Below are 111,024 nucleotides of genomic sequence, written 5' to 3' on the forward strand. Positions count from 1 at the left end.
TCGAGAACGGCGGCGGGCAAGGTCAGTCGGGCAGCGGTAACTCCATCGCAGCGCCCATTGCAAAGAAGGTCATGGAGGCGGTGCTGGGACGATGAGGCCGACACAGGGAGCGACGTTCGGTGGGCGTTACGAGCTGGATTCGCGCATCGCCATCGGCGGTATGGGCGAGGTCTGGGAAGCCACTGACCACGTCATCGGGCGCACGGTGGCGATCAAGATCCTCAAGGACGAGTACATGGGGGACCCCGGGTTCCTCGAGCGGTTCCGCGCGGAGGCGCGCCACGCCGCACTCGTGAACCACGAGGGGATCGCCAGCGTGTTCGACTACGGCGAGGAGAACGGATCCGCGTTCCTCGTCATGGAGCTCGTCCCCGGCGAGGCCCTCTCCACGATCCTCGAGCGCGAGGGGTCGCTGTCCACGGACAAGACGCTCGACATCGTGGCGCAGACGGCCTCCGCCCTGCAGGCCGCGCACGCCGCAGGCCTTGTGCACCGCGACATCAAGCCGGGCAACCTGCTCATCACGCCCGACGGTCGCGTGAAGATCACCGACTTCGGAATCGCGCGCATCGCCGACCAGGTTCCGCTGACGGCGACCGGTCAGGTGATGGGTACCGTGCAGTACCTCTCGCCCGAGCAGGCGTCGGGGCACCCCGCATCCCCCGCGACCGACATCTACTCGCTCGGCATCGTCGCCTACGAATGCCTCGCCGGCAAGCGCCCCTTCACGGGCGAGTCCCAGGTGGCGATCGCGATGGCGCAGATCAACGAGCAGCCGCCGCCGCTGCCGCCCACCGTGGCGGTTCCGGTGCAGAACCTCGTCATGGCGATGATCGCCAAGAAGCCCGAAGAGCGCCCGGCGTCCGCCGCAGCGGTCGCCCGTGCCGCCAGCGCCCTGCGCCGCGGCGACGTGACGGCCGCGACCGTGGCGGTGCCTGCCATCGGCGGCACCGTGGGCGCGGACGACGCGACCCAGCTGCTGGGCGTCGGAGAGACGCAGGCCGCCACGCAACTGCTGAGCGCCTCGACGGCGGCATCGCCCGTTGCCGAGCCGGCCGGGCGCAAGCGCAGTCCCTGGACGTGGCCGCTCGTCGCCCTCATCGTGCTCTTGCTGATCGTGCTGGGCGGCACCCTCTGGGCCATCTTCGGCAATCAGAACTCCGATCCCGGCCCGACCGGCACGAGTACGCGCACGACCGTTTCCACCCCGCCGTCGACTCCCACGCCGACCACCACGACCGTGGATGTCGCCGCGCTGGATCTGGTGGGAAGGACGTGCGAAGAGGCGACGCGGATCGCTCAGGAAGCTGGACTGCTGGTCACCTGTACCCCTGGCAACCCCGCCCCGAGCCCCGACCAGGTCGGCGTGGTCTACAGCGTCAGCCCGACCGGCAACGCGCCCGAGGGTTCGCAGCTCACTCTGTCCGTCTACGCCGATCAGACTCCGATCGGCGCCCCGACCGAACCCCGCATCGAGGTCAACGGCGCGAAGGCCGCGACGGTAGCCCCCGGTTCCACCGTGCAGATCAACTGGGACGGCTTCACCTGCCCGTCGGGCACGGGATCCGTGGTCAGTTACAACTTCACCGCGGTGAACGGCATCTTCACCTCGACCGGTCAGTCCACGGCCGCCGCCGGTCCCAACCAGCGTCCGATCCCCCTCGAGGTCGGGACGAACACGGGTCAGGCACTCATCGTCAGCTACACCGTGACCTGCTCCGGCTCGGGCGACGGCACGACACGCAACTCCGAGACGTCGCCGCAGGCCCAGGCCAACGTGCAGTCCTCGTCACCGTCGCCGTCGGCCAGCCCCAATCCCCTCCTGGGCGGGAACTGAGCACGAGCCGCCGACTCGCCCCGGGTTCTGCCAGGGCGGGTCGGTTAGGCTTTCATCTGTTGCACCCAGGGAGTCGCCGTGTCAGATGATCCACGCGTGCTCGCCGGTCGCTATCGCATCGATGAGCTCATCGGTCGCGGGGGCATGGCGAGTGTGTACCGAGGCTACGACCTGACCCTCGACCGCGAGGTCGCGCTGAAGATCCTGCGGCGCGAACTCGCCGACGACGCCGCTTTCCGTACGCGTTTCCGTTTGGAGGCGCAGGCCGCCTCGCGGATGTCGCACCCGACCATCGTGCGCGTCTTCGATGCCGGCGAGGACACGGAGACGACCCCCGACGGCGTCGTGCACCCCGTTCCGTTCATCGTCATGGAGCTCGTCAACGGCGAGTTGCTGAAGGACATCATCGCCGCCGGCGATGTGCCCGTGACCGATGCGGTGCGCTACGTCGACGGCATCCTCGAGGCGCTGGAGTACTCGCACCGCGCGGGCGTCGTGCACCGCGACATCAAGCCCGGCAACGTCATGGTCACGGCCGCGGGCCAGGTCAAGGTCATGGACTTCGGTATCGCGCGCGCGGTGTCCGACTCCTCATCGACGGTCGCGGAGACGACCGCCATCATCGGCACCGCTGCCTACTTCTCTCCCGAGCAGGCCAAGGGCGAGCCGGTGGATGCGCGCGCCGACCTCTACTCGACAGGTGTCGTCCTGTACGAGCTTCTGACGGGTCGACCTCCGTTCCGCGGCGAGACCCCGGTCGCCGTCGCCTACCAGCACGTGAGCGAAACCCCGGTCCCGCCCAGCGAGCACACCGAGAGCATCCCTCGCGGCCTCGATGCCCTCGTGATGCGCGCCCTCGCGAAGGATCCGTTCCAGCGGTTCCAGGATGCGGCCTCGTTCCGCGCGGCGCTTTCGGAGGCCGTGGGCGGCAAGGCTCCCAGCAGGCGGCAGCTCGGAGCCCTCACGAGCGAGCTGTACGGCGCGAACCCCCGTCAGGCCGCAGATACCGCGCGGTCGCTCCGGCAGCTGTCGACCGACACGACGATGCGCCGCACGCAAGCCGGCCCACCCGTCGCCTGGATATGGTCCGGCGTCGCCGTGCTCGCCGTTCTGCTCGTCTCCGTCCTGTTCTGGGTCGTGACCATCCGCCCCGGTGATGCGGTGCCCGACAGCGCGCGCATCGTGCCGGATCTGACGACGATGACCTACGACCAGGCCGTCGACGTGCTCGAGGAGCAAGATCTCCTGTCGGATCGTGTGCCCGTGGCCGACGATCGGATCGCCGAAGGCAGCGTCGTGCGCAGCGAGCCCGCAGCGGGCAACTCGGTGCAGGTCGGGCAGACCATCAAGCTCTATGTCTCGACCGGCAAGGAGAGCGTGGCCGTTCCGACGATCGTCGGCCTCAACGAGACCGACGCCCGCCAAGCACTCACCGCAGCGGGTCTCGCCGTCGGGACGATCACCCCGGTGAACGACGCGAAGGCCCCCGCCGGCGAAGTGCTCAGCGCGAGCACCGCATCCGGGGAGGTGACAGCGGGGGCCGAGATCCCGGTCGGAACGACCGTCAACCTGCGCGTCGCGAGCGGTCGCGTCGTTCTGAACGACGTCACCGGCTACACGATCGAGGCCGCCACGCGCGACCTCGAGGCGCTGGGGCTGACCGTCGTGCCGAGCGCCGATCCCGGCTGCAAGGCGACGGGGACGACCCCGACCGTCCGCGTCATGTCGCTCGCCCCGGGTGAAGTGCCGATCCGCTCCGAGATCACCCTCACCTACTGCGCGGGCTGAGTGCTCGCTCCGCGATGAGGCGTGAGCGTCAGTGCGCGCGCTGGAGCGTCTTCTGCGCCGAGTGCCGCCAGCCACGTGGCGAGCATCCGATAGCCGTGCTCGGTCAGCACGCTCTCCGGATGGAACTGCACCCCGCTGAGGGGTAGATGGCGGTGTTCGATCGCCATGACCGTGCCCTCCGGGGTGCGAGCGGTCACGCGCAGCACGTCCGGGATCGTCTCCACCGCGACGGCGAGGGAGTGATACCGGGCGGCGGAGAAGGGAGAAGGCAGACCCCGGAGGATGCCGCTCCCGTCATGGATGATCGGCGACGTCATGCCGTGCATGAGCTCAGGGGCCTGCGCCACTCGGGCACCGAATGCCACCGCCAGCGCCTGGTGTCCGAGACAGACGCCCAGCAGCGGCGTGCGCGTCTCGGCCGCCGCAGCCACGACCGCGAGCGAGGAGCCGGCACGCTGAGGTGTTCCGGGCCCGGGTGAGACCAAGACTCCGTCGAACCCCGCGACAGCGGCGGTCGCCGCATCCGGGTCGATCTCGTCGGCCTCGCGCATCACGGTATCGGCCCCGAGCTCACGCAGGTAGCCCACGAGCGTGTGCACGAAACTGTCGTGGTTGTCCACGACCAGCACGCGTACCGCCGTCACTGGACGGTCGACTCCTGCGGGTCGACGATCGACGAGATCCACGGGAAGACGTACCAGAACAGCCCGTAGAGGACAGCCGCCGCAACGACCAGGACGATGAGCAGTCGAACCCACCAGGGGCCGGGAAGGATGCGCCAGAATGCTGCGTACATCAGGTCACCGCCTCGCTCAGGGATGCCGGCGCACCGTCGGCTCCGGGAGTGAAGGACTCGAAGACGGCGTACGCGACGAGACGCTCCGAGAATCCGTAGCGCGGACTGCAGGTGGTCATGGTCAGATAGCGTCCGTTCGCCTCGATGCCCTGCTCCCGCGGCACGGGCAGCAGCACGTCGACGGAATCGGGGGTCACGTACTCCATGCTGCGGTAGCGATAGGTGTACCAGCCGTCCTGCGTCTGGATCACGATCGCATCGCCCACGTGCAGGTCCGGCAGATTCATGAAGGGAGCCCCGTGGCTGCCGCGGTGGGCCGCGACGGCGAAGTTGCCGACAGCCCCCGGCATCTGCGTGCTGGAGTAGTGACCGATCGCGCCGAGGTCCAGGCTCTCCGAGCGGCCGACCCCTCCCGCGATCTGCACGGCGTAGTCCGGTCCGAAGCGCGGGATGTGCATGATGCCGAAGACTTCACCGCTGGCGGCGTCCGGGAGGACGATCGGCTCGGCGCTGCTCACCGGCGGTGCCTCCGCCGCGGGGGTGCTCGACTCGCTCGCCGACGGGGAGGGTGTCGACGACTCGTAGTTCTGCGCCCACTCTTCGGCGATCGCCTGGCCGGCAGCGTTGTTCTGCTGTCCCTGAATCCAGTCGCCGACCCACAGCTGCCAGCCGACGTAGAGGAACGCCAGCACACCGACGGTGATGAAGATCTCTCCGATCACCCCGAGCACGCTGATCCGCCGGCGCGGCGGCGTGGCGGCGCTCCGGCGCGAGCGCCGCGTGGCGGCGGGCGGGGTGTCGGTCACAAGGGGAGTCTAACTGTCGCAGGTGACGCAGAAGCCTGACCCCTAGAATGTGCACATGGCACGCTCCGACAACGACGAGGACCTCACCCCCGCTGGCGCCGGTGAGCCCGCTCCCAACCCCGTGTGGTTCAAGCCCATCATGATCGGTCTCATGCTCGTGGGACTCGTGTGGGTTCTCGTGTTCTACCTCAGCGGGATGCAGTTCCCCATCCCGGGCATCGAGGCCTGGAACCTCGTCATCGGTTTCGGGATCGCCTTCGTCGGCTTCCTCATGACCACTCGGTGGCGCTGACGGCTCAAGGCCGAAGAATTACATCCGTGTGATTCATCCCCACGTGTGGATGAACCTGTGGATAACTTTCCCGTTCACGCCCAGATCACGGGCGCGAGGGCGAGCAGTCCGATGAGGACGACGCTCCATCCGCTCAGCAGCGCGATCTGAAGTGCGCGACGGCGACGCTCCCGCGTCGTGACGTAGATGAGCCCGACGACCGCTCCGGCGACCAGCCCGCCGACGTGCGCCTGCCACGAGATGTTGAAGCCCGGCACGAACCCGATCACCAGGTTGATCGCCAGCACGATGATGATGCCGGTGATGTCGTTGCCCAACCGGCGCGCGATGACCATCAGTGCGCCGAAGAGCCCGAAGATCGCCCCCGATGCGCCCACCACGAAGGAGTCGCGAGCGATGAGGTCGACGAGGACGGACCCGCCGAGTGCGCTGATCAGATACAGCGTGAGGAATCGGGCGCTGCCGAGCACGGGCTCGAGGATGCGTCCGATCATCCACAAGGTAAGCATGTTCAGACCGACGTGCCAGAAGCCCGAATGCACGAGGCTCGCCGTGAGCAGTCGCCACGGCTGGAACTCGCCCGTGAACTGCGGATAGAGATAGCCCGCGCTGAACCCGAGCCACTCGGTGAGCGGGAGTCCGAACGAGAGCACGAACACCGCGGCGCACAGGGCGATGATCGTGTACGTCACCATCGGTCGACCGCCGCCCGCGGCGAGCGCCACGGGCGCCGACCGGCCCCACCGACGCTGCGCCTTCTTCTGCGCGGGTGTGGCCGCACGTCGCTGCTCGGCCATGCACTCCGGACAGATCACCCCGACCGGTGCCTGCGTCTGACACTCAGGACAGATGGTTCGCAGGCACCGTTGACAGAGCACGAAGCTCTGGCGGTCGGGATGCCGGTAGCAGAAGTTCTCGCGGTTGCTCGCGAAGCTCTCGCTCGTCACGGGATGCGGGTGTCAGACCTGCGCGATGTCGATCGACTCGATCACGACGGGCTCGACCGGTCGGTCACCGGCGCCGGTGGGCACCTGGGCGATGGCATCGACGACCTGGCGCGACGCGTCGTCCGCGACCTCGCCGAAGATCGAGTGCTTGCCCTGGAGCCACGGGGTGGGGTCGGTCGTGATGAAGAACTGCGATCCGTTCGTGCCCTCCACGGCGCCGGTGATGGCGTTGCGGCGCTGACCCGCGTTGGCCATGGCCAGCAGATAGGGCTTCTGGAAGGTGAGCTCGGGGTTGATCTCATCGTTGAACGTGTAGCCGGGACCGCCCACGCCCTGACCGAGCGGGTCGCCGCCCTGGATCATGAAACCGGGGATGATGCGGTGGAAGATGACCCCGTTGTAGAGGGGGCCGCTACCGGGCTGACCGGTGGAGGGGTCGGTCCACTCTCCGGTGCCGTCGGCGAGGCCGACGAAGTTCTGGACCGTGCGGGGCGCGTGGTCCCCGAACAGGTTGACGACGATGTCGCCGTGGTTGGTGTGAATGGTGGCGACGGCGGTGTGCTGAGGCATGTTGTCATTGTCTCAGAGTTCGCTGCAAGCCCTGCCGTGCGCGGCCGATCCCTCTGGCAAGATGGGCTCACGACTACCCACGGATTAGGGGGATCTCGCATGAGCCTCAGCCGCAAGCGTAAGAAGGAGCTCCGGAAGCTCCAAGGCCACGCCAACAAGGTGTGGGAATCGCAGCAGGTGCTCGTCGGTGAAGCGGCGGACATCGCCCGCGAAGCCGGCCGCCAGCTCGGCAACTACAACCGCGAGCACGTGGTGCCCGCGGTGCGCGAAGGGTACGACCGCTACGCGGCCCCGTACGTGGACCGCGGCGTCAACATCTCGAAGCACGTGCTGAGCGACAAGGTCGTTCCGGCCGCCGGTGCGCTCGTGGGCGGCGCCCTTTCGGTGTGGGATGCGGCGGGCGACACCCGTGCGCGCATCGCCGCCGGACGCGGCATCGACCTCGACCCCGCAACGTACAAGAAGAAGGCCGCCAAGTACGGCGCCAAGGCGTCGAAGAAGCTTGCCAAGCGCCTCGCCGTCGAGTCTCCGAAGAAGCGGGGTATGGGCGCCGGCGGCGTCATCGCCCTCATCTTCGGTGTCGCCGCGGCAGCGGGTGTGCTCTACGCCGCCTGGCAGACGCTGCGCGCCGACGACGAGCTGTGGGTCGCGGACGACCCGCTGAGCGCGCCTGACGCGTGAACGAGGATCCGACGAGGCGGGTGCGGGAAGCCGCATCCGCCCTCGGTCTTTCTGTGGAGGTGCGGGAGCGCCCCGAAGCCCGGAGCCTCCCCAAGGCGGCCGAGCTCCTCGGGATCTCGCCCGTCGACATCGTCAAGACGCTGGTGGTCAAACGCAGTGACGACACGTTCCTCTTCGCCCTCGTCCCGGGCGATCGGGCCATCGCCTGGCCGAAACTGCGCCAACTCGTGGGGGTCAACAAGCTGAAGCTGCCGGACCCCGATGTCGCTCTCGCCGCGACCGGCTACGAGCGCGGCACCATCGTGCCCCTCGGCAGCACGACCGCCTGGCCGGTCTTCGCCGACGAGTCGATCCGCGGACGCCGCATCGCGCTCGGCGCCGGCGCCCACGGGTTCAGTCTGTTCGTAGATGCCGACGCCCTGCTGCAGGCGCTCGACGCGACTGTAGCGGACATCTCCCAGCCCCTCTGAGCGAGCGCAGCATCCCTCATCGACGCAGATCCGCCTGCGCGACCAGATACTCGCGCTGCAGCCAGTCGCCGAAGTGCGCCCGGGCGAGGCACGTCTGGGCCGAAGAACAACCGATCACGGGGTCGTGTGCCGCGTACACGGCGAACAGGGACGCCTTGCGCTCCAGTTGGGTCCCGGTGATGTTCGCCGCTCGCTCGGCCGACGGGTACCCGATTGCGTACTCGACCTGCGCGCTGGGCGCGGCTCCCGCATCCACCGCGCGCGAGACGAGCGTTCCGACGGACGAGTGGTCGGGGTGGTCGCCCGCCGACTCCGCCGACTCCTTGGGCAGGTGCGTGAGAACACGATCCGGCACGTATCCGGCGAGGATCTCGGCGATCGACTTCTCCAGCGTCGCGACCGACACCGATCGCCCCGCGTCGATCGTGCGCAGCGACGGGAGCGCTCCGCTCAGGAGCTTCTCGAGCGTCTGCTGCCCGGTGTAGATGAACGTGGTACCGCTGAGTCCGCCATCAGGAAGACGCAGGAAGAGAAGGGAGACGCGATCATCGTCGTTCGGCTTGGTCATCGTGACCGTCATGCCGCTGACCAGCGTCACCGATCGGTCGACCCATGCGCCACTCCGCCCGAGCATGGCGTCGTATGCCGCCCGGATCCCCTTCTCGCGTTCGCTGGCGTAGGTGGATTCCCCCTCTCCCGCATCCGAGTACGTGAAGAAGAAGGTGCGGACGCAGGCGCCGCTGCCCAGCTCCTCATCGATCACCGGGTTGCCGAAGATCAGGTCATCGTCGTAATGGGCCCAGAAGGAGACGACGGTGCGACCCTCGCAGGGCTGCTCGACGAAGCTCAGGGGTGAGGTGAAGGAGGAGACATCCGTGCGCTGCAGAGCCGCCGGGATGTCTGCACACTGATTCGACGTCGCGAAGAAGAGCGCGGCCTCGGCCGCCGACTGGCCCGCCGCTGAGAGCTCGGCGCCCAGAGACGCGTCGTCGGTCGCCAGCGGTGTCGCACAGCGGTCGACGATCGTCTGGAGGTCCTCGGCGGCGAGGCTGTTGGGCGGAGCAGTCGGCACCGCGGTCTCACCGCCCGGGACAGACGGCTGCGAATCGCTCGCCGCGCACCCGCCGATTCCGAGAGCTGCGACCATCACGGCCACCGCGGACAGAACACGCCATCGCACCACTGATCATCCTCACTGCACGTCCGGCGATCATACGTGCCGAAGGTCACAGCTGCGTCGGCGCCGCATCCCCTCCGGCCATCCGGCGTCCGATGTCGACCAGCCGTACGCGGCGGAGTGCGGCCGCCTCCTCCGGCGTGAACCAGTCGGCGCGGTCGGTGGAACCGCTTACCTCGTTGCGCAGGCGTCCGCCCGTGATGTGAGCGCGGTACACGATGCGCAGGGTGTGCAACGCGGATGCGGTCTCCGAGAGGCGTTTCGTCGCGGGGATCACCCTCGAGTCGATCCCGAGCAGCTCATCGACGGCCACGCGGTAACCGGTCTCCTCACGCACTTCGCGTCGCACGGCGCGCTCGGGGTCCTCGCCCTCCTCGAGACCCCCGCCCGGCAGCGTCCACGCACTCCGACGGCCCTCGTTCCAGTGGGCCAACAGGATGCGCCCGGTGTCATCGGTGATGATCGCGTAGGCGGCGACACGCATATCCATGGCGTGACTTTACCGGGGTGTGGATAACTCCCGCTGTCGTTCACCGCGCTTCGCTAGCGTGACCGCGTGCCTCTGGACCCCGAAGAATCCCTCGCGCAGATCGAGCGCGACGTCCGTCAAAGCGGTGACCGCGCCGCCAAGATGCCCGCATTCGAAGCCACCGTGTCCGCGATCCGCGGGGCCGCCTGGTCCACCGCGCGCGACGTCTACGTGCAGGTCGACTCGACGGGCCGCGTCCAGACACTCCGTCTGGGCGAAACGGCCCTCGCCCGCGGCGCACAACGACTCGCCTCCGACATCCTCGCCACGATCGTGGCCGCGGAGAAGAACGCCCACGCAGCCACGATCGACGCCGTTGCCGAGCTCCTGGGCGACGACGACCCCATCACCGAACAGCTCCGCTCCACCGACACCCCCTGATACGTCCGAGAGAGCCTCGAATGACCGAGAACATCGCCCTTGATTTCGATCGGCTCCGGCAGCATGCCGCGCTGGTCACCTCGCTTGCCGATGACGTCACCGGCGCCATCTCGATGCTGAAGGGAGGCGATCTCGCCTCCAACGCCTTCGGTATCCTGTGCGCCTTCCTCGTTCCCCCCTCGATGGCGATGTCCGCGGCGGCGACCGGCCTCTTCGGCGCGGATCAGTCGCTGCTGCTTCGCACGGCGGGCGAGTTGCGCAGCACCGCCGCGCAATGGGAGCAGTTCGAGGACGACACGGTCAACACCCTCCGCGACCTCGAGAATGCGCTGGGCCTGTGATGACCACTCCCGCCGCCCTCGCCGCATCCGGCTCCTCCTTCGCCTCCCCGTACTCCGGCAGCAAGCTCCTCGATTCCGGCCATGCCCTCTCGCAGGCCGTACGCAACGGCGACTGGCTCGAGGGCGGACTCGCTTTCCTCGACACGCTGGGCAACGCCGCGGCCGCCCTCGCGGATCCCATCGGAACGCTCGCGAGCATCGGCCTCGGCTGGGTGATGAAGTACCTCAAGCCATTGAGCACCTGGCTCGATCAGCTCGCCGGCAGTGAGGCCAACGTCGCGGCCGTCGCACAGCAGTGGACCAACGCCGGCAGCGCGCTGCGCGAGACGGGCAACACACTTGTGACCCGCCTGTCGGATCTCGACGGGCTCAGCGGTGACACGGTGCGCACCTACGTGCGCTTCGCGCAGGACACCGCCCAGCACATCGCCGCATCCGGCGACTGGGCCGATGCCGCGGCCGGTGGGCTGCGCAACGCCTCGTCGCTCGTCGCGAAGATGCAGGGTGTCGTGAAGAACGCCATCTCGCAGGTCGTCGCCACGGCGATCGAAGCCATGGCGGTCGTCGCCGCATCCTTCGGCCTCGGCATCGGCTACGCGATCGCCCGCGTCGTCACCAAGGTCAACCAGCTGGTCAACAAGGTGGTGCGCCCCCTCACGCAGGTCGTGCGCTCGGTGAAGTCGCTCGTGGGCTTCGTGCAGCAGCTCGGCTCGCTGTTCAAGAGCACCGAGCGGTTGAGTTCGACCATCCTGGGTGGCGGGGCGAAGTCCGCAACGATCACTGCGGGCGCCGTGGTCGACGCTTCCGGCGCCACTCGGCTCGGCAACACCGCCCAGGCGAATCTCGTCAGCGCCGGGCAGAAGGCCGATGACTGGCACTTCACGCCGACCGCTGTCGTCTCAACGGGCGTCGGAGCGGAAGGCACCCTCACCGCCGACGGATCGACCATCGGCACTGCGGGCATGGCAGCAGTCTCCGCCGCCGGCGTGCACGGTTCCGTCGACGGCGGCGGCATCGGTGCGGGTGGTGCGTACGGAACCGGCGGCGGCGCCTCCGGCTCCAGTGCCGGCACGGGCACCCCGTCGTCGATCATGGGGACGGGCGCCGCGGCATCCGCCGCCACCGCGGCGAGCGTCGGCAGCTCTCACGCCGCGACCGCCGGCTCGCGGATGATGACCCCCGGCGGCATGATGGGCGGCGCCAGCCGCGACGGCGGGCAGCGCAGCGGTCTCGGCATCCGTCAGGTGGTGCGTGAGATCGTCATCGAGGCGGATGCGGGCGAGGACGAGCTCGCCACCGCAGAGCGCGACTGACGGACGCCACGAGTGCCCCGTGCCGGAAGGTGCGGGGCACTCGTCGTTGCCGTGCTCCGGACCGTCGGAAACGGATGTGCATCCGCTGATCTCGGAGAGGGAGAAACTGTGGAGCCTAGGAGATTCGAACTCCTGACATCCTGCTTGCAAAGCAGGCGCTCTACCAACTGAGCTAAGGCCCCGTGAGAAGGGTGGTGGGGCTACCAGGACTTGAACCTGGGACCTCTTCATTATCAGTGAAGCGCTCTAACCGCCTGAGCTATAGCCCCGTTCGGCACCTCGCGGCGCCAACCTCCAAGACTTTACCGGATGCGGACCGGTTTGACCAATCGCGGTCAGTTGGAGGTGAAGCCCACCAGCAGACCGCCGGTGACCTTGACCGCGAGGTTGTAGATGCCCGCGATGACCGCTCCCAGAACCGTCACGACGATGAGGTTCAGGATGGCGACAACGGCCGCGAAAGCCATGACCTGCGGGAGCCCGACGAACTGGCTGAGCGAGAGCGAACCATCCGAGAACGACTTGAAGAACTCATCGGCCTGGCCGATCAGACCGGTCGTCTGCACGACCAGGTAGACCAGAAGGAACGACACGACCGTGACGATCGCCAGGGCGACGGCCGCCAGGAACGACAGCTTCACCGCCGACCAGAAGTCGACGTAGACGAGGCGGAGACGAACCTGCTTGGCGCTCGTCTTGCTGCTCGACTTCTTGGCGAGCTTGTCGGCTACCGTGCTCATGCGTCAGTACTCTCCTCGGGAACGGTGGCGGCCGGCTCGGTCTCCTGGGATGCATCGGCATCTGCCACATCCGCAAGGCGTCGCTCGCTGTTGCGGGCGATCGCGATGATCCGGTCGTCATCATCCGGTCGGGCGAAAACGACGCCCATGGTGTCGCGACCCTTCGCAGGGACCTCGGCCACGGCAGAGCGTACCACCTTGCCACTGGCAAGAACCACAAGGACCTCATCGTCGTCTCCGACGATCAGAGCGCCGGCCAGGTCGCCCCGATCCTCGTGCAGTTTGGCCACCTTGATGCCCAATCCGCCGCGGCTCTGGACGCGGTACTGATCCACATCCGTGCGCTTCGCGTACCCGCCCTCGGTGACGACGAACACGTCGCCGTCGACAGAGGCGACGGATGCCGACAGCAAGCTGTCGGTGCCGCGGAACGACATTCCCTTGACGCCCTCCGTGGAGCGGCCCATCGGCCGCAGCGACGCATCCGTCGCCGTGAACCGCAGCGACATGCCGTGACGGCTGACGAGCAGGATGTCATCACTCTCGTCGACCAGCAGCGCGCTGACGAGCTCGTCCTCCTCGCGCAGACGGATCGCGATGACGCCGCCCTGACGGTTCGTGTCGTACTCCGTCAGGCGCGTCTTCTTCACGAGTCCGCCGCGGGTGGCGAGCACGAGGTACGTCGCGACCGCATAGTCACGGATGTCGAGGATCTGTGCGATCTCCTCATCCGGCTGCAGCGCGAGCAGGTTAGCGACGTGCTGACCCTTCGCATCGCGGCCGGCCTCGGGCACCTCGTAGGCCTTGGCGCGGTAGACGCGGCCCTTATTCGTGAAGAACAGGAGCCAGTGGTGCGTCGTGGTGACGAAGAAGTGCTCGACCACGTCGTCGGCGCGCAGCTGTGCACCCTTGACGCCCTTGCCGCCCCGATGCTGCGAGCGGTAGTTGTCGCTGCGTGTGCGCTTGATGTAGCCGGCGCGGGTGATGGTGAGCACCATCTCCTCTTCCGGGATGAGGTCTTCCACCGACATGTCGCCGTCGAACCCATAGAGGATCTGCGTGCGACGCTCGTCGCCGTACTTCGCGACGATCTCGGTCAGCTCCTCGCGCACGATGGTGCGCTGACGCGCGGGCGTGGCCAGGATGTCCTGGTAGTCCGTGATCTGGGCCTGCAGCTCCTCGGCCTCGTCGATGATCTTCTGCCGCTCGAGAGCGGCCAGGCGGCGCAGCTGCATCTGGAGGATGGCATCGGCCTGGATGTCGTCGATGTCCAGCAGCTTCTTCAGTCCGCCGCGTGCATCGTCGACCGTCGCGGACGCACGGATGAGGGCGATCACTTCGTCCAGTGCGTCGAGCGCCTTCAGGTAGCCGCGCAGGATGTGCATGCGCTCTTCGGCCTTGCGCAGGCGGTACGCCGTGCGACGCACGATCACATCGATCTGGTGGGTGATCCAGTACGAGACGAACCCGTCGAGCGACAGCGTGCGCGGCACGCCGTCGACGATCGCCAGCATGTTGGCGCCGAAGTTGTCCTGCAGCTGCGTGTGCTTGTACAGGTTGTTCAGAACGACCTTGGCGACCGCATCCCGCTTGAGGACGACGACCAGTCGCTGACCGGTGCGGTCGCTCGACTCGTCGCGGATGTCGGCGATGCCGGTGATCTTGCCGTCACGGGCGAGGTCGCGGATCTTGACCGCGACGTTGTCGGGGTTGACCTGGTACGGCAGCTCGGTGATCACGAGGCACGTACGGCCCTGGATCTCTTCGATGTTGACGACGGCACGCATCGTGATCGAACCGCGACCGGTACGGTACGCCTCGATGATGCCGCGCGTGCCGAGAATCTGTGCCGAGGTCGGGAAGTCGGGACCCTTGATGCGCTGGATGAGCGCCTCGAGCAGCTCCTCCTGCGTCGCCTCGGGGTGGTCCAGCGCCCACAGCACGCCGTCCGCGACCTCGCGGAGGTTGTGCGGGGGGATGTTGGTGGCCATGCCGACGGCAATACCGACGGATCCGTTGACGAGCAGGTTCGGGAAGCGCGCCGGCAGCACGACGGGCTCCTGCGTCTGCCCGTCGTAGTTGTCGACGAAGTCGACGGTGTCTTCCTCGATGTCGCGCACCATCTCCAGCGCGAGCGGGGCCATCTTGGTCTCGGTGTACCGGGGGGCTGCGGCGCCCTGGTTGCCGGGGGAGCCGAAGTTGCCCTGGCCGAGGGCCAGCGGGTAGCGCAGCGACCACGGCTGAACGAGCCGGACGAGCGCCTCGTAGATGGGCGAGTCGCCGTGCGGGTGGTACTGACCCATGACCTCGCCGACGACGCGGGCGCACTTCGAGAAGGACTTGTCGGGTCGGAAGCCGCCGTCGTACATGCCGTAGATCACACGGCGGTGCACGGGCTTGAGGCCGTCTTCCACGCGCGGCAGCGCCCGGCCGACGATCACGCTCATCGCGTAGTCGAGGTAGCTGCGCTGCATCTCGGACTGCAGGTCGACCTGGTCGATGCGACCGTGGTCGTGTTCGGCGGGCTCCGTCGTCGGACGCTCTTCGTCAGTCATTCGTCTCTTCTTCTCTACGTCGGTGTCGTGTCATCTGAGGGATGCGGCTTGCGCCGCATCCGGTGCGATCAGATGTCGAGGAACCGGACGTCCTTGGCGTTGCGCTGGATGAAGTGGCGGCGGGATTCGACGTCTTCCCCCATGAGGGTGGAGAAGATCTCGTCGGCCGCAGCGGCGTCGTCGATCGTCACCTGCAGCAGGGTGCGGGTGGTCGGGTCCATCGTGGTCTCCCACAGCTCCTTGGCGTTCATCTCGCCCAGACCCTTGTAGCGCTGGATGCCGTTGTCCTTCGGGATGCGGCGGCCTGCCGCGAGTCCCTCGGCCAGCAGCGCGTCGCGCTCGATGTCGCTGTAGACGTACTCGTGCGGCGAGTTCGACCACTTCAGACGGTAGAGCGGCGGCTGCGCGAGGTACACGTACCCGGCTTCGATGAGTCCGCGCATGTAGCGGAACAGCAGCGTGAGCAGCAGCGTCGTGATGTGCTGGCCGTCGACGTCGGCATCGGCCATCAGCACGATCTTGTGATACCGCGCCTTCTCGATCGAGAAGTCCTCGCCGATGCCCGTGCCGAAGGCCTGGATCATCGCCTGCACCTCGTTGTTGCCGAGGGCGCGGTCGAGCCGGGCGCGCTCGACGTTGAGGATCTTGCCGCGCAGCGCCAGGATCGCCTGCGTATGCGGGTCGCGCCCCTGAACGGCGGAACCGCCGGCCGAGTCTCCCTCCACGAGGAAGATCTCGCTGATCGAGGGGTCCTTGCTCGTGCAGTCCTTGAGCTTGTCGGGCATGGAGGCTGACTCGAACACGCTCTTGCGGCGCGCGGTCTCACGGGCCTTGCGCGCCGCCATCCGGGCGGTCGCCGCGTCGATGGCCTTGCGGACGATGTTCTTCGCCTGTTGCGGGTTGCGGTCGAACCAATCGCCGAGCTGATCGCCGACGACCTTCTGGACGAACGCTTTCGCCTCGGTGTTGCCGAGCTTCGTCTTGGTCTGACCCTCGAACTGCGGTTCGGAGAGCTTGACGGAGATGACGGCGGTCAGGCCCTCGCGCACATCGTCACCGGAGAGGTTGTCGTCCTTCTCCTTGAGCAGGTTCTGCGCGCGCGCGTACTTGTTCACCAGCGTCGTGAGCGCCGCGCGGAAGCCCTCCTCGTGGGTTCCGCCCTCGTGCGTGTTGATCGTGTTCGCGTAGGTGAACACGTTCTCCGTGTAGGACGTGGTCCACTGCATCGCGAGTTCGAGCGCGATGTGGCGGTCGGTGTCCTCCGACTCGAAATCGATGATCTCGTCGTTGACGACGTCCGCCTTGCGCACCCGATTGAGGTACTCCACGTAGTCGACCAGTCCGCGCTCATAGAGGAACTCGTCGTGGGGCTGCACGGCCGTCACCTTGCCGTCGACCTCTTCGTCGACCGTGTGGTCGGGCCGCTCGTCGCGCACCGTGATCGCGAGTCCCTTGTTGAGGAACGCCATCTGCTGGAAACGGGTGCGCAGGGTGTCGTAGTCGAAGTCGACCGTCTCGAAGATCGCCGGGTCCGGCCAGAAGGTGATGGTCGTTCCGGTTTCGTCGGTCGGCACGCCCTGAGCGAGCGGGGCCTGGGGGACGCCGCCGTTGGCGTACAACTGGTTCCACTCGTAGCCCTGGCGCTTGACGGCGACCTCGAGTCGCGTCGACAGCGCGTTCACGACGGACGAGCCGACGCCGTGCAGACCACCGGAGACGGCGTAGCCGCCGCCGCCGAACTTTCCGCCGGCGTGCAGGACGGTGAGAACCACCTCGACCGTGGACTTGCCCTCGGTCTTGTGGATGTCGACGGGGATGCCGCGACCGTTGTCGACGACACGCACGCCGCCATCCGCGAGGATCGTCACCTCGATGCGGTCGCAGTATCCCGCGAGCGCCTCATCGACGGAGTTGTCGACGATCTCGTACACCAGGTGGTGGAGTCCACGCGGGCCGGTGGAACCGATGTACATGCCGGGGCGCTTGCGAACGGCCTCGAGTCCCTCGAGAACCTGGATCTCGTCTGCCCCGTACTCGTTCCGGACCGGTTCGGGGGTGTTCTGTCCGTCGTGGGGAACGCTGGAGGGGGTGGGGGACGTCATAGGTTTCGAGCGCTCCGGTTCTAGTAGACGGACCGTCCCAGTCTATCAAGCGGAGGGTCATCACGGGGCGTGTACGCCCGTGTGCCGTCGTAAACGGACGCAAGATACGTCCGTACATGCCTTATCCGTAGGTATCCCGGGGACCGCGCCCTGGAACGGCTCTGGGACCCCATTTCCAGGAGGGGACGTCCGGGCCGACGAAGCGGACGTTCTGGACGCCCGCATCCGGGAAACGCTGGGCGATGGTCGTGACGATGTGCGTTCGCATGAGCCGCAGCTGCTTCGCCCACGCGGTCGAGTCGCACTGCACGGTCAGCACTCCCGCATCCAATCCCACAGGACGCGTGTGCCGGGCGGTCTCCTCGCCGGCGACGACCTCCCACTGCCGCACCAGGTCCGCGCGGGCGAGAAGCGGGTCCCATCCGGCCTGTTTCGTCCAGTGGGCGAGCACGTCCCCGACGCCATGCGGATCGCGACCGGGTGTGAATGGCGCGCCCTCGTCTTCGGTGCCGCGACGCGTGCGCTTTTTCGCACCGCGACGCGACGTCGGTTCGAGTCCTCGCAGACGCAGGTAGGTGCCGAGGGTCTCGGGGACCTCGTCTTCATCACTCATCGTCACTGACCTCGAGGATGCGGCCGGCCTCGACGCGCACCGTGCGCCCGCGGAGCTCTTCGGGAACGTCCGCCTCGACCGCGGCGGTCACCACGACCTGCTCGAAGTCCGCGACGAGCGAGGCGAGCCGCATCCGCCGGTCGGCGTCGAGTTCGGCGAAGACGTCATCGAGGATGACGATGGGATCTCCCAGCAGCGAGTCCGCGCGCAGCAGCTGCGCGGAAGCCAGGCGCAGTGCGAGCGCCACGGACCACGACTCGCCGTGCGAGGCGTATCCCTTCACCGGAAGAGAGCGGATGCGGAGCATGAGGTCGTCACGGTGAGGACCGACCAGCGTCACGCCGCGGTCGAATTCCGCGGCCCGCTTCGCCGCGAGGGCGGCGCGGAAGGCCTCGGCGGTCACCGCCCCGGACGCGACGCGCTGATCGTCACCGTCCTCCGGATCGAAGCCGGCGATGGAGTTCGCCCACTCGAGCTCGGGAGAGTGATCAGCGCCGGCGATCGCCGCATAGGCGGCGACGAGGTGCGGATGCAGGTCGGCGGCGAGCCGAGCACGTGCCTCGATGATCTCGGTGCCGAGGGCGATGAGCTTGTCGTCCCAGACATCAAGGGTGGGAAGCGCGTCGCCGCGCAAGCCCCGGGCGCGCGCCGACTTGAGCAGTGCGGTGCGCTGCTTGAGCACGCGGTCGTAGTCGGCGATGACGCCGGCGAGCCGGGGGGAGAGTTGCACGAGCAGTTGGTCGGCGAACCGCCGCCGGGCGGAGGGGTCTCCGCGCACGATCTGCAGATCCTCGGGGGCGAACAGCACGACCTGCGCGTAGCGCGGCAGTTCCGCGGAACGCACCGGAGCCCCGCCGACACGCGCCTTGTTCGATCCCTGCTTGTTGATCTGGATCTCGAGCTGGATGTGGCGCTCACCGTGACCGAGGCGTGCGCGGACGAACGCCGCATCCGCTCCCGAACGCACCAGCGGTGCGTCCGCCGACACGCGATGCGAGCCGAGCGTCGCGAGGTAGGTCACAGCCTCGGCGAGGTTGGTCTTGCCCTGGCCGTTGCGTCCGACGAGCAGGTTGGCCCCGCGCGTGAACTCGAGGTCGGCGTGTTCGTAGTTACGGAAGTCGACGAGACTCAGGCGTTCCACGATCACCGGACAACCCTACGGCGACGGTGCGACGTGATCAGCGCAGCAGCAGGTTCGGCTGCAGCAGGTACTTGAACTCGCCCTCGCCGGCGCGCTCCACCGAGGTCTGCGGCGTCACGAGGATCGGGCTGAGCTTGTTCGCGTTGTCGCTGGAGGTGAAGGTGATGCGGGAGAACTCGCTGCGCACGGCCGACAGCGACTCGAGCAGGTACTGCGGGTTGAGCCCGAGGGTCACATCGTCGCCGGTCAGCGTCGCGTCGACCGACTCGGAAGCACGCGCCTGCTCGGTTCCCGACGCCTCCATCGCAACGCCCTCCGCGGTGAACGTGAAGCGCAGCGGCGCGGAGCGGTCGAGAACGAGCGCGACACGACGTACCGCCTCGGCGAGGTCTGCAGTGTTCACGACGGCGTGATGCGCGGTCTGCTCGGGGAACAGACGACGCACGGGAGGGAAGTTGCCCTTGATCAGCAGCGAGGTCACGGTCTTGTTGCCCGAGGTGAACGCGATGATCTCGCGGTCGCCCGAACCGGAGAACGCGATCGAGATGTTCTCGCCGTGCGAGAAGGTCTTGCCGACCTCCTGCAAGGTGCGCGCCGGAACGAGAGCCGTGGTGCTCTCGCCATCGGTGGTGGCGGGACCGTCCCAGGGGATCTCTCGCAGCGCGACACGGTAGCGGTCGGTCGCGACGAGGCTGAGCTGCGTTCCGCTCACTTCGAGCTGGACACCCGTGAGCACAGGGGTCACGTCGTCGCGCGATGCGGCGAAGGCGACCTGCGCGATCGCGGTCGCGAACTCCTCGGCGGGAACGAGACCGGACTCGCCCGTCACCTCGGGGATGGCCGGGTACTCCTGCACCGGCATCGATGCGAGCGTGAAGCGCGCCGATCCGCAGGTGAGCAGGATGCCGTCGTCGTCCACCTCGATCTGAATGGGAGCGTTGGGCAGGCGACTGGCGATGTCGGAGAGCAGACGACCGTGCACGAGGATCGTGCCGGGCGCTTCCACCGAGGCCTCGATCGTGGTGCGCGCGGATGCCTCGTAGTCGAAGGCCGACAGGGAGAGTCCCTCGGAACCGGCTTCGATGAGCACGCCCGCCAGGATCGGCTGCGGGTTGCGCTGGGGCAGGAGCTTGACGACGAACGATACGGCTTCGCTGAAAACGTCGCGATTGACCTGGAACTTCACAGTGCTCCCTCTCCGGCGGGCTGGGCTTACCCATGCTAGTGCTGCGATCGGTCCAGACGAAGAACACGCTTCCCGGTCCCAAAGGTGATCGCACGCCAATGAAGAGTGATGTGAGAGTCATCTTGTTAACAGCTGTGCAAACTGTGGATAAGTCGGTGGATGACTCTCGGCTCATGGGAACTACACGCGTGTGAGATGTGGACGCGCTGCGGACGGAGCTGTCGAACACGGATGCGGTGATTCGTCGAGCTCGAGCGTTCTCCACACGTGTTCGCCGTGTCGTTCACATCGCTCGTCGGCGTTTCGCACAGTTATCCACAACTTGTCCACATGTGTGAAAGCGGAGGATGAGGCCGCGCGAGGCGATTGTCAAATGAGAGTCTTCGCCCGCCGGAAACGACGAACCCCACGGCATGAGGCGGTGGGGTTCGAGTGGTGTCAGCGACCCGCTCTGCCGAGCTGGGTGGTGATCTCCGAGACCTGGTTGTAGATCGAGCGGCGCTCCTTCATCAGGTCGCTGATCTTCTTGTACGCGTACATGACGGTCGTGTGGTCGCGGTTGCCGAAGAGCTGGCCGATCTTCGGAAGCGAGAGGTTGGTGCGCTCCCGGCAGAGATACATGGCGATCTGGCGTGCGGTCGCGATGGCCTGCGAACGGCTCGACCCGTAGAGGTCATCGACCGACAGTTTGAAGTACTGCGCCGTGGCCGTGATGATGTCCGTCGGCGAGATGACGTTGGTGTCGTCCTGGTCGACGATGTCTCGCAGCACCTGCTGCGCGAGCGACATGTCGAGCGTCGAGCGATTCAGACTGGCGAAGGCCGAGACGCGGATGAGGGCGCCCTCGAGCTCGCGGATGTTGCTGGAGACGACGGTCGCGATGTACTCCATGACCTCGGGTGGGATCTGGAGCCGCTCGTTCTGCGCCTTCTTGCGGAGGATGGCGATGCGGGTCTCGAGGTCCGGCGCTTGGACATCGGTGATCAGACCCCACTCGAAGCGGCTCCGCATCCGATCCTCGAAACCCGTGAGGTGTTTCGGCGGGACATCGCTGGTGATCACGACCTGCTTGTCGTGGTCGTGGAGTGTGTTGAAGGTGTGGAAGAAGGCTTCCTGGGTCTCGGCGCGTCCCTGGAGGAACTGGATGTCGTCGATCAGAAGGATGTCGACGTCGCGGTAGCGCGCCTGGAACGCGGAGCCTCGGTTGTTGGCGATGGAGTTGATGAAGTCGTTCGTGAACTCTTCGCTGGAGACGTAGCGCACGCGGATGCCGGGATACAGACTCAGCGCGTAGTCGCCGATCGCATGCAGCAGGTGTGTCTTTCCCAGACCCGAGTCGCCGTAGATGAAGAGCGGGTTGTACGCCTTGGCGGGTGCTTCGGCGACGGCGACCGCGGCCGCGTGGGCGAAGCGGTTGGACTGGCCGATGACGAACCGGTCGAAGGTGTACTTCGGGTTGAGTCGGGTATCCGCCCGGGCGGATGCGGGATCCGGGGCCTCCGCGGCCGGCGCGGGTGCGGCGACGGGCTGCTCGATCACCATGGTCTGCACCGGCACCTCTGCCGTCAGGTGCGCGTCGATCAGCTCCGGGTTGACGACGACCCGGAACCCGGTGACCTCGTTCGTCGATGCCTGCGCGAGAGCTTCCAGGATCATGGGACGAAGTCGCTTGTTGAGCTGCGCGGCGGTGAGATCGTTGGGGACATCGAGGTACAGGAACCCCGACATCACGCCCTGGGCGACCGCAAGGTTGAGGAAGCCGTGCATCTGCGGCGAGACCCGGGCGTCGGTGCCGAGAATCTCGAGAGCCGCCGACCACACCGGGACGTCGGGAGTGTCTTGCGCGGTCATGGTCCCCTTCTTGGCCCGGCGAGAACGCGCCGGTGCGCGACACCTGTGGATAACTGCGCGAGCCACGCTAGTCAGCGAGGCTCCAGAGAGCAAACTCCGGCGTCGTTCCGGGGGTGTGTCGATTCAGGGGGTCGGGGACAGTGCTGTGGATAATGGCGGGTTGAGCTGCGCGGTTTGAGTTCTCGGGGTTCGGGCCTTAGTCTTAGTCGGTTGACTTATGCCCTCGAGGCAGTCCCCGACCACGTCTGAAGGCTTCGCCTTCGGGTGGCAACCGTTTCCCGGAGAGATCCCATGAGCAAGCGTACGTTCCAGCCCAACAACCGCCGTCGCGCCAAGAAGCACGGCTTCCGCGCTCGCATGCGCACCCGCGCCGGCCGCGCCATCCTCTCGGCACGCCGCGCAAAGGGCCGCACCGAGCTCTCGGCCTGACCCTTTCCGTTGCTCTCGCGGCCGAACCGACTGACCGACGGCGCCGAGTACAAGGCTGTCGTCCGCCGCGGCGTGCGATGTTCCGGTCCTCACACCGTCACGTACGTGGTGGTATCCGGTGACGACCGCGCCGCACGGTTCGGGTTCATCGTGAGCAAGAAGGTCGGCACAGCGGTCGTTCGCAATCGCGTCCGCCGGCGACTCAAAGCAATCTGCGCGTCCGCGCTCCCGACCATGGTCAGGGGCGCGGACGTTGTCGTGCGTGTGCTGCCCGGCGGAGCCGACGCCTCATTCGCCGATCTCGACGCCGAAGTGAAGCGATGCCTGGCCCGGAGGGCGTCGTGAGCACCTCGACGCTGCCCATGGCGTCGGTGGGCGAGGCGACGATGCCCGAGCACGGCTGGTTCCGCGCCATTCCGCTGCTGCCGCGCAACATCATGCTCGGTCTTCTTCATGGTTACCGTGCGACGATCTCGCATACGTACGGCGATGTCTGCAAGTACTACCCGTCCTGCTCCGCGTACGCGGTCGGGGCGGTTCAGCAGCACGGTGCGGTGAAGGGCGCGGCGCTGACCGCCGCTCGGATCGCACGGTGCCACCCCTGGGCCGAGGGCGGGATCGATGATCCGCCCGCCCACAAGGACTTCTCCCACGCACTGACCCGGCACGGATTCGTCGTGCCACTGAGAAAGGACTGATCCCCGTGGATCTGGTACTTGCGACCGCGACGCAATCATCGGGCGGCTTCGACCTGATCGGGACGATCCTGTGGCCGCTCAAATGGGTCGTCGAGATGGTGCTGGTCGCCTGGCATGCGATCTGGACGTTCCTTGGTCTGCCCGGCGACTCGGGCCTTGCCTGGGTGCTGTCGATCGTCGGTCTCGTGATCGTCGTGCGCGCGGCCCTCATCCCGCTCTTCGTCAAGCAGATCAAGAGCCAGCGCAAGATGATGGAGATCGCTCCGGAACTGCGCAAGGTGCAGGAGAAGTACCGCGGCAAGCGCGACCAGCTCTCACGCGAGGCCATGAGTCGCGAGACGATGGCGCTGTACAAGAAGCACGGCACGACGCCCATCTCGGGCTGCTTGCCGCTGCTCGTGCAGATGCCGATCTTCTTCTCGCTGTACAGCGTGCTGAACGATGTCGCGAAGCACGCGGCTGCCGGGATCGGTGGTGTTGGATTCCTCGATGCGAACCTGACGTCAGAGTTCTACAACGCCAACCTGTTCGGCGCGTCGCTGCATGACACCCTTGTCGGCGCCTGGGGACGTCCTGACGGCACGGTGACGGTGATCATCCTGCTGGTCCTCGTCGTCCTGATGATCGCGTCGCAGTTCTTCACCCAGCTGCAGATCATCTCGAAGAACCTGTCCCCCGAGGCCAAGACCGGCCAGGCCTACCAGATGCAGCGCATCATGCTCTACATCCTCCCGCTGGCCTTCGTCTTCTCCGGTATCTTCTTCCCGCTCGGCGTCGTCGTCTACTGGTTCATCAGCAACATCTGGACGATGGTCCAGCAGTTCCTCGTCATCCGGAACCTGCCGACCCCGGGCTCTGAGGCGGCGAAGGCCCGCGAGGAGCGTCTCGCTCGGCGGGGCAAGGCCATCGACAGCAGCGGCAAGGTCGTTCCGATCGAGAAGTACCAGGCGGAGCAGCAGCGTCTTCTCGAGGAGGCCGAGCGTAAGCGGGCCGCAGCCCCGAAGCGCCAGCAGCCCGTCGGTAAGCAGCGCGCCAAGAAGCAGTCCGGCAAGCAGCCACCCGCCGCCAAGAGCGGTGCTTCCGACTCCGAACCCTCCAGCTGAGAGACCGTCATGACCTCTGAACTCTCCCCCACCGCGACCGACACCGTCGAGCAGCTCGAGCAGGAAGGCGACGTCGCCGCCGACTTCCTCGAGGGGCTCCTCGACATCGCTGACATCGGCGGCGACTTGGCGCTGGATGTCCGCAACGACCGTGCGTACGTGTCGATCGAGTCGGATGGCGACGATTCCCTCCGCGTGCTGTCCGACCCCGACACGGTCAGTGCACTGCAGGACCTCACGCGCCTCGCGGTGCAGAACCGCACCGGTCGATTCTCCCGCCTCATCCTCGATGTCAGCGGATCACGTGATGCGCGTCGCCGTGAACTCGAAGCTCTTGTCGACCGTGCCGCCTCACGTCTGGAGGACGGCGCGTCGCAGGCGTCGCTCCCGGCCATGTCCAGCTACGAGCGCAAGGTCGTGCATGACATCGCGGCCGAGCGTGGGCTCGTTTCGGAGTCATACGGCGAGGGCGCTCAGCGTCACACCGTGCTCCGGCGCGCGTGACTGTTTCACGTGAAACATTGATAGACGAACTCGAGCAGGAGCCGGAAGCGGCGCCGACGATCTTCGGAGATCGAATCGATCGTGCCCGCGCGTTCACCCGCAACCTCGCCAGGGAAGGCGAGTTGCGCGGACTGATCGGTCCACTGGAGCTACCACGGCTGTGGACACGACACATCCTGAACAGCGCGGTGATGGCACCGCTTGTTCCCGTCGGCCGTATCGGCGATGTCGGATCCGGCGCGGGGCTGCCAGGCATCGTCGGTGCGATCGCGCGCCCCGACGTCCAATGGGTGCTGATCGAGCCGATGGAGCGACGCACCCAGTGGCTGCAGGAGCAGGTCGATGAACTCGCGCTGGAGAACGTGGATGTCTTCCGTGGTCGATCGCAGGACTGGACCGGCGGCGCGAGCCTCGACGCGGTGACCGCCCGCGCAGTGAGTGCTCTGCGCACACTTCTTCCGATCACCGCACCTCTCGTGCGCGATGGGGGAGAACTCATCCTTCTCAAGGGCGCTGCCGCTGATGCGGAGATCGAGAAGGCCGCGAAGCAGGCTCGAGTCCACCGTGTCGTGGATCTGCGTGTCGAGGTCGTGGGAGCGGGCGTTCTGGAGACGCCGACCCGCGTGGTTCGTGGACGTGTGGTGCGCTCCTGAGGTGGTGTTTCACGTGAAACATCACGGCGTGGCTGTCGATGGCGACGATTAGAGTGGACAAGGTTCGATGCTGGCGAAAGGCGAAGTGTTTCACGTGAAACAATCCGACGACACCGCGACGGACTTCGGTGACGACACCCCCCTCGCCCGCGAGCTCGCGGACCTCCGCGCGCGGCGACGCGCTCTCGAGGACTCCACCGTGACGCTTCCGACCGGGACTCGCACCCTCACCGTCTCGAACCAGAAGGGCGGCGTCGGCAAGACGACGACCACCGTCAACCTAGCGGCGGCGCTCGCGAGCGTCGGCGCTCGTGTGCTGGTGATTGACCTCGACCCGCAGGGCAATGCGTCCACTGCCCTCGGTGTACCGCACACGGCAGACATCCCCAGCGTCTATGACGTGCTGATCGATGAGTTCCCGCTCGCTGACATCGTGCAGACGAGCCCTGAGTCCCCGTTGCTCACCTGCGCGCCGAGCACGATCCACCTCGCCGGCGCGGAGATCGAGCTGGTGTCGCAGGTCGCCCGTGAGCACCGGCTTCGCCGCGCTCTCGAAGAGTATCTGGCGGCATCTGAAGAGCCGCCGCACGTCGTTCTCATCGACTGCCCGCCATCGCTGGGCTTGCTCACAATCAACGCGTTCACCGCCGCGGACGAGGTTCTCATCCCCATTCAGTGTGAGTACTACGCTCTCGAGGGCCTCAGTCAGCTCCTCGGGAGTGTGCAGATGATCCAGAAGCATTTGAATCCCCCGCTTCATGTGTCGTCCATCCTGCTGACGATGTATGACGGGCGCACCCGGCTCGCACAGCAGGTCGCTGACGAAGTGCGCACGCACTTTCCGAAAGAAGTGTTGAACACGGTGATCCCGCGCTCGGTTCGTGTGTCTGAGGCGCCGAGCTTCGGTCAGACCGTCATTGCCTACGACGGCCAATCGGCAGGCGCGGTCGCCTACCGTGAAGCTGCTGTCGAACTGCTGGCTCGCCAGGCCGATGGGGCCGTGTCGACCATGAACGAAGGAGAACACTGATGGCCAAGCGAACGGGACTCGGTCGGGGGATCGGAGCTCTCATTCCGACGTCGGAGGGTTCCGAGGCGCGTCCGGTCGACGTGTTCTTCCCCGGTGCGCCGGCGCCGAAGACGGATGCGGTGACGGACGATGCTCCGCAGGAGGAGCTGCTCGCTGTTCCGGGCGCCCGCCTGATCCAGGTGGATCCGCACGCGATCGTTCCCAACCCTCGTCAGCCCCGGACGAACTTCGACCCGGAAGACCTCGCGGAACTGGTGCACTCCGTACGCGAATTCGGTGTGCTGCAGCCGGTCGTCGTGCGCGACACCGGCGAGGGTACTTACGAACTGATCATGGGAGAGCGCCGCACCCGCGCTGCACGTGAGGCGGGACTGGAAACGATCCCCGCCATTCTCCGTGAGACCGCGGACGAAGACCTCCTCCGCGACGCGCTCCTCGAGAACCTGCACCGGTCGCAGCTGAACCCGCTCGAGGAGGCCTCCGCCTATCAGCAGCTGCTCGAGGACTTCGGCATCACCCAGGAGCAGCTCGCGACACGCATCGGCCGGTCGCGTCCCCAGATCTCCAACACCATTCGCCTGCTCCGTCTGCCAGTCCCGGTGCAGCAGCGCGTCGCCGCCGGTGTGCTCTCGGCAGGCCACGCCCGCGCGATCCTCTCCGTCGAGGACGGCGAGAGCATGCAGCGTCTCGCCGACAAGATCGTGAACGAGGACTTGTCGGTGCGGGCGGCGGAAGCCGCGGCGAAGGGAGCTGCCGCGGTGAAGCGTCCGGCGCCGAAGGCCGGGGCACGACGCGCACATCTCGACGAGATCGCAGAACGCCTGGGGGATCGCCTCAACACGCGTGTGAAGATCTCCATCTCTGCACGAAAAGGCCAGATCGCGATCGATTTCGCCACCATCCAGGATCTGAATCGCATCCTCAGCGAGCTCGGCGAGGAAGAGCTCGGCGCATCGCGCTGATCGAAGCGGAGAATCGCTCCTGACGAACCGAAATCGGTCGTTTCACGGGTGAAAGTCGCGCCCCGACTCTGCGTTTCGACTCACTTCGCTCGCCCAACGACCGGTGGCGGACCCTGGTCGTTGAGCAAGGAGCGCAGCGAGGAGACGGACCGACGCTGGGGCCCCGACGCGTCACACAAAACGTAGGCTGGAATCATGACCTCCGAATCCCCACGCCGTCGAGCGAGTCTCGAACTGCTGCGGGCGGAAGCCGCCGACGAACTGGCCGCCCTCATCCACGAACGACTCCGCGAGGGGGAGGACCCGTGGGACTTCATGGAAGACCTCCCTACGGTCGATGAGCTCGTCGTGTTCCTCCTGCGCGCAGAGAACATCGCCGAAGCCGGCGGCAGCAAGCCGTCCGAGGCGCGCCACTACCGCGTGCTCCGTCAGATCGCCCTGGACTATCCGCCGTTGACCCGTGCCGTCTGGCGTCTGCTCGGCGAGACGAACACCTCACGTCGATGGGACGCCACCGTGCGACCCGAAGCATCCTGAACAGCGCAGAGAAGAAGCCCCCGGAGAATCTCCGGGGGCTTCTGTCGTATTCGGGGAAGCGGATCAGCCGATGAACGCGGCCAGATCCTGCTCGAGCGCGAACTTCGGCTTCGCGCCGATGATCGTGGTCTTCACCTCGCCGCCCTGGAACACCTTCATCGCCGGGATGGAGGTGATCTGGTACTTCATCGCGAGATCGGGGTTCTCGTCCACATTGAGCTTGAGCACCGTGATCTTCTCGGGGTTCTCCGCCTGGATCTCATCGAGAACCGGGGCCACCATGCGACACGGGCCGCACCACTCCGCCCAGAAGTCCACCAGGACGGGACCGTCTGCTTCGAGGACGTCCTGGTTCCACGTGCTCGAGCTGGTCGCCTTCGCGCTCATAGTCATTTCCCTTCGTAAGCCTTACTCATACCGAACACCCGACGGGGTTCGGATGTTCCCTCAGATGACCGGCAGACCCTCGATCTGGTCGGCGTTGGGCTCCGGTGCGCCCGCTTCGTCGAGCGCCGCGAGGAAGTGCTCCGCGTCCAGGGCCGCGATCGTTCCGGATGCGGCGGCGGTCACCGCCTGGCGGTAGGTGGGGTCGATGACGTCGCCCGCGGCGAAGACACCGGGCATCGACGTGCGCGACGACCGGCCGTCGACCCAGATCGTTCCTTCGGGGGTCAGGTCGAGCTGGCCGTGGACGAGCTTCGTGCGCGGGTCGTTGCCGATGGCGACGAACACCCCTTGCAGGTCGAGCTCGCGCGTCGAACCGTCGACCGTGTCCTTCAGGACGACACCGGTTACCGCCTCGTCACCGAGGATGTCGACGACCTCGCTGTTCCACACGAACTCGATCTTCTCGTTCGCGATCGCGCGCTCCTGCATGATCTTTGATGCACGCAGCTCGTCGCGACGGTGGATGACGTAGACCTTCGTCGCGAAGCGCGTGAGGAAGGTGGCTTCCTCCATCGCGGAGTCGCCACCGCCGACGACGGCGATCGTGCGCTCGCGGAAGAAGAAACCGTCGCAGGTCGCGCACCACGACACACCGCGGCCGGAGAGGTGCTCTTCCTTCGGCAGGCCGATCTTGCGATAAGCGGAACCCGTCGCGAAGATCACGGCTGCGGCCTCTTCGACCGAGCCGGAGCCGAGCTGCACCCGCTTGACGGGACCGGAGAGGTCGAGCTCGGTGACGTCCTGATAGAGGATCTCGGCGCCGAACTTGCGAGCCTGCTCCTCCATCTTGGTCATGAGCTCGGGACCCTGGATCCCCTCGGGGAAGCCGGGGAAGTTCTCCACCTCGGTGGTGTTCATGAGCTCACCGCCGACCTCGACGGAGCTGGCGATGACCAGCGGCTTGAGGTTGGCCCGGGCCGCATAGATGGCGGCGGTGTAGCCCGCGGGGCCGGAGCCGATGATGATGAGCTGACGCACGTGCGTTCTCCCTCGTGGTTTCAAAGTGCTCAACATATGGTATCCGCGGGACATTCCCGCGGTCCGTTTGTCAGCGTCTGGAAAGGATGCGGCGAAGCGGTCGCAGCGCCGGGGCCAGTTCGGGCGTGCGCAGCGCCGCGAGCACGACCAGGTAGACGACCAGGGTGACTGCGCCGATGATGCCGGTTCCGATGGCGCCGTAGATCTTGTCGGACGTCGTCCAACCGGTGTCGCCGCCGAGGAGGAGGTAGACCCCCCATCCGGCCGCCGCAGCCGGGAGGGCGGCGACCGTGTAGCGCGCGATCGCGACGAACCATGAGCGGATGCCGAGAGAACCGATCCGCCGACGCAGCAGGATGGCGGCGAGCACGGCCTGCACGGTGATGGCGATCGACTGACCGAGGGCGACGGCGGCCGCGAGCCACGGCGTCGGGGCGAGCCAAGCGGCGGCCAGAGCGGTGACGATCACGAGAACCGCTTGCACGGTCGTGAAGACGAACGGGGTACGGGTGTCGTCGTAGGCGTAGAAGGTGCGCTGCAGCACGAAGAGCACCGAGAGAGGCAGCAGGCTCACGAGGTAGGCGATGAGCACGGGTGCGAGCCCGGCCGCATCCGCCGCGTTGTTCACGATGATGCGCGACGCCGGCACCGCCGCGACCACGAGCGCCGCCGTCGCCACGACGATCAGGAGGCTGATGATGCGGATGCTGCGCGACACGTCGCCGCGCACCTCGTCGTCCCGGCCCGCCGAGGCGTGCTCGCTGATCTGCGTGAAGTACGGCGTTCCGATCGAGAGCACGATCACCGAGTAGGGGAGCATGAAGATGAGCCACGCGGTCTGCGTCGCGAGCGTCGAGGCCCCGTCGCCGGTCGCCTCGGAGATGACCCGGCTCTGGATGAGGCCCGCGATCTGTCCGACGACGACCATCGCCGCGGTCCAGCCGGCCAGGCGCCCCATGTTGCGAAAGCCCAGTCCGCGCCAGTGGAAGTCGGGGCGCAAACGAAGCCCCGTGCGTCGCCAGGAGACGAGCAGGATGAGTGCCTGTACCGCGATGCCGAAGGTTGCCGTGCCGCCCAGAGCGGCGATGGATGCGGCATTCCAGTCCGACACCGCAGAACGGTCTCCTCCGATGACGAGCATCAGCAGCAGGAACCCGGCGATGGAGATGACGTTGTTGAGCACGGGTGCCCAGGTGAACGGTCCGAAGATGCGGCGGGCGTTGAGCGTCTCTCCCAGGAGGGAGTACAGACCGTAGAAGAAGATCTGGGGCAGGCACCAGTACGCGAACGCGGTCGCCAGGGCGTGCTGCTCAGGGCTGTAGGCGGGAGCGTAGAGGGTGATGAGCACGGGGGCGAGCAGCATCGCCACAGCCGTGACGGCGAGGAGGACGACGATCCCCGCGGTGAACAGCGCGGAGATGAAACGCTGGCCCCTGTCCTCCCTCGCGCTCGCGCGTACGATCTGTGGAACGATCACCGCGGTGAGTACGCCCGCCGAGATGATCGCATAGACGTTGTTCGGCAGCTGGTTGGCCTGCGCGAAGGCGTCGCCCGCCCGCGAGGACATGGTGCCGAGCACCGCCACCAGCACGATGGTGCGGATGAGGCCCGTGATCCGGGAGACGAGCGTTCCCGCTCCCAGCAGCACGCTCGCCCGGCCCAATCCGCTCACGCGTTCTCCTCGATGTCGTCGTCGGTGCGGGCCGCATCCGCCTTGTCGCGCTTACGGCGCCGGACGGTGCGGATGGCGCCGATCGTGAGGAATGCGGCCGCGACCACGACGAGCGCGGCAAGGCCGATGCCCTCCCAGTCGGCTCGCACGTTGACATCCACCGTCTGTGTCTGGCCGATGGGAACGTACACGGGGCTGCGCAGGCTGAGATCGATCTTGACGTCACCGTTGCCGATCCGTGCGTTCACGGGAACCTCGACGAGCGTATTGGCGGATGCGGCGGCGACCACCGCGTTCTCGCGCTCGATGTCGACGCGGAGATCATCCGGGGAAGCGACGAGCACGACGTTCACCGGATACGGAAGGTCGTTGCGCACCCAGAAACGCAGGTTGGTGCCCGCCGTCAGCAGGTTGAGAGCCGTCGAGGGCACGATCGACACCGAGTCGAGTGTCGTCGTGGTGGCCTCGGCGTGCGCTGTGACGGCGCTCTGCCAGCCCGACGGATCGCCGAGCCATGCGCCGCCCAGAATCTGGAGGATGGCGGCACGCTCGCGTCCGGTGAGCAGCGACGGGTCGTCGAGGATCGTGGCGAAGCTGTCGATCTGCGCGGCTCCGGCGAGCATGCTCGTCAGCGCCGCCGGACGCGAGGGGTCGACCGTGCCCGCCGAGACCTGAACCTCCGTCGGGGACGTGCCGAGCAGGCTCGACAGCCCCACGGCGGTCATGCCCGTCGTCGCCGCGGAGATCGCCCCGCGCAGGCCCTGCGCATCGCGGACGGCCGATCTGCCGAGGCTGACGAGAACGGGGGAGCCCTGTGCCGACGCAGATGCGAAGGTCAGATGCGCGGCCGCGGCAGCCGCATCCGCCGCACGCCTGGTGGGCTGGGTGGCGGCGGATGCGGCCTGCAGTGCAGCGGATGCGCCCGCCGACGCGACGAGCAGCTCACCGCCGCCGGTCCGCGCGTGCGCGGTGGATGCGCCGGACACCTGCGTGCTGTCGACGATCGTGATCGCGCCGGGCGTCGCCGCGGTGAGCCATCCGACGAGTTCCGGTGAGGCGGTGCCCGACGGCGGCCAGTAGACGGCCGGGCTTCCACCGGTGCCCACGTCGAGGAGCGCGTCGAGAGTCGGCGGTGTACGGTCGGACTGCTGCGCGTCCGTCGGAGCAGGCGTGGGCGCGACCGGCTGCGCCTTCAGATCCACGTACGCACTCAACGACGTCGGCGCGAGCGGCGCGCCGAGCCCGGCCGCGAACTGCGTGCTCACATCGGCGTCGCCGTACTGCAGCGCGAACCGCGGGTTGGACAGGTCCATGAGCCGCTGCAGCCATGCCCGCGCGGACTCCGGAGCAGATGTGCCGCGCGCCCGGATCGAGGCCGCGATCGCGGGATCGACCGCGAGGATCGCCGAGGTTCCCACGACGGCATCGAGCTGTGCGGTCAGCGCGCCGTCGGCAGCGGTGAGGGAGGCCAGCTGGTCGGTCGACAGCATCCCCGCCGTCAGCGCCGGCGCGGTGATCGGCACGATGACCGCGACGGTTCCCGTGGGGCCGGTGCCGATCGTGACCACGGAGCGGGCCGTCTCGCCGGCGAGGCTGACCCACAGCGGGTACACACCCGCGCCACGGCCTGCCAGAGCGGGGTCGTCGGCCGCGAGGATCACACTCGCCGAGCTCGACTGCCCGGGTGCGGTCTCTTCGACCGCGCTGGATCCCACGACGCGCCCTGCCGGGAGCTCGGACGATCCCGAAAGCCACGCGTCGAGAGCGGCCGACCCGTCCAGTGGTGCATCGGCGAGCAGCAGTTCCGCCGTCGAACCGGGGGCCAGGGCGGTCGTGCCGTTCTCGAGGGACACGAGCGCCGTGAGCGCCTCGCCCGCGGCCAGCACACCACCGGACAGGGGCGCCACCGAGACCTCGACGGTTCCCGTCGCGGACGGCGAGGGCGTCGGCGTGGCGGCCACTGCGGGGGCGGCGATCCCCAGCACGATCGCGACGGCAATGAGCGGCGCGAGCAGAAGTCGTCGCCGCCGGAATGCGGGGATGCCCGTGCGGGCCGAAGTCGGAATCATTCGTAGCTGAGCAGGCTCCTGTGCGGAGAGTCCGCAGGGTCGGGAGCGAGTCTACGGGCCCGGGCCTGGGATTCACCGAGCGCGCGCCCGGGTTGAATGGACTCATGCACACCGCCATCGCCCGCCGCCTCGCCGACGATCTGCGCGCCGCGGGCTTCACGACCGCGGCCGTCCACGCGCTCATCGGCGACGCCGCGGAGTCGGCGCTCACGCGGGCCGTCGCCGCTCCGGCCCGACGCGCCCTCGCACGGAACCCGCACGATGCCGTCGCCGTGCTCGCACGCCTGTTCGTGCTGGGGGATGTCGTCGATTCCGCATCCGTGGCCGCGGCACTGCCCGGCACGGGACTCGGTGATGCCGAGCGGCTCGGCGTGATCGAACGGCGCGGCGACAGTGTGGCGCCCGCGGTGGCGGTGCGCCCGCACGTGTTCGCCGACGGCGGCGACGGCTGGATCGCGAGCGACCTGGACGAACTGGCCGGCGTCTTCCCGTTGCGTGCGGACCACGTGCTCGGCGTCGGCGGCGCCGGCAGGACACTCGTCTCTCTGCTGCCGCCGTCCGGGGGCGGCCGTGCCCTCGACCTCGGATGCGGCTGCGGTCTGGTGGCGTTCGAGTTGCACCGGAGGGGATTCGAGGTCGTCGCGACCGACATCTCGCCGCGCGCACTGTGGTTCACGCGATTGGGCGCGGCACTCAACGACCTGGCGGGCATCGACGTCCGCGAGGGGAGTCTCTACGAACCCGTCGGCGACGAGCGCTTCGAGCTGATCGCCTCGAACCCGCCCTTCGTCATCACCCCGCGCGTCGCCGGCGTGCCCGCCTACGAATACCGCGACGGCGGCCGGGCGGGGGACGAACTGATGCGCGAGGTCGTGACCGGCGCCGCATCCCACCTTGTCGAGGGTGGCCGCGCGATCATGCTGGGCAACTGGGAGGACCGTGGTGCTCTGGCAGGGCTGGAGCGAACGCGCGGGTGGACGGAGGGCATCGGCGCGTGGGTGATCGAGCGCGAGCAGCTCGATCCGGACCGGTACGCGGAGCTCTGGGTGCGCGACGGCGGCACGAGGCCCGGCAGCGACGAGTACGAGGCGCTGATCGGTGCCTGGCTCGACGATTTCGAGTCCCGCGGCGTCACGGGCATCGGACTCGGCTGGGTGCAGCTCATGCGTGGTTCGGGGCTGCGGCGCTTCGAGCGGGTGGCGCAGGGGGTCGACTCCGCTGTCCTCGCCGCGCACACCGCCGCGGTGTGGCAAGCGGCGGCGTGGCTGGACCGGACCGACGACATGGTGCTCGCCGCATCCGTGCTGCGGGTCGCCGCCGACGTCACTGAGGCGCGGCACCACCTTCCCGGTGCGGAAGCGCCCAGCGTGATCGAGCTGCGACAGGGCGGCGGGCTCGCCCGCACCGTGTCCGCGGACCCGGCGCTGGCCGCACTCGTCGGCGCGAGCGACGGGGAGCTGCCCGTCGGCGTGCTCATCGATGCGATCGCCGACCTGCTCGAGGTGGATGCCGCATCGCTCCGATCCGACCTGCTCCCGAGGGTGAGGGAGCTGGTGCTGACCGGGATGCTGGAGGTGCCGCACCGCGCGGCCGATTAGGCTCGTTGCATGCTCAACATGGCCGACGGTCTCTCGCGCCTGGGCACCCTCGCCTCCTCACCCGTCGTGGTCGTTCTCGCGGACGCTTTCGCGGCCGCAGGGCACGAACTGGCGGTCGTCGGCGGCCCGGTGCGCGATGCGCTGCTGGGGCGGACCACGCACGACCTGGACTTCACGACGGATGCGGATCCCGACGAGATCCTGCGCATCGTCACGCCGATCTCGACCGCGCAGTGGGACATCGGCCGGGCGTTCGGCACGATCGGCGCCCGCATCCGCGGCGAGCAGGTCGAGATCACCACGTACCGCGCGGACGCCTACGACGGCGAGACCCGCAAACCCGTCGTCGCGTTCGGCGATTCGCTCGAGTCCGACCTCGTGCGCCGCGACTTCACCGTCAACGCGATGGCGCTCCGCGTGCCGGGCCCGCAGCTCGTCGATCCGCACGGCGGCATCGAGGATCTCGTCGCGGGTGTGCTGCGCACCCCGACCGATGCGCGGATCAGCTTCGGTGACGACCCCCTGCGGATGCTGCGCGCGGCGCGTTTCTCTTCTCAACTCGGTTTCGCGGTCGACGCCGACGCGGTCGCGGCGATCGCCGAGCTGCGCGAGACGCTCGGGATCGTGAGCCCGGAGCGCATCCAGGGCGAGCTCGTGCGTCTGCTGCAGACCGATGACCCCGTGCGCGGCCTGCGGCTTCTGGTCGAGACCGGGCTGATCGACCAGTTCCTCCCCGAGGTGCCGGCGCTGCGTCTCGAGGTCGACGAGCATCATCACCACAAGGACGTCTACGAGCACTCGCTCACCGTGCTGCGGCAGGCGATCGAGCTCGAGCGTACCCGGCACCCGGACTCCGCTCCTGACGTGCCGCTGCGCCTCGCGGCGCTCCTCCACGACATCGGCAAACCCGCCACGCGCCGGCTCGAGCCGGGCGGCGCGGTCACCTTCCACCACCACGACGTGAAGGGATCGCGGATGGCGCGCAAGCGCCTTCGCGAGCTGCGGTTCGACTCGGCGACGATCGAGTCCGTCGCGCTGCTGATCGAGTTGCACCTGCGCTTCTTCGGCTACGCCGAGGGCGCGTGGACGGATGCGGCGGTGCGCCGTTACGTGCGGGATGCCGGCGACGAGCTGGAGCGCCTGCACATCCTGACCCGCGCCGACGTGACCACGCGCAACAAGCGCAAGGCGACGCGGCTGCGTCTGGCCTACGACGACATCGAGCGGCGCATCGACGAGTTGCGCGCGCAGGAGGAGCTGGACGCCATCCGTCCGGAGCTCGACGGCAACCAGATCCAGCAGATCCTCGGCATCCCGCCCGGCCGCGAGGTGGGCGAGGCGTACCGGTTCCTGCTCGATCTGCGGCTGGACGAGGGCGTTCTGGGGCCCGACGAGAGCGAGCGCCGCCTGCGCGAGTGGTGGGCCGCGCGGGGCTGACCCCCGCCGGCCGGTGCGTGGCCGCACCCGGTCAGTGGCCGCATCCGCTCAACAGGGAGAATCCGCCCATCAGGACGATCTGACGCGAAACGTCCTGATGGGCGGATATTTCCTGCCGGAGGGATGCGGTGCCGGCTCAGACCGTGGCGGACGCGGCCTCGGCGATCGAGCGACCGCCCTCGCGCGCAGCCTCCTCGGCGGCGGATTTGATGTCGGCGGCGATCTCGGAGAACTGATCCAGCGCGGGGTTCACCCCCACGAGCGTGAACGAGCGCTGCACGACGCGCAGGTCGAGGCCCCACACGTCTTCGAGCACGCGGCGCAGCCACGCGGTCGAGTGGTCCCAGCCTTCCTTGGGTGTGCCGGCGTCGTAATTGCCGCCGAGCACCGTGACCAGCACGGCGGGCTTGCCGCGCAGCGCCGTGCCCTGCGGGTCGATGCGCGGGTCGGTGTAGGCCAGGTCGAACCACGTCTTCGCGTGCTGCGAGACACCGTAGTTGTAGAGGGGGATCGTGAGCAGGAGGGCGTCGGCGTCGATGAGCTCGTCGGCGAGGCGCGTCGCCAGGGCCAGCGCCTCCCGCTGCTCGGCGGTGCGGTCGGCTTCGGGGAGGTTCCTCCCGGTGACGGCGGCCGCCCACGCGGTGGCGGGAATCGGCTCGACGGCCAGATCGCGGCGGATGACGGTCGGGTCGGCGTGGGTGGCGAGCCACTCCGTCTCGACGATGTCGCCGAGAGCGCGGCTGGCGGAGGTAGGGGGAAGGATGCTCGCATCCAGACGGAAGAGGGACATGGTGCTCCAATCGACCTAGCGGCTATGAAAAAGAGAGTGGCTACGTGAACGCTAGCACGGCTAGACTCGGAGGCATGACCGCAGAGCAGCATGACGAGCGTCAGTGCGACGCCGCCGTGTCGCGCGCCTTCTCTGTTCTGGGCAAGCGCTGGAACGGCATGATCCTCGACGTGCTCGGCGAGGGGGCTCTGTCGTTCGTAGGGCTGCGTCGAGCCGTCACCGGCATCAGCGACGCCGTGCTCTCGGATCGCCTCGTCGAGCTCGCCGACGCCGGCCTGGTCGTGCGCGATGTGGATGCGGGCCCCCCGGTCGCGGTGTCCTACACGCTGACGGATGCGGGCGCCCGCCTCGTGCCGATCCTCGCGCAGTTGGGCGCCTGGGCCGACGGCAACCTCTCCGCCACCCGCTGACCCCGGCCCCGCGCGCGTTTCTCGCCGGTGCGCCTACGCCGGCTCCCCCCGAGTAGGCCTGCCTGTCAGCGTGTCCCACGTCCCGCAGGGCATGTCCCACTTGGCGCAAGAATCCGGACTCGACACTGCGGAAAGTGGGACATGGTCGTCGGCGACCCCGCGCACACCAACGTTCCCCTGTCACAGATCGACGCGTGGACGTCGATCTGTGACAGGGGAACAGGGGTGGTGGGACCGGGAAGAGGGTCGCTCAGCGGCGGAGGGGGCCCCGGGCGGGAGGGTTCTCAACGGGGCCCCCGCGGGGGTTCTCAGTCGCGGGGCGACGAGTCGAGGGCCTCACGCACGAGGTGACTGATGTCGATGCTCACGATCCGTGAGGGCCCGGCGGATGCGGGAGGCGGAGCCGCGGGGGCGTCGCCGTTGGCGGACGCATCTGGACGTCCCTGGCCGATCATGCTCACGGCGTCACCTCCATCTCGGGCGCGGGCTCGGGAAGCGGTGCCGTATCCGTCCCGGTTCCAGACCCGAGCGTCGGACTCGGCGTCGGCGTCGGCTCCGCGCCCGCCCCGGACTGCACGGGTACGGCAGGAACCTGCGCGAACGGCGCCCGGGGCAGGGTCGGGACGGCGGCGTCCACATCCCAGGTGCTCACGCCGGTCGCTTCGCGCAGCGGGAACACGTTCCACAGCGGGGAGCGCCCCGTGCCCTCGTAGGCCGTGGTGACCGGGCCGCCACCGCCCAGGAAGTACTCGTCCCACCACCATCCGTTCGTGCGACCCTCGGTGCCGACGGTCGTCAGCGGGGTTCCCTGGTCGGTGTACAGCTGCACGTTCTCGAGCGGGTTGCCCTCCACGTCGTACGCGTAGATGTTGCGCACGCGCTCGCCGTCCAGCACGAGGCCGGGCTGGCTCGTGTCTGCGGGGATGTCGTTCGCGTACGCCGACTGCGAGGCGAAGTACTGCGGCAACACGGTGGGCGCCGCGATCAGCGCGATCGCCGCGACGATCGTCGCCACCACATTGAGCACGCTCCGCAGGCCCCGCATCCAGCGGCGAGGCAGCCACTTCCCGCGCCCCCACTGGATGCTGAGGAGCACCAGGGCGGCGAGGATCGCCCAGGCCACGACGTTCGTGGGCGCGTAGTCGACGCGGCCGGTGAACGGCACGGTCAAGAACACCAGCAAGAGGTAGAACGCCACCCCGCGTGCGATCCACCAGACCGGGCGCAGCGAAACGAGCAGGTCCAGCGTCGCGGATCCGAACCGGGACGAGCGGATGCGGGTGGCCGCCGCCTGCCGGGCGCGTTCCAGCTGCTCTCGCACCGGTACCTTGGCGGCCCGCCCGTTGCGCTCGGGAAGCCCTGCTGCGGCGCGGAGTTCCGCGGCGTAGGTGGCCGCATCCGGGAGGGAGAACGCCTCGCCGCTGTCTTCGGCCTGTTCGGAGAGGTCGGCTTCGAGCCCGTCGAGCAGGTCATCGACCTCATCGGCGGGCAGGTCGTTCAGTTCCGCGCGGACGGCTGCGGCGAAGGCCGCGATGTCGGTGCGGGGCTCGGTCGTGGCGTTCATCGTCCTTCTCCGATCGTGCGCAGCGCGGCGGGTTTGCGAGAGGCATCGAGCAGCGTGCTCAGCGCGAGCGAGAACGAGGCCCAGTCCTCGCGCTGCGCGTCGAGCGCTGCGCGCCCCTGCGGGTTGATGGCGTAGTACTTGCGGTGCGGACCGCCGTCGGAGGGCACCACGTAGCTCGAGAGCGACCCGGCGCTGTAGAGCCGGCGGAGCGTGCCGTAGACGGATGCGTCTCCCACCTCTCCGAGGCCGGCGTCGCGCAGGCGCCGCACGATGTCGTACCCGTAGGCGTCCTCATGCTGGACGACCGCGAGCACGGCGGCATCCAGCACCCCCTTCAACAGCTGCGTGGTGTCCATCCGCGCCCCTCTCTCGTCTGCGAAGCAAGGTACCACGCACTGCACAGTAGTGCGAGCAGTACGGTACCGTGTGTCGCACAACCGCCCTGTCGTCTCCTGCGCGGCGTGCCTACACTGAAGCAACCTGATCACCGTCGATCGGAGTCGTTGTGCCCTCGCCCTGGTCTCTGCGTCGCGAGGCGTCGGCCGAGAGCTCGCGCCTGCTGATCGAGCGTGCGCACGAGGAGTTCGTCGGCGGCAACGCGCAGGATCCGCGGGTCACCGCCGTGCGGGGTCTGGTCCGCGAGAGCTGGCAGCGCTCGGCCCGGAGCCTGGTCGGCGTGGAGGCCGTGCCGCCCCTGGATCTCATCTCGGACGAGCTCGACGAGTACCGGCGCACGCATCCCCTCGCGAGCGTCATGGACATGATCCGCCAGCTGCTGCTGCCCGGCGACGAGGACGAGTCGGGCGTCGTCGTCGCGGTGGGGGATGCGGCGGGGCGCCTGCTGTGGGTCGAGGGCGATCGCCGCATCCGCGACCTCACCGGCGACATGGGATTCGTCGCGGGGGCGAACTGGTCGGAGCAGGCCGTGGGCACCTCGGCGCCGGGCACGGCCCTCGCCCTCGACACCTCCGTCCAGATCCGCGGCGCCGAGCACTTCAACCGGCTCGTGCAGCCGTGGTCGTGCACGGCGGCTCCCGTGCGCGACCCCGAGAGTCGGCGCGTGCTCGGGGTCATCGATGTGACCGGGGGCGCCGAGGTCACCACGCCGCAGGCCCAGTTGCTCGTCGACGCGACGGCACGGGCGATCGAGGGGGAGCTGCTGGTGGCCAGGCTGCGGGCGCGCGCCGAACCGTCCCTGAAGAGCCACTCCCCGCGGCGTCCGCGCGGCGCCACCGAGCACGCCACCCTCCGGGTGCTCGGACGCGACCTCGCCGTGCTCGACGTCGTCGACGACCGGGGCGCCACCGTGACCGAGCTGAGTGCGCGGCACGCGGAGATCCTGCTCATGCTGGCGGTGCACCAGCAGGGACTCTCCGCGGAGCGACTGGCCGCCCTCGTGTACGGCGAGGCCGCGCCGGTGGAGACCCTGCGCCCCGAGATGGTGCGCCTGCGCCGGGTGCTCGACGCGGTCGCGCCCGCGCTGATCCCCGCATCCCGTCCCTATCGACTGACGAGCCCCCTGCAGACCGACGCCGATCACGTCGTGTCGCTGCTCGATCGCGGCGCGCACCGCGTGGCCCTCACGGCGTATCGCGGCCCCGTGCTGCCGGACTCCCGCGCGCCGGGGGTGGAGGAGCTCCGGCAGAGCGTGCAGGCGGCGCTGCGCGAGTCGCTCCTCGCCGGGGCGGGGCTCGACGTGCTGCTGGCCTACGTCGACACGGACGAGGGACGCGAGGATGCGGACGCGCTCCGCCTCTGCCTCGAGATGCTCGCCCCGCGCTCGCCGCGCCGCGCGCCGATCGTCGCTCGCCTGGAGCAGCTCGGCGCCTAGTCGTCTCCACGCGCAACCCGATGCAACCCGGGGGTGCTTACGGTGTCGGGCAACGAGCGCGGCGCCGATGCCGCCTCCGTCCTGATCGTCGAAGGAGATGACATGACCATCGTTGAAGACGGCGTCTCGAGCGTCTACGCCGCCCCCGGATCCCGCGGATCGGTCGCCGAGTACCGCAGCCGCTACGGCCACTACATCGGCGGCGAGTTCGTCGAGCCGATCAAGGGCCAGTACTTCGAGAACATCACCCCCGTCACGGGCAAGCCGTTCTGCGAGGTCGGTCGAGGAACGAGCGAGGACATCGACCGCGCCGTGGATGTGGCGTGGCAGGCGTTCGAGAGCTGGAAGAAGACGACACCGGCCGACCGCGCGAACATCCTCAACAAGATCGCCGATCGCATCGAGGCGAACCTTGAGAAGATCGCCGTCGCCGAGACGTGGGAGAACGGCAAGCCGGTGCGCGAGACGCTCGCCGCCGACATCCCCCTCGCCGTCGATCACTTCCGCTACTTCGCCGGAGTCCTGCGGGCGCAGGAGGGCTCGCTCAGCCAGATCGACGAGGACACCGTCGCGTACCACTTCCACGAGCCGCTGGGCGTGGTGGGCCAGATCATCCCGTGGAACTTCCCGATCCTCATGGCCACGTGGAAGCTCGCTCCCGCACTCGCCGCCGGCAACTGCGTCGTGCTCAAGCCCGCCGAGCAGACGCCGGCATCCATCCTCTTCCTCTTCGACCTCATCGGCGATCTGCTGCCGGCCGGCGTCGTGAACATCGTCAATGGCTTCGGCATCGAGGCGGGGGCGCCGCTGGCGCAGCATAAGCGCATCCGCAAGGTCGCGTTCACGGGCGAGACCACGACGGGCCGGCTCATCATGCAGTACGCCTCGCAGAACCTCATCCCGGTGACGCTGGAGCTCGGCGGCAAGAGCGCGAACATCTTCTTCGAAGATGTGGCCCGCGACCGCGACGCGTACTACGACAAGGCGCTGGAGGGCTTCACGTTCTTCGCGCTGAACCAGGGTGAGGTCTGCACGTGTCCGAGCCGCGCCCTCATCCAGCGTTCGATCTACGACCAGTTCCTCGGCGACGGCCTGGAGCGCGTCGGCAAGATCGTGCAGGGCAACCCGCTGGATCCCGCGACGATGATCGGTGCACAGGCCTCGAACGACCAGCTCGAGAAGATCCTGTCGTACATCGAGATCGGCAAGGCGGAGGGCGCGAAGCTGCTGGCCGGAGGGGAGCGCGTCGACCTGGGCGGTGACCTGTCGGAGGGCTACTACGTGGCGCCCACCGTGTTCGAGGGCCAGAACAGCATGCGCATCTTCCAGGAGGAGATCTTCGGTCCGGTCGTCTCGGTCACGAGCTTCGAGGGCTTCGACGACGCCATCCACACCGCGAACGACACCCTCTACGGACTCGGCGCCGGAGTCTGGAGCCGATCGGCCGACACGATGTACCGCGCCGGGCGCGGCATCGAAGCCGGCCGCGTGTGGACGAACACGTACCACCAGTACCCGGCGCACGCGGCCTTCGGCGGCTACAAGCAGTCGGGCATCGGCCGCGAGAACCACCTGAAGATGCTCGATCACTACCAGCAGACGAAGAACCTGCTCGTCTCCTACGCCGACGGGCCGATGGGCTTCTTCTGAGTCAGGCCCGCCGCGCAGGGGCGTGTCCCCCTTCGCGCAAGCTCGCCGCATCCGTGTCCCACTTGCTGCAGAAATCAGGGGGTGAAACCTGCGGCAAGTGGGACACGGGGTGCGCGAAGTGGGACATGGAAGGAAGGGGAGAGGGATGAACGAGCCACCGATCGAGCGGACGGCGCAACGCGTCGCGGTGACGGATGCGGCCGCATCCCTGCTGGTGGAGCTGACCGCGCAGCACGGACCGCTCATGTTCCATCAGTCGGGCGGATGCTGCGACGGCTCCGCACCCATGTGCTATCCCGTCGGCATGTTCCTCACCGGTCCGAGTGACGTGCGCCTCGGCGCGCTGCGGGTCGCCGATCTCGCGCCCATCGAGGTCTTCATGTCCGAATCGCAGTTCGAGTACTGGAAGTACACGCATCTGACGATCGACGCCGTGCCGGGACGCGGCGCTGGGTTCAGCGTGGAGGCGCCGACGGGGATGCGGTTCCTCATCCGCTCCCGGATGCTGGAGCCCGCCGAACTGGAGGCCTTCGGTCTCGCGACGAGGTGATCAGACGCCGACCCGCTCGCGCACCGGCGCGGGCGCCACGACGACCGCCGGGTCGGGATCGCGGCGGAAGATGATCTTGAAGATCGGGAAGAACACGGCGCACGAGATGAGCGCGTTGATGAGCATCGTGACGACGTCAGCCATCGCCTCGCCGGTCGCTCCCATCGCCCACACGGTGATGAACAGGTCGTATACCGGCGCCTTGTAGAAGCCCTGCAGCGCGGCGGCGCCGAACGTGATCACGACGTAGGCGAGCGTGTACCAGAGCGCCGCCCACCACGGGTTGCTGTTGGACTTGAAGGTGATGGTGCGCTGAGCGAAGAAGTTCACGACCTGCGCGATCGCGAGCGTGAGCTGCACCGCGAGGAAGTAGGCCAGGCCACCTCCGCCCGCCGGAAGAGCCCCGGCGGCGTAGTCGAAGATGAAGTAGTCGGACCCGATCGGCAGTGCCTGGAAGCCGGTGTCGACGAGCGGTGTGAGGGCGAAGACGGCCTTGAACACCGGCATCAGCACGAGCTGGAGCACGGTCATCCCGACGTTGAGCAGCGAGAACACGATCAGCTGCGCCCAGGTGGGGTGGGCGTCGGCGAAACGGGTCCATCCCCGTCGGATTCCTGCGAACATCCGTGGCTCCTTCCGCTGGCTCCGCCGCGCACCTGCATCCCGGTCTCGCGCGACGAAGCCGCAGGGAGTCCATCAGGCCGGAGAGCCTCCGACCTCGACGAGCGCAGAATCTGTCGGTTCGGCCGCACGAACGGTCACCGACGACAACGACGAAGGGATGCGACCCCTGCGGACCGCATCCCTTCGTTCGTGTGGAGCGCGAGACTCAGGCGCAGAGCTTCGTGAGCTCGTCGGACGCCGTCTTGAGGCGCTCGCTCGAGGCCTGCACGTCGTCGTTGATCTTGGTGAGTTCGTCGATCTTGGAGGGATCGGACCCCGCGGCGGCGAGAGCCGACATCGACTCACCGATCGTCTTGTACTCGTCGGACACGGCCTGCAGCGGCTTCTTCACGTCGGGGTTCGTGACCTCGGCGAGGGCATCGTCGAGCCCCTTCTGCACCGTCTCGAACAGGTCGGTCGTGGCGTCGCTGTCGCCCGAAGCCGCGGCCGACATCGAGTCGGTCAGCTTGCTCTGGGCGTCGCTGAGCTTGTCCTGGGCGATGGAGCACGCCTCCTGGACGGACTGCGACGAGGCGCCGGCATCTCCGCCGCCGTTGCCGCCACCCGCGCAACCGGCGAGGGCGAGAAGGGCGATGGCCGAAAGGGCGATGGGTGCGAGTTTGCGCATGAGGATCCTCCGAGTGCTGCGTGTGCGGACGTGGGTCCGCCTCCATCACGGAAGACGCCCCCGCTCTTCACGCTAGAGGGGCGCCCCTGCCCGAAGTCCCCCCGTGAGAGGGATCTCATTCTGTGCTAAGGATCGACGTAGGCTATGGCGGTGGATACGACGCGCATCGCGGAGGCGATCGTGCGTCGCTTCGCCCGCCGCACGAATCTCATGATCGCCTCGCGCACCGTGCGGGTCGACGCCTCGCCCGCACATCGCGCCGTCGCCGAGCGACTCACGACTCTGTTGCACGACCTGGGTGCGGTCGTCACGACAGGGCCGGCCTCGGATGCGGGGATGCTGCGGTTCGACTTCACGGCGCTCGCCGCCGACGCGGACCCCACGGACGTGCCCGTGCTCCTGGGCGGTGCGCCGCTGCCCGAACGGCCCGATGCCGCCGCACGCATCGCCTTCGCCGCGGCCCACATGCCGGTCTCCGCCGTCCTCGCCGATCAGATCGACCTCACCGGCCTCCGCATCGGCGTGTGCATGGTGCTCGAGCCGAAGACGGCCCAGCTGGCGCTTCTGCTGCGCTCTCGCGGAGCCGACGTCGCGGTCTACGGGCACCCCGACGAGACGGATGCGGCCGTCGCCGCGGCGCTCGCGTCGATGGGCATCCCCGTCGACGGCGGCGCCGATCTGTCGGGTCTCGAGGAGCGCTCGGCGGCCGAGGGCTTCCTGCGCCGCGGCCTCGACATTCTCATCGACGACGGCTCGCACCTCATCCGCCTCGCCCACGAGACCGACCCCGTGATCGCCGAATCCTGGATCGGCGCGAACGAGGAGACGACCTCGGGGCTCACGCCGCTGCGGCGGATGGATGCGGCGAGGCTGCTGCGCACCCCGGTCATGGCCGTCAACGACGCCGCCGCCAAGACCCGGTTCGACAACCGCTACGGCACCGGGTTCTCCTGCGTTCTGGCGATCGCGGACCTTCTCGAAGATCACTCTCTGACGGTTCGCGATCAACCGGCTCTCGTCATCGGCTACGGCCCCGTCGGCGAGGGCGTCGCGGCATACCTGCGCGCCCTGGGTGCGACCGTCGCCGTGGCCGAGGTCGACCCGGTGCGGGCCCTCACCGCGCGCCACGACGGCTATGCCGTCGGCCCCGCCTCCGAGCTGGCGAACGGCGCGCTCGTCGTCTCGGCCACGGGCGTCGCGGGCACGATCGATGCGGCGATCGCCGGGCGTGCGGCGGCGATCGCCGTCGCGGGCGGCGTGCCGGGCGAGGTGACGGCGGAGGCCGCCGCATCCGCCGCGCTCGTGCTCGGTGACGGCGGAGCAGTGAACATCACGGCCGCCGAGGGCAACCCGATCGAGATCATGGACCTCTCGTTCGCGGTGCAGCTGGCCGCCCTCGACCACCTGCTGCGCACCCGCCCGGGCGTCGGCGTGCACGCCCTCCCGCCCGAGATCGACGAGCGTGTGGGCCTGGCGGCGCTCGCCGCGCGCGGCGTGCGAATCGACGAGTCCGCCGCGACCGCGGGTACGGATGAGGACTGGCGCTCGGCCCGCTACGAGGGGACTCGCGGATGAGCGTCGTGCTGTACTCGGCCGACCTGGTGCTGCCCATCACAGCGCCGCCGATCCCGCAGGGGGCGATCGCGGTCAGCGGCGGCCGCATCCGCCACGTCGGCGACCGCGACTGGGTGCGCCGCGAGCTCACCGCCCGCGGCGCCTCCTTCACCGAGGTGCACTGGCCGGGCGTGCTCCTGCCGGGGCTCGTCAATGCGCATTCGCACCTGCAGTACACGGGCATGGCCGAGGTGGGACGCGGCAGCTACCGCGGCTTCGAAGACTGGGCCGCCGCGTTCGACCCGGTCTACGAGCGCGGACACGACTGGAAGGCGGATGCGGACGCCGGAGCGCGCGCGGTGATCGAGGCGGGCACGACCGCGGTCGCCGACATCGTCACCGATGCGCCCGCCGCCGGGGTGCTCCACGACGCGGGCCTTCACGGCATCACCTACTGGGAGGTGATGAGCTGGACCAACGCCGACTGGGCGGCGACCGGCAGAGCGCAGGTCGAGGCGGCGCTGGACGCGCTCCCCTCGCCGCCCGGCACCGGGCTCTCGCCCCACGCGCCGTACTCGCTGGACGTCGAGCCCCTGCTGGAGATCCCCGACATCGTGCGCGAGCGCGGCGGCCGCATCCATCTGCACCTCGGCGAGGCCGCCTTCGAGCGCGAGTCGGGCGCTCCGCATCCGACGCCGTGGCAGGAGCGTCGCGCCGGCAGCTTCCGCGAGTTGCGCGGCGACGGCTTCGGCACCGGGGCGACCGAGTTCGTCGATCAGCTCGGTGTGCTCGGGCCCGATTGCCACGTCGCGCACGGCGTGTACATGACCGCGCGCGACCGTGCCCTGCTGCGCGCCCGAGGCACCTCGGTGGCGCTCTGTCCCCGCTCCAACGCGGTCATCGGGCTCGACGAACCACCCGTCGCCGCCTACCTCGCGGAGGGCAACGGCATCGCCGTCGGCACCGACTCCCTCTCCTCCAGCCCCTCGCTCGACCTGCTCGCCGACGTGGCGGCACTGCACCGCATCGCCAGGACGCAGGGCTACTCCGACCGCGCTCTCGCGGCGCAGCTGCTGCGGGCGGCGACGCTGGGCGGGGCCCACGCGATGGGCATCGACACGGGTCCCGATCGCACCGGCTATCTCGCGGTCGGAGCCCTCGCCGACCTCGCCTTCTTCGACATCCCCGTCACGACGACCGACGACACGATCGAGCACCTCGCCACCGACGGCGCGGGAAGCGCCGCGGCGACCGTGATCAGCGGCGCCTTCCGGCACACGACACCGTCGTTCACCGAGCACACCGGAGTCCGCGCATGAGCAGCCGTCCCGCCACCGCCGTCACCCTCGATCTCGCCCCGCATCCCGAGGGCGGCTGGTTCCGCCGGATGTGGACAGCCACCGCGGGCGTGGAGACGCCTGCGGGCCCGAGGCCGGCGGCGACCTGCATCCACTACCTGCTCACCCCCGGCGAGCACAGCGCATGGCACGTCGTCACGAGCGACGAGATCTGGCTCTGGCACGGACCCGGCACCCTCGAGCTGACTCTCGGGGGCGACGGCGAGGAGCCGATCACCGACCGCACCGTGACCCTGGGCCCCGACCTCCCCGCCGGACACCTCGCGCAGGTGACGGTGCCGGCCGGGGTGTGGCAATCGGCCCGTCTCGGAGGCGACGCCGAAGTGCTGGTCAGCTGTGTCGTTTCGCCAGGTTTCAGCTTCGAAGACTGGCGTCTCGCGCGTGATTTAGGCTGAGCGCGGCGTCGGACACAGCAACCGCCGACGCCCGACCCGACACCCCCTCTTCCTGCTTGGAGTCCCCGTGACCACGACCTCCCGCCTCCGGCGCCTGACCGTCGGCGCCGCCCTCGGCGCCGTCGCAGCGCTCGCCCTGACCGCCTGTGCCTTCGCGGGGGAGTCCGCGCCCGCCGCATCCGAGGACGGATCGCTTCCGACCCTCACCGCGGGCAAGCTCACCATCGCCACGGGCGAGCCGGCATACGACCCCTGGATCGTCGACAACGACCCCTCCAACCAGAAGGGCTTCGAGTCGGCCGTCTCCTATGCGCTGGCGGAGAAGCTCGGCTTCTCGGCCGACGACGTCGTGTGGGTGCGTTCCACGTTCGACAGCGCGATCGCGCCCGGACCCAAGGACTGGGACCTCAACATCCAGCAGTTCTCGGTGACCGACGAGCGCAAGCAGGCCGTCGACTTCTCGTCGCCGTACTACACGACCTCGCAGGCAGTGGTCACCTCCGACAGCTCGGCCGCGGCGAACGCGACCACGATCGACGAGCTCAAGGGGTACACGGTGGGCGTCATGAGCGGCACGACCAGCTACACCGTCGCCGCCGAGGAGCTCGGCACCGACAAGCTCAGCGTCTTCAACAACAACGACGACGTCGTGCTCGCGTTCCAGTCCGGCCAGATCGACGCGTTCGTGATCGACCTGCCCACCGCCTTCTACCTCGCGAACGCGGAGCTCGACGGCGGCAAGATCCTCGGCCAGTTCGCCGACACCACCGGTGGCGACCAGCTCGCCTACGTGCTGCCCAAGGGCTCCGAGCTGACCGACCCGGTCTCGAAGGCGCTCGACGAGCTCCGCGCGGACGGCACTCTCGACGAGCTGCAGAAGACCTGGCTCAGCGAAGCCGTCGACGTTCCGGTCCTCGGCTGAACATGACCACGACCGACGCCGCGTGGCAGCCGAGCGAGCTCGAGCTCGCCCGGCGCGCCACGCGGCGCCGGCAGTCCACGAGATCGGTGCTGATCGCCCTGGCCAGCACCGTCGTCTTCGTGGGCGTCGTCGGCTACGCGATCGTCTCCAGCCCCGGCTGGGAGGACGTGCGCCGCAGCTTCTTCGACATCGACATCGCGCTCGCCGCCTTTCCCTCGGTGCTCGCCGGGCTGTGGGTCAACATCCAGGTGCTGCTGGTGGCCGCGCTCGCCGTCGCCGTGATCGGCACGCTGCTCGCGGTGATGCGTTCGCTGCGCGGCCCGGTGTTCTTCCCGCTCCGCGCCCTCGCGACCGTCTACACCGACCTCTTCCGCGGGATGCCGCTGCTGATCGTGCTGTATCTGGTCGGGTTCGGCATCCCCGCGCTCGGCATCTTCGGCCGCGTGCCGGTGGTGCTGTGGGGCACCATCGCGATCGTGCTCACCTACTCGGCGTATGTCGCCGAGGTGCTGCGCGCGGGCATGGAGGCGGTGCACCCCTCGCAGCGGATCGCCGCCCGCTCGCTCGGACTCAGCCACGCGCAGACCCTGCGCATCGTCGTCATCCCGCAGGGCGTGCGCAAGGTCGTGCCCGCCCTCATGAACGATTTCGTGTCGATGCAGAAGGATGTGGGACTCATCTCCGTCCTCGGTGCCGTCGACGCCGTGCGCGCCGCCCAGATCCAGGTCGCCGCCACCTACAACTTCACCCCGTACATCGTCGCGGGGCTCCTCTTCGTCGCCATGAGCCTGCCGATGATCCGGCTCACCGACTGGGTCTCGGCCCGCCTCGCCCGCCGCGAGCAGACCGGGGGTGTCGTGTGAGCGTTCTCGACGTCATCGGCGTGCGCAAGGACTTCGGCGACCACCAGGTGCTGCGCGGCATCGACCTGAGCCTGGCCAAGCACGAGGTCGTGGTGCTCATCGGCGCCTCCGGCTCCGGCAAGTCGACGCTGCTGCGCACGATCAACCTCATCGAGCGGGTCGATGACGGCCGCATCCTGCTCAGCGGCGACGACATCACCGACCCCACGGTCGATCAGGATGCGGTGCGCGCTCGCATCGGCGTCGTGTTCCAGCACTTCAATCTCTTCCCGCATCTGCGCGTGATCGACAACGTCACCCTGGCGGCGCGCCGCGTGCACGGGGTGCCGCGTGAGCAGGCGCGTGCGCGCGGCATGGAGCTGCTCGAGACGCTGGGCCTCGGTGCGAAGGCGCGTGAGTTCCCCGACCGCCTCTCGGGCGGGCAGCAGCAGCGCGTCGCGATCGTGCGCGCGATCATGACCGATCCCGAGCTGCTGTTGCTCGACGAGATCACGAGCGCGCTCGACCCGCAGCTCGTCGGCGAGGTGCTCGATCTGGTGCGCGAGCTCAAGACCGGCGGCTCCACCATCCTCATGGCGACGCACGAGATGTCGTTCGCGCGGGAGGTGGCCGACCGCATCGTGTTCATGCAGGGCGGCACGATCATCGAGCAGGGAACGCCCGCGCAGGTGTTCGACGCCCCCCAGCATCCGGAGACGATCCGGTTCCTCGAGCGCGAACGCCGCGGCGGCGCCCTCGCCTGACCCGCGCCGGACTCCGCGCGGGACTTGAGTGCGCTGGAGGAGATCGCCTCCGCTCGGGGGACCGACGTGCGTTCGAGGGACCGACTCTTCTGTTCGAGGGACGCGTCTTGCTGTCCCGGGACCGGAAAGCCCGCACTTCGGGTCCCTTGAACAGGGGGTGGGTGTGTTGAAGGGACGCGTCTTGCGGTCCCGAGGCCGGAAAGCCCGCACTTCGGGTCCCTCGAACAGGTAGAGGGCGGGTTCGAGGGGCGCGTGTTGCGGACTCGGGGTCAGCGGGCGAGGGAGAACACGAAGACGAGCTCGAGCACGAAGACGGCCACGAGCGCGAACAGGGCGAGCAGGCCCTTCAGGAGCTTCCGCTTTCGCTGCAAGCGCTGGCCGCCGGCGGCGACTGCGGGCGGCGGGGTGACCAGCGGAGGCAGCGGCTCGGCGGATGCGGTCTCGGGCAGCTTGTCGTCGCGCCACCGCGTCCACTGGTCGAGCTTCTGCGTGAGGGCATCAACGGTGGTCATGAGCCACATCCAGGTCTCCGGGTCTGTCGTGACCAGGGGACGCTTCGCGTACAGGAACAACCAGTCGTCGATGATCTCGACGTCGAGCTGGGCGGCGTTGTCGATGAACCGGGCCATGATGTCGGGCGTGAACAGGTAGAGCGCGTCGCGCTCGTAGCCCGCCGGGCAGTACAGCGCGAAGTACCGGTCGAAGTCACCCTCGAGGCTCAGCCGCTGCGCCCGATCGATGGTCACCGGCAGGTTCGACTGCCCCATCACGCCGTTGTTCTCTCGAGCATCGAGCACGATGTTCGGCAGTTGCGCGTCGAGCTTGATGGCCACGTACCCCCATCGGTACGCGTCGTACGATCTGTCGCCCGTCGTGTAGCGATAGTTCGCGAACTCGACGAATCGCCCACCGGTGCGACGCAGGACGGGAAAGGATGCGCGGAAGCGGCCCAGGTGGAAGATGACACCGGGAAGGTCGCGGTCGAGCTCCTTCCCTTCGTTGACCAACCCGTTCGCGCGAGCGAACATCGCGGTCCGGTAGATGTACTCCTCTTGCGCGCGCAAGGCCCGAGTGGCCGCGGCGTAGCCACCGACTGCCACCAGCGCCAGCGACGCGACGGCCAGCAGGTCCAGCGGAGTCGGGGTCGCCAGCGCGCCGAGGAGGAAGGCGATGGCTGCGACCACGACGCAGAGGACGGAGCAGAACGCGGCCCCCATCGCCACGAGGCTGCCGATGAGTGCGGCGCGGGGCGTGTCCGTCGTGCGGTTCCTCCGGGTGAACGCCTTCAGCTCGGCGGGGTCGATCGGGGCGGTGAGCGGGGTCGTGTCGAGCGTCATCGGTTCACCGCGTCCGCATCCCACTGCAGCGACGATCCCGCGGGCAGCGGGAGGGCCTCGAGCGCGGGGTCCGCGCACAGGGCTTCGATCAGCGCCGTGTCGCCGCCGACGATCGTGGAGTCGAAGTCCACCTCGGTGGCCAGCACCCACGACCGGTCCGACGGCCACATGAGTGACGGGGATGCGGCGAACTGGGCGAATCCGGCACGCTCCATCTCCGCGTCGCGCCAGGGGGCCTCGTGCGGCCACATCGGATCGGCGAAGACGTCGAGCGGTCCCCAGAACAGCACGTAGTCGCGGCCGGGCAGCGACAGCCGCGGTCCGCGCGAGACGGCGTCGTCGAGGATGCCGGGCTGCCAGCTCTCCTTCGCGTACGGGCGGTTGAACGGGTCCTGCATCGCGTGGGCGAGCATCTCCTGGTGACGCTCGAGGTCCGGCTCGTCGGACGCGAAGGAGAGGAACGCCCGCGACGGCGCGATCCCGAGATGGCCGACGAGGCCGCCCCAGCCCTCCCACACGGCCGCGTATCCGACCGCGGTGCCGCGCGCGGCGAGGTGCCGGCCGATCGCAGCGAGGGTCGCCGCATCCAGCTCGCCCTCGCGGGGGGCGTCGTACTCCCACCCGTCGTCGGAGCGCGAGCGTGCGCCGTAGACGGGGCCGTCCACCGGCGCGCGGCCGACCAGCGCGCCCCACTGCGCCGTCGGGTGCAGCTCGGTGCCGAAGGATGCGGCCGCGTCGCGCCACCGCGCGACCTCGGTGTCGATCTCGGGCCGGGCGTCGGCAAAGGCGTCCCACGCGCGGCGGTGCTCGTCCTGCGGGAGAGGCGGCCACGCCATCCCGACCGGACGAGACCGGGTCGTCGGGTGGAACACGCGGGCATAGGCCGGGAAGCCGCGGGGGACGACATCGTGCATCGTGCCCTGCCAGGGATCGTCCGTCCGCTCGCGCAGCCAATCGCCGACAGAGACGTCCGGGGTCCACTCCATGCGGCCACGCTACCGGCCGCGATCGGACCCGGATGCGGCGGCGAGCCGCATCCGCTAGACTTCTGAGGTTGTCTGGATACGTCTGTGTCCCGGCACGTGCATTACACCCTCCTGCTACCGGGAAGTGCCCGGCAGCCGTTCTAGTCCGAAGGAGGTGGGTTAGTGACGCACTCGCACCAGTACGAGCTCATGGTCATCTTCGACCCCGAGATCGACGAGCGTCAGGTTGCCCCCAACCTCGACAAGTTCCTGAAGGTCATCACCAACGATGGCGGTTCGGTGGACAAGGTCGATGTCTGGGGCCGTCGTCGTCTCGCGTACGAGATCCAGAAGAAGTCCGAGGGCATCTACGCCGTCGTCAACTTCGTCGCCACGAGCGAGGCCACCCAGGAGCTCGACCGTCAGCTGAAGCTGAACGAGTCGATCCTGCGTACCAAGGTCCTCCGCGCCGAAGAGGCGATCGCTCAGGTCGCCGCCGAAGCCAAGCGCTCCGAGGAGAAGGCAGCCCGCAAGGCCGCCGCTCCCGCGAAGGCAGCAAAGGCCTAAGGCTCATGGCCGGCGAAACCGTCATCACCGTCGTGGGTAACCTCACGGCCGATCCCGAACTGCGTTACACGCAGAACGGGCTCCCCGTCGCGAACTTCACGATCGCCTCCACGCCGCGCAACTTCGATCGCGCGTCGGGTGAATGGAAGGACGGCGAAGCGCTGTTCCTTCGTGCATCGGTGTGGCGTGAGTTCGCCGAGCACGTTGCGGGTTCGCTGACGAAGGGAAGCCGCGTCATCGCGACCGGCCGCCTGAAGCAGCGCTCCTACCAGGACCGTGAGGGCAACAACCGCACCTCCATCGAGCTCGAGGTCGACGAGATCGGCCCGAGCCTGCGCTACGCCACCGCTCAGGTGACGCGCGCAGCCGGTGGCAACAGCGGTGGTGGCGGCGGACAGTCGCGTGCCCAGGTCGCCGACGAGCCGTGGGCGACCCCCGGCTCGCCCGCAGGCGGCAACAACACGGCGAACGGTGCCGACGCATGGGGTGCCCCCGGCGCCTACGGCGACGACACCCCGTTCTGACAACACACTTCTTTTTAAGGAAACAACATGGCTGGAAAGTCGAGCGGCGACCGCCGCAAGCCGCGGAAGGGCGCGAAGAACGCTGCTCCCGCGAAGGCGATCCGCGTCGGCGTCATTGACTACAAGGACGTCGCCACGCTTCGCAAGTTCATCTCGGAGCGTGGAAAGATCCGCGCCCGTCGTATCACCGGTGTCTCGGTGCAGGAGCAGCGTCTGATCGCCCGTGCGATCAAGAACGCCCGTGAAATGGCGCTCCTGCCCTACGCTGGCGCAGGCCGGTAAGGGGTACCGACATGGCAAAGCTGATTCTCACGAACGAGGTCACCGGGCTCGGTAGCGCCGGTGACGTGGTCGAGGTCAAGAACGGGTACGCCCGCAACTACCTCATCCCCCAGGGCTTCGCTGTCGCGTGGACCCGTGGTGGCGAGAAGCAGGTCGCGTCGATCCGCGCCGCCCGCGAGGCTCGCGCGATCCACGACCACGAGGACGCCGTCGCACTGAAGAACGCTCTCGAGGCCGACAAGGTCAAGCTCACCGTCAAGGCGGGCGCTGAGGGTCGTCTGTTCGGCTCGGTCAAGACCGAAGACGTCGCCAACGCCGTCAAGACCGCCGGCATCGGCGAGATCGACAAGCGCAAGGTGCAGTTCACGTCGCCGATCAAGTCGGTGGGTGTGCACGAGGCCACGGTTCGTCTGCGCGACGACGTGACCGCCGTGATCTCCCTCCAGGTGGTCGCCGCGAAGTAACGCCTTCAGGCATGCCGGATGGCGGGGAGTCGATGAGACTCCCCGCCATCCGCCGTTTCCACCCTCAGATGTGAGCGTGACGGCGGCGGGCGATGAGCGCGATGAGCGCGCCGAGCCCTGCCAGGAGGAAGGCGCCGAGCGCGAGGCCCGCCACATCCGCTCCGCCGGTCATCGCGAGCGAGCCGTCGGCCGCACGTGCATCGGCGCTCACGACGCCGGTCACGACGGCAGGGCTTCCGTTGGCACCGGGCGTCCCCGGGGTGCCGGGAGTCCCAGGCGTTCCGGGAGTACCGGGGGTACCGGGCTCACCGGGCTCACCGGGCGTTCCGGGCTCACCGGGCGTTCCGGGCTCACCGGGCGTGCCCGGCTCACCAGGCGTACCGGGCTCACCGGGGGTTCCCGGCGTGGTTCCCGGGTTCTCGGTGGTCGAGTCGCCGGTCACCGAGATGGCGTTGCCGCCGAGGGTGATCGGCGGGGTGAGGGGAAGACCCAGCTGCGTGCCGCCGAGGATGCCGTCCTCACCCGAGGTCAGCACCGGGACCGTTCCGCTGTCGGCCGGAGCGACCGTCGCGGCGTCGGTGGACGTGCTGTCGCCGGTCACCGAGATCGCGTTGCCGCCCGCGGTGATCGGCGCGGTGATCGGTGCGAGCACCTGCGTGCCGCCGAGGACGCCGTCGGTGCCGTTCGTCATCGCGCCGTCGGTGCCGCCGGAGCCGGAGGTGCCGGCCGCGGTGGTGGCGTCGGTGGTGGTGCTGTCTCCGGTGAGGGAGATGGCGTTGCCGCCGACGGTCACGGGAGCGGCGATCGGGGCGATCGCCTGCGTGCCGCCGAGGATGCCGTCGGTGCCGTCCGTCATGGCGCCGTCGGTGCTACCCGAACCGGTGGATGCGGGCGCGGTGGCGGCGTCGCTGGTCGTGCTGTCGCCGAGCAGCGAGATGGCGTTGCCGCCGACCGTCACCGGGGCGGTGACGGGTGCGACGACCTGGGTGCCGCTGGCGGTGCCGTCGGACCCTCCCGTCATCGCGCCGTCCGTGCTGCCGGATCCGGTGGTTCCCGCGGCGGTGGCGGCGTCCGTGGTCTCGCTGTCGCCGAGCAGCGAGATGGCGTTCCCGCTGACGGTGACCGGGGCGGTGACGGGGGCGACGACCTGGGTGCCGCCGGCGACGCCGTCGGTGCCGTCCGTGGTCGCCGGCGCACCCGCATCCGGCGTCGGTGCGACGGGAGCGGTCTCGGCGCCGGACGACGTGCTGTCGCCGGTGAGCGAGATGCTCGTGCCGCTGACGGTGACGGGGATCGTCACGTCGACCAGCGCCTGGGTGCCGCTGGCGATCCCGTCGGCGCCGGATGTCTCGTTCGACCCCGTGCTGGGCGTCGGCGCAGCCACTTCGGTCGCTGCATCCTGCGACGTCGAGTCGCCCAGCAGCGAGATGGCGTTGCCGCTGACCGTGACGGGGACCGCCACGTTGATCAGGCCTTGGGTGCCCGAGAGCAGGCCGTCCTGCCCGTCTGTCTCGGCCGCATTGGCGACCGTTGCTCCGGCGATGGCGATGCCGCCGCCGATGAGCGCTCCGAGGAGCACTCGCTTTGCGAATGTACGCATGATTCTGTCTCCTGATTGATCGATTCGGACCGCGCGGAAGCGCGGATGCACGCGAGCGTGCCGGGGATGTGTCCCGTGCGAGACGCGACCCGAATCGGTCAGTCGGGGGCGACGTCGGTGTCGAAGACCGGAGAGGAGGGAAGATCATCGTCGCCGTCGCGGGGAGCGACGGCCGAGCCTGCAGCACCAGGCCACGCGGAGCTGTCCACCCATCCGAGGGCGAAGCTCGGCGAGCCGGACGAGGAGCCTGAAGAAGACGAGCCGGAGGGTGCAGAGCTCTCCCACGGAGCCGAATGTCCGGGCAGCGGCGGGGCGCCGAAGAGGTCGATGCTGTTGACGGGTGCGGCCGTGTTCGGCGTAGCGAACGCTGTTCCGCCCGCTCGCGCGAGGGTCGCATGGCGCGCCTCCGCCGTCAGCGTGGCCACGAGGGCTGCGTTCGCCGCATCCTGCGTCGTGAGCGGGTTCGTGCTCGGCGGTGCCACGCTGTCGGTGCCGGGAAGGGGCACGGAGGGGACGACTCCCCCGCTCGTCGGGTGACCGGGCGTGCCGATGACGGAGCCGACGGTGTCGTCTACCGAACCAACCACGCCGGGAACGGCTCCGACGGCGGTCGGAAGGTCGATGGCGCCGACGACGTCGGAGACGATGGGTACGGGCTCCACGAGTGCGCCCACCCCGTTGACGATCGGCTGCACGACGTCGGTGACGACGGGCTGCACGATCTCCGTGACGACGGGCTCGACGACGGGGTGAAGCTCCGGGACGACCTCGGGCACGTAGGCGACGGTGTCCGACACGGTGGTCGTCACGGTCGAGACCGTCTGCGAGGCCGCATCCGTCACGGGGGCGACGGGCGGAAGGATGTCGCCGACGGCGCCCGTGGTCGCGCCGACGAGGTCTGACGCTGCGCCTGTGACGCCGCCGACCAGTCCGATGAGCCCACCGCGGTCGTCGTCGTCAGCGTGCGCGGGGGTGGTGGAGGTCAGCACGGAAATGCCCGCCCAGAGCAGGCCGACGCCGGCGGCGAGCAGGAGGATCCGGCCCGCGCGTCGCGATGATCCGTTCACTGACTCGTCCACGTCACCCCCTGTGCGTCACTGGCAGGTCAGTTGTGCCCGGCAACTTACTGCTCTCCTGGGCGTGTCGCAGGGGGGCTTGCGCAATGGCGGGAAACGTGGCACGAGCCCTCATACTGAACCGGCCGGCCGGAGTGTCTACCTGTGCACAACTCGGGTCGATTCGCAACCTTAAAGCAGCACTTCAACCACATGACATTCCGCAGGTGTGGGTAACGGAAAAGACCCGTTCAGAGGCAAGAAAACTCCGGTCACAACACAAGGGTTATCCACTTATCCACAGTGTTCGTCCACAGGGTGCGCGGCGTTTCGCGCAATTTACCCACAGGGTTATCCACAGGCCTGTTTGCGTGTCGAATGAGCCGACTTTAGCGTGGGGGAGGCTTCAGAGCCGGCCCGAGAAAAGGGCCCGCGTGCGTCAGGGGAGACGCGATGTCGGAGGCGGGTGATGTGCTTACGCATCGTCCGTTTTCGCGTGCGCGGGCGCGCGGAACGCGGGTCGATCACGTTCGAACAGCGACGCCTTCCGGCGCCAGAGGGGAGTGTGGACACTCGTGTCCATCGCCGATATCCCAGCGGACCGCCTCGAGCCCCGACGCGAGTACGAACGAACGCCCCCGCACGACGTGCTCGCCGAGCAGAGCACCCTGGGCGGCATGCTTCTGTCGAAGGATGCGGTGGCCGATGTCATCGAGAGCCTGCGCGGTGCGGACTTCTACGTACCGAAGCATGAGCTGATCTTCGAGGCCATCCTCACGCTCTACTCGCACGGCGAGCCGACCGACGTCATCGCCGTCACCGATGAGCTCATCAAGACCGGTGACCTGCAGCGCGCGGGTGGTGCCGACTACCTGCACACGCTCACCTCGATCGTTCCGACGGCGGCGAACGCCGGCTACTACGCCTCGATCGTCTCCGAGCGTGCGCTGCTGCGCCGCCTCGTCGAGGCCGGGACGCGCATCGTGCAGATGGGCTACGCCGGTCAGGGTGAGGCGACCGAGATCGTGAACTCGGCCCAGGCCGAGATCTACTCGGTGACGGGAGCAGAGACCACCGAGGATTACGTGCCGCTCACGACGGCGGTGGATGCGGCCGTCGAGGAGATCGAGGCCGCTCGCGGTCGTGACGGTTCGATGACGGGCGTGCCCACCGGCTTCGCTCAGCTCGACGAGCTGACCAACGGCCTGCATGGCGGGCAGATGATCGTCGTCGCCGCCCGTCCCGCCATGGGTAAGTCGACCCTCGCGCTCGACTTCGCCCGCGCCGCCGCGATCAAGCACAACATGCCCGCGATCTTCTTCTCGCTCGAAATGGGCCGCAGCGAGATCGCCATGCGTCTCATGAGCGCCGAGGGCGCCATCCCGCTGCAGAACATGCGCAAGGGGACCCTCGACCAGCGCGACTGGACCACCGTCGCCGCCACCCGCGGCCGCATCAACGACGCCCCGCTGTACATCGACGACAGCCCCAACATGACGCTCGTCGAGATTCGAGCCAAGTGCCGTCGGCTCAAGCAGCGCGTCGGGCTCAAGATGGTGATCATCGACTACCTGCAGCTGATGACCAGCGGCAAGAAGGTCGAGTCGCGCCAGCAGGAGGTCAGCGAGTTTTCGCGTGCGCTCAAGCTGCTCGCGAAGGAGCTTCAGGTTCCCGTCATCGCGCTGTCGCAGCTGAACCGTGGATCCGAGCAGCGCCAAGACAAGCGCCCCCAGGTGAGCGACCTGCGTGAGTCCGGCTCGATCGAGCAGGACGCCGACATGGTCATGCTGCTGCACCGCGACTCGGTGTATGACAAAGACGTGCGCCCCGGCGAGGCCGACCTCATCATCGCGAAGCACCGTAACGGCCCGACCGCGACGATCGAGATCGCCTTCCAGGGTCACTTCTCCCGCTTCACCGACATGGCCGCGGGGATGTAGCGGGTTCGCTGTCACTCGGGACCCATCAACGGCCCAGAAGGCCCTTAACGCCGCGGGGCATGGGCGAGGATGGGAGTGTTGGTGGCGTCACTGCCACCTGTTCGCTCGCTCTACAGCAGGAGTGCCCACCTGTGGTGAATCACGTCGCCTTCATCTGGAACATCGCGGAGTCTCTTCGCGGCCCGTTCAAGCCCTCCGAGTACGGGTCGGTCGTCCTGCCTTTCACCGTGCTCCGCCGCCTCGATGCCGTCCTCGCAGACACGAAGCCAGCCGTACTCGAGGCCGCGAAGGGCATCGAATCGCTCCCCGAGATGCTGCAGGCGATCAAGCTCCAGGAGGCCTCGGGGCACCAGTTCTACAACACGTCCCCATTCGACTTCGCCAAGCTCGTCGCCGACCCGCAGGATCTTCGCGCGAACCTCGGCGCGTACCTCGCGGGGTTCTCCCCGAGTGTTCGGGACATCTTCGAGCGTTTCGAGTTCGACAAGACGCTCAACAAACTGGCCGAGAAGAACAAGCTGTTCGCCGTCACCGAGAAGTTCGCGCAGGCAGACTTCCACCCGCGTACGGTCAGCAACATTCAGATGGGTCTGGTGTTCGAAGAGCTGATTCGGTTCGCGAACGAGAAGTCGAACGAGACAGCCGGTGACCACTACACCCCGCGCGAGGTGATCAAGCTCATGGTCGAGCTGTTGTTCGCGCTCGACGACGACGCCCTCTCCAAGTCGGGAGTGGTCCGCTCCATCTACGACCCCACTGCCGGCACCGGCGGCATGCTCTCCGTCGCCGACGAGTATCTCCGTACGCTGAACCCGGGCATCCAATTGAGCCTGTACGGGCAGGACTACAACGACGCCTCGTACGCGATCTGCAAGGCCGACATGGTCATCAAGGGCCAGGATGTCGACAACATCGCCCTGGGCGACACCCTCACTGAAGACGCCTTCGACGACAAGAAGTTCGACTACGGTCTCTCGAACCCGCCCTTCGGAGTCGACTGGAAGGACCAGCGCAGCTATGTCGACGACGAACACGCCAAGCTCGGCTTCAACGGACGCTTCGGGCCTGGAACTCCCGCCGTCAGCGATGGGGCGATGCTGTTCTTGCTGCACCTGGTGTCGAAGATGCGCAAGCGCGAAGATGGCGGCTCCCGCATGGCGATCGTCCTCAACGGGTCACCCTTGTTCTCGGGCGGCGCTGGCGGCGGCGAGTCGAACATCCGTAAATGGTTGCTCGACAACGACCTAGTCGAGGCCATCATCGCGCTACCGAAGGACATGTTCTACAACACTGGCATCTCTACCTACATCTGGGTGCTCACCAACCGCAAAGACGAGATCCGCAAGGGCCGCGTTCAGCTCATCGACGGTCGTGAGATGTTCACCAAGCTTCGCAAGGGTCTCGGCTCCAAGCGCAACGAACTTTCCGCAAAGGACATCGAGACCATCGTCGGGCTGTACGCCGGATTCAAGGGCGGCGAGCACTCGAAGATCTACCGCAATGAGGACTTCCTGTACCGCACCATCACGGTCGAACGCCCCCTCAAGCTGAACTGGCACGTCAGCCCCGAACGCATCGACGCCGTGCTCGAAGCCAAGGCCATCCAGAAGCTGAACGCGACGGATGCTGCAGCTCTCCGCTCCGCCCTCGAAAGGCTCGGCGCCGGCACCGTCTGGAAGAACCGCGCTGAGTTCCAGGAGGCGCTGAAGAATGCCGCCAGAGCCGAAGGCCTCAACCTCGCGGCGCCGTTGCTGAAGACGGTAACGATCGAGCTCGGCGAGCAAGACGACACCGCGGACACCTGCACGGATGCGAAGGGCAACCCGGAGCCGGATGCATCGCTCCGCGATACCGAGAACGTGCCGTGGGACGAGGACGTCGACGCCTACGTCGCCCGCGAAGTCCTCCCGTACGTGCCAGACGCGTGGGTCGACCACACCAAGACCAAGGAAGGCGCGGAGTTCCCCTTCACCCGCCACTTCTACAAGTACATCCCACCCCGCCCGCTCGAAGAGATCGACCGCGACCTCGACGCGGTGATGGGCCAGCTCCGCGCAATGCTCGTCGAGGTGGAGAAGTGAGTTCACCGTGGTTTGGTGAGGCGCCGCCGCATTGGCAAGCCTCTCGACTCTCGCGGTGGTACTCGGTCTCGCTCGGCAAGATGCTAGATGAGTCGAAGTTCGCTACGGCCGAAGGGGAGATGCTGCCGTACATTCGCGCTGGCAACGTTCGAATGGGATCGCTCGATCTCGCGAATGTCAAGTCGATGCCATTCAGCGCGCGGGACCGAGCCCGCTTCTCTCTGCGAGCCGGTGACCTCGTGGTGGTAGAAGGCGGCTCGATCGGCGTCAACGCTCGTATAACCCAGGACATGCCTGGCTGGGGGTACCAGAAGACGGTGAATCGAGTGCGAGCGAAGTCCGATGCTTCGACGGCGTTCCTCGGCTATCAAATAGACGCGCTCCGTGCGGGGGGTGCCTTCGACATGATTGCCAACGTCTCGACGATTCAGCATCTCACCGCGGAGAAGTTGGAACGCTTGGTGGTACACATGCCGCCTCCAAGTGAGCAGCGGGCGATTGCGGACTATCTGGATCGGGAGACAGCGCAGATCGACGCGTTCATCGCGAAGAACGAGGAACTCATCACCCTCCTCACCGAACGCCGCACTTCGGTCATCCGTGAGGCCACCACGGTTGGGTTGGAGACGAAGACCGAGCTTGTCGAGAGCGGATTGGACGGCGTCGGACCAATCCCGAGCGATTGGCGCGTCATGCGCCTCTCGTGGCTGTTCCGCGGAACCGGGAGTGGGACCACACCGTCCTCAGAATTCATGCTCGATGGCGATGAGGCCGATGTCTGGTGGGTCACGACCGGGGAACTCCGGGAACGGACGATCATGTCGACAAGCAAAGGGGTCAGCTTCGACACGCTGGCGACGACATCCGCGCTTAAGATCCATCCTTCCGGGTCGCTCCTGATTGCGATGTACGGCGCAACGATCGGGCGCACGGGCATTCTCGGGGTCCCTGCGGCGAGCAACCAAGCAGTATGCGCGCTCTCCAACCCGGTGGGCTGCTTGGTTGAGTTCGTTGAGTACGCCATGCTCGCGGCTCGCGAGCGACTGCTTCTCGCTGCTGTCGGTGGAGGTCAGCCCAACATCAACCAGGAAACGGTGCGCGCGTTCAGGATTCCGGTGCCCGACTTCAAGGAGCAACGAACCATCGTGCAGTACCTACGCGCGCGAGTCGCGGGCATCGACCGCGCGATCGCAGCCGCCGGGAGAGGTATCGAACTCGCGCGCGAGCGTCGTGCCGCGCTGATTTCGGCGGCGGTGACGGGCAAGATCGATGTGGGGGTGGGTGCATGAGTGGTGTTGCGGGGGCGCATCTGGAGTCGGTGCTGGAGAACGAGATCGCCGAGCACCTTGCCGCGAACGGCTGGCTGTACTCGCCGACGGACGCCGGCTACGACCGTGAGCTCGCGCTGTTCCGAGAAGACGTGCTCGGCTGGCTTGAGGATTCGCAGCCGACCGAGTTCGCGAAGGTCGTCCGCCCCGAAGACACCGAGGCACAGCGGAAGGCCGCGGGCGACAGCATCCTGAATCGCCTCGCGAAGTCGCTGGATCTGGATCCGTTGAAGAACGGGGGGACGATCCGGATTCTGCACGAGGGCTTCTCGATGGTGCCGCTGCATGGTGGTGCAGTGAAGTTCCGTCTGGCGCAATTCCGGCCGGCGACGACCAACAACCCTGAAACGCTCGAGACCTACGCGAAGATGCGGATGCGGGTGATGCGTCAGGTGCATTACTCGGCGAAGTATCCGAACAAAGCGTTGGATTTAGTGCTGTTCGTGAACGGGATCCCGGTCGCAACCGTCGAGTTGAAGACAGACTTCACTCAGGCGATCGGCAACGCGGTGGATCAGTACCGTTTCGACCGATCCCCGGCGGGTGAGCCGTTGTTCGGCTTCGCAAAGCGGTCTCTGGTGCATTTCGTGGTGTCGAACTCCGAGGTGCGGATGACGACGCGCCTCGCGGGTTCTGCCACTCGGTTCCTGCCCTTCAACAAGGGCGCTGACGAGGGAGCAGGGAACCCGGCAAACCCGAACGGGTCGGCATCTTCGTACTTCTGGGAGGAGATCCTGCAGCGCGACACGTGGTTGCAGCTGCTGGGTTCTTTCGTTCACCTGCAGGTCGAGGTCGATGTCGACCCCGACACGGGCAAGAAGTCGAAGTCGGAGAAGGTGCTGTTCCCCCGGTACCACCAGTGGCGCGCCGTGACGCGGCTTGTCGCGGCGGCGCGGACGGAGGGCGCGGGGAGTCGGTACCTCGTGCAACATTCGGCGGGATCGGGAAAGACGAACTCGATCTCGTGGCTCGCGCATCGTCTCTCCCAGCTCCACGACGGCCACAATGCGCGGGTGTTCGACACGGTCGTGGTGGTCACTGACCGGACGGTGCTGGACAAGCAACTGCAGGACGCGATCGGCCAGTTCGAGAAGCAGGCCGGGGTGGTGCAGTCGATCACGAAGGATGCGGGCGAGTCGAAGTCGAAGCAGCTCGCCGCAGCGTTGACCGGTGGCAAGAACATCGTGATCGTGACGATTCAGTCGTTCGAGGCACTCATCACCGCGATCCAGACCCTGCCGGAGTTGCAGGGGCGTCGATTCGCGGTGATCGCGGACGAGGCCCACTCGTCTCAGACCGGGTCGACCGCCGGCGCACTGACCAAGGTGCTCTCACCGGACGAGCAGGCCGCCGTCGCGGAAGGCGCCCCGATCAACTCGGAGGCGTACCTGCAGTGGGCGATGGAGGTCACCGCAGCTGCTCCCAACATCTCCTACTTCGCGTTCACCGCGACCCCGAAGGCAAAGACTCTCGAACTGTTCGGGCGGGTCCCGGAGGGTGCGGGGCCGGATGCGACTCCGGAGCCGTTCGATCTGTACTCGATGCAGCAGGCGATCGAAGAGGGCTTCATCCTCGACGTGTTGCAGAACTACACGCCGTACAAGGTGGCGTGGAAGCTGCAGCATCCTGATGCCGACTACGACGATGGCGGTGATGTCGACGAGTCGACGGCGGTGAAGGCGCTCGTGCAGTACGTGCGGCTGCATCCGACAAACATCAGCCAGAAGGCGAAGATCGTCGTCGACCATTTCCGCACCTTCGTGCAGCCACTGTTGGACGGCAAGGCGAAGGCGATGGTGGTCACAGGGTCGCGGGTGGAGGCCGTGCGATGGAAGAAGTACCTCGACAACTACATCGCCGATGCCGGAGTGCAGGGTGTGCGATCCCTGGTCGCGTTCTCGGGCACGGTCGAGGATCCGGAGGGTGTCGGTGAGGGACTGACGGAGCGCACCCAGAATCCGGGGGTGCCATCGGATCTCGCGGAGGCGTTCAAGCCGGCGACGTTCAACGTGATGATCGTGGCGGAAAAGTTCCAGACCGGGTTCGACCAGCCCCGGCTGGTCGCTATGTACGTCGACAAGAAGCTCGGCGGCGTCCAGGCCGTGCAGACCCTGTCCCGGCTGAACCGGACGTATCCGGGCAAAGACAAGACGTTCGTCCTCGACTTCGTCAACGACCCGCAGGAGGTGCTGGATGCGTTCCTGCCGTACTACCGGAAGGCGACGCTCACCGCGACGACCGACCCGAATCTGATCTACGACCTCGTGGTCAAGCTCGACTCGGCGGGGATCTACGACATGTCGGAGGTCGAGAAGGCGTTCGACGCCGCCCTCTTTGGTGGGGTGAATGCGAACTCGAAGGTGTCGGCGGCCACGAAGCCGGCGGTGGACCGGTTCCAGAAGCGCTGGATCGCCGCCGTGCTGGACGACGACAAGGCCGAGCAGGACGGGTTGCGGCTGTTCAAGGCCGATGTGGGCAACTTCGTAAAGTTCTACGACTTCATTTCCCAAGCCCGCAACCTCGAAGACACCGACCTGCCGCGCCGGCACTACTTCTTCCGCCGCATCCTCCCGCAACTGTCGACCGCGACGATCCTCGAACCCGTCGACATCTCGGACGTGACCCTTGTCGGCTACAAGATCAGCGCGGGCGAGTCCGTGAAGCTGAACCTCGCGCAGGGTCCGGGGCTGGATCCGATCACCGCGATCGGATCGGGCGCGATCCACGAGAAGCACCGCAGCGCGCTCGAGGAGATCATCCAGAAGCTCAACGCACGCCTTGGCGACAAGTACGGTCTCGGCGTCATCGACCTGCAAATGAATCACATCGTCGGAAAGTTGGCGTTGGATGTCGATCTCGCCAACCAGGCTGCCGTGAACTCGCCGCAGCAGTTCGCCGAATCCCCGGCTCTGCCGAAGGCGTTCCAGAAGGCTCTCCTCGGGGTGCGCGACGAAACCCCTGCGTTCATCGACGACCTGTTCAACGACAGCGGGCTGTTCGCTGAACTGGGGAAGGCGCTGCCGGCGATGCTGTACGAGTATCTAAGGGGATAAGGCGCGGTATCCGGGGAGTGACTGGAATGTCTGACAGCTACATGGCGACGCTTGAGCGGTTGGCCGACGGGTGTGATTCGGGTGGGCACGAACTCTGTGCGCAGACCCTTGAATGTCGAATACCCCTTGACGGGATGATCGCGGCGAAGAGGTCGAGCGAGATGGCTGCAAAGTTTGATGCCGGTCGCGAGCGGCTCAACTTGCAGTTTGAACAGCCGAGTGAGAACTGGACAACGAGTGCGCTTCTTCGTACCGCGCGGGACTTGTTGCTCACGCCACCTACGTCTAACCCATGGTGGAGGTCGATCGCGATCACAACCGCGCTGGCCCGACTCGGCGAGCGTGGCCTCAGTGCAGATGTCATCGTTCGGACCGGATTCGCCCGCGACATGATCAGTTTGATCGTGCGCGACGCTGCCATGTTCTGGTGCGCATCTGGACTTGATGGCGTTGAGGGAGTTGATATCCCAAATGTGCTCATGCCTTGGGTCGGCTTGTTGCAGTCTGATCCATCGCTTGTTCGTCACAAGAACGAACTTCCGCCACACATCGCCTCGGTTGCGCTGGCAGGAGAGGTAGGGGCCGTTGCCGAGCAGTGGATTCGAAGCGCGGCCATTGGTCACATCGTTGGATGGCGAGTCGAAGACTATTTGCGAGTGGAACGCGAACCGAGAGACTTCGTGTTGACGGGAGGCAAAGATGCCACCCTGTGGGTCATCGAGAGGTTTACTCTCACTTATCTGCCAGAATGGCGCGCCTCATCGCTGCAATGGGAGCAGATGTTCAACACCGATCCGGTCGACACGGCACAAGCGGCAGGTGTGCCACTTCCGCTGCTACACGAGCGCACGGTCACCACGGAGATGATCAACAAATCGCTACGCGCCAAGCTCATCGACCGGGTTGATGAGGAGTTCGAGCAGCGCGAACTGGGAGACTCCTCAATCGCTGCCCTTGCCAGGCTGTTGGAGGCGCGGCAGTACGAGACCGCTTTGCGAATGGCGCAGAAGTTTCACGAGGCGCAACCGCAGGCTACACACTTCGCAATGGCTTATGCCTTCTGTCTAATCGTGGTGGACCCTGGCCGTGCCCGTTCGAATCTCGAGAACTTCCGGACTCCGGAGTTCAGCGTTGGTGTGGCCGTACGCGAGATCAACTTGGCGGCCTGTGCCTTGATTGAGCAAGACCTCGACAAAGCGAAGGCGCATGTCGCTAGTGTTGCACGAGGGGTAGAGCATTCCGCTTGGCTTTGGGAGCCGGTCAGTCTGATCTCGGGTGTCCCCGAGGTTCGCTACTGGTCCATCGAAGAGTGGGTTGCACAGTTCGCCGATGCGGTGGCGATGCTCACTCAGCGAACTGGCGGAGCGACTTCATCGGAAGCATGAGGTGCAGGTCCTCGACTGGTGACTGAAGAAAGTCACCATGGTGGAGGTAGAAGCTCTTCGCGTTCTCGTCGCGACAGTGGATGAGGACGGCCGCCGCCCCAATGCTCCCACTTATGTGAAATGACCTAATGAGCGCATCGCGCAGCAACCCGCACCCGAGGCCTTCTCCCTTATAGTCCTCGTCGACCGCGAGTCGGGCGAGAAGTATGCATGGGATCTGGGATGGTCGATGCTGCGCGACTCGTGTGGGCGCCTCCTCGCGAGCGACAGCCGCCATGGTGATCGAATAGAACCCGGCCACTCGATCTCCATGGTGCGTGACGTAAGTCGTTGCGTTGTTCGCAGCTTGATTCTCCCAAGCGAACCGCGTGAACCAATCGTCAAGCTCGATTGCACCGCTGTGGAACGAGTCGCGTGCGTCGCTCTTCTCGAGTTTCCTCGGGGCGGTGAAGCTCGTCACGCCTCATCCGAGAACAAGGATGGGCGAGCGAACAACTTCTCAAACTTCGTCGTCGAGGGCAAGGGAGCATCGAGGAGTCGATTGAACTCCGCAAACTGATCCTCGGTCGCAATGAACCAACGACGATCAGCCATAACTCGCTCCGCACGCTCCACGGCGCTCCCAAGAATGAACTCTGTGAGCGTGTGATCGGTAGCCTCAGCGGCGCGACGCAACAGTGATTCTTGACGACCCGTTGCGCGTAGGTTGATTCTTTGATTTTTGGCGAGTCGAGTGTCGACTGCAGACTCAGACATCGGAATCTCCTTCTCGTACACACATCGTACGTACGATACAGCGGGTCTGTCAAACCTTCGGCTCACATTGAGGTGGCTGGATCTGGTCGGACGCATTGGCTTCAAGCGCCTCTTCATCAGGACCCCTGACGCCTTTGGAGGGCTGCCGTGCAGAGGCCCAGAGTGTCGCACTGGATACTGGGTGCGCCCTTGCCGCCGCCACCTTCTCCGCCTCCGGGTGCCGCGTCGCCCCGCTCGTTCGCAGCTGCCTTCGTCGTGGGAGCACTGTGCGCGCTCCCCTGGCTATGCGGACCGCGCATCGCGCGACGCTGACGCTGCGTGTCCGCATCCCGGCGCGGAGGGCGGCGTCAGCCCACCCAGAAGCCCAACGTGCACAGCAGCCGCGTCTCCTCGTCGGCGTCCGCCGGCGGCTCGATGGCGGGCGGGAAGACGCCCCACTGCCGCCACTCGTCGGCGTGCGGGGTGACGTGCTCGTTCAACCCGGCGATCAGCTCGGCGGAGAGGTGGAACGGGATGCCGAAGTGCTTCGCGATCGAGTACGCCTGGAAGGCCCGGTAGGTCGCGAGGTGCGCGAAGCCCTCGTCGGCCGGGTAGTCGCCGTAGGTGAAGCGGAAGGTCTCAGCGATGTCGCCGGATCGCACCGCAGTCGTCGCCGCGTCGTTGAGGGCGTCATAGGAGGCGACGGGGGAGTCGCCGAGCAGGTCGACATCGGCGTACGGGTCGCCGTCCGCGGCTGCGCGGCCGGCGAGGACATCGGGAATCCAGGCTTCGTCATATGCGTGACGTCCGAGGATGCCGAGCAGCGTGGGCGACTCGAGCTGACTCCACTCCTTCGGTACCGGCGCGGAGAAGTCGGCGGGATCGAGCTGATCGACGACCTCGCGCAGCGCGGCATCGGCGTGCAGGAACAGTTCGGCTGGAGTCATGGCGATGACGGTACTCCGGGGGTCCCGCATCGACCAGACCGGGATCATCGTTTAGTAGGCGCTGCCCGCCTCACGCCGGGCGAGGTGTTCGGAACGCAGGATCGCCCAGACCTGCTTGTCGTGGAAGACACCACCGTTCAGCCAGGCGGCGCGGAGGGTGGCTTCGTGCCGCATCCCCACCCGTTCTGCGACCGCCGCGCTCCGGACGTTGTCGGCGCGGCACCGCCACTCGGCGCGGTTGAGCCCGCGATCGAGCAGCGCCCAGTCGAGAAGCGCGGTCACCGCGCGCGTGACGAGTCCTCGTCCCTCGGCGGCCGGCTCGAGCCAGCATCCGATCTCGCAGACTCCCGCTGCGGCACTGAAACTCACGAACATGACGCCGCCGCGCAGCACGCCGTCGGCCCAGATGCCATACAGACGCCCGCCGTCGGCCGCGGCCGAGTTCGCGTAGCGGGTAAGGGTCGCCGCGGCGCCGTCGACGGAATCCGTGACGAACGACGGTCCGACCCAGGGGCGGATGAACTCTCGCGCCCGGTCGAGATGCGCGGCGAACTCGTCGGCCTGCCAGATCTCGAGGGGGCTCAGGTAGGCGGTCGCATCGAGCTCGTGTCGGAACATGAGACCAGCGTTGCATAACGACTGTTATGTCGTCCAGACTGAGCGAGTGACGGGATCGGATGCGTACCGCCAGCGGCGCGAGGACGTGGCGGCAGCGGTGTGGCGAGTCCTGGACCACGCGGGGTTCGCTGGCCTGTCGATGCGCGCGGTCGCCCGCGAACTCGACGCGACGACCGGCATCGTCACGCACTACTTCCCGTCGAAGCGGGAGCTCACGAGCTTCGCGCTCGAACTCCTCGCCCAGAGATCGGCAACACGAGCACGCCCCGCCACCGCCAAGGGGACCGCCGACCTGCGCTCCGCGCTCCTCGACACGCTCCCGCTCGACGCTGCTTCGCAGACCTCGAATCGCATCTGGATCTCCTCCTGGGATGCCGCTCTCGCCGACGTGCATCACGCCGCGGAGCATGCGGATCGCTATCGGGGCAGTCGGGCGAAGGTTGCCGGCCTCGTCGTCGAGTTCCTTCCCGAAGGTGAACGCGACGACGAGCGGGTCGACCGCGTCACCGAGACACTGCACTCGTTCGTCCTCGGCCTGACGGTTCAGGCGGTGCTCGACCCCGCCGCCTATCCGCCGGAGCGTCAGATCGCGCTGCTCGACGGCCTCCTCAGCGACCTCGTCTAGGAGTGCCTGCGGAGACGCGGGCAGGCGTCGCTCAGCGGGAGCGACCGAGCGCCCGCTGGATCAACGTGACCTGGAGCGGTAGCCGCACGAGCGAGACCGCGAACGCGGTCCACGCCTTGAGGGTGCGCCGACGAGCGGCGCGACGCCCGAGATCGATGCTCATCTGCGCGTTGGCGGGCCAGACGGCGGCGAGCACCACCGCGCTCGCGCGACCCGCGGCCACGCGCGTTCCCGGCACGGCGAGACCGACGGCGCACGCCAGCTCGGCGACGCCCGAGACGAGCACCAGGGCCTTGTCCCACCGCCGAAGCGCACGGGGGATGATGGGCGTGAAGACGCCGGGCCGGACGAGATGGACGACTCCCGACACCGCGAACGGAACCATCACGATCCACGGGATGGTGGCGGTGGGCTTCTTCGCGCGACGGGTCATCAGGCCATTGTGCGGCCGCTCGCTCGGGATCGGAACTCGTAGGACATCGACGCGTCGTCATCCCGGACTGCAGGGACAATGGACGGATGCCCCGCATCCAGCTGACCGGAATCCTGATCTGCGCGAATGATGAGCAGGCGGCGATCGTCGCGACGCAGCTCCGGCGACACATCGAGCTCACGCGAGCGGAAGCGGGCTGCATCCGGTTCGACGTGACGCCGACGAACGACCCGCTGGTGTGGGATGTGGCGGAGCTGTTCGCCACGGCGGAGGCGTTTCGCGTGCACCAGGAGCGCGTCGCGGCAAGCGAGTGGGGCGCCGCCACCGCGGGGATCGAGCGGAAGTACACGATCGTGGAGCTCGCCGACTGAGGCGCGGAACCGCGGCGTTTCGTCTCGCTGCGCTCGCTCAACGACCCGGTGGTCCTGCGGGGCGGGGTGGCGTTTCGTCTCGCTGCCCTCAGTCAATGACCGGGGTTCTGTAAGACCACACGCGGGTGGGGCCGCGCCGCCGGATCGATACGGTCGACGTGACCCCACCCGCGGGTCCGAGACAGATCAGGCGCGCCGCATCCGGCGCCGCACGATGAGCGCGACCGCGCCGATCGCCAGGAGCCCGGCCGCGAGCAGCGGCACGACCAGGGGTAGTGGCGTGCCGCCGGTCGTGGCCAGCGTGGCAGCACCGGATGCCGCGGCGACGGTGATCGGCGTCGACGCGGTCACCCCGCTCGCCGCACCCGTGACGACGATCGTGTGCGCCCCGGCAGGGGTGCCTGTCGGCACGGTGACGGTGGCCCCGATCGCGCCGTTGGCCGAGGCGACCGCGGTGCCGAGCTGCACCGGCGTCGAGTGCAGCTCGATCGTGACCGTCTCTCCGGGCCGGAAGCCCGCGCCCGTGATCGTGACGCTGCCGCCGGCGGTGACGGTCGAGTCGCCGAGAGAGACGACAGCGGTCGTCACGCCGGATGCCGTCGCCGTCCGCGTCTGCGGCGCGTAGCCGTCCTTCGTGCCGGTGACCTGGACGCTGAGCGTCTGTCCGACATCCGCGAAGCCCGCGGTATAGGCGGCGGCCGTCGCATCCGGGATCGGCGTGTTCCCGCGGAACCACTGGTAGGAGAGCGCGACCGGAGCCGGTGTCCAGTCGCCGGGCGTCACGGTCAGCGTCTGTCCGGCGGCCGGCGTTCCGCTGATCGCCGGTGTGCCGGCCGTCAGCGTGACGCCCGCCGGTGTCGTGTTCACGAGGTGCAGCGCGCCGTTCTCGACCCGCAGCGCCGGGGTGTAGCCGGCGGGCAGCCCGTCGACCTGCACGCTGCTGAACGTCGTACCCGCACCGACTCCGTGGAAGGTGGTGACGACGGTGTCATCGGTGGGAACGACGCCGTTCGCGAACGAGATCTTCACCGCACCGGCGACCGACGCGGTGCCGTTCACGACGAGCGCCGGGGCCGGGCTGTCGACCGACAGCTCGAGCGTGCTCGCCGACGAGAGGGTCAGGTCGCCGCCGATCTGCACCGGGGCGGACGACGTGTCGGCCAGGGTGCCGCCCGCGACCGAGACCGAGCCCGTGCCGAGAGCGTCGGCGGACGCCGCTGCCAGCGTGCCGCCGTTGATCGTCGTCCCGCCGGTGAACGAGTTGTCGCCGGTGAGCGTGAGCGCACCGGTGCCGGACTTGGTCAGCGAGCCGGCACCGGTGATGTCGTTGCGCCACGAGTCGGCCGCGCTGAATCCGCCCTGCGCGGCATCCATGTCGACGGACACATTCGTGGTGAACGCGCCGTAGCCGTCGGCCGCGGCGAAGAGGTTGAGGCGTCCCCACCCTTCTGCGTCATCGAGGAACGCGTAGCCGGAACCGAGCCCCGTGGTCTGCAGCACCCACCGGCGCTGGTCGGCGCTGAGATACGGCAGACGGGAGGCCAGCAGCACCTCCGCACCCTTCGGCACGGTGACGGGAAGGGTCGTGTCACCCGTGCGGGGCAGCCCGTAGGTCAGCCGCTCGGTGTAGAGCTTCGCGTTCGCGTCGTGGTCCGCGTAGGCATCCACACCCGCGCCCGGTGTGGCGAGCAGGGCCTCGGCGGCGGTGCGCGCCGCCGACAGCTGCTCGGCGTTCTTCGGGTCGTTCAGCGCGGCGGCGGCAACGGCGGTCGACAGGATGCGGCCTCCGATCACGTCTCCTGGCGAGTGCATGCCCGCCACGATGCGGCTGTTGCCGATCTCGGAGGCGCTGGTCAACATGGCCTGGAAGCGCTCGGGCGCGGCATAGGCGAGCGCGAGCGACGCGAGGTAGGCCGCGTTGGTGTGACCGCTGGGGTAGCCGCCGTCGTTGAGTGCATTGGCGTCGGGCTGCTTGGCGGGAACAAGCGTGGGCAGCACCTGTACGTCGGAGCTCCAGCGGAACGGTCGCGCGTAGTTGTAGTAGGCCTTCGACGGGTTCGTCGACGCCGAGGAGCCGCGGAACACCTCGACGAGGGAGACCATCGCTCCGTACGTCGAGTTCTGATCTGCCCACGACCCCGACGCGTTGCCCTTGTCGTCGTACTTCACGCTCCTCGCGTCCGCAGGGATCTGGTCGGGGATGCTGGTGCCGGCGTTCGTGCCGGCGCGGAACGCATCGGCCCACGGGCCGAGGCCCTGCACGGCGGAGTAGTTCTGATTGCGCCGGTCGTAGAGGTAGGCGGCCTGCGCCTGCGCGGCGGTGCGCGTCTGGGTGATCTCGGCGGCCGTGGCGATGTTCGCGTCCAGCACGGTGTGGTTCAGGATCGTTCCGACGCTCTCGGGCAGGAACTTGCCGTTCGCGTCGAACGCGGGCGTCGGCGGGACGGCCGGCGTCCAGTAGGCGAGCATCGGCGACAGCAGCCCGATCGCCGCGTTCGTCTCCGGTGTCTTGTTGTCGCTCGTGTTGGTCGTGTACGCGTCGACGTAGTACCGGCCCCATGCGTCGGGGCGCGGGGCGACCGGGTCGACCGGGTCGGCGTGCGCCGGTGCGGCGATGCCGACGGCGAGCAGAGCGGCGAGTGTGGATGCGGTGAGGGCGGCTGCGCGGCGACGGCGCGAGGGGATGCGGGGCATGTGGGGTCTTCTCCAGGGGGTTCGCGTGCACGACGCACGCCCTGCGATCACACCCCGGCGCAGTGACCGACATGCGGACTCCCGGTGAACGGAAGCGGTCGGATCTCGGCGCGGCTGCCGCGCGTCACACCGGAGAAGGGGAGTGATCCCGTCGACGAGCGCGTCGTACGGCGCAGGAGAAGCTGCGGACGATTCCGCGCCAGTGGGGAAACGTCAGAATTTCGCGCCCGTGGCGACGATGATCACACTGAGCAAGGCAGGGATGGCGGTGAGGCAGAGCGTGACGATCGACAGAAGCATCGCCGCGACTCCGACTCTCGCCCCTCTCAATTCCGGCCGCGAGCGCAACCGAGATCGCGACGATATCGCCAGCGCGATGGCGACTGCCGCAGCAGCTACCGCGAGAAGAGGGAGGGCGATGAGAGCCATCGACGCGACGGCGGCGACGAGCCCCAGAATCGCTCTACCGTCCACGGGGCCCCGCCGATGAAGAGCGGTTTCGCTTGTCTCATTCATATGAAGCCTCCCGTGACAAGCCTATGCATGCCACGGGAGGCGCCCATTCCCAATCAGTAGGTGGTCGTCCAGGCTTGTGTTGCGTTGACCCGCAACGACAGATACAGATCTTCGCTGGAGAGGCCGTTCCAAGACGTGAAGCGGGAGTACATGGTGACAACTGCTTCCTGCTGCGGTGTCGCGTTCGCCCGCACCGTGGTGAGGGTGGGTGCGGTCGCGGTCCCGTAGTGAGCGACGACCTGCGCGTCGCGGGCATTGGAGATGCTCGCCCCGCTTGCCCAACGCGAATAGTCAGCGCGGAACTGAAGGCTCATCGTTCCGTTGCCGTTACTCACGAGGCAATTCGCGTAACTCGCGTACCCGCCGCCGCTGTAACTCGTGCAATCGGAAACCGCCCGTGTTCCCACTCCGCCCTCATTGACCTCTTCGACCGGCTTCTCGAAACCGGTCACGGAGATTGAACCGTCCTCGAACACGCTGACATACTCTGTCTGCTCGGCGGAATCTCTCTCATACGTCGTGACCGGCTCGGCGCCGCTCGTCATCGAGTCGAGGATCTCACCGGCAGCGAGCTGTTCGAGAAGGTCGTTCTGCGTCACTTCGTCGACGCCGTACCGGTCGTAGAATTCCTCGAATGCTGCAGCGTCGGCGGTGGTGGGGCTGGTCGCACTGGCTGAGGTCGCACCCAGGAAAACCATGGCTCCCGCCGTGGCGACGGCCAAACAAGCTTTAGTGATCGTGCTCTTCTTCATTATCTGTGGTCTCCGGTCTTTATCAGCTGAAGTTCTGCTCGGACCATGCCTGCTGCCCGTTCACCTTAAGAGTGACAACGGCAGTGAAAGAGGTCGCGGTCGACGAGTATTGGGATGTCGCCGTCGCGCGAGCGGGGTCGCTCATGTTGCCGTTGCTGCGATCGATTCGCAACACCGGGGTCGTTGCTTGCCCGCCGATCGCGTAAGCGTACGGTGAGCGCACCGCATTGATGATTCCCGCACCATTCGAGACTCTCGTGTAGTCGGCGCGGAACTCGACATCCAGATACACGCCGTTCGAACCGGTTACGGCGCAGTCGTAGTAATTCGCAAACCCGGACCCGCCGACGGAAGAACTACATGAGCCGACACTCTTCGCCGTGGCGTCACCCGACGGTTCCGCGGCCTGAGGGGTCTCCAGCTTGGAAATGCTTATCGACCCGTCAGCGAATGTGTCCCGGGTGACAATCCAACCGGCTTCATCGCTGGTCGTGCTGCTTACCGGCTCTGTTCCCGTCATGGAGTCGGGAAGAACGCCGGAATTGAACTTCTCGATCAAATCCTGCGCTACGTCGGGTTCCACTCCATTGTCGACGTACCACGCGAATTGCTCGTCGTCCACCGTCGATTCGGCGGCCACCGCTGTGCCTGAAAATCCGACCGTGCACGCGAGCACCGTCGACCCGAGGATTGCGGCTATCGTCTTTTTTCGCATCATCACACTTTCCGTATATTCTCATCGCGTATGCATAGCGCTCGCATTGGAGGCGATCGCGGCAGCCACGATGCCATGGTGCTGAGGGCGGATCAAGGAACTCTCCGGAAATACCCAGGGTCATTGCATGGTCACGGAATTCTCGAGGGCATGTGCCTACTGCGCACTCGATGTCTGGGTGCTTCTGTACGTTGAGTGAAGGGCGCGAGACGAAACGCCGCCGCGTGACCGAGGCGAGGGAGCAGGGGGATGCGGTACGACCTCAAGCGGGATCTGGGGGCGCTGTACAGGCCTCCGACGGGCCGGTTCGTCCAGGTCGATGTGCCGGAGATGCAGTACCTCGCGATCGACGGGCACGGCGATCCCAATACGGAGCCTGCCTATCAGGCAGCGGTCGAGGCGCTGTACGTGTCGGGCTACCAGGTCCGTGGTGCCTTCAAGACGCGCACCGGCTCGGACTTCGTCGTCGGGCCCCTCGAAGGGCTGTGGTCGAGCGACGACCCCACCACCTTCGTGCAGGGCAGGAAGAGTGACTGGGACTGGACCATGCTGATCCCGCTGCCCGCCCCGGTGAGCGCGGAGGATGTCGCGGAGGGGCTCCCGGCCGCATCCGCGAAGAAGCCCGCCGCGCCGATCGCGCAGGTGGGGCACCTCACGATGACCGAAGGGCTCTGTCTGCAGACCCTTCACATCGGTTCTTACGACGACGAAGCGCCGGTGCTGGCGCATCTCCACGACGAGCTCATGCCGGAACTCGGTTTCACGTGGAACGGGCGGCACCACGAGATCTACCTCGGGGATCCCCGTCGCACGGCGCCGGAGAAGCTGCGGACGATCCTGCGCCAGCCGGTCGCGCCGGCCTGACGCGCGGGCGTTTCGACTCGCGGTGCTCGCTCAACGACCGGCGGTCGCGGCATCCGCCACGCGCGCGGCGAGGGAGCGCACCGCGGCGGCGAACTCCGGCGGGCCGAGCACGGTGAACGGCGCATCGAAGCGCACGACCCACGACAGCACTCCGGCCCACGACCACGACCCGACGCGGATGCGGCACGTCGCCTCAGAGACGGCGACCCCCTCTACGTCCCCGAGCCACGACGCGGCAGCACGGAGCGGCAGCTCCAGCAGGATCTCGCCGTAGACGGGCCACCTCTCCGGGCTGTCGGATCCCTTGGTCCGCGCCGACAGGAACGCCGCGGCATCGCCGTGGGGAATCGGCCGCGGTGTGAACCGCGCACCGAGCGGGATGCGGGGCGTCATCCGATCGAGGCGGAAGATGCGCCAGTCGGCGGCGTCGAGATCCCACGCAACCACATACCATCGACCTCCGCGGGCGAGGACGGCGTGCGGCTCGGCGCGGCGCGAGAGCTCGTCGCGGTAGTCGAAACGCAGGATGCGGTGTTCCCCGGTCGCCGTGCTCACCGCCTCCAGCACGGCGGGGTCGACCGCATCCGAGACCGCGGTGTCGGTGAAGCGGATCCCGTCGATCCGATGTCGCAGCCGCGACGGCATGACCTGCCGCACGGTGGCGAGGGCGCGTGCGGCAGCGTCGGCCACATCCACGCCTGTCGCGGGAGCGCTCTGCAGCGCGACGGCGATCGCGACCGCCTGCTCGTCGTCGAAGAGCAGCGGCGGCAGCTCCGATCCTGCGGCGAGCCGGTATCCGCCGTCCGGGCCCTTCGTGGCGTCGATCACGTACCCGAGCGCCCGCAGCCGCTCGATGTCGCGCCGGACCGTGCGCGGGGTGACGTCCAGGCGTTCGGCGAGCACCCCGCCCGGCCAGTCGCGCCGCGCCTGCAAGAGCGACAGCAGCGCGAGGAGGCGGGACGACGTTGCGGACATGCTTTCATTCTCGGTCGAGAAGTGGACAGAAAGCGGCCTCTACGTCGCCGATCGTGGAGATCGCGGCGCTCGCCGCATCCCATCGACCGAGGACACACCATGACGATCACGACCACCACCCACCTCAACTTCCGCGGTGCCGCACGCGAGGCGCTCGAGTTCTACCAGTCCGTCTTCGGCGGTCAGCTCATCGCCGCCACCTACGCCGACATGGGCATGCCCGCAGACGTCCCGGGGGCAGACCGCATCGTCTTCGGCCAGCTCGAGAGCGCCGACGGATTCCGCGTCATGGCTTACGACATTCCCGGGGAGGATGCGGGCGCCGCGGATGCCGGAACGACCAGCCGCGCGAACGGCATGACGCTGACCGACCGCACCTTCTTCCAGTCGGTACGCGGCCAGTCGCTGGAGGAGATGACGACGATCTGGGAGCGTCTCGCCGACGGCGCCGACATCATCGAGCCGCTCGCCGGCTCCGCGTGGAGTCCCGGGTTCGGCATGCTCACCGACCGCTTCGGCGTGACCTGGGTCGTCGGGCGAGCGCCGCGGGAAGCGACGGCGGCCGGTGGAGTCCCGCAGGACGGCCCGATGCGCCCGGGATGAACCCGATCCGGCTCGTAGGGTGGGCGCGTGACACTGTTGATGACCCTCACGTCCGGTCTGCTGTGGCTGTCCGCGGGCAAGACGCGGCGCGACCTTTCGGGCAGTGCCTACCTGCAGAGCCTCGATCCGGCTCGGGCGCCCGAACCCGTTCCGCGCGACGCCGCGCGGTGGGGTGAGATGACCAAGCGAACGATCGAAGGCCGGGTCGTCCGACGGTGGCAGCCTGCCGATCACGTCGCGGGTCGCGAGCTGATCTACTTCCCCGGCGGCGGCTTCGTGAATCCGCTCGTCACTGCGCACTGGTGGATCATCCGCAGGCTGATGACGCGCACGCGCGCTGCCGTCACGATCGCCGACTATCCGCTCACCCCCGAGCACACGTACGACCAGGCGCGAGCCTTCGTCGATGCCGTCTACGCGCACGTCGCGGACGACCCCGGCACCACGCAGCTGTTCGTCGCCGGGGACTCCGCCGGCGGCAACGTCGCCCTCTCGCTGGCATTGCGCGTGCGCAACGAAGGCCGTCGCACGATCGACGGCCTCATCCTGCTCGCTCCGTGGGTCGACCCGACGATGCGCAACCCGGAGGCGGCGCGGCTGGAGCGCCGCGATCCGTCGCTGCGCTGCGCCGGTCTGCGGGCGGCCGGTATCGCGTGGGCGGGGAGCATGCCGACCGACGACCCGCAGATCAGCCCCCTCTTCGACTCTCTCGCCGATCTGCCGCCGACTCTGCTGTTCCAGGGCGGGCGCGACATCTTCCTCGCCGACGCGCAGCTCTTCGCCGAGAAGGCGAAGCGGGCGGGCAGCCCGGTACGGCTGGTCGTCGCGCCGGACGGCTTCCACGTGTACCCGGGCGCCTACTGGACGCGGGAAGCGCACGAGGCCTACGACCTCGTCGCCCGTTTCGCGGACGACCCCGCGGACGTGAGCCGGCGCTAGATTCTCGCCATGGCGCATTCGGACGAACGCTTCGCGGTGATCCACGCCGCGGAGATCGCCCTGCTCTCGAGCGAGATCCGCGGTGATCGGGATGCGGCGGCGCGGCTGCTGCATCCTGACTTCACCGAGATCGGGCGCTCTGGACGACACTGGACACGAACGGAGATCCTCGAGGCGCTCGCGGCGGAAGGTCTGCGGGAGACCCCTTCCCCGGACGAGTGGCGGTTCGTTGACGTCGCCCCCGACACGGTGCTCGTGACATACCGCCTGCGCGCGGCGACGACCGTCAGCCGGCACTCGTCGTTGTGGGTCGTGTCGGACGGGACGCCGCGCATGCTCTTCCACCAGGGCACACTCGTGCCGGAGGACTGAAAGGGGTCACTCCTTGTCGGCGTCGCCAGCCTCGTCGGTCGTGTCGGAATCGCCGCCCGTGGGCATCGTGGCGAACACGAGGAAGCTCATCGCGAAGACGAAGAACGGCAGCGCGACGGCGATGTTGTCCGTGGTCAGCCAAAACGTGGCGGCGATCGCGAGGAACGCGATCGCGACGGCGACGTACGTCGAATTCAAGGATTGCTTCTGGTCGCTCATGCCGTGAGCCTAGGAAGGTTCCACTGCCTCGCGGATCCCCCTCGCGACGGAGAACGCGCGCTTCTCACGGCCCGGGCCGGCTCGCTCTGCCGACGCCGGCGCCTACGCTCATCGGCGGTGCACCCCTTCTACGATCCGACCCTGACCTACGAGCAGAACTACGCGCGCGGGCCGTTCGGGGCATTCGCCGAACCCGCGGCGGATGCTGCCCCTCCGGCCCCGGGGAACAGCTTCCTCGGGCGCGCCGTCGGCACACCGTTCGGCATCCCCGCGGGGCCGTTGCTGAACGCGCGGTTCGTCGCGGCCGCCTTCGCGCACGGGTACGACCTCGCCGTCTACAAGACCGTGCGCACCCGTGCGCACCCCAGCAATCCGTTCCCGAACGTGCTCGCCGTGCACGTCGACGGCGACCTGACCCGCGATGCCGGAACCGTCCGGGCGGACGGCGAGTTCACCGAGCCGCTGTCGATCAGCAACTCGTTCGGGGTGCCCTCGCGCGATCCCGACGGCTGGCAACCCGACATGGCCGCGGCCGTCGCAGCGGCGGGGGAGGGTCAGCTGCTCATCGGCAGCTTCCAGGGCACCCGGGGCTCCGGTGGCGAACTGGCGCTCGTGGCCGATCACCTCCGTGCCGCCCGGCTGGTCGTCGAGACCGGCGCCGCTGTGCTCGAGCTCAACCTGTCGTGCCCGAACGAGGGTGCCGCATCCCTGCTCTGCTTCGACACGCCTCGCGTGCGCCGCATCCTCGCGGTCGTGAAAGACGAGATCGGTGACATCCCGTTGCTCGTCAAGCTCGCGTACTTCGACACGGATGCGAATCTCGAACGCTTCGTCGACGCGACGGCGGAGTTCGTGGCGGGCTACGCCGCGGTCAACACGATTCCCGCCCGGCTCGTGACCGCATCCGGAACGCCCGCGCTCGGTGCCGGACGCGAGAGTGCCGGCGTGTGCGGCGCCGCCATCCGGTGGGCGGGGCTTGAGATGACCCGCCGGCTCGCCCGCATCCGCACGCTGCGCGACGCCGACTTCGCGATCGTGGGCACCGGCGGCGTGGCGAGCGCGGCCGACTATCTGGCCTACCGAGAAGCGGGAGCGGATGCGGTCATGAGCGCGACGGGTGCGATGTGGCACCCGGAGTTGGCGCGCGAGGTCGCGCGGGTCGCGCGGGTCGTCGCGGCGGGCTGACCGGTGCGGCCGGACGCTGCGATCGGGCGTCGGAGAATCGACCTCCGGCCGGAGGTCCCGGCCGGAATCCTCCGACATCGGGCCGAATCTCCGCCGGGAGCCGCGACCGGGCGCGAACCCCTCTGAGGTATCACGCGGGAGATACTTCCGAGGGATGTGGGGGAGCCGCCTCGATTCGTAGCGTCGAGGGGTGGACGTCGTCACCGATCTCATCCTCCAGGCCGCCGCCTCGCCGTGGCTGCTGCCGGTCATGTTCGCCGCGGCCGTGATCGACGGGTTCTTCCCTCCGATGCCCAGCGAGACCGTGCTCGTCGCGGCGGCCGCCGTGGCCGCCGCCACCGGCGACATCCCTACGCTCGTCGCGCTGTGCCTCGTGGCCGCGCTCGGTGCCGTGATCGGCGACAACATCGCCTACGCGATCGGCCGCAGAGTCGGCACGACCCGCTACGGCTGGATGCGGCGACCCCGGGTCGCGGGAGCCTTCGAGCGCGCTCGCGCGGCGCTCACCACGCGGGGTGCCCCGCTCATCCTGGGCGCCCGTTACATCCCGGTCGGTCGGGTCGCCGTGAACATGTCGGCCGGAGCGCTGGGATACCCGTGGCGACGGTTCGCTCCGCTGAGCGTCGTCGCCGGGGTCAGCTGGGCGCTCTACAGCGTCGTCATCGGAACCCTCGCGGGGCAGTGGCTCGGCGACCAGCCGGTGCTCAGCGCCGTCATCGGCGTCGCCCTCGCCCTCGGAGTGGGCATCGTCATCGACCGCATCGCTGCGCTGCGCCGCCGCGCGCGCGACGTGCCCGACACGATCGCGCACGAGCCGGCGTCGGCCACACTGAGAGCATGACCGAGATCCCGCGCTCCGCCCTACGCACGCGCCCGCAGATCCTCGGGCTCGTCGCGCTCGCCGTCACGGGCGTCGCCCTGTTCAGCGTCCTCGTGCCGCTGCACGCCGTCTTCTACGGCACCCCGCTGCCGCTCGCGATGCTCCTGGGCGCGGGAGTGTGTGCGGCACCGTGGATCTCCCTCACGCGCCCTCGCACCGCCATCGCCGTTTTCGGCGTCACGGCCTTCGTGCTCCCGCTGGTGGTGACCGTGCCGCACGACGGCGCATGGCCCTGGCCGTGGTCAGTGCCCGCGATGATCGCCTTCCTCGTCTTCGTCCTGGTGATCACGACGCTGCACGGCTGGCGACTCGGCCGATGGCCGTGGGCCATCGGCAACCTCGGTTCGCTCGTCGCGCCGCTGGTCATCACGGATGCGGCGCCCGCCGCCACCGCGAACCTCATCGTGACCGCGTCGATCTCCACCGCGGTGCTGCTCATCGGAGTGCTCCTGGCCGGCCGCATCCGGCTGAACGAGCAGCTCACCCGCGAGCGCGAGCTGACCGCATCCGAACAGTCCCGGCGCATGCTCGTCGAGGAGCGCACCCGCATCGCCCGCGAGCTGCACGACGTACTCGCCCACAGCATGTCGGTGATCCAGGTGCAGGCCTCCACGGCCCGTTACCGACTCACCGACCTGTCCGACGAGACGGTGCGGGAGTTCGACGACATCGCCGCCTCGGCCCGTGCATCGCTGGGTGAGATGCGCCGGCTGCTGGGCGTGCTGCGCACCGAGGAGCAGGCCCCCGAGCTGGCGCCCCAGCAGGGGATGGCGGACATCCCCGACCTGGTGGACAGCGTCCGCCGTGCGGGCGTGCAGGTGGGACTGTCGCTGGCCGTCATGACGACCCCGCCTCCCGCGGGTGTGCAGATCGCCGTGTACCGCATCGTGCAGGAGGCGCTGAGCAACGCGGTGCGTCACGCTCCCGGTGCGGTCATCGAGGTCAGGGTCGAGGCACGCGACGGGCAGGTCACGATCGGCGTGCACAACACCACGTCCCCCGAGCAGGCGGTCGACGCGTCCGGCGCGGGTCATGGGCTCCGCGGCATCCGCGAGCGCGTCGCCCTGCTGGGCGGAACGGTCACCGTCGGGGCCGATCCCGCGGGAGGATGGACGGTGGCGGCGACATTGCCGACCGACGGCGAGGAGTCCCCATGAGCATCAGCGTGCTGATCGCCGACGACCAGGCGATGGTGCGCGCGGGCTTCGCCGCGCTGCTCGACGCCCAGGACGGCATCCGCGTCGTCGGGCAGGCTGCCGACGGGCAGGAGGCGGTCGGGCTCGCGGCGCGTCTCGATCCCGACGTCATCCTCATGGATGTGCGGATGCCGCAGCTCGACGGGATCGCGGCGACCCGCCGCATCCTCGGGCCGGCGTACCCCGCCGCACACGTGCCGCGCATCCTCATGCTGACGACCTTCGACATCGACGACTATGTCTACGACGCCCTCCAGGCGGGCGCGAGCGGCTTCCTGCTCAAGGACGCGCTGCCCGAGGAACTCGTGCAGGCTGTCCGGGTCGTCGCCGCCGGGGACGCCCTGCTCTCGCCCCGCGTCACGCGCCGACTGATCTCGCAGTTCGCCACGCAGAAGCCGCGCGCGTCGCGGGGCGGAGCGCAGCTGGCGGAGCTGACCGACCGGGAGCGCGAGGTGCTGGTGCTGCTCGCGAAGGGCATGTCGAACACCGAGATCGCGAGCGAGCTGTTCATCGCGGAACAGACGGTGAAGACGCACGTGGGCAAGATGCTCGGCAAGATCGGTGCACGCGATCGTGTGCAGGCCGTGATCTTCGCCTACGACGCCGGTCTCGCCGAGCCCGCATCCTGAATCTCACCCCGGGGTAGGGGGTCGGACGACCCCTGGGGGTGATGCCGCGGCCCGGGCCGCATACATAGCCTTCTCGAGACCCACTCGAGGAGGACGCATGGTCATCACGCTCACCGCACCGCGGACCGGGATCGCGCCCGCCGCGGCCCGCGACACCGGGGTCGATCTCGCACGCGCGATCTGCGTCGTCATCGTCGTTCTCCTCCACGCCGTCATGGTCGGTGTCACCGTCACGCCCGCGGGTCCCGTCTTCGCGAACGCCGCCGACGGCACCGCCTGGTTCGCCCCGCTGACCTGGGTCGCGCAGATCATGCCCCTTTTCTTCGTCATCGGCGGCTACGCGGGCGCGCTCGCGTACCGGCGGGGGCGTCGCACCGGCGGAACCGCGGGCGCGTTCGTCGCGGCACGCGTGCACCGGCTGCTCGTGCCGGCGCTTCTCACCTTCGCGGTCGTCGCCGTCGCGCTCGCCGCGCTCCTGGCCGCCGGAGTCGACGGCGAGCTCGTGCGCATCGCCGGCTTCCGATACGCGCAGCCCTTGTGGTTCCTCGCCGTCTTCCTGCTGTGCCAGGCGCTGCTTCCCGTGCTGCTCGCGGCCCACGAACGCGCGCCGTTGCGAACGATCCTGCTGCTGGTCGCCGCCGCCGGTGCCGTCGACGCGATGCGTGCGGTCACCGGCATCGATGCCATCGGCATGCTCAACCTCGCGTTCGTATGGCTGGCGCTGCAGCAGCTCGGCTTCGTGATGGCCGACGGCACGATCGACGCGCTGCGCCGTCGCACCCGCGTCGTCATCGGCGTCGTGGCGGTCGCCGTGCTGGCGGCGAGCATGGTCGGCGGCGTCTTCTCGCCCGATCTCTACGAGAACCTCAACCCGCCCACCGTCGCCCTGCTGCTGGTGGGAACGGCCCAGACCGCGCTGCTGTCGCTTCTGCGCGCACCGCTCGCCGCGGCGAGCCGGCGCCCGGCTGTGGCGGCCTTCACCGGATTCGTGACGGCCCGCACCATGACCATCTACCTCTGGCACATGCCGGTGCTGCTCGCGATGGCGGGGGCGTCGGCGCTGGTCGCCCTCACCACCGGGATCGAGCTGCCCGAGCCCTCGAGCCCGACGTGGTGGCTCACCCGCGTGCCGTGGTTCGTCGTCGCCCTGTCGCTGACGGCGCTGGTGGCGTGGGCGCTGGCGGGTCTCGAACGGCGACGGATGCCACGACCCACCGCATCCGTCGCGCGCATCTTTCACGCGGTGCTGCTGGGGCTCGCGGCGATCGTGCTGCTGCTGGCGGCGGGCACCAGCGTGTTGACCGCGGTCGCGGCGATCGCCCTCGGCCTGTGCGCCCTCGCCCGCATCCGCGGTGGAGCGCAGGGGTCGGCTCTGACGGCGGGCTGACCGGGCGGGCGCGAGTCCGGCGTCCGAGAAACGCGCTCCGGTCGGAGGATCCGGTGGGATTCCTCCGACGGACGCGTGAATCTCCGACCGGAAGCGACCCGAGGCGACCAGCGGATGCGGGGGAGCCCCGTCAGAGCCCGCTGAACCAGAGCCAGGCGATGGGCGCGATCATGACGATGCCGAGCACGATCGAGGCGATCGACAGTCCGTAAGAGGTGCCGCGCCGCGCGCCGACGACCGCGCCGACGACACCCAGGAGCAGCACGGCCGCGCCGATGACGGCGAGCATCGGGATGAGCAGGATCCCCAGCCACCAGATGGGGTTCATGTCGGGGATGAAGCCGATGAGGAAGATGCCGAGGGTCGGCAGGATGGCGATCGCCGCCATGGCGACGCCCGTCGTGCCCCACGCATCCAGCTTCGGCTTGCGGCGGCGCATCGGCTGATCGGATGCGGTCACTTCTCCCCCTCGGTCGACAGTCCCGACAGTACCGAACCCGCTTCGCCTGTCACAGATCGACGCGACGCCGTCGATCTGTGACAGGCGAGCCGGGGTGGTGGGGCGAGGCAGCCGTCCAGAACGGCCGGGGACGTCAGCCGACCGTAGTGCCGAAGAGGCTGCCCACCGCATAGGTCGCGACCAGAGCGAGCGCCCCGCCGATCACCGTGCGTGCGATCGCGCGGGGCCTGTTCGCCCCGCCGATCCATGCCGCGACATAGCCGGTGACGGCGAGGGCGATGAGCACGGCGACGAAGGTGAGGGCGATGCGCAGCGGATGCGGCGCGAGCAGGATCGTGGCCATCGGAAGCAGGGCCCCGACGAAGAACGCGATGGCGGATGCGAGGGCCGCGTGCCACGGGCTCACCACATCGTCGGCGTCGATGTGCAGCTCCGCCGACAGGTGCGCCTTCAACGCATCCTTCGCCGTCAGCTCCGTGGCGACCCGCGTCGCGGTCTCCTCGCTGAGCCCCTGCGCCCGGTAGAGCCCGATGAGCTCCTCGAGCTCCTCCTCGGGCTGCTCGCGCAGCTCACGCGTCTCCTTCGCGATGAGCGCCCGCTCGGAGTCGCGCTGGCTCGACACCGACACGTACTCGCCGAGCGCCATCGAGATGGCGCCACCGACGAGAGCGGCCGTCCCGGCGAGGAAGACCGGGGCGACCTCGGAGGTCGCACCCGCCACGCCGACCACGACGGCGGCGGTCGAGACGATGCCGTCGTTGGCTCCCAGCACCCCCGCGCGCAACCAGTTCAGGCGCTGCGACAGACCTTGACGGTGGGGCTCGTCGGGGTGCACCCCATACTCGGCGGATTCGCTCACGCCGTCAGGCTATTCCTCGCTCCACGCCGGCACCACGAAGGTTAGGCGGCGCTGAGACGTCAGCCGGCGGCGCGGCGCACGAGCTCGCGGAACGTCTTCTCGGCGGCCGGTGTCATCTCCAGCACGGCGAACGATGTCGGCCACATCTCGCCGTCGTCGAGCGCCGCGGTCTCGTTGAAGCCGATCGAGCCGTAGCGGGTCTCGAACTTCGAGGCGGGCTGGTAGAACACCACGACCTTGTCGTCCTTGGCGTAGGAGGGGAACCCGTACCAGGTCTTGGGTGCGAGCTGGGGCGCTTCCTCCGTGACGATCACGTGCAGCCGTTCGGCGATCTGACGGTCGGTTCCGGTGAGGGCGTCGATGGCCTCGAGGCAGGCGTCGTACTCCTTCGCCCGCTTCGCAGCGCCCTTCACGCCCTTCATCTCCTTGAGCTCGGCCGCCCGCTGCTTCATGGCCTCGCGCTCCTGCGCGGAGAATCCTGTGCTCATGCCTGCTGCTCCTTGTTCTGCTGGATGCGGACGAGGTTGCCCGCGGGATCCCGGAACGCCGCATCCCGCAGCCCGTAATCCTGCTCGATGGGTTCCTGCACGATATCGGCCCCGGAGGCCTCGACGCGCGCGAAGACGGCGTCGAGATCGTCGGTGGCGAGGTTCACGCCGAAGTAACTTCCCTTGGCGATCAGCAGGAGCAGGAACTCCTGCTCCTCGTCCGACAGATCGCGCCCCACGCTCGCCGGATGCAGCACGATTGCGGTCGAGGGCTGTCCGGCGGGTCCGACCGTGATCCAGCGCATCTGTTCGTAGCCGACGTCGAGTCTCACCTCGAACTCGAGCACGTCGCGGTAGAAGGCCAGGGAGGCCTCCGGATCAGTGTGCGGCAGGAAGCTGGAGTGAATCGTGATGTCCATGTCGCTCACGCTAGGGCGCCGAGCATCCGTCACGCTTCTCGATTCCTGACCGGACGCGTGAGGTGCTTGGCGATGCACGGCAGCATCCCCTCGCGAAACGGCGGGTCCTGCGTGCGGTAGACGCTCGGCGGAACACCGACGAGTTCGGTGAAGCGCGTGCTGAACGTGCCCAGCGACGAGAAGCCGACCGCGAAGCAGATCTCGGTCACGGTGAGATCGCCGCGGCGCAGCAGCGTCATCGACCTCTCGATGCGCCGGGTCATCAGGTACTGGTAGGGAGATTCGCCGAACAGGCGGCGGAACTGCCGGCTGAAGTGACCGGCCGACATCGGGATGCTGCGCGCCAGTGCTTCGACGTCGAGCGGCTTCGCGTAGTCACGGTCCATGCGGTCGCGCGCTCGCCGGAGCTGCGCGATCGTCGCCAGATCGGGAACGTCCACGAGGCGATCATGTCAGCGGGTCAGCGTGCGCGGCTACGTACGGCGCCGGCTGCGCACACGATGACCGCGGCCCCTCCGAGCACGGTCGCCCACGTGAGCGGCTCGCCGAGGATCAGGGCCGCCCACACGATCGAGAGCACCGGCTGCACCAGCTGCAACTGACTGACGCGTGTGATGGGCCCGATCGCGAGCCCGCGATACCAGGCGAAGAAGCCGAGGAACATGCTGACCACCGCGAGATAGCCGAACGCCGCCCACTGGCCCGGCGTCGCCGTCGGCGGATCCGCGACGGCCGAGACCGCGGTCAGTGCCGCCATCACAGGGGCGACCACCACCAGGGCCCACGAGATCGTCTGCCACGAGCCGAGCTCGCGCGCCAGCAGCGCGCCTTCCGCATAGCCGATGGCGGCGGCGACGACGGCTCCGAGCAGCAGCAGGTCCGACCAGTGGAAGCCGCCCCAACCGCCGCCGATGACCGCGAACACCGTCGCGGCGACGGCGCCCGCGGCGGTGAGGAACCAGAACGTCCGTCCGGGTCTTTCGCCGGCGCGCAGCACCGCGGCCACCGCGGTCGCGGCGGGCAGGAGCGCGATCACGACGGCGCCGTGGCTGGCCGGTGCCACCGTGAGCGCGTAGGACGTGAGCAGCGGGAAGCCCGCGACCACGCCGCCTGCCACGACGACAAGCCGCATCCACTGCCCGCCGCGCGGCAGACGTGATCGGGCCGCGGCCAGGGCGATCGCGGCAAGGGCGGCGGCCACGACCGCACGCCCCGCGCCCACGAACAGCGGCGACAGCGAGGTGACGGCGATCCGCGTGAAGATCACCGTGAACGAGAACGCCAGCACGCCGAGCGCTCCCCAGAGCAGTCCGGATACGGCGGATCGGGTCATTCCCCGAGTCTGCCCGCGCGGGGCTTCTCGCCACGGGGGCCAATCCGCACCGCGTGGCCGTCTGGCTCGCTCAGGCGCGGGAGAACTCCGACGCCCGCGCGACCTGCTCGGGCGTCGGGGTCACGCCCGTGTAGCGCGCGAACTGCCGTGCCGCTTGAAGCGCGATGACCTCGGCGCCCGTGATGACGGCCACGTCGCGTTCGCGCGCGGCGCGAATGAGGGGCGTCTCCGAGGGGAAGGCGACCACATCGAAGACGCGCTCTGCGGCGTCGATGTGGTCAGCGCTGAAGGCGAGCGCGTCCGCATCCGTCCCGTTCATGCCGAGCGGGGTCACGTTCACGATGACCGCGTGCCCCGGCGCCGGATCCTCGGTGACGGCCTGGAACCCGTAGCGCTCCGCGAGCGCCCGGCCTGCCTCGGCGTTGCGGGCGACGACGGTGAGGTCGCGGAAGCCCGCACCGTGGAACGCCGCGACGACGGCTTTCGCCATGCCGCCCGACCCGCGCACGAGCACGGATGCGGCCGGGTCGACGCCGTGCTCGGCCAGCAGCTGCGCGACGGCCTCGTAGTCGGTGTTCGAGCCCGACAATCGGCCGCCGTCGTTGACGATCGTGTTCACGGAGTCGATTGCGGCCGCGGACGGCTCGATCTCGTCGAGCAGCGGGATCACGGCCTCCTTGAAGGGCATCGACACGGAGCAGCCGCGGATCCCCAGCGCCCGAACCCCCGTGATCGCCCCCGCGATGTCATCGGTCGTGAACGCCTTGTAGACGAAGTTCAGGTCGAGCTCATCGTAGAGATAGTTGTGGAAGCGCGTCCCGATGTTCGAGGGCCGCCCGGCCAGCGAGATGCACAGCGTCATGTCCTTGTTGAGAATCGGCACACCTCATTGTGTCGCGCGACCGGCCGCCCCCGTCGGTTCACGGCAGGCTCCTCATCTGCACGACCTAGACTGGAGCTATCCGTTCCGCCGCCGTACCCACCTTCACGAGTCGAGCCATGACCAGCAGTTCTTCCGCGCGCGCCTTCGAGCCGCGCCACCTCCAGCTGGTTCGAGCCCTCTTCGCGGCCGTGGCGGCCGTCATGATCACGTTCTCGCCGGATCACTCCGCCGCCGTGGGGCTGTCGGTGTTCAGCGGTTTCGCGATGGCGTCGGCGATCGTGTGGCTGCTCTCGGCGTGGCTCGTGTACGGTCCCGGTCACCGCCGGCTGCCCATCGTGCTGGGTGCTCTCACCCTCATCGCGGGCGGTGTCTCCGGCATCCCGACCCTGCGCACGACGCTGGCCTTCTTCGTGATCGTGATCTCGTGGGCTCTCGTGACGGGCCTCGTCGAGGGCATCGCGGGCCTTCGGGGCCTCCGCGCCGCCGAGCGCGGCAGCGCCGCTCGCTCCGAGGCGCGCGATGGATTGACGGTCGGCGTCGTGGGCGTGCTGCTCGCGCTCGGCACCCTCGCGGTGCAGCCCGCTTACGCTCTGCAGTACAGCATCGAAGAGGCCGGCTCCTTCACGCTCACCGGCATCACGATCGCCGTCGGACTCTTCGGCGGCTACGCGGCGATCGTCGCGGTCTACCTGGGGATCGCGGGCTTCTCCCCGCGCCGCGAGTCCGCCCCCGCGCCCGAGGAGGCGGCATGACAGACAAGCCCACGCGTCGCGACATCATGAAGCCCGCTCAGCTGATCGGGCTCGCTCTCGCGGCCGCTCTCTTCGCCGGAATCGTCACGCTCATCTCGATGGGCTTCTTCCAGAACCGCGTGGCCGGACAGTCGGGCCATGCTCTCATGGTCGGCGGCATCGTCGCGGGGATCACCTTCATCGCGACGCTCGTGATCATCGCCCTGCTCATGCTCGCCGTCGACCCGGCGCAGGTGAACCGTACGGTCGATCGCGCGGTGCTGCTGCCCAAGGAGGAGTCGGAGGACGCATCCGGCGACAGCCCCGCATCCGACCCCGCCGACGGCGACACCCCGCCCCGCGCCTAGCCCGCCGCTCGCTCGCGCGCGTTCCCTCGCGCGCGCTCCCCCTCCACCATCCCGCGAGACTGCATCTCGGTCACGAGATCACGGGTAAACACAGTGATCTCGTGCCGAAGATGCAGTCTCGCGGGCGGGATGGGGTGAGCCCCATGCGGGGTGCCGGATGCGGCCACCCCCGGATGCGGGGCGCCCCGACCCCGGATGCGGGAGCCCGCGGGTCAGGCGCCGGTGACGAGGGAGGCGGCGAGGCCCGTGTAGGTGGCGGGCGTGAGGGCGAGCAGGCGCTCTTTCGCCGCGTCGCCGATGTCGAGGCCGCGCACGAACTCGGCGAGATCGGCACCGCCGACGCGGTGACCGCGGGTGAGCTCCTTCAGGAGCGCGTACGGGTCGGTGATCTGCGAGCGACCCGCGACGACCTCGGCACGGATGACCGTCTGGATGGCCTCGGCGAGCACCTCCCAGTTGGTGTCGAGGTCGGCCAGCAGCACCTCGCGCGAGAGCGAGATCTCGCCGAGCCCGCGCAGCAGGTTGTCGAGCGCGAGCAGCGAGTGACCGAAGGCGACGCCGATGTTGCGCTGCGTGGTGGAGTCGGTGAGGTCGCGTTGCAGGCGGCTCGTGACCAGGGTCGCGGCCAGAGTCTGGAACAGGCCTCCCGCGATCTCGAGGTTCGCCTCCGCGTTCTCGAAGCGGATGGGGTTGATCTTGTGCGGCATGGTCGACGAACCGGTCGCGCCCGCCACGGGGATCTGGGCGAAGTAGCCGAGCGAGATGTAGGTCCACACATCCGTCGCGAGGTTGTGCAGGATGCCGCCCGCGTGCCGTGCGCGGTCGTAGAGCTCGACCTGCCAGTCGTGCGACTCGATCTGGGTGGTGAGCTTGTTGAATCCGAGACCCAGTCCCTCCACGAACCCGCGGGAGATCTCGACCCAGTCCGCATCCGGATCTGCCGCGAGGTGGGCCGACCAGGTCCCGGTCGCACCGGAGAACTTCGCCAGGTACTCCGAGGACTCCAGCTGTGTGAGCACCCGCTCCAGGCGCCACGCGAAGACGGCGATCTCCTTGCCCATCGTGGTGGGGGTCGCGGGCTGGCCGTGGGTACGGGCGAGCATCGCCGCATCCGCCAGCTCGACCGAGACCGCCCGCAGGCGCTCGATGACCTGCCGCAGCCTCGGCAGCCACACCTGCGTCACCGCGCGCTGGACCGTGAGGGCGTACGAGGTCGAGTTGACGTCCTCGCTCGTGAGGGCGAAGTGCGTGAGCTCGGCGATCCGGTCGAGTCCGAGGGAGGACAGGCGATCGCGTACGAGGTACTCGACGGCCTTCACGTCGTGGCGCGTGACGGCCTCGCGTTCGGCAAGCCAGTCGATCTCGGCCTGACCGAAGTCGCGGTAGAGCGCGCGCAGGGAGTCCTTCTCGGCGTCCGAGAGCGGCGACTGTCCGAACAGGCCCCGGTCGGTGAGGGTGATGAGCCACTCGACCTCGACCTCGACGCGGGCGCGGTTGAGTCCCGCTTCCGACAGGAAGTCGCCGAGGGCGGAGACGGCGGCCTGGTAACGACCGTCGAGGGGGCTGAGCGGCTGGGCGGGGAAGTTCGACACGGTACTCCGTCGAGGGCGGTCGGCCGCGCGGGTCATCCCGCGGAGCGGATGGCGGGTTCGAGTTGCCGGAAGAGCGCCCGGCACGCGCTCTCGATCATAGCGAGCACCTCGTCGAACGCCTCGGGGCCCGCGTAGTACGGGTCGGGGACGTCGAGGTTGTCGTCGGGCTGCGGATCGAACGCGCGCAGCAGCACGACCTTGTCGGAATCGTTCTCCGACCGCGCCCACGCGCGCAGGTTGCGTTCGTGCGATCGGTCGAGCGCGATGACCAGGTCGTTGCGCTCGTAGTCCGCGAAATCGAACTGGCGGGCGCGGTGATGCCGGCCGTCGTATCCGTGGCGCTCCAGGGCCTCCACGGTGCGCGGATCGGCGGGCTCGCCGACGTGCCAGTCGCCGGTCCCGGCACTCGTGGAGACCACACGGTCGCCGAGACCGACCGACTCGGCGAACCAGCGGAAGACGATCTCGGCCATCGGGGATCGGCAGATGTTCCCCGTGCACACGAAGACCACGCGGAACGGCGAGGACGCGGGCATGGGTCCATTGTGGTCCTGACGACCTCTCCTGCACAGCCACGATCTTGCGGTGAGCGATCCTCGGATCGGATGCGGCCGCACCGCACCCCACTGACGCGGAGCGAGCATCGGGGGATGACAGACACCCTCGACGATGTCGTCTTCTCTTTCGACGCGGCACGACGCGACGTGCTCGCAGCCGTGGATCTCATCGAGTCGGTCATCCGCGATGCGCGCCTTCCAGCTAGCGCACGAGGCCTGGAGCACCGCGCTCGCCGATGAGCGCCGCCGCCTTCTCGCCCTCGACGACGTGATCGCCGAGATTCGCAGTCAGGCCTTGATCACGGGCGGCGGAAATCTCTTCGGATGGTCGTCATGAGCGACGAGGTCGGCATCGCCTCCGGTGGCGCGGTCGCCGTCGACACGGCGCGGTTGCGGGATGCGGCCGCGGTGCTCGTGGGGGCTGCCGCGCGGCTCGACGAGGCCGTCGCCGACATCGCCCGCGCCGATGCGCGCATCAGCGCGCACACGCTGCCGGTGCTGGGGCTCACCCAGGACCAGCGCCTGCGCGAGGTGGGTGCGCTGGCCGATCGTGCGCGGGAGCAGCAGGACCGGCTGCTGATGTGCGCGGCGGTGTACGAGCTCGCCGAGCTGCGCTCCGAGGCCGCTCTCGCATCCGCAGCGGGAGACGCGGTCGCCGTCGCGCGCGCTCGAGAGCGCATCGCCGCGATCGAACGGGCCTACCCTGGGGCGACAGAGCTGCTGCGGGCGGATTCGGGTCTCGGCGACGGCTGGGCGTGGTTCACCCTGCTGATGCCCTTCCTCGCGGGGGCGAGTCTGGCCTCGGGGTCGGTCATCGCGCGCCTCACCGCGGTCCGCGGTCGCATCCCGTTCGGCACGCGCCTGTTACCCACGGGGCGACCCGTGCCGGAGATCGTGCCGCTTCCCCCCGCGGAGTACTCGCCGGCAGCCCCCACGGCACTCGCGCCCGCGCTCGGCCGGATCCCGCAGGGCGGCGAGGCGCGGGTGCGCATCGAGAAGTACGCGACCGCATCCGGAACCGCGTACGCCGTGTACGTCGCCGGCACGAGCGGTCTCGGCGGCGACGAGGTGTGGGACATGCTCTCCAACGTCCAGGGGTACGGCGGCGAGCAGTCCGACGCCTACCTGGCACTGACGGCGATGCTCGCCGAGGCGGGCGTGCGCCCCGGTGACACGCTCTACCTGTACGGCCACTCGCAGGGCGGGATGCTGGTGGGCCAGGTCGCGGCGACCGGCGACTACGACGTGCGGGTGGTCGGGACGGCGGGCTCCCCGACGGCAGCCGATCCCGGCCCCGAGGCGATGGCCGTCGACCTGCGACACGGCGATGACCCGGTGGCGATGCTCGCCGGCGGGGGATTCCCCACCCGGGTGGGTGCGGAGGGAAGCTTCGTCGGCACGCGCGTCGTCGACCCCGCGCCGGGTCCGCAGGATCTCGGCGTGCCTGCGCACCACCTCAGCGCATACACCGAGACCGCCGGGCTCATCGACGCTTCGGCCGATCCGCGCGTCGCCGAGGTGCACGAACGCATGGCCGAGCTCGAGGGTGCCCGTCTGATCTCGACGCAGGAGTTCGGGGCGCGTCAGGTCGACGCCGCGCCCAGACGCCGCGCCGGTGTGGTCAGTCCCGTCGCTTCGGGCGCAGGATGACGCCGAAGATGCCGTTGATGACGGCGATGACGAGGGCCGCGACAACGCCCCACCAGAAGCTCTCGACCCGCAGGCCCCACTCCCAGAACCCGGTGATCCAGCTGGTCAGCCACAGCAGGAACCCGTTCACGATGAGGGAGAACAGGCCGAGCGTGAGCACGTAGAGCGGGAACGCGATCACTTTCACGACCGATCCGACGATCGTGTTCACCAGCGCGAAGACGAGCGCCACGATCAGAAGCGAGAGCACGGTCTCGAGCGTTCCGCCCGGCGGGAACGCGATGACGCTGACGCCGAGCACAGGGATGAGGGTCACGACCCAGATCGAGAACGCATTCACCACGACGCGGATGAGAAAGCCCATGCCGGAAGTGTGGCACGCGCCCCGCATCCGCGCTCCTAGACTCTCGGTGTGACAGAGCCGATTCCCGTTCGTGTGCGCCCAGAGATCGCGGCCCTGCCGGTCTACCGACAGGGCAAGCCTGCCGGCGCCGATGCCTTCAAGCTCTCGAGCAATGAGAACCCCTTCGCGCCGCTGCCGCGTGTGCTGGCCGCCCTCCGCGCCGCCGAGACGGTGAACCGCTACCCGGACGCGACCGCGGCGAGGCTCCGCGTGCGTCTGGCCGAGCGCTACGGCGTCGACGCCGACGAGGTGCACATCGGCGCCGGAAGCGCATCGCTGCTCTCGCAGCTGGTCCTCGCGGTCGCGGGCCCCGGCGACGAGGTCGTCTACGCGTGGCGGTCCTTCGAGGCCTACCCGAGCTTCGTCACGGTGGCCGGCGCCGATCGCGTCGAGGTGCCGCTGACGGCCGAGGGCCGTCACGACCTGGTCGCAATGGCTGCGGCGATCACGCCGCGCACCCGCGCCGTCATCGTGTGCAGTCCGAACAACCCCACCGGCCCGGTCGTGACGCAGGCCGAGTTCGACACCTTCGTCGAGGCGGTCCCCGCCGACGTGCTCGTCATCCTCGACGAGGCGTACGCCGAGTTCGTGACGGCGCCGGATGCGGTCGACGGCCTTCGCCGCACGGGCGTCACCCGCCCGAACGTCGTGGCCCTGCGCACCTTCTCGAAGGCCTACGGGCTTGCGGGGCTGCGCATCGGATACGCGATCGGCCACCGTCGCGTGCTGGATGCGGCGCGTGCCGTCGCCATCCCCCTCTCGGTCACCGCCACCGCCGAAGAGGCGGCGCTCGCGAGCCTCGACGCCGACGCCGAGCTGCTCGAGCGTGTGCGGGTGATCGCCGAACGCCGCGACCGCGTGGTCGCGGGGCTGCGTGACGCCGGATGGCGGGTTCCCGACGCGCAGGGCAACTTCGTCTGGCTCGCCACGGGCGAGGCCACGACCGACGCTGCGGCGGCCTTCGACGAGGGCGGCCTGGTGGTCCGCGCCTTCGCGGGAGACGGCCTGCGGATCTCGATCGGCGAAGAGGAGTCTGTCGAGCAGATCCTACGAATTGCCGCATCCGTTGTGCGCGACCTCCCAGAGGGCCATCCCGCCAGCAGATAGCGTAGAGCCCGTGACCTCGCCCGACACGTTCTCTCCGTCCGACGACGACGCGCGGATGGTGCGGGTGCTGGCAGCGGACGGATCGTTCGCGCCGACCCCCGCCGCCGAGCCGTATCTCGCCGCCGTCGCCGCGATCGACGACGCCCAGCTCGAGACCTTCTACCGCGACATGGTGGTCGTGCGCGCCTTCGATCGGCAGGCGACGAACCTGCAGCGTCAGGGCCAGCTCGCCCTCTGGCCGCCGAGTTGGGGTCAGGAGGCCGCGCAGGTCGGCTCCGCCCACGCTGCACGGGCTCAGGACCACCTCTTCCCCTCGTATCGCGAGCACGTCGTGTGCACCATCCGCGGCGTAGACCCGATCGACATCGTGCGCCTCATGCGCGGCCTCACGCACGGCGGATGGAACCCGTACGACCCGAAGAACGGCAACACGCACATCTACACGCTCGTGCTCGGGTCGCAGACGCTGCACGCCGCCGGCTTCGGCATGAGCCTCGTCTTCGACGGCAAGACGGGCACCGGCGACGTCGACCGCGACGAGGCCGTCATCGTCTACTACGGCGACGGCGCGTCCAGCCAGGGCGATGTGCACGAGGCGATGGTCTTCGCGGCGAGCTATCGCGCACCGCAGGTGTTCTTCCTCCAGAACAACCAGTGGGCCATCTCGGTCCCCGTCGCCACTCAGGCCTCGGCGCCGCTCTACCGCCGCGGCGAGGGCTACGGCATGCCGAGCGTGCAGGTCGACGGCAACGACGTGCTGGCCAGCTTCGCCGTCACGCGCCAGGCCCTCGATGAGGCGCGCGCCGGCGGCGGACCCCGCGCGATCGAGGCGATGACCTACCGGATGGGCGCGCACACGACCAGCGACGACCCGACCAAGTACCGCACCTCGGCGGAGGAGCAGTCCTGGGCCGAGCGTGACCCGATCGCCCGCATGGCGGCCTACCTGCGCTCCCGCGGCGCGTCGGACGCGTTCTTCGCCGACGTGGATGCGGCCGCCGCCGACTACGCCGAAGACGTGCGCGCCCGCACCGTCGCGCTCGGTTCCATCGGCACGGACATGATGTTCGACCACGTCTACAGCGAGCCGCATCCGCTCGTCGACGAGCAGAAGCGTTGGTTGGCCGAGTACGAAGCATCCCTCGAGGGAGGTCAGGCATGAGCGAGATGACCACCCTGCCGATGAGCAAGGCCCTGAACGCGGGTATGGCCCAGGCCATGCGCGACAGTGACCGCGTGCTGCTGATGGGCGAGGACATCGGTCCGCTCGGGGGCGTCTTCCGCGTCACCGAGGGCCTGCAGGCCGAGTTCGGCAAGAACCGCGTGATCGACACCCCGCTCGCCGAGTCGGGCATCATCGGCACCGCGATCGGGCTCGCGATGGGCGGCTTCCGCCCCGTCTGCGAGATCCAGTTCGACGGCTTCGTCTTCCCCGGCTTCGACCAGATCACCACGCAGCTGGCCAAGATGACAAACCGCCACGAGGGCGCCCTGCGCATGCCTGTGGTCATCCGCATCCCGTACGGCGGACACATCGGCGCCGTCGAACATCACCAGGAGAGCCCAGAGGCGTACTTCACGCACACCCCGGGCCTGCGTGTGGTGAGCCCGTCCACGCCGAACGACGCGTACTGGATGATCCAGGACGCGATCGCCTCCGACGACCCGGTCGTCTTCCTCGAGCCGAAGAGCCGCTACTGGCCCAAGGGCGAGGTGGACCTCTCGGCTCGCGCGCTGCCCCTGCACGCCTCTCGCATCGTGCGGCGGGGGACCGATGTGACCCTCGTAGGGCACGGCGCGATGGTCTCGACCCTGCTGCAGGCGGCAGCGCTCGCCGAGAGCGAGGGGACCAGCTGCGAGGTCATCGATCTGCGCTCGCTCTCGCCGGTGGACTACGGCCCCATCCTCGACTCCGTCGCCCGCACCGGCCGCATGGTCTACGCGCAGGAGGCCCCGCAGTTCACCTCGCTCGGCTCCGAGATCGCTGCGACCGTCACCGAGCGCGCGTTCTACTCGCTCGAGGCGCCGGTGCTGCGCGTGTCCGGGTTCGATGTGCCCTTCCCGCCCGCCAAGCTCGAGGGGCAGTACCTCCCCGACGCCGACCGCATCCTCGAGGCCGTCGACCGCGCCCTCGCCTACTGACCCCGTCCCCCTCATCCCCGCCCCTCACCCCTCATGACCGCGAGAGTGCATTTCGAGCACGAGATCACGGTGTTTACCCGTGATCTCGTGACAAAGATGTCCCCACGTCCACTCCACGGCCGCTACGCTGCCGCGGAGCCTCTGGACGCGTGGGCCCAGTCTCGAGGGTGAGGAACCGGCGAAAGGAACCGCAATGAGCACGCAGACCTTCCACCTCCCGGATGTCGGCGAGGGCCTCACCGACGCCGAGATCGTCACCTGGCACGTCAAGAGCGGCGACACCGTCGCCGTCAACGACGTGATCGTCGAGATCGAGACGGCGAAGTCGCTGGTCGAGCTGCCGTCGCCCTTCGCGGGCGTGGTCGGCGAGGTGCTCGTCGAAGAGGGGCAGACGGTCGACGTCGGAGCCCCCATCATCACGATCGCGGATGCGGCGGCTCCCGCATCCGACGTCCCCGCCCCCGGCGACCCGGGACTCCCGGCCCCCGCGGCCGAGCCCGAAGCGGGCGGTTCCGTCCTTGTCGGCTACGGCTCCGCCGGTGCCGTGACATCGCGGCGCCGCAAGCCCGCCGCGGCGCCCGCCGCATCCGCCGCCGGGGTCGTGGCGAAGCCGCCGATCCGCAAGCTCGCCCGCGACCTGGGCGTCGACCTCTCGGCCGTGACGCCCAGCGGTGCCGGCGGCGAGGTGACGCGCGACGACGTCGTGAAGCACGCGTCGCAGGCGAGCGTCTTCCGCAACATCGAGACGCCCGAGTGGCCCGAGGTGCGCGAGGAGACGATCCCGGTCGCCGCATCCGTCGCCGAGGCCGACCCGCGCGAGGAGTCCATCCCCGTCCGCGGTGTGCGCAAGGCGACGGCCGGTTCCATGGTGCGCAGTGCCTACTCCGCGCCGCACGTGACGGTGTGGACCGACGTCGACGCGACGCGCACGATGGAGCTCGTGAAGCGCCTGAAGGCGTCGCCCGACTACGCCGACACGAAGGTCTCGCCGCTACTGATCATGGCCCGCGCGGTCATCTGGGCCGTGCGTCGCACGCCCATGGTCAACGCCGCCTGGGTCGACGGCGACGACGGCGCGCAGATCAACCTCCGCCACTACGTGAACCTCGGCATCGCGGCGGCGACGCCGCGCGGCCTCATCGTCCCGAACATCAAGGACGCCCAGAACCTGAGCATGCGCGAGCTGGCGAAGGCCCTGGAGCGACTGACGCTCACGGCGCGTGAGGGTAAGACCCCTCCCGCCGATCAGCAGCAGGGCACCATCACGATCACGAACATCGGCGTCTTCGGGATGGATGCGGGAACGCCCATCATCAATCCCGGCGAGGCGGGGATCATCGCGATGGGCACGATCCGTCAGAAGCCGTGGGTGGTGGACGGCGAGGTGCGCCCGCGCTTCGTGACCACCGTGTCCGGCTCGTTCGATCACCGGGTGATCGACGGCGACGGCATGAGCCGGTTCATCGCCGACGTCGCCGCCGTGCTCGAGGAGCCCGCCCTCCTCGTGGAGTGATCCCGGGCCCGTGGCGAGCTCGCCGCACCGCTGTCGGGCTCGCGGGGAACGCGGCTACCCGAGCCCGAGGCAGGAGGCCATCACCGCCTGGTGCACGGGAAGGAGTGCCCGCTTGAACGCGTGACCGACGAAAGCGGGATGTGCCACCGCGTCCTCGCTGACCTCCCGTCCGCGGGTGAACGGCGGGCACGGGTTCAGCCGGACACCGCGAGGCGCCGCATCCAGCAAGGCCGCGGTGATCCGATACGGCTCGAGGATCTGCGCGTGGTTCCCGGGGTCATCCGTGATGATCACGTCGGCGGAGCGGATCGCGGTACCGAGGTCCTCGACCCAGCGTGCGCCCGGGGTGCGCAGCTCGGCCGGGGCGCACTGCACCACGTCGAGCCCGAGCGCGAGAGAGGCTTCCTGCCACGCGCGCGAGATGTTGCCGTCAGGGCCGACGAACAGGAAACGTGTCGCGGCGAGATCGCGGTTCTGTCGCAGCATCCACAGGTCGGCGAGGACCTCGCAAGGGTGGTTGGTGCTCGTCATCGCGTTCACGACCGGGAGCGCGCCCGGAGCGGCGAGTGCCTCCAGAACGCTGATGTCGCCGTGGCGGGCGATGACGAGGTCCGCCCAGCCGGCGAGATAGTTCGCGACGTCCGCATGTGCCTCCTGCTTGTCGAGGGTGGACTCGGGAAGGACGACCGGCTGCAGTCCCATGAGCGCCGCGCCGCGCTCGAACGTGACGCGGGTGCGAAGACTCGTCGCAGGAAAGAACATGACCGCGCAGCCCGACGTCTCCGGCCCCCGTCCCGCGTCATACGCGTCGGCGAGGTCGAAGACTTGCTCGATGTCGGCGGATGTCCAGTCGTCGAGGCGGATGAGGGAGCGCATCCCGCCACCGTATCGACGCGGATGCTGCCGGCTCGCCGCATCCGTTCGCAGCCGCGACGCAAGGCGCCACACTTTTGCGCAACTGCGCCAGATACCCACTGCCGCATGTGCGCAAGACTGGCGCAGATGCGCACGTGCGTCGCAACTCGGGCAGGGCGGACCACCTCAGCCGGCCTCGGGCGGTGACGAGCATGAGCAACGCCTCGACGAGCCTGCCGCCACCCGGCGGATGCGCGCGTTCGGAGTGCGCACGAGTTGCGGCTACCGCGCCCCGGCGCGTTGACAAGACTCAAGCGAAAGGGTCAACGTCGATACCCCTGAGGAGAACTTATGAGCCCGAACACAGCAGTCGCTCGTCGTCCGAGACGGTCACACCGTGGTGCCGTCGCTATCGCCGTCGCGGCCTCTGCCGCCGCCATCCTGACCGCCTGCGCACCGCCCGGATCGTCGGGGCAGGACGGGCCGGCGGCGGCTGCAACCGATGTGTCGACGACCCTGCCCAGCGATCCGGTGAAGCTGCAGATCCTCACGAGCCAGGAGGCTGCGGATGTCGTCACGCAGCTGGGGCAGGAGTTCACCCGGCAGAACCCGACAGTCACCTTCGACGTCGTCGCCGAGGCGAACTCCAGCATCAACACCAACCTGTCGCGCATCCTCACGCGCGACACCCCGCCGGACATCCTCTTCACCCCTGCGCTCGCGCAGCCCGCGCGTGACGGTCTGCTGACCAACCTCGACCCTTACTTCGACGCCTACGGGTGGGACAGCTGGTCTCAGGAACTGCTCCGCATCGCGCGGGTCAGCCCCGAGGGAGACCGGGGTACCGGTTCGCTTTACGCTGTCGGCATCGGCTACAACGTCACCGGCATCTACTACAACAAGGAGATCGCTGCGAAGGTCGGCCTCACCGCCCCGCCCACGACCTTCGATCAGTTCGAGAAGGCGGCAACGGATGCCGTCGCCGCCGGTTACCTCGGCGTCTCGCTCGCCGCGAAGGACGCCGGAACGCCTTTCCTCCTCCAGGAACTGCAGAACGCGTACGGCAACGCGCCTGAGATCAATGACTGGATCTACCAGCGCCCCGACGCGACCTTCGATCAGCCGGGCATGCTCGCGGCGTCGCAGAAGCTCCAGGAATGGACGAAGGTCGGGGCGATCTCGCCCGACGCGTTGTCGGTCGACTACCCGACGATGATGGCCGACTTCCAGGCCGGTAAGGCGCTCTACGTGCCGGTCGGCGACTGGGAGAACGCGCGTCTGACGGCCGCCATGGGAGACAACGTCGGCTTCTTCCTCATCCCTCCGGTGGATGCGGGTGCGAAGCAGTACACGATGGCATCACCGGCCAACTACTCGATCCCGCAGGGGGCGAAGAACAAGGACGTGGCGGCGTACTTCCTCAACTGGGTTCAGAGTAACGAGCAGGCTCGGAAGATCGTGGTGGACGTTCTGGGCAGCTCGCCCGGCGGTCCGGTGGACTTGCCCGTCCCGCCCAGCGACAGCCCGCTGGTGAACTCCACCCTCGCCGCCTTCCAGCAGGTTCTCGCCGACGACGGCGCTGTCGACTTCATCGCGAACGGCTCAGCGGCGTTCACGCTCGACGTTCTGAACCCGGAGATGCAGGCCCTCGTGCTCGGATCGCGCACGCCGCAGGACTTCATTGACACCGTCCAGGCCGGGTACGAGAAGGACCTGACCCGATGATGGCCGGCCGGGGAGGATTCCTGAAGACACCAGCGAAGCGCCGGCGCGCGCTGATCGGAGTGACCTTCGTCGCACCGGCGCTCGCCCTGTACGGATGGCTGGTTCTCGGCTCGTTCGGGAACGCGGTCCAGTACTCGCTCTACGACTGGAACGGGGTGGGGAAGGCGACCTTCGTCGGGTTCGCGAACTACTTCGACGTCTTCACCTCCCCGGCTCGGCTCGTATCCCTGCTACACGCCTTCGAGTTGATGGTGTTCTTCTGCGGGGTGACGATCGTTCTGGCGCTGGCCGCCGCCGTCCTGACACGGGCGGCGGTAGGACGGCGGTCCGCCGCCGCGGTTCGCACGATTCTGTTCATGCCGCAGGTGATCCCCATCGTTGCCGCAGCCGTGGGCTGGAGCTGGATCTATTCCCGTGAGGGGGCGCTCAACCAGTTTCTGGATGCCGTCGGACTCGGGAGTGTCACGCGCGCCTGGCTCGGCGATCCGAGCACCGCACTGGCGGCCGTCGGTTTCATCGGGACCTGGGCGCTTCTCGGCCTGGTCACCATGATGCTCACCGCGGGTATCAGCAAGATCGACTCGGCGCTCTACGAGGCGGCGCGTTTGGATGGTGCGAACGCCGTTCAGGAGTTCTTCGCGGTCACGCTGCCGGGTCTGCGCCGCGAGCTGGTGGTGAGCGCCACGCTGACGATCATCGCCGCCCTGGCGAGCTTCGACATCGTCTACATCACCACGCAGGGCGGTCCGAACCGCGCGACAATCGTGCCCGGCATCGACATCTACAACATGGCATTCGGGCAACAGCAGGTCGGCGGGGCGGCCGCGATGGGCATCGTACTGATGGCCATCGTCCTCCTGGTGATCATCCCCCTCCAGCGACTCGCGGCGAAGGACTGACGAATGCGCGTTTCCCTCTCGGAGAAGATCGGCAGCAGAGTCGTCCTGATCCTTCTCGTTCTGTTCACGCTGTTGCCCTTCGTGGCACTGTTGTCGGTGGCTCTCTCCCCGGCGAACACTCTTCCCAGCGGCATCTCGTTCTTCCGAGAGCTGCACTGGGAGAACTTCGTCACGGCGTTCGAGCTGGCGAAGTTCCCGACACTCATGCTTTCCAGCGCCACGCTGGTGATCATCGTGGTGCCGATCGTGGTGCTCGCCTCCACGATGGCGGCCTACGGCCTCACCTGGTTGCGCGTGCCGCTGGCCGGGGTGATCTTCCTGCTGTTCCTGCTGGGCTTGACCATCCCGACGGAGAGCCTGATCACGCCGCTGTATCTGACCATGCAGCACCTCAGCCTCACCAACACCGTGTGGAGCGTCGCGCTCCCTCTGGCCGCGTTGCAGATCCCCTTCGGCATCTTCTGGATGCGCGCGCACTTCCTCGGGATGCCAGGTGAACTGGAGGAAGCGGCGCAGCTGGATGGTTCCGGTCCGTTCCGCACTTTCTGGCAGGTGCAGCTTCCGCTGGCGCGGCCGGCCATATCGACGATGCTCATCCTGAGCTTCCTCTGGACGTGGAACCACTTCATCCTGACCCTCGTCATGATCGACGACCCGTCACACCGCACGGTGGGAGGTGCCCTTGCGGGCTTCCAGGGAGCGCACGCGACCGACGTCGTGATGCTCAGCGCGGCCGCATTGCTGATGATGGTCCCCACGTTGCTGGTGTTCCTCATCTTCCAGCGGCAGTTCAGTGCCGCTCTCCTGCAGGGCTCGGTGAAGGAGTGACTGACGTGGCAGAACCCGACGGCCCGGTGCGCCCGGCCTACGACCCTGAGCTCGAGGCATCCCTTCGGGTGTCCGGTGTCTACGTCCTCGATTTCGCACCCGAGAACCTCGCTGCGGTGCAGAACGATCTCCGGACGTGGTCCGGGTCGGCGCGCGCGCAACTCGCAGACGAAGGGTTTCGCATCGAGGATGCGACCGCGACAGCACCGGACGGCGTCGCCGTCCCTCTTCATCACATCTCGCGGTTGGAATCCCGCGAGCCTCGTCCGTGCATCGTTTACATCCACGGCGGGGGAATGGTGCTCGGAACACCATGGGACGCGGCCCCCGACTTCCGTCGGTGGATCTCGGACTTCGGAGCCAGCGTCGTCACGATCGACTACCGACTCGCTCCCGAGGTGACGGCTCCGTCGCTCGTCGAGGATTGCTACGCTGCGCTCTGCGAGATCTCCGCGCGAGCGACGGACTGGGGCATCGACCCCGAATCCCTCATCATCGCGGGGATGAGCGCGGGCGGCGGTCTGGCGGCCGGTGTCGCCCAGCTCGCGCGGGAGCGCGGCGGCCCACCGCTGTGCGGACAGCTTCTGCTCGCACCGATGCTCGATCCCCTCGCCGACGGGGACTCTGCGCGCCAGCTTCCCCACGGACCATGGAATCGCGACGAGAACGCCGCCGCGTGGCGCCTCGTGCTAGGAGGCGGCGATGTGGCGTCCGCGGGCGCCAACGCGCCGGCGCACGCAACCACGCTGTCCGACCTGTCTCCGGCGTTCCTCGAGGTCGGCTCGGCGGAGATCTTCCGCTCCGAGGTCATCGACTACGCGGGCCGGATCTGGGCCTCCGGCGGTGACGCCGAACTGCACGTGTGGAGTGGTGGTTTCCACGGATTCGCCGCCTACCCGCATGCCGCGGTGACCCAGGGCGCCCTCGCCGCCCGCACCAATTGGCTCGCACGCCGCTTCGGTCGCGTCCCCGCCGAAGCTTCCTCCGAGGAGGAGAGCACGTCGGTTCACCCCGCATCATGACCGTTCCCCCCGCACGACGCACCGAACCCCGAGGAGTCGCACCATGGCCCTGTTGACGATGAACACCGAGAGCAAGTTCCTCCGCTCGAACCAGGCGTTCACCGTGATCCTCCCGGACATGCCCCGTGAGGACGATCCCGAGGAGTTCTACTCCCAGCGGCGCGAGCTGCCGGTGGTCTGGCTTCTGCACGGAACGTTCGGCGACCATACCGACTGGGTCCGCAAGACGAACGTGGAGCGGTATGCGGCCCGCAAGGGCGTGGCCGTGGTGATGCCGTCGGGTCTGAACAGCAACTACTCCAACTGGAGTCGGTTCATGCTGGGCTACGACATGTACGACTACCTCCTGCACGAGCTCATGCCCCTGGTCTACAACTGGCTGCCGATCTCGTCGCGGCGCGAGGACAACTTCCTCGCGGGGCTGTCGATGGGGGGCCGTGGCACGATCAAGATCGCCGCGAGTAACCCGGAGCGTTTCGCTGCGGCGGCGGTGCTCTCGGCCAGTCCACGGGACTTCTCGGATCTGACGCCCGAGTTCTTCCGTTCGGGCGATGTGTTCGCTGAGCGGTTGGAAGGCATGGTCGAGAACGCGGGCGGCCTCGAGGCGTTCCTCGCGTCCGAGGAGAACTCGTGGCGCGTGCTCGATGAGCAGGCCGGAACCGGCCGTCTGCCGCGGCTACTGTTCGCCAGCGGAGCCGACGACGACTACGTCATGACGACGTTGCGCCCGTTCCGCGCGCACGCGGAGGAGATCGGGCTGGATGCGACGTTCTCCATCCGCGACGGTTTCACGCACGAGTGGGACTTCTGGGACCTCGCTATCCAGGAGGCCTTCGAGTTCTTCGGTCTCCCCGATATCGACATCGACATGGCGTGACGCCCGGCGCGCTGCCGGAGACGACCTCCGGCTCCCCTCGCCTTCGCGGCAGATCCTGCTAGCGTTCCTTCTTCGGCCGCACGTGCCGCGGCCTCCCCTCGCCGCGATCAGGTTCCCCCCGGCGCGCCGGCCGATCCCTGGAGGTGCGGTGACATGAGAGACTTCCTTGCCCGATTGGCGCTGCGGGATGAGTCCGTCGCGGCCGCCCTCCGGGTGCTGGACTACTTCGACGCACTCGATGCCCGCGGTGTCGGACCCGAAGCGTACGTGCGCGGGGCGGCGGCGTTGACCTCGAGAGTGGTGGGCGTGGCACTGGCCGGCCGCCGGCTCTCATTGCGGGTCGGACCCGGCGGGGATCGCCTTCGCGGGGAGGCGGTAGCGGACAAGGGTGAGGAGTGGCCTTCGCGCGCGATCGGTCCCGGTGACACCGATCGCGTGTGGATCGAGTCGACCGATGTGGACACCTCCTACGATCTCGTCCTCGAACGCATCGCACAGGGCATACAGCGGTGGGCGGACCGCCTCGATGCCCTGGCCCCCGAACCCGAGCAGGCATGGGCGACGCTCCTGAACGATCCCATCCCGGAGGAGCGCAGCCGGCAGTTGTTCGCGGCGCTCCGTCTTGACTCGGCTCGCCGATATCATGTGGTCGCGCATCTCCCGGTCGACTGGGGTGACGGCCTGCGCGCGTCCGCCGTGGTCCGCGGTACCGCCGTGGGCGCGACCATCCAGCCGGCGCCGTTCGCCATGGGGCCACAGGTCGGCGGGAAGGGACGTTTCGGCATCGGACCCGCTGTTCCGGTCGAAGAGTTGCGCAGCTCGTGGAAACGCGCGGTGATCGTGCTCCGAATGGCGCGCCCCGGCGAGGCGCTCACCTGGGATCGCCTCGGCGTCCTGGCTCCGCTGTTCCTCCATGCCCAGACCAGCGATCTCCTGGCATCCCCCATCATCAGTGCCATCGAGGCGGGGAACTTGCCCTGGCTGGACGAGACCGTGACGGCGGTGACACAGACCGGATCCATCCGCGGTGCGGCGGATCTCCTCGGCCTGCATCACTCGACCGTGCAGAAGCGCATCGACAAGCTCCAGCAGCAGTTCGACCTCAACCTCGGCAATGCCCGGCATGCGTACCACCTGTGGCTCGCGTGCGCGGCGCACCGCTACGCCTCGTTCGGCACCCCCGAGAACATGGAGCTCGACGTCCGGCTCACGCCTCGCCCGTTCGACGATCCGTCGTCCTGAGCGAGGCGTGATTCCGCTCAGGACTCGAAGACGATCGTCGGCCGCTCCGCACCACGTGCAGCGGTGATGGTGAAGCGGTGCTGGAGGAAGTCGGCCCGCAGTCGGGCCGAGCTGTCACCATCCGTCCAGATCAGAACCAAGACGCCGGGGGCCTCGTCGCTGACCTCGAAGTCGCCGTCGAATGCCGGGAAGGTGTTGCGCCACCGCAGGATGTCGAGCAACTGCTGGATCTCGCGCTTCTGGACGCGCTCCGCGATCTCGGCGGCGGTGTAGTCGTGACGGTTGGCGGCACGCGCGTCGCCAGCGGCGGCGAGGGCTTCCGGATCGTTGGCCCCGAACAGGGCGCCGACGTAGTAGATCTGCGGGATCCCCGGCACGAACAGCTGGAAGACGCGGGCGAGAAGGAAGGCCGCATCGTCCTCCCCGAGAGCCGAGTAGAACGACGACATTAGCTGGTAGCGCTGAGCTCCCTTGTCGCCCCGACGGATGACGGATGCCGGGAGGGGCAGGATCTCCCGGAGGTGCTCGGTGCGGGCGTTCACGAGGTCGACAATCGAGTCGATCTCGTCGTCGTCGAGCAGGCCGACGACGTCGACCACGCCGATGCCATCGTGCGTGTCCAGGGTGGTGAACTGCTTGCGGGGGCAGATCTCCAGCCAGTGGCGCATCCGGTCGGTCCGGCCTGTGAAGAGCGTGTGGAGCGTCAGCATGGGGAGCGCGAAGTCGTAGACCCAGTGCCCCTTCGCCGACATCTTGAGTTGGATCTCGTAGTTCTCGTGGATCTCGGGCAGCATCTGCGTGCCGCGGTCCTTGATCGGCGCCATCCCGATCTCCAGGACGTCCCACACCTCGGGCTCGACGAAGAAGCAGTTCGTTCCCGGGCGCTTGGCAGCGTAGGCGAACGCGTCGAATCGGATGAGGGCGACGTGATCGGCGAGGCGCCCTAGGTTCCTGGCGAAGTACTCCTGCGTCACCGGCTGCCACGGATCGATGTCGACCTGCTCGGCGAAGAACGTGTTCCACAGGCGGACGACTTTGCCGTCGGCCCGGGTGATGTCGAGATACGGACCGTGCTGCTTGCGCCGGTAGAGCGCCGCCATCTCCGCTTCGGTGGGCTCGCCGCCGCCCCAGAACTCATTCCAGTCGATGAACATGCTCTTGTACGGGGACTCATCGCCCCGCTGCATGTAGTCCAGGAACTCGGCGGAGCGGATCGAGGCGTGATTGATCATGAAGTCGGCCATCAGGTAGTAGTCCCGGCCGAGGGCGTCGATGTCGTCCCAGTCGCCGAAGGCGGGATCGACGATGTCGTACTCGATCACGGCGAACCCGCGATCTCCCGACGACGGGAAGAAGGGCAGGATGTGAATTCCTCCGAACGCGCCCGCGAAGTGTGCGTCGAGGATGAGCTGGAGCGCTGGCAGATCGCCGCCCATGCTGTCGGCGTACGTGATGAGCATCGCCTGATTGACGACCGGCTTCATGATGGTCCTTTCGTGGCTGGTGGGGGACTCATGCTTCGGCGGGTGTCTGCGCCGGGCGAGGGCGGCGGTGACGCAGGCTCAGGATGTAGAGGGTCATGCCCAGGGTGACCGGGACGATGCACGCGAGGTACATCGTCGCGTAGGCGTCCTCGGCGGGCATCCCGGCGTCCGTCTGGGTGGCGACGATCCATCCTCCGACGATGGGCATGATCAAGTAACCCAGGTCCACACCGATGTAGTTCGTGTTGCTGGCGAGGCCGCGCTTCTGCGCCGGGACGGCGGTCAACGCGAGGGTCTGGATGGCGGGCTGACAGATTCCGTAGCCCAGCGCCGACACGGCGCCCGCGATCAGGAAACCGACAAGGCTGTCGACGTGGGCTATGACGATAAAGGAGATCGCGAAGAGCACCATCCCGGGGATGATGACGACGGCGAGTCCGCGGGTGTCTCCGATGGCTCCCGCGATCGGTCGCGAGACGAGGATGAAGATCGCGTAGGCGGCGAAGAACAGTCCGATCTGTTCCACGCCGCGCGCTTCGCCGTACAAGACGATGAACGAGTTGACGCCGGAGAAGGCCCCGGCCAGGAAGAACATGATGGCCGCGGGCAGCAGGGCCTCGCGGGCAACGAACGTCGACCAGCGAAACTTCACACCCGTGGTGCGCTGAGGTGCCGCGCTTCGCAGACGGAGCGCGAGGAGCGCGGAGATCAGCATCACGCCGGCTCCGATGAAGAAGCTGATCGGGTATCCGAAGTTCGCCAGCATCCAGAGTCCGACGGATGGGCCGACCGCGGTACTGACTGCTTGTCCCAGCGAGAACGTTCCGATGCCCTGCGCCATGCGGCTGGAGGGCAGGGCGTCGCTGGCCATGGCCAGGGTCACGGGGGCCAAGAAGCCCATGGCCGCTCCGTGCAGGAGACGCGCGGCGATGAGCACCGGAATGCTGTCGGCCAGCGCATAGAGCACGAAGGCGATCAGGATCAGCACGACGGTGCCGGCGAGCAGGTAGCTGTGACGGACAACGAGCGTCGCCCACCCGACCGCGGGGCGCACAGCGAGCGCGGTCACGGCGAACACCCCCGCGACCACTCCCACCATCAAGGAGCTCGCGCCGAGAGATTGCGCGAGCTTGGGGACGAGGGCCAAGGTGAAGAACTGCGCGAACGTGATCATGAAGTTGATCACGAACAGACTCAGGAACGGCATCGTCCAGATGGGTTCGCGGGGGGGACGTTCTGTCACGTCGTCTCCTTCGCGTTCGATGTTCGCGCCGTTCACGACGGCAGTGTCATGCTCGCCCACGTCGCCCGACCGCCTGATCCGCCCGTCGACCGCAATCGAGCCATAGCGATCCGCCACCTGGCGGCTGACGATGGGGAGGGTGCACGAGATAGTGAGAGTTGCCGGGCAGTCCGTCCGGTTCCGCGGCATGGGCGCGGGCAAGGACACGGAAAGGTGCACGGCGGTGGCAACGACGGATGATCCGCGCGTGAGGGAAGAACCGCGTCGGCGGGCGGGTGCGGTGCTCCGTGCCGGGATCCCGGACGACGACAACCGGCACTATCTGCCTGAGCACCTCAAAGGCACCAGCATCGTCGTCAATGAGAACGGCAACAATTCGCAGCCGTATCCGTCTCGACTCGAACGGCGCAGCGGAGCAATCGTCGACGCAGCGATGAACACGTGGTACGTCTACGTGCCGGAGTCCTATGATCCGTCGGTTGCATCTCCGCTCGTCGTCTCGCTGCACGGCGGTCTCATGACGGGGTGGGGTCAGGCGGTGTACTCGTCGTGGACGAACGTCGCCGATCGTGAGGGCTTCGTGGTCGTCTTCCCGGATGCCGCGTCGCGTCGTTTCTGGACGATCGATATCGCGCCCGGGCGGATCGCTGAGATGACGGCGCCGAATCCAGAGGGTCTTTACCTCAACCCGCCGCCGCGCGATCCCTCGGCGAACCACGACATCTCCCTGATCCGCGGGGTGATCGACTGGGCCTCGGTGGAGTACGCGATCGACGCGGAGCGGGTCTTCCTGCACGGCATGTCCATGGGGGAGGCGATGACCTCGACCTTCGTCCGACGCTTCGGCTACCTCCTCGCGGGCGCGGCGGGCTCGGGGGCGCCGATCGACGCCGATCTCCTCTTCGACGATCGGGGCGGCGTCGTCAACACCGGGGGACCGCTTCCGATGTGGCAGTCTCGTCTCGACCTCGACGAAGGTCCGCAGTCGTTCGCCACACAGGGCGCGGAGCTCGTGAGGCAGAACCGGGACTACTGGCTTCGCGTGAACGAGATCGACGATCCTCCCGCCATATCGATCCTTGGTGTGGACAACTTCGCCTTCTACTCGGGAGGTCGCGCCGACGTCGTCTTCCGCGACGTTCACGGTCGCGACCACGGGCAGACCTTCGATGACGCCGAGTTCGTCTGGGACTACTTCTTCTCGGGCCTTCGACGTCGTACCGACGGCTCGATCGCCTCCACCCCGCCGGAACTGGCGCGCACCGGCGACGCCCTGGCTCTCGCCGTCGCCGATGGCCGCCCGCTCGCGTGGGTCCATGGCGAGAGGGTCGTGCTGCCGACTCCTGCGTTCATCTGGGAAGCGGCGCAGTACCACGGGAGGGGCGGTGCGCGAGTTGTCCGCAAGAGGCTCGTGTACGTCCCGCTGTCGTTCCTGGCGTCGGTCCTCGGCGGGCATCTGACGACCGGTGAGGAGGGTTCCGTCGCAGTTCTCGAGCTGCCGGACGGGCGTGTTCTGCAGTTCGCTCGCGGGGTGATCGGTTGCGTGCTCGATGGTCGCGTGCGGTCGATGAGTGCAGAAGCGGTGCTGCGTGACGGGCATCTCTGCGTCTCGTTCGAGTGGTTCACCGCTGCGGTCCTCGATCTGCATGTGTCGGAGCACTCCGGTGTGGTCTACGCCACCGACCACTTCGCGCAGCTTTCGGCAAACATGGCGTTTCTCCTCGCTGACCTTCTCGACGGCGTGACGACGTGACGGACATCGGTGGCGGAGAGCGGATGCGAGAGTTGGACGCCCTGGTGATCGGCGAAGCACTCGTGGACGTCACCTATGATCGCGACGGCGTCGCGGAGCACGTGGGCGGGAGCCCCGCCAACGTGGCACTCGGGCTCGGTCGCCGCGGTCGCACGGTCGCGTTGCTCACGCAGCTGGCGGCGGATGCGCGGGGCGCGCGCA

117 protein-coding genes and 2 tRNA genes (2 of these 119 only partly in view) are annotated in these 111,024 nt (G+C 68.2%); 66 read left to right on the forward strand and 53 right to left on the reverse strand.

Annotation, left to right across the window (positions count from 1 at the left end; genetic code table 11):
* From SK224_RS04550 to pknB, 3 genes are all read left to right on the forward strand, one after another.
* Positions 1-95 carry the 3' end of a peptidoglycan D,D-transpeptidase FtsI family protein gene (locus SK224_RS04550; RefSeq protein ID WP_320433594.1) on the forward strand. The gene continues 1,366 nt to the left of window position 1, outside the view, so the window shows 95 of its 1,461 coding nt (coding positions 1,367-1,461); its start codon lies off the left edge, out of view; its stop codon occupies positions 93-95.
* Positions 92-1,837: a serine/threonine-protein kinase gene (locus SK224_RS04555; protein ID WP_320433595.1), complete on the forward strand. Its 1,746-nt coding sequence runs from the start codon at positions 92-94 to the stop codon at positions 1,835-1,837. Before SK224_RS04550 ends, SK224_RS04555 begins: the two co-directional genes overlap by 4 nt.
* 78 nt (positions 1,838-1,915) lie before the next feature.
* Complete coding sequence (gene pknB / locus SK224_RS04560) at positions 1,916-3,625, forward strand: Stk1 family PASTA domain-containing Ser/Thr kinase (protein WP_320433596.1); 1,710 nt, start codon at positions 1,916-1,918, stop codon at positions 3,623-3,625.
* Here pknB and SK224_RS04565 read toward each other — a convergent pair.
* The 3 genes from SK224_RS04565 to SK224_RS04575 are packed head-to-tail and all read right to left on the reverse strand — an operon-like array spanning position 3,610 to position 5,227.
* Positions 3,610-4,269, reverse strand: a complete 660-nt coding sequence (locus SK224_RS04565; RefSeq protein ID WP_320433597.1) for an anthranilate synthase component II — start codon at positions 4,267-4,269, stop codon at positions 3,610-3,612. The genes pknB and SK224_RS04565 overlap by 16 nt on opposite strands.
* Positions 4,266-4,421: a hypothetical protein gene (locus SK224_RS04570; protein WP_274286761.1), complete on the reverse strand. Its 156-nt coding sequence runs from the start codon at positions 4,419-4,421 to the stop codon at positions 4,266-4,268. The genes SK224_RS04565 and SK224_RS04570 overlap by 4 nt, the downstream gene beginning before the upstream one ends.
* Positions 4,421-5,227, reverse strand: a complete 807-nt coding sequence (locus tag SK224_RS04575) for a class E sortase (RefSeq protein WP_320433598.1) — start codon at positions 5,225-5,227, stop codon at positions 4,421-4,423. The genes SK224_RS04570 and SK224_RS04575 overlap by 1 nt, the downstream gene beginning before the upstream one ends.
* A 55-nt stretch (positions 5,228-5,282) precedes the next feature.
* Between SK224_RS04575 and SK224_RS04580 the strand changes: the two genes are divergently transcribed.
* Positions 5,283-5,519 carry a cell division protein CrgA gene (locus tag SK224_RS04580; protein WP_137418491.1) on the forward strand — a complete coding sequence of 79 codons (237 nt, stop codon included), beginning with the start codon at positions 5,283-5,285 and terminating at the stop codon, positions 5,517-5,519.
* A 74-nt stretch (positions 5,520-5,593) separates the two neighbouring features.
* On the opposite strand, the gene SK224_RS04585 is transcribed toward SK224_RS04580, so the two are convergent.
* Together SK224_RS04585 and SK224_RS04590 are read right to left on the reverse strand one after the other, a co-directional pair.
* The gene (locus SK224_RS04585) at positions 5,594-6,316 is read right to left on the reverse strand and encodes a rhomboid family intramembrane serine protease (protein WP_320433599.1); all 723 of its coding nucleotides are present in this window, start codon (positions 6,314-6,316) and stop codon (positions 5,594-5,596) included.
* Positions 6,317-6,478: 162 nt separating this feature from the next.
* The gene (locus SK224_RS04590; protein WP_137418493.1) at positions 6,479-7,036 is read right to left on the reverse strand and encodes a peptidylprolyl isomerase; all 558 of its coding nucleotides are present in this window, start codon (positions 7,034-7,036) and stop codon (positions 6,479-6,481) included.
* Positions 7,037-7,135: 99 nt separating this feature from the next.
* Here SK224_RS04590 and SK224_RS04595 point away from each other — a divergent pair, with 99 nt between their 5' ends.
* Both SK224_RS04595 and SK224_RS04600 read left to right on the forward strand, forming a co-directional pair.
* Positions 7,136-7,717, forward strand: coding sequence for a DNA helicase (locus SK224_RS04595; protein WP_320433600.1), 582 nt, complete (start codon positions 7,136-7,138; stop codon positions 7,715-7,717).
* A 20-nt stretch (positions 7,718-7,737) separates the two neighbouring features.
* Positions 7,738-8,187, forward strand: coding sequence for an aminoacyl-tRNA deacylase (locus SK224_RS04600; protein ID WP_413816759.1), 450 nt, complete (start codon positions 7,738-7,740; stop codon positions 8,185-8,187).
* Between the two features lie 16 nt (positions 8,188-8,203).
* On the opposite strand, the gene SK224_RS04605 is transcribed toward SK224_RS04600, so the two are convergent.
* On the reverse strand, positions 8,204-9,367 hold the full coding sequence (locus tag SK224_RS04605; protein ID WP_320433602.1) for a PIG-L family deacetylase: 1,164 nt from the start codon (positions 9,365-9,367) through the stop codon (positions 8,204-8,206).
* Positions 9,368-9,413: 46 nt separating this feature from the next.
* Positions 9,414-9,854, reverse strand: a complete 441-nt coding sequence (locus SK224_RS04610) for an NUDIX hydrolase (protein WP_320433603.1) — start codon at positions 9,852-9,854, stop codon at positions 9,414-9,416.
* A 66-nt stretch (positions 9,855-9,920) separates the two neighbouring features.
* On the opposite strand from SK224_RS04610, the gene SK224_RS04615 reads away from it, so the two are divergent.
* The 3 genes from SK224_RS04615 to SK224_RS04625 are packed head-to-tail and all read left to right on the forward strand — an operon-like array spanning position 9,921 to position 11,928.
* Complete coding sequence (locus SK224_RS04615; protein ID WP_320433604.1) at positions 9,921-10,274, forward strand: hypothetical protein; 354 nt, start codon at positions 9,921-9,923, stop codon at positions 10,272-10,274.
* A gap of 20 nt (positions 10,275-10,294) precedes the next feature.
* On the forward strand, positions 10,295-10,615 hold the full coding sequence (locus tag SK224_RS04620; RefSeq protein ID WP_320433605.1) for a type VII secretion target: 321 nt from the start codon (positions 10,295-10,297) through the stop codon (positions 10,613-10,615).
* Positions 10,615-11,928: a hypothetical protein gene (locus SK224_RS04625; RefSeq protein WP_320433606.1), complete on the forward strand. Its 1,314-nt coding sequence runs from the start codon at positions 10,615-10,617 to the stop codon at positions 11,926-11,928. Before SK224_RS04620 ends, SK224_RS04625 begins: the two co-directional genes overlap by 1 nt.
* A 109-nt stretch (positions 11,929-12,037) precedes the next feature.
* On the opposite strand, the gene SK224_RS04630 is transcribed toward SK224_RS04625, so the two are convergent.
* From SK224_RS04630 to dnaA, 9 genes are all read right to left on the reverse strand, one after another.
* Positions 12,038-12,110 (reverse strand) — tRNA-Ala (locus SK224_RS04630).
* Positions 12,111-12,120: 10 nt separating this feature from the next.
* Positions 12,121-12,197, reverse strand: a tRNA-Ile gene (locus SK224_RS04635).
* 66 nt (positions 12,198-12,263) lie between these two features.
* Positions 12,264-12,668 (reverse strand): DUF3566 domain-containing protein, encoded by a 405-nt coding sequence (locus tag SK224_RS04640; RefSeq protein ID WP_137418500.1) that lies wholly within the window; start codon positions 12,666-12,668, stop codon positions 12,264-12,266.
* Positions 12,665-15,223 (reverse strand): DNA gyrase subunit A, encoded by a 2,559-nt coding sequence (gyrA, locus tag SK224_RS04645; RefSeq protein WP_320433607.1) that lies wholly within the window; start codon positions 15,221-15,223, stop codon positions 12,665-12,667. Before gyrA ends, SK224_RS04640 begins: the two co-directional genes overlap by 4 nt.
* Before the next feature lie 68 nt (positions 15,224-15,291).
* Positions 15,292-17,325 carry a DNA topoisomerase (ATP-hydrolyzing) subunit B gene (gene gyrB, locus SK224_RS04650; protein ID WP_320433608.1) on the reverse strand — a complete coding sequence of 678 codons (2,034 nt, stop codon included), beginning with the start codon at positions 17,323-17,325 and terminating at the stop codon, positions 15,292-15,294.
* 121 nt (positions 17,326-17,446) lie between these two features.
* Positions 17,447-17,938 carry a DUF721 domain-containing protein gene (locus tag SK224_RS04655; RefSeq protein WP_320433609.1) on the reverse strand — a complete coding sequence of 164 codons (492 nt, stop codon included), beginning with the start codon at positions 17,936-17,938 and terminating at the stop codon, positions 17,447-17,449.
* Entirely contained in the window at positions 17,931-19,085 is a 1,155-nt protein-coding gene (gene recF / locus SK224_RS04660) for a DNA replication/repair protein RecF (RefSeq protein WP_320433610.1), read from the reverse strand. The genes SK224_RS04655 and recF overlap by 8 nt, the downstream gene beginning before the upstream one ends.
* A gap of 31 nt (positions 19,086-19,116) precedes the next feature.
* Entirely contained in the window at positions 19,117-20,265 is a 1,149-nt protein-coding gene (dnaN, locus tag SK224_RS04665; protein WP_320433611.1) for a DNA polymerase III subunit beta, read from the reverse strand.
* A 438-nt stretch (positions 20,266-20,703) separates the two neighbouring features.
* On the reverse strand, positions 20,704-22,116 hold the full coding sequence (dnaA, locus tag SK224_RS04670; protein WP_320433612.1) for a chromosomal replication initiator protein DnaA: 1,413 nt from the start codon (positions 22,114-22,116) through the stop codon (positions 20,704-20,706).
* Positions 22,117-22,407: 291 nt separating this feature from the next.
* Between dnaA and rpmH the strand changes: the two genes are divergently transcribed.
* The 9 genes from rpmH to SK224_RS04715 all read left to right on the forward strand — a co-directional run bounded on the left by rpmH (position 22,408) and on the right by SK224_RS04715 (position 28,032).
* Complete coding sequence (gene rpmH / locus SK224_RS04675; RefSeq protein WP_022879826.1) at positions 22,408-22,545, forward strand: 50S ribosomal protein L34; 138 nt, start codon at positions 22,408-22,410, stop codon at positions 22,543-22,545.
* A gap of 72 nt (positions 22,546-22,617) precedes the next feature.
* Positions 22,618-22,890 carry a ribonuclease P protein component gene (gene rnpA, locus SK224_RS04680; protein ID WP_320433794.1) on the forward strand — a complete coding sequence of 91 codons (273 nt, stop codon included), beginning with the start codon at positions 22,618-22,620 and terminating at the stop codon, positions 22,888-22,890.
* Entirely contained in the window at positions 22,866-23,243 is a 378-nt protein-coding gene (gene yidD, locus SK224_RS04685; RefSeq protein ID WP_413816753.1) for a membrane protein insertion efficiency factor YidD, read from the forward strand. The genes rnpA and yidD overlap by 25 nt, the downstream gene beginning before the upstream one ends.
* Positions 23,244-23,248: 5 nt before the next feature.
* Entirely contained in the window at positions 23,249-24,346 is a 1,098-nt protein-coding gene (gene yidC, locus SK224_RS04690; RefSeq protein ID WP_307321385.1) for a membrane protein insertase YidC, read from the forward strand.
* Between the two features lie 9 nt (positions 24,347-24,355).
* Positions 24,356-24,850, forward strand: a complete 495-nt coding sequence (locus SK224_RS04695) for a protein jag (RefSeq protein WP_320433613.1) — start codon at positions 24,356-24,358, stop codon at positions 24,848-24,850.
* A 20-nt stretch (positions 24,851-24,870) separates the two neighbouring features.
* The gene (gene rsmG, locus SK224_RS04700; RefSeq protein ID WP_320433796.1) at positions 24,871-25,503 is read left to right on the forward strand and encodes a 16S rRNA (guanine(527)-N(7))-methyltransferase RsmG; all 633 of its coding nucleotides are present in this window, start codon (positions 24,871-24,873) and stop codon (positions 25,501-25,503) included.
* A gap of 67 nt (positions 25,504-25,570) precedes the next feature.
* Entirely contained in the window at positions 25,571-26,533 is a 963-nt protein-coding gene (locus tag SK224_RS04705; protein ID WP_320433614.1) for a ParA family protein, read from the forward strand.
* Positions 26,533-27,495, forward strand: a complete 963-nt coding sequence (locus SK224_RS04710; RefSeq protein ID WP_320433615.1) for a ParB/RepB/Spo0J family partition protein — start codon at positions 26,533-26,535, stop codon at positions 27,493-27,495. The genes SK224_RS04705 and SK224_RS04710 overlap by 1 nt, the downstream gene beginning before the upstream one ends.
* Before the next feature lie 195 nt (positions 27,496-27,690).
* Positions 27,691-28,032 carry a tryptophan synthase subunit alpha gene (locus SK224_RS04715; protein WP_309734142.1) on the forward strand — a complete coding sequence of 114 codons (342 nt, stop codon included), beginning with the start codon at positions 27,691-27,693 and terminating at the stop codon, positions 28,030-28,032.
* A gap of 63 nt (positions 28,033-28,095) precedes the next feature.
* Here SK224_RS04715 and trxA read toward each other — a convergent pair whose 3' ends face one another.
* From trxA to SK224_RS04735, 4 genes are all read right to left on the reverse strand, one after another.
* A complete protein-coding gene (trxA, locus tag SK224_RS04720) occupies positions 28,096-28,419 on the reverse strand; it encodes a thioredoxin (RefSeq protein WP_137418515.1) in 324 nt (107 codons plus the stop codon).
* A 60-nt stretch (positions 28,420-28,479) separates the two neighbouring features.
* Positions 28,480-29,457: a thioredoxin-disulfide reductase gene (trxB, locus tag SK224_RS04725; RefSeq protein ID WP_320433616.1), complete on the reverse strand. Its 978-nt coding sequence runs from the start codon at positions 29,455-29,457 to the stop codon at positions 28,480-28,482.
* Positions 29,458-29,527: 70 nt separating this feature from the next.
* The gene (gene murJ, locus SK224_RS04730) at positions 29,528-31,129 is read right to left on the reverse strand and encodes a murein biosynthesis integral membrane protein MurJ (RefSeq protein ID WP_320433617.1); all 1,602 of its coding nucleotides are present in this window, start codon (positions 31,127-31,129) and stop codon (positions 29,528-29,530) included.
* Positions 31,126-33,198, reverse strand: a complete 2,073-nt coding sequence (locus SK224_RS04735) for a DUF6049 family protein (RefSeq protein ID WP_320433618.1) — start codon at positions 33,196-33,198, stop codon at positions 31,126-31,128. Before SK224_RS04735 ends, murJ begins: the two co-directional genes overlap by 4 nt.
* A gap of 104 nt (positions 33,199-33,302) precedes the next feature.
* Here SK224_RS04735 and SK224_RS04740 point away from each other — a divergent pair, with 104 nt between their 5' ends.
* Together SK224_RS04740 and SK224_RS04745 are read left to right on the forward strand one after the other, a co-directional pair.
* Entirely contained in the window at positions 33,303-34,796 is a 1,494-nt protein-coding gene (locus SK224_RS04740; protein WP_320433619.1) for a methyltransferase, read from the forward strand.
* A 9-nt stretch (positions 34,797-34,805) separates the two neighbouring features.
* Complete coding sequence (locus tag SK224_RS04745; protein WP_320433620.1) at positions 34,806-36,233, forward strand: CCA tRNA nucleotidyltransferase; 1,428 nt, start codon at positions 34,806-34,808, stop codon at positions 36,231-36,233.
* Between the two features lie 136 nt (positions 36,234-36,369).
* On the opposite strand, the gene SK224_RS04750 is transcribed toward SK224_RS04745, so the two are convergent.
* Complete coding sequence (locus SK224_RS04750; RefSeq protein ID WP_320433621.1) at positions 36,370-37,023, reverse strand: FMN-dependent NADH-azoreductase; 654 nt, start codon at positions 37,021-37,023, stop codon at positions 36,370-36,372.
* A gap of 74 nt (positions 37,024-37,097) precedes the next feature.
* On the opposite strand from SK224_RS04750, the gene SK224_RS04755 reads away from it, so the two are divergent.
* A complete protein-coding gene (locus SK224_RS04755) occupies positions 37,098-37,433 on the forward strand; it encodes a helix-turn-helix domain-containing protein (RefSeq protein WP_320433622.1) in 336 nt (111 codons plus the stop codon).
* 308 nt (positions 37,434-37,741) lie between these two features.
* On the opposite strand, the gene SK224_RS04760 is transcribed toward SK224_RS04755, so the two are convergent.
* From SK224_RS04760 to SK224_RS04770, 3 genes are read right to left on the reverse strand one after another with little or no spacing between them, the layout of a single operon-like run.
* Positions 37,742-37,894, reverse strand: coding sequence for a hypothetical protein (locus tag SK224_RS04760; RefSeq protein WP_320433623.1), 153 nt, complete (start codon positions 37,892-37,894; stop codon positions 37,742-37,744).
* The gene (locus tag SK224_RS04765) at positions 37,891-38,997 is read right to left on the reverse strand and encodes a hypothetical protein (protein WP_320433624.1); all 1,107 of its coding nucleotides are present in this window, start codon (positions 38,995-38,997) and stop codon (positions 37,891-37,893) included. Before SK224_RS04765 ends, SK224_RS04760 begins: the two co-directional genes overlap by 4 nt.
* Positions 38,994-39,353, reverse strand: a complete 360-nt coding sequence (locus tag SK224_RS04770; protein WP_320433625.1) for a PadR family transcriptional regulator — start codon at positions 39,351-39,353, stop codon at positions 38,994-38,996. The genes SK224_RS04765 and SK224_RS04770 overlap by 4 nt, the downstream gene beginning before the upstream one ends.
* Before the next feature lie 149 nt (positions 39,354-39,502).
* On the opposite strand from SK224_RS04770, the gene SK224_RS04775 reads away from it, so the two are divergent.
* The 3 genes from SK224_RS04775 (at position 39,503) to SK224_RS04785 (ending at position 43,028) form a co-directional block, all read left to right on the forward strand.
* Positions 39,503-40,828: a transcriptional regulator gene (locus SK224_RS04775; RefSeq protein WP_309734119.1), complete on the forward strand. Its 1,326-nt coding sequence runs from the start codon at positions 39,503-39,505 to the stop codon at positions 40,826-40,828.
* Between the two features lie 102 nt (positions 40,829-40,930).
* Positions 40,931-42,478, forward strand: coding sequence for an aldehyde dehydrogenase family protein (locus tag SK224_RS04780; protein ID WP_137418526.1), 1,548 nt, complete (start codon positions 40,931-40,933; stop codon positions 42,476-42,478).
* Between the two features lie 145 nt (positions 42,479-42,623).
* Entirely contained in the window at positions 42,624-43,028 is a 405-nt protein-coding gene (locus SK224_RS04785) for a DUF779 domain-containing protein (RefSeq protein ID WP_320433626.1), read from the forward strand.
* On the opposite strand, the gene SK224_RS04790 is transcribed toward SK224_RS04785, so the two are convergent.
* Positions 43,029-43,652: a hypothetical protein gene (locus SK224_RS04790; protein ID WP_320433627.1), complete on the reverse strand. Its 624-nt coding sequence runs from the start codon at positions 43,650-43,652 to the stop codon at positions 43,029-43,031.
* A gap of 205 nt (positions 43,653-43,857) precedes the next feature.
* The gene (locus SK224_RS04795; RefSeq protein ID WP_320433628.1) at positions 43,858-44,319 is read right to left on the reverse strand and encodes a hypothetical protein; all 462 of its coding nucleotides are present in this window, start codon (positions 44,317-44,319) and stop codon (positions 43,858-43,860) included.
* Positions 44,320-44,469: 150 nt separating this feature from the next.
* Here SK224_RS04795 and SK224_RS04800 point away from each other — a divergent pair, with 150 nt between their 5' ends.
* The 6 genes from SK224_RS04800 to SK224_RS04825 all read left to right on the forward strand — a co-directional run bounded on the left by SK224_RS04800 (position 44,470) and on the right by SK224_RS04825 (position 50,154).
* Positions 44,470-45,894: an adenosylhomocysteinase gene (locus SK224_RS04800; protein WP_320433629.1), complete on the forward strand. Its 1,425-nt coding sequence runs from the start codon at positions 44,470-44,472 to the stop codon at positions 45,892-45,894.
* Positions 45,891-47,192, forward strand: coding sequence for an amidohydrolase family protein (locus SK224_RS04805; protein WP_320433630.1), 1,302 nt, complete (start codon positions 45,891-45,893; stop codon positions 47,190-47,192). Before SK224_RS04800 ends, SK224_RS04805 begins: the two co-directional genes overlap by 4 nt.
* A complete protein-coding gene (locus SK224_RS04810; protein WP_320433631.1) occupies positions 47,189-47,626 on the forward strand; it encodes a cupin domain-containing protein in 438 nt (145 codons plus the stop codon). The genes SK224_RS04805 and SK224_RS04810 overlap by 4 nt, the downstream gene beginning before the upstream one ends.
* A gap of 67 nt (positions 47,627-47,693) precedes the next feature.
* Positions 47,694-48,548, forward strand: coding sequence for an ABC transporter substrate-binding protein (locus SK224_RS04815; RefSeq protein ID WP_309734106.1), 855 nt, complete (start codon positions 47,694-47,696; stop codon positions 48,546-48,548).
* Positions 48,549-48,550: 2 nt separating this feature from the next.
* Complete coding sequence (locus tag SK224_RS04820) at positions 48,551-49,411, forward strand: amino acid ABC transporter permease (RefSeq protein WP_309734103.1); 861 nt, start codon at positions 48,551-48,553, stop codon at positions 49,409-49,411.
* Entirely contained in the window at positions 49,408-50,154 is a 747-nt protein-coding gene (locus tag SK224_RS04825) for an amino acid ABC transporter ATP-binding protein (protein WP_320433632.1), read from the forward strand. Before SK224_RS04820 ends, SK224_RS04825 begins: the two co-directional genes overlap by 4 nt.
* A 269-nt stretch (positions 50,155-50,423) precedes the next feature.
* On the opposite strand, the gene SK224_RS04830 is transcribed toward SK224_RS04825, so the two are convergent.
* The gene (locus SK224_RS04830) at positions 50,424-51,491 is read right to left on the reverse strand and encodes a hypothetical protein (protein WP_320433633.1); all 1,068 of its coding nucleotides are present in this window, start codon (positions 51,489-51,491) and stop codon (positions 50,424-50,426) included.
* Positions 51,488-52,477 carry a hypothetical protein gene (locus tag SK224_RS04835; protein ID WP_320433634.1) on the reverse strand — a complete coding sequence of 330 codons (990 nt, stop codon included), beginning with the start codon at positions 52,475-52,477 and terminating at the stop codon, positions 51,488-51,490. Before SK224_RS04835 ends, SK224_RS04830 begins: the two co-directional genes overlap by 4 nt.
* A 189-nt stretch (positions 52,478-52,666) precedes the next feature.
* Here SK224_RS04835 and rpsF point away from each other — a divergent pair, with 189 nt between their 5' ends.
* The 4 genes from rpsF to rplI are packed head-to-tail and all read left to right on the forward strand — an operon-like array spanning position 52,667 to position 54,293.
* Positions 52,667-53,023 (forward strand): 30S ribosomal protein S6, encoded by a 357-nt coding sequence (gene rpsF / locus SK224_RS04840; protein WP_137419238.1) that lies wholly within the window; start codon positions 52,667-52,669, stop codon positions 53,021-53,023.
* Positions 53,024-53,028: 5 nt separating this feature from the next.
* Complete coding sequence (locus SK224_RS04845) at positions 53,029-53,547, forward strand: single-stranded DNA-binding protein (protein WP_234074055.1); 519 nt, start codon at positions 53,029-53,031, stop codon at positions 53,545-53,547.
* A gap of 27 nt (positions 53,548-53,574) precedes the next feature.
* A complete protein-coding gene (gene rpsR, locus SK224_RS04850) occupies positions 53,575-53,829 on the forward strand; it encodes a 30S ribosomal protein S18 (RefSeq protein ID WP_137418536.1) in 255 nt (84 codons plus the stop codon).
* Positions 53,830-53,840: 11 nt separating this feature from the next.
* The gene (rplI, locus tag SK224_RS04855) at positions 53,841-54,293 is read left to right on the forward strand and encodes a 50S ribosomal protein L9 (RefSeq protein ID WP_137418537.1); all 453 of its coding nucleotides are present in this window, start codon (positions 53,841-53,843) and stop codon (positions 54,291-54,293) included.
* 64 nt (positions 54,294-54,357) lie between these two features.
* On the opposite strand, the gene SK224_RS04860 is transcribed toward rplI, so the two are convergent.
* Positions 54,358-55,893: a chaplin family protein gene (locus SK224_RS04860; RefSeq protein ID WP_320433635.1), complete on the reverse strand. Its 1,536-nt coding sequence runs from the start codon at positions 55,891-55,893 to the stop codon at positions 54,358-54,360.
* A 98-nt stretch (positions 55,894-55,991) separates the two neighbouring features.
* Positions 55,992-56,972, reverse strand: coding sequence for a hypothetical protein (locus SK224_RS04865; protein WP_320433636.1), 981 nt, complete (start codon positions 56,970-56,972; stop codon positions 55,992-55,994).
* A 551-nt stretch (positions 56,973-57,523) separates the two neighbouring features.
* On the opposite strand from SK224_RS04865, the gene dnaB reads away from it, so the two are divergent.
* The 5 genes from dnaB (at position 57,524) to SK224_RS04890 (ending at position 66,735) form a co-directional block, all read left to right on the forward strand.
* The gene (dnaB, locus tag SK224_RS04870) at positions 57,524-58,888 is read left to right on the forward strand and encodes a replicative DNA helicase (protein WP_309734083.1); all 1,365 of its coding nucleotides are present in this window, start codon (positions 57,524-57,526) and stop codon (positions 58,886-58,888) included.
* Positions 58,889-59,019: 131 nt separating this feature from the next.
* A complete protein-coding gene (locus SK224_RS04875) occupies positions 59,020-60,969 on the forward strand; it encodes a class I SAM-dependent DNA methyltransferase (protein ID WP_320433637.1) in 1,950 nt (649 codons plus the stop codon).
* Positions 60,966-62,258 carry a restriction endonuclease subunit S gene (locus SK224_RS04880; protein ID WP_320433638.1) on the forward strand — a complete coding sequence of 431 codons (1,293 nt, stop codon included), beginning with the start codon at positions 60,966-60,968 and terminating at the stop codon, positions 62,256-62,258. Before SK224_RS04875 ends, SK224_RS04880 begins: the two co-directional genes overlap by 4 nt.
* A complete protein-coding gene (locus tag SK224_RS04885) occupies positions 62,255-65,350 on the forward strand; it encodes a type I restriction endonuclease subunit R (RefSeq protein ID WP_320433639.1) in 3,096 nt (1,031 codons plus the stop codon). Before SK224_RS04880 ends, SK224_RS04885 begins: the two co-directional genes overlap by 4 nt.
* A 26-nt stretch (positions 65,351-65,376) precedes the next feature.
* Positions 65,377-66,735 carry a hypothetical protein gene (locus SK224_RS04890; RefSeq protein WP_320433640.1) on the forward strand — a complete coding sequence of 453 codons (1,359 nt, stop codon included), beginning with the start codon at positions 65,377-65,379 and terminating at the stop codon, positions 66,733-66,735.
* Here the strand turns inward: SK224_RS04890 and SK224_RS04895 are convergent.
* The 4 genes from SK224_RS04895 to SK224_RS04910 all read right to left on the reverse strand — a co-directional run bounded on the left by SK224_RS04895 (position 66,695) and on the right by SK224_RS04910 (position 69,035).
* Positions 66,695-67,195 carry a GNAT family N-acetyltransferase gene (locus SK224_RS04895; RefSeq protein WP_320433641.1) on the reverse strand — a complete coding sequence of 167 codons (501 nt, stop codon included), beginning with the start codon at positions 67,193-67,195 and terminating at the stop codon, positions 66,695-66,697. The two genes, SK224_RS04890 and SK224_RS04895, sit on opposite strands and share 41 nt — an antisense overlap.
* Complete coding sequence (locus tag SK224_RS04900; RefSeq protein WP_320433642.1) at positions 67,192-67,491, reverse strand: DUF1778 domain-containing protein; 300 nt, start codon at positions 67,489-67,491, stop codon at positions 67,192-67,194. The genes SK224_RS04895 and SK224_RS04900 overlap by 4 nt, the downstream gene beginning before the upstream one ends.
* 347 nt (positions 67,492-67,838) lie before the next feature.
* Positions 67,839-68,417, reverse strand: a complete 579-nt coding sequence (locus SK224_RS04905; protein ID WP_320433643.1) for a hypothetical protein — start codon at positions 68,415-68,417, stop codon at positions 67,839-67,841.
* Between the two features lie 51 nt (positions 68,418-68,468).
* Entirely contained in the window at positions 68,469-69,035 is a 567-nt protein-coding gene (locus tag SK224_RS04910) for a GNAT family protein (protein WP_320433644.1), read from the reverse strand.
* A 46-nt stretch (positions 69,036-69,081) separates the two neighbouring features.
* Between SK224_RS04910 and SK224_RS04915 the strand changes: the two genes are divergently transcribed.
* Positions 69,082-69,660 carry a TetR/AcrR family transcriptional regulator gene (locus tag SK224_RS04915; RefSeq protein ID WP_320433645.1) on the forward strand — a complete coding sequence of 193 codons (579 nt, stop codon included), beginning with the start codon at positions 69,082-69,084 and terminating at the stop codon, positions 69,658-69,660.
* Positions 69,661-69,691: 31 nt separating this feature from the next.
* Here the strand turns inward: SK224_RS04915 and SK224_RS04920 are convergent, their stop codons facing one another.
* Positions 69,692-70,093: a DoxX family protein gene (locus SK224_RS04920; RefSeq protein ID WP_320433646.1), complete on the reverse strand. Its 402-nt coding sequence runs from the start codon at positions 70,091-70,093 to the stop codon at positions 69,692-69,694.
* An 86-nt stretch (positions 70,094-70,179) separates the two neighbouring features.
* On the opposite strand from SK224_RS04920, the gene SK224_RS04925 reads away from it, so the two are divergent.
* Positions 70,180-70,464: a putative quinol monooxygenase gene (locus tag SK224_RS04925; RefSeq protein ID WP_320433647.1), complete on the forward strand. Its 285-nt coding sequence runs from the start codon at positions 70,180-70,182 to the stop codon at positions 70,462-70,464.
* Between the two features lie 186 nt (positions 70,465-70,650).
* On the opposite strand, the gene SK224_RS04930 is transcribed toward SK224_RS04925, so the two are convergent.
* The 3 genes from SK224_RS04930 to SK224_RS04940 all read right to left on the reverse strand — a co-directional run bounded on the left by SK224_RS04930 (position 70,651) and on the right by SK224_RS04940 (position 75,141).
* The gene (locus SK224_RS04930; RefSeq protein ID WP_320433648.1) at positions 70,651-73,158 is read right to left on the reverse strand and encodes a phosphatase PAP2 family protein; all 2,508 of its coding nucleotides are present in this window, start codon (positions 73,156-73,158) and stop codon (positions 70,651-70,653) included.
* 569 nt (positions 73,159-73,727) lie between these two features.
* Entirely contained in the window at positions 73,728-74,426 is a 699-nt protein-coding gene (locus SK224_RS04935; protein ID WP_320433649.1) for a hypothetical protein, read from the reverse strand.
* Between the two features lie 22 nt (positions 74,427-74,448).
* Entirely contained in the window at positions 74,449-75,141 is a 693-nt protein-coding gene (locus tag SK224_RS04940) for a hypothetical protein (protein WP_320433650.1), read from the reverse strand.
* Positions 75,142-75,390: 249 nt separating this feature from the next.
* Between SK224_RS04940 and SK224_RS04945 the strand changes: the two genes are divergently transcribed.
* Positions 75,391-76,005 (forward strand): GyrI-like domain-containing protein, encoded by a 615-nt coding sequence (locus tag SK224_RS04945; protein ID WP_320433651.1) that lies wholly within the window; start codon positions 75,391-75,393, stop codon positions 76,003-76,005.
* 30 nt (positions 76,006-76,035) lie between these two features.
* Here SK224_RS04945 and SK224_RS04950 read toward each other — a convergent pair whose 3' ends face one another.
* Positions 76,036-76,980 carry a helix-turn-helix transcriptional regulator gene (locus SK224_RS04950; RefSeq protein ID WP_320433652.1) on the reverse strand — a complete coding sequence of 315 codons (945 nt, stop codon included), beginning with the start codon at positions 76,978-76,980 and terminating at the stop codon, positions 76,036-76,038.
* A 99-nt stretch (positions 76,981-77,079) separates the two neighbouring features.
* Between SK224_RS04950 and SK224_RS04955 the strand changes: the two genes are divergently transcribed.
* From SK224_RS04955 to SK224_RS04965, 3 genes are read left to right on the forward strand one after another with little or no spacing between them, the layout of a single operon-like run.
* A complete protein-coding gene (locus SK224_RS04955; RefSeq protein ID WP_320433653.1) occupies positions 77,080-77,583 on the forward strand; it encodes a VOC family protein in 504 nt (167 codons plus the stop codon).
* 27 nt (positions 77,584-77,610) lie between these two features.
* Complete coding sequence (locus SK224_RS04960; RefSeq protein ID WP_320433654.1) at positions 77,611-78,522, forward strand: alpha/beta hydrolase; 912 nt, start codon at positions 77,611-77,613, stop codon at positions 78,520-78,522.
* A 9-nt stretch (positions 78,523-78,531) separates the two neighbouring features.
* Positions 78,532-78,894 (forward strand): nuclear transport factor 2 family protein, encoded by a 363-nt coding sequence (locus tag SK224_RS04965; protein WP_320433655.1) that lies wholly within the window; start codon positions 78,532-78,534, stop codon positions 78,892-78,894.
* Positions 78,895-78,900: 6 nt separating this feature from the next.
* Here the strand turns inward: SK224_RS04965 and SK224_RS04970 are convergent, their stop codons facing one another.
* Positions 78,901-79,113 (reverse strand): hypothetical protein, encoded by a 213-nt coding sequence (locus SK224_RS04970; protein WP_320433656.1) that lies wholly within the window; start codon positions 79,111-79,113, stop codon positions 78,901-78,903.
* 117 nt (positions 79,114-79,230) lie between these two features.
* Here SK224_RS04970 and SK224_RS04975 point away from each other — a divergent pair, with 117 nt between their 5' ends.
* From SK224_RS04975 to SK224_RS04995, 5 genes are all read left to right on the forward strand, one after another.
* On the forward strand, positions 79,231-80,298 hold the full coding sequence (locus tag SK224_RS04975) for a tRNA-dihydrouridine synthase (RefSeq protein ID WP_320433657.1): 1,068 nt from the start codon (positions 79,231-79,233) through the stop codon (positions 80,296-80,298).
* A 190-nt stretch (positions 80,299-80,488) separates the two neighbouring features.
* The gene (locus SK224_RS04980; protein WP_320433658.1) at positions 80,489-81,139 is read left to right on the forward strand and encodes a DedA family protein; all 651 of its coding nucleotides are present in this window, start codon (positions 80,489-80,491) and stop codon (positions 81,137-81,139) included.
* Positions 81,136-82,335 (forward strand): sensor histidine kinase, encoded by a 1,200-nt coding sequence (locus SK224_RS04985; protein WP_320433659.1) that lies wholly within the window; start codon positions 81,136-81,138, stop codon positions 82,333-82,335. Before SK224_RS04980 ends, SK224_RS04985 begins: the two co-directional genes overlap by 4 nt.
* A complete protein-coding gene (locus SK224_RS04990; RefSeq protein WP_320433660.1) occupies positions 82,332-83,003 on the forward strand; it encodes a response regulator transcription factor in 672 nt (223 codons plus the stop codon). The genes SK224_RS04985 and SK224_RS04990 overlap by 4 nt, the downstream gene beginning before the upstream one ends.
* Positions 83,004-83,100: 97 nt before the next feature.
* Entirely contained in the window at positions 83,101-84,390 is a 1,290-nt protein-coding gene (locus tag SK224_RS04995) for an acyltransferase (RefSeq protein ID WP_320433661.1), read from the forward strand.
* Between the two features lie 130 nt (positions 84,391-84,520).
* On the opposite strand, the gene SK224_RS05000 is transcribed toward SK224_RS04995, so the two are convergent.
* The 7 genes from SK224_RS05000 to SK224_RS05030 form a co-directional block, all read right to left on the reverse strand.
* The gene (locus SK224_RS05000; protein ID WP_320433662.1) at positions 84,521-84,850 is read right to left on the reverse strand and encodes a hypothetical protein; all 330 of its coding nucleotides are present in this window, start codon (positions 84,848-84,850) and stop codon (positions 84,521-84,523) included.
* Between the two features lie 133 nt (positions 84,851-84,983).
* Complete coding sequence (locus SK224_RS05005) at positions 84,984-85,709, reverse strand: VIT family protein (protein WP_320433663.1); 726 nt, start codon at positions 85,707-85,709, stop codon at positions 84,984-84,986.
* Positions 85,710-85,768: 59 nt separating this feature from the next.
* Entirely contained in the window at positions 85,769-86,197 is a 429-nt protein-coding gene (locus SK224_RS05010; RefSeq protein ID WP_320433664.1) for a hypothetical protein, read from the reverse strand.
* On the reverse strand, positions 86,194-86,616 hold the full coding sequence (locus tag SK224_RS05015; protein ID WP_320433665.1) for a VOC family protein: 423 nt from the start codon (positions 86,614-86,616) through the stop codon (positions 86,194-86,196). Before SK224_RS05015 ends, SK224_RS05010 begins: the two co-directional genes overlap by 4 nt.
* 29 nt (positions 86,617-86,645) lie before the next feature.
* Positions 86,646-87,002, reverse strand: coding sequence for a helix-turn-helix transcriptional regulator (locus tag SK224_RS05020; RefSeq protein ID WP_320433797.1), 357 nt, complete (start codon positions 87,000-87,002; stop codon positions 86,646-86,648).
* A 74-nt stretch (positions 87,003-87,076) separates the two neighbouring features.
* Positions 87,077-87,949 (reverse strand): DMT family transporter, encoded by an 873-nt coding sequence (locus SK224_RS05025; protein WP_320433666.1) that lies wholly within the window; start codon positions 87,947-87,949, stop codon positions 87,077-87,079.
* A gap of 70 nt (positions 87,950-88,019) precedes the next feature.
* Positions 88,020-88,832, reverse strand: a complete 813-nt coding sequence (locus SK224_RS05030) for a shikimate 5-dehydrogenase (RefSeq protein ID WP_320433667.1) — start codon at positions 88,830-88,832, stop codon at positions 88,020-88,022.
* Between the two features lie 116 nt (positions 88,833-88,948).
* Between SK224_RS05030 and SK224_RS05035 the strand changes: the two genes are divergently transcribed.
* On the forward strand, positions 88,949-89,584 hold the full coding sequence (locus tag SK224_RS05035) for an acyl-CoA synthetase (protein WP_320433668.1): 636 nt from the start codon (positions 88,949-88,951) through the stop codon (positions 89,582-89,584).
* Positions 89,581-89,931 (forward strand): amino acid transporter, encoded by a 351-nt coding sequence (locus SK224_RS05040; protein ID WP_320433669.1) that lies wholly within the window; start codon positions 89,581-89,583, stop codon positions 89,929-89,931. Before SK224_RS05035 ends, SK224_RS05040 begins: the two co-directional genes overlap by 4 nt.
* Positions 89,932-90,143: 212 nt before the next feature.
* On the opposite strand, the gene purB is transcribed toward SK224_RS05040, so the two are convergent.
* Entirely contained in the window at positions 90,144-91,559 is a 1,416-nt protein-coding gene (gene purB / locus SK224_RS05045; protein WP_413816754.1) for an adenylosuccinate lyase, read from the reverse strand.
* On the reverse strand, positions 91,556-92,059 hold the full coding sequence (locus SK224_RS05050) for a low molecular weight protein-tyrosine-phosphatase (protein WP_320433671.1): 504 nt from the start codon (positions 92,057-92,059) through the stop codon (positions 91,556-91,558). The genes purB and SK224_RS05050 overlap by 4 nt, the downstream gene beginning before the upstream one ends.
* Before the next feature lie 114 nt (positions 92,060-92,173).
* Between SK224_RS05050 and SK224_RS05055 the strand changes: the two genes are divergently transcribed.
* Together SK224_RS05055 and SK224_RS05060 are read left to right on the forward strand one after the other, a co-directional pair.
* Positions 92,174-92,320: a hypothetical protein gene (locus SK224_RS05055; protein WP_320433672.1), complete on the forward strand. Its 147-nt coding sequence runs from the start codon at positions 92,174-92,176 to the stop codon at positions 92,318-92,320.
* Between the two features lie 93 nt (positions 92,321-92,413).
* Positions 92,414-93,730 carry a hypothetical protein gene (locus SK224_RS05060; RefSeq protein ID WP_320433673.1) on the forward strand — a complete coding sequence of 439 codons (1,317 nt, stop codon included), beginning with the start codon at positions 92,414-92,416 and terminating at the stop codon, positions 93,728-93,730.
* Here SK224_RS05060 and SK224_RS05065 read toward each other — a convergent pair.
* Positions 93,702-94,094 carry a phage holin family protein gene (locus SK224_RS05065; protein WP_320433674.1) on the reverse strand — a complete coding sequence of 131 codons (393 nt, stop codon included), beginning with the start codon at positions 94,092-94,094 and terminating at the stop codon, positions 93,702-93,704. The genes SK224_RS05060 and SK224_RS05065 overlap by 29 nt on opposite strands.
* 48 nt (positions 94,095-94,142) lie before the next feature.
* On the opposite strand from SK224_RS05065, the gene SK224_RS05070 reads away from it, so the two are divergent.
* The 4 genes from SK224_RS05070 to SK224_RS05085 all read left to right on the forward strand — a co-directional run bounded on the left by SK224_RS05070 (position 94,143) and on the right by SK224_RS05085 (position 98,895).
* Positions 94,143-95,240, forward strand: coding sequence for a histidinol-phosphate transaminase (locus tag SK224_RS05070; RefSeq protein ID WP_320433675.1), 1,098 nt, complete (start codon positions 94,143-94,145; stop codon positions 95,238-95,240).
* A gap of 55 nt (positions 95,241-95,295) precedes the next feature.
* Positions 95,296-96,402 carry a thiamine pyrophosphate-dependent enzyme gene (locus SK224_RS05075; protein ID WP_320433798.1) on the forward strand — a complete coding sequence of 369 codons (1,107 nt, stop codon included), beginning with the start codon at positions 95,296-95,298 and terminating at the stop codon, positions 96,400-96,402.
* Positions 96,399-97,382 carry an alpha-ketoacid dehydrogenase subunit beta gene (locus tag SK224_RS05080; protein ID WP_320433676.1) on the forward strand — a complete coding sequence of 328 codons (984 nt, stop codon included), beginning with the start codon at positions 96,399-96,401 and terminating at the stop codon, positions 97,380-97,382. The genes SK224_RS05075 and SK224_RS05080 overlap by 4 nt, the downstream gene beginning before the upstream one ends.
* Positions 97,383-97,575: 193 nt before the next feature.
* Positions 97,576-98,895 carry a dihydrolipoamide acetyltransferase family protein gene (locus SK224_RS05085; protein WP_320433677.1) on the forward strand — a complete coding sequence of 440 codons (1,320 nt, stop codon included), beginning with the start codon at positions 97,576-97,578 and terminating at the stop codon, positions 98,893-98,895.
* A 54-nt stretch (positions 98,896-98,949) separates the two neighbouring features.
* On the opposite strand, the gene SK224_RS05090 is transcribed toward SK224_RS05085, so the two are convergent.
* Entirely contained in the window at positions 98,950-99,771 is an 822-nt protein-coding gene (locus SK224_RS05090) for an ornithine carbamoyltransferase (protein ID WP_320433678.1), read from the reverse strand.
* A 330-nt stretch (positions 99,772-100,101) separates the two neighbouring features.
* On the opposite strand from SK224_RS05090, the gene SK224_RS05095 reads away from it, so the two are divergent.
* The 6 genes from SK224_RS05095 (at position 100,102) to SK224_RS05120 (ending at position 106,343) form a co-directional block, all read left to right on the forward strand.
* Positions 100,102-101,475 carry an ABC transporter substrate-binding protein gene (locus SK224_RS05095; protein ID WP_320433679.1) on the forward strand — a complete coding sequence of 458 codons (1,374 nt, stop codon included), beginning with the start codon at positions 100,102-100,104 and terminating at the stop codon, positions 101,473-101,475.
* Complete coding sequence (locus SK224_RS05100) at positions 101,472-102,374, forward strand: sugar ABC transporter permease (protein ID WP_320433680.1); 903 nt, start codon at positions 101,472-101,474, stop codon at positions 102,372-102,374. The genes SK224_RS05095 and SK224_RS05100 overlap by 4 nt, the downstream gene beginning before the upstream one ends.
* Before the next feature lie 3 nt (positions 102,375-102,377).
* Positions 102,378-103,202 carry a carbohydrate ABC transporter permease gene (locus SK224_RS05105; protein ID WP_320433681.1) on the forward strand — a complete coding sequence of 275 codons (825 nt, stop codon included), beginning with the start codon at positions 102,378-102,380 and terminating at the stop codon, positions 103,200-103,202.
* 5 nt (positions 103,203-103,207) lie between these two features.
* Complete coding sequence (locus tag SK224_RS05110) at positions 103,208-104,224, forward strand: alpha/beta hydrolase (RefSeq protein ID WP_320433682.1); 1,017 nt, start codon at positions 103,208-103,210, stop codon at positions 104,222-104,224.
* A gap of 43 nt (positions 104,225-104,267) precedes the next feature.
* A complete protein-coding gene (locus SK224_RS05115) occupies positions 104,268-105,101 on the forward strand; it encodes an alpha/beta hydrolase family protein (protein ID WP_320433683.1) in 834 nt (277 codons plus the stop codon).
* A gap of 153 nt (positions 105,102-105,254) precedes the next feature.
* Positions 105,255-106,343 (forward strand): helix-turn-helix domain-containing protein, encoded by a 1,089-nt coding sequence (locus SK224_RS05120; protein ID WP_320433684.1) that lies wholly within the window; start codon positions 105,255-105,257, stop codon positions 106,341-106,343.
* Positions 106,344-106,360: 17 nt separating this feature from the next.
* Here the strand turns inward: SK224_RS05120 and gtfA are convergent, their stop codons facing one another.
* Positions 106,361-107,827: a sucrose phosphorylase gene (gene gtfA / locus SK224_RS05125; protein WP_320433685.1), complete on the reverse strand. Its 1,467-nt coding sequence runs from the start codon at positions 107,825-107,827 to the stop codon at positions 106,361-106,363.
* Positions 107,828-107,855: 28 nt separating this feature from the next.
* Entirely contained in the window at positions 107,856-109,070 is a 1,215-nt protein-coding gene (locus SK224_RS05130) for an MFS transporter (protein ID WP_320433686.1), read from the reverse strand.
* Between the two features lie 247 nt (positions 109,071-109,317).
* Between SK224_RS05130 and SK224_RS05135 the strand changes: the two genes are divergently transcribed.
* Entirely contained in the window at positions 109,318-110,823 is a 1,506-nt protein-coding gene (locus SK224_RS05135; RefSeq protein ID WP_320433687.1) for a hypothetical protein, read from the forward strand.
* Positions 110,820-111,024 carry the start of a PfkB family carbohydrate kinase gene (locus SK224_RS05140; protein ID WP_320433688.1) on the forward strand. 695 nt of this gene lie beyond the right edge of the window, so the window shows 205 of its 900 coding nt (coding positions 1-205); its start codon is at positions 110,820-110,822; the stop codon falls past the right edge of the window. The genes SK224_RS05135 and SK224_RS05140 overlap by 4 nt, the downstream gene beginning before the upstream one ends.

The organism is Microbacterium sp. BG28 (assembly GCF_034044005.1).
Lineage (GTDB): Bacteria > Actinomycetota > Actinomycetes > Actinomycetales > Microbacteriaceae > Microbacterium.

Bases quoted from the DNA above. Each gene is read 5' to 3' on its own strand.
- SK224_RS04555 (WP_320433595.1), top strand. From the start codon at position 92: ATGAGGCCGACACAGGGAGCGACGTTCGGTGGGCGTTACGAGCTGGAT.
- SK224_RS04570 (WP_274286761.1), bottom strand. From the start codon at position 4,421: ATGTACGCAGCATTCTGGCGCATCCTTCCCGGCCCCTGGTGGGTTCGA.
- SK224_RS04580 (WP_137418491.1), top strand. From the start codon at position 5,283: ATGGCACGCTCCGACAACGACGAGGACCTCACCCCCGCTGGCGCCGGT.
- SK224_RS04585 (WP_320433599.1), bottom strand. From the start codon at position 6,316: ATGGCCGAGCAGCGACGTGCGGCCACACCCGCGCAGAAGAAGGCGCAG.
- SK224_RS04590 (WP_137418493.1), bottom strand. From the start codon at position 7,036: ATGCCTCAGCACACCGCCGTCGCCACCATTCACACCAACCACGGCGAC.
- SK224_RS04595 (WP_320433600.1), top strand. From the start codon at position 7,136: ATGAGCCTCAGCCGCAAGCGTAAGAAGGAGCTCCGGAAGCTCCAAGGC.
- SK224_RS04610 (WP_320433603.1), bottom strand. From the start codon at position 9,854: ATGGATATGCGTGTCGCCGCCTACGCGATCATCACCGATGACACCGGG.
- SK224_RS04620 (WP_320433605.1), top strand. From the start codon at position 10,295: ATGACCGAGAACATCGCCCTTGATTTCGATCGGCTCCGGCAGCATGCC.
- SK224_RS04625 (WP_320433606.1), top strand. From the start codon at position 10,615: ATGACCACTCCCGCCGCCCTCGCCGCATCCGGCTCCTCCTTCGCCTCC.
- SK224_RS04640 (WP_137418500.1), bottom strand. From the start codon at position 12,668: ATGAGCACGGTAGCCGACAAGCTCGCCAAGAAGTCGAGCAGCAAGACG.
- gyrA (WP_320433607.1), bottom strand. From the start codon at position 15,223: ATGACTGACGAAGAGCGTCCGACGACGGAGCCCGCCGAACACGACCAC.
- gyrB (WP_320433608.1), bottom strand. From the start codon at position 17,325: ATGACGTCCCCCACCCCCTCCAGCGTTCCCCACGACGGACAGAACACC.
- SK224_RS04655 (WP_320433609.1), bottom strand. From the start codon at position 17,938: ATGAGTGATGAAGACGAGGTCCCCGAGACCCTCGGCACCTACCTGCGT.
- dnaA (WP_320433612.1), bottom strand. From the start codon at position 22,116: ATGACCGCGCAAGACACTCCCGACGTCCCGGTGTGGTCGGCGGCTCTC.
- rpmH (WP_022879826.1), top strand. From the start codon at position 22,408: ATGAGCAAGCGTACGTTCCAGCCCAACAACCGCCGTCGCGCCAAGAAG.
- yidD (WP_413816753.1), top strand. From the start codon at position 22,866: ATGCCTGGCCCGGAGGGCGTCGTGAGCACCTCGACGCTGCCCATGGCG.
- SK224_RS04695 (WP_320433613.1), top strand. From the start codon at position 24,356: ATGACCTCTGAACTCTCCCCCACCGCGACCGACACCGTCGAGCAGCTC.
- SK224_RS04705 (WP_320433614.1), top strand. From the start codon at position 25,571: ATGCTGGCGAAAGGCGAAGTGTTTCACGTGAAACAATCCGACGACACC.
- SK224_RS04710 (WP_320433615.1), top strand. From the start codon at position 26,533: ATGGCCAAGCGAACGGGACTCGGTCGGGGGATCGGAGCTCTCATTCCG.
- SK224_RS04715 (WP_309734142.1), top strand. From the start codon at position 27,691: ATGACCTCCGAATCCCCACGCCGTCGAGCGAGTCTCGAACTGCTGCGG.
- trxA (WP_137418515.1), bottom strand. From the start codon at position 28,419: ATGAGCGCGAAGGCGACCAGCTCGAGCACGTGGAACCAGGACGTCCTC.
- SK224_RS04735 (WP_320433618.1), bottom strand. From the start codon at position 33,198: ATGATTCCGACTTCGGCCCGCACGGGCATCCCCGCATTCCGGCGGCGA.
- SK224_RS04740 (WP_320433619.1), top strand. From the start codon at position 33,303: ATGCACACCGCCATCGCCCGCCGCCTCGCCGACGATCTGCGCGCCGCG.
- SK224_RS04745 (WP_320433620.1), top strand. From the start codon at position 34,806: ATGCTCAACATGGCCGACGGTCTCTCGCGCCTGGGCACCCTCGCCTCC.
- SK224_RS04750 (WP_320433621.1), bottom strand. From the start codon at position 37,023: ATGTCCCTCTTCCGTCTGGATGCGAGCATCCTTCCCCCTACCTCCGCC.
- SK224_RS04755 (WP_320433622.1), top strand. From the start codon at position 37,098: ATGACCGCAGAGCAGCATGACGAGCGTCAGTGCGACGCCGCCGTGTCG.
- SK224_RS04765 (WP_320433624.1), bottom strand. From the start codon at position 38,997: ATGAACGCCACGACCGAGCCCCGCACCGACATCGCGGCCTTCGCCGCA.
- SK224_RS04770 (WP_320433625.1), bottom strand. From the start codon at position 39,353: ATGGACACCACGCAGCTGTTGAAGGGGGTGCTGGATGCCGCCGTGCTC.
- SK224_RS04780 (WP_137418526.1), top strand. From the start codon at position 40,931: ATGACCATCGTTGAAGACGGCGTCTCGAGCGTCTACGCCGCCCCCGGA.
- SK224_RS04785 (WP_320433626.1), top strand. From the start codon at position 42,624: ATGAACGAGCCACCGATCGAGCGGACGGCGCAACGCGTCGCGGTGACG.
- SK224_RS04790 (WP_320433627.1), bottom strand. From the start codon at position 43,652: ATGTTCGCAGGAATCCGACGGGGATGGACCCGTTTCGCCGACGCCCAC.
- SK224_RS04795 (WP_320433628.1), bottom strand. From the start codon at position 44,319: ATGCGCAAACTCGCACCCATCGCCCTTTCGGCCATCGCCCTTCTCGCC.
- SK224_RS04805 (WP_320433630.1), top strand. From the start codon at position 45,891: ATGAGCGTCGTGCTGTACTCGGCCGACCTGGTGCTGCCCATCACAGCG.
- SK224_RS04810 (WP_320433631.1), top strand. From the start codon at position 47,189: ATGAGCAGCCGTCCCGCCACCGCCGTCACCCTCGATCTCGCCCCGCAT.
- SK224_RS04820 (WP_309734103.1), top strand. From the start codon at position 48,551: ATGACCACGACCGACGCCGCGTGGCAGCCGAGCGAGCTCGAGCTCGCC.
- SK224_RS04830 (WP_320433633.1), bottom strand. From the start codon at position 51,491: ATGACGCTCGACACGACCCCGCTCACCGCCCCGATCGACCCCGCCGAG.
- SK224_RS04835 (WP_320433634.1), bottom strand. From the start codon at position 52,477: ATGGAGTGGACCCCGGACGTCTCTGTCGGCGATTGGCTGCGCGAGCGG.
- rpsF (WP_137419238.1), top strand. From the start codon at position 52,667: ATGGTCATCTTCGACCCCGAGATCGACGAGCGTCAGGTTGCCCCCAAC.
- SK224_RS04845 (WP_234074055.1), top strand. From the start codon at position 53,029: ATGGCCGGCGAAACCGTCATCACCGTCGTGGGTAACCTCACGGCCGAT.
- rpsR (WP_137418536.1), top strand. From the start codon at position 53,575: ATGGCTGGAAAGTCGAGCGGCGACCGCCGCAAGCCGCGGAAGGGCGCG.
- rplI (WP_137418537.1), top strand. From the start codon at position 53,841: ATGGCAAAGCTGATTCTCACGAACGAGGTCACCGGGCTCGGTAGCGCC.
- SK224_RS04860 (WP_320433635.1), bottom strand. From the start codon at position 55,893: ATGCGTACATTCGCAAAGCGAGTGCTCCTCGGAGCGCTCATCGGCGGC.
- SK224_RS04885 (WP_320433639.1), top strand. From the start codon at position 62,255: ATGAGTGGTGTTGCGGGGGCGCATCTGGAGTCGGTGCTGGAGAACGAG.
- SK224_RS04890 (WP_320433640.1), top strand. From the start codon at position 65,377: ATGTCTGACAGCTACATGGCGACGCTTGAGCGGTTGGCCGACGGGTGT.
- SK224_RS04900 (WP_320433642.1), bottom strand. From the start codon at position 67,491: ATGTCTGAGTCTGCAGTCGACACTCGACTCGCCAAAAATCAAAGAATC.
- SK224_RS04905 (WP_320433643.1), bottom strand. From the start codon at position 68,417: ATGACTCCAGCCGAACTGTTCCTGCACGCCGATGCCGCGCTGCGCGAG.
- SK224_RS04910 (WP_320433644.1), bottom strand. From the start codon at position 69,035: ATGTTCCGACACGAGCTCGATGCGACCGCCTACCTGAGCCCCCTCGAG.
- SK224_RS04920 (WP_320433646.1), bottom strand. From the start codon at position 70,093: ATGACCCGTCGCGCGAAGAAGCCCACCGCCACCATCCCGTGGATCGTG.
- SK224_RS04925 (WP_320433647.1), top strand. From the start codon at position 70,180: ATGCCCCGCATCCAGCTGACCGGAATCCTGATCTGCGCGAATGATGAG.
- SK224_RS04930 (WP_320433648.1), bottom strand. From the start codon at position 73,158: ATGCCCCGCATCCCCTCGCGCCGTCGCCGCGCAGCCGCCCTCACCGCA.
- SK224_RS04935 (WP_320433649.1), bottom strand. From the start codon at position 74,426: ATGAAGAAGAGCACGATCACTAAAGCTTGTTTGGCCGTCGCCACGGCG.
- SK224_RS04940 (WP_320433650.1), bottom strand. From the start codon at position 75,141: ATGCGAAAAAAGACGATAGCCGCAATCCTCGGGTCGACGGTGCTCGCG.
- SK224_RS04945 (WP_320433651.1), top strand. From the start codon at position 75,391: ATGCGGTACGACCTCAAGCGGGATCTGGGGGCGCTGTACAGGCCTCCG.
- SK224_RS04950 (WP_320433652.1), bottom strand. From the start codon at position 76,980: ATGTCCGCAACGTCGTCCCGCCTCCTCGCGCTGCTGTCGCTCTTGCAG.
- SK224_RS04955 (WP_320433653.1), top strand. From the start codon at position 77,080: ATGACGATCACGACCACCACCCACCTCAACTTCCGCGGTGCCGCACGC.
- SK224_RS04965 (WP_320433655.1), top strand. From the start codon at position 78,532: ATGGCGCATTCGGACGAACGCTTCGCGGTGATCCACGCCGCGGAGATC.
- SK224_RS04970 (WP_320433656.1), bottom strand. From the start codon at position 79,113: ATGAGCGACCAGAAGCAATCCTTGAATTCGACGTACGTCGCCGTCGCG.
- SK224_RS04985 (WP_320433659.1), top strand. From the start codon at position 81,136: ATGACCGAGATCCCGCGCTCCGCCCTACGCACGCGCCCGCAGATCCTC.
- SK224_RS04990 (WP_320433660.1), top strand. From the start codon at position 82,332: ATGAGCATCAGCGTGCTGATCGCCGACGACCAGGCGATGGTGCGCGCG.
- SK224_RS04995 (WP_320433661.1), top strand. From the start codon at position 83,101: ATGGTCATCACGCTCACCGCACCGCGGACCGGGATCGCGCCCGCCGCG.
- SK224_RS05010 (WP_320433664.1), bottom strand. From the start codon at position 86,197: ATGAGCACAGGATTCTCCGCGCAGGAGCGCGAGGCCATGAAGCAGCGG.
- SK224_RS05015 (WP_320433665.1), bottom strand. From the start codon at position 86,616: ATGGACATCACGATTCACTCCAGCTTCCTGCCGCACACTGATCCGGAG.
- SK224_RS05020 (WP_320433797.1), bottom strand. From the start codon at position 87,002: ATGGACCGTGACTACGCGAAGCCGCTCGACGTCGAAGCACTGGCGCGC.
- SK224_RS05025 (WP_320433666.1), bottom strand. From the start codon at position 87,949: ATGACCCGATCCGCCGTATCCGGACTGCTCTGGGGAGCGCTCGGCGTG.
- SK224_RS05035 (WP_320433668.1), top strand. From the start codon at position 88,949: ATGACCAGCAGTTCTTCCGCGCGCGCCTTCGAGCCGCGCCACCTCCAG.
- SK224_RS05040 (WP_320433669.1), top strand. From the start codon at position 89,581: ATGACAGACAAGCCCACGCGTCGCGACATCATGAAGCCCGCTCAGCTG.
- purB (WP_413816754.1), bottom strand. From the start codon at position 91,559: ATGACCCGCGCGGCCGACCGCCCTCGACGGAGTACCGTGTCGAACTTC.
- SK224_RS05050 (WP_320433671.1), bottom strand. From the start codon at position 92,059: ATGCCCGCGTCCTCGCCGTTCCGCGTGGTCTTCGTGTGCACGGGGAAC.
- SK224_RS05055 (WP_320433672.1), top strand. From the start codon at position 92,174: ATGACAGACACCCTCGACGATGTCGTCTTCTCTTTCGACGCGGCACGA.
- SK224_RS05060 (WP_320433673.1), top strand. From the start codon at position 92,414: ATGAGCGACGAGGTCGGCATCGCCTCCGGTGGCGCGGTCGCCGTCGAC.
- SK224_RS05065 (WP_320433674.1), bottom strand. From the start codon at position 94,094: ATGGGCTTTCTCATCCGCGTCGTGGTGAATGCGTTCTCGATCTGGGTC.
- SK224_RS05075 (WP_320433798.1), top strand. From the start codon at position 95,296: ATGGTGCGGGTGCTGGCAGCGGACGGATCGTTCGCGCCGACCCCCGCC.
- SK224_RS05080 (WP_320433676.1), top strand. From the start codon at position 96,399: ATGAGCGAGATGACCACCCTGCCGATGAGCAAGGCCCTGAACGCGGGT.
- SK224_RS05085 (WP_320433677.1), top strand. From the start codon at position 97,576: ATGAGCACGCAGACCTTCCACCTCCCGGATGTCGGCGAGGGCCTCACC.
- SK224_RS05090 (WP_320433678.1), bottom strand. From the start codon at position 99,771: ATGCGCTCCCTCATCCGCCTCGACGACTGGACATCCGCCGACATCGAG.
- SK224_RS05095 (WP_320433679.1), top strand. From the start codon at position 100,102: ATGAGCCCGAACACAGCAGTCGCTCGTCGTCCGAGACGGTCACACCGT.
- SK224_RS05100 (WP_320433680.1), top strand. From the start codon at position 101,472: ATGATGGCCGGCCGGGGAGGATTCCTGAAGACACCAGCGAAGCGCCGG.
- SK224_RS05105 (WP_320433681.1), top strand. From the start codon at position 102,378: ATGCGCGTTTCCCTCTCGGAGAAGATCGGCAGCAGAGTCGTCCTGATC.
- SK224_RS05115 (WP_320433683.1), top strand. From the start codon at position 104,268: ATGGCCCTGTTGACGATGAACACCGAGAGCAAGTTCCTCCGCTCGAAC.
- SK224_RS05120 (WP_320433684.1), top strand. From the start codon at position 105,255: ATGAGAGACTTCCTTGCCCGATTGGCGCTGCGGGATGAGTCCGTCGCG.
- gtfA (WP_320433685.1), bottom strand. From the start codon at position 107,827: ATGAAGCCGGTCGTCAATCAGGCGATGCTCATCACGTACGCCGACAGC.